Raw genomic sequence first — 113,193 nt, forward strand, 5'->3', positions numbered from 1 at the left:
CCCATGCCGCTGGCCATGTTCAACGCCGACTGTTTCTGCCGCGAGTGGGCCTGCAACGCGCTGGATGCGATGAGCCGCCCCTACCGCATCGCCTATACCAGTCCCAGCCTGTCGGCGATCTTCGCCGTGGTGCGCGCCGGCCTGGCGGTCACCGCACAGCTGCAAAGCCTGATCACGCCGGATCTGCGCATCCTCGGCGAAGCCGAAGGCCTGCCGCTGCTGCCGTTGACCAGCATCGTGCTGCTGCGCAACGAAAGCAGTCAGTCACCCGTTACCGAATGCCTGGCCGATCATATCGTCGAAGGTTTTCGCCTATAGACGACCGCCCGACTCCAGCGCGAGCAGCAGCGCGCAGAACAGCAGGAAGCCGCAGAACAGACTGCGCAGCAGGCGCTCCGGCAGCGAATGGGCCAGGCGCACGCCCCAGCTGATGCTGAGCAGGCCACCTACGGCCAACGGTACGCCCATCCACCAGTTGACGTGATCATGCAGCGCATAGGTGAGCAAGGTCACCCCGGTGCTGGGCAGCGCCAGCGACAGCGACAGCCCCTGCGCCACCACCTGAGTGGTGCCGAATACGCTGGTCAGCACCGGCGTCGCCACCACCGCGCCACCGACACCGAACAGCCCGCCCATGGCACCGGAAACCCCGCCCAGCAGGCCGAACCAGCCCCAGTGATGACGCAGCTCGTCGCTGGCTGGCGCCTGAGTCATCAGCATGCGCAGCAGGTTGTAGGCCGCCAGGGCCAAGAGAAAGCCAACGAAGGCCCAGCGCATGGTGCGTGAATCCACCTCCACCGCGTACAGCGAGGCCAGCCAGGCGCAGACGAAGCTGGTAACGCCGAGTAGCAGTGCATAGCGAAGGTCGATGCGATTGCGTTGGTGGTAACGCCAGATCGCCAGCATCACGTTCGGCACCACCATCACCAGTGCGGTGCCTTGCGCCAGTTGCTGATCCAGCCCGAAGACAATGCCCAGTACCGGAATGGCGATCAGCCCGCCACCGATGCCGAACAAACCGCCCAGGGTCCCCAGACCCAGGCCGAGCAATAGATTGAGCAACAGGTCGAACAGATTCATGGCACCTCCAAACTGTGGCGTGCATGTTAAGCAGCCACGGCTAGCGCGGAAACGCATAGCAACGCAAAATGGCTTTGCTGACTACGCATAAGCAGACTGCCATGAATCCCGATGCCCTGACCGACCAACTGGAACTCTTTCTCGACGTGCTGGAAACCGGCAGTTTCTCTGCCGCTGCCCGGCGTCACCCGCTCACGCCTTCGGCGGTGGCGCGGCGCATCGACGCCTTGGAGCGGGCCATGGGCAGCAGCCTGTTCAGCCGTACTACCCACGCCGTGCGGGTGACTCCGGCGGGCCTGGCTTTTGCCGAACGCGCCCGACGCATCCTTGCCGAATTGCACCTGGCCAGGGCCGAGGCGGTGTCACTGAGCAGCGCACCGGAAGGCTTGATTCGCATCGATGCGCCCTCGCCCTTCGGCCGCCGCCATCTGGCGCCAGCGATTGCCGAGTTCCTGCGCGCCAACCCCGGGCTCGACGTGCAGCTGCGCCTGATCGACAGCTTCACCGATCTGCAGGGCGAACATCTGGGCGAAGTGGATATCGTCGTACGCATCGGCCCGCTTCAGGACAGTCGCCTGGTCGCCACGCCACTGGCGTCGATGACCCGCATCGTCTGCGCCAGCCCCGACTACCTGCGCCGTCGCGGCATCCCGCGCAGCCCGCTGGAGCTGGAGCAACACGACGGCCTGGACTGGGACAGCCTCGCCCCGCCCTACGCCTGGCGCTTCGAGGTCGACGGCAAGCTGCAACTGTGCAAGCCCAAACGCCTGCGCCAGACCAGCAACAACGCCGAAACCCTGCTGTTCAGCGCCCTCGCCGGCCTGGGTGTCGCGCACCTGCCCACCTGGATGAGCAGCGAGCACCTGCAGCGCGGCGAGCTGATCCCGCTATTCTGCGAACAAGGCCTGCCGGCCGCTGAGCCGGTAAGCATCTACGCCCTGCGCCTGGAACGCGAAGCCAGCCCGCGCACGCGCCTGCTGCTGAGTTTTCTCAAGCAGCGCTTCGGCTTCCCGCCGCCCTGGGATCAGGCGCTACAGGCCAGCCTCGCTGCTCCACAGCAATAAGGCTTGCGTGGGAGCGGCTTCAGCCGCGATAGCGCTCTGAAAATCAGGCACAAAAAACCCGGCGCCTAGGCCGGGTTCTTCGTAGCGTTCAAGCTCAGGCCGGAGCCTGGGTGCGGCCCTTGTAGGAACCGTCACGGGTATCGATCTCGATCCAGTCGTCGATGTCGACGAACTCGGCAACCTTGATCTCGGTACCGTTGCGCAGCTTGGCAGGTTTCATCACCTTGCCGGAAGTGTCGCCACGGGCAGCGTTCTCGGTGTAGACAACCTGACGCACGATGGTGGTCGGCAGGTCGACGGAGATCACCTTGCCTTCGAAGAACACGGCTTCGCAGACGTCGGTCATGCCTTCTTCGATGAACGGCAGAACGCTTTCCAGATCTTCGGCACGCAGCTCGTAGGAGTTGTACTCCGGATCCATGAACACGTAGTCCTCACCGCTGATGTAGGACAGGTTCACTTCCTTGCGCTCGAGAATCACCGGCTCCATCTTGTCGTCGGCTTTGTAGACGGTCTCGGTCTTGGAACCGTTGAGCAGGTTCTTCAGCTTCATCTTGACGATGGCGCTGTTACGACCGGACTTGGTGAACTCGGCCTTCTGGATCAGCCACGGCTGGCCATCGATCAGGGCCACGCTGTTGACTCTCATTTCTTGTGCAGTTTTCATGCGGATATCCGAAATATGCGGGAGGTACAGAAATCTAGGCCGCGTATGATAGCCAATTTCGGTAAAACTGTTCCAGCGCTGTGGCAAGGTCCGGCCGAGCGGCCTGCGAATCGCACCAGCGCTCGGCATGTTGCTGCAATACCGGCCACGCGTGCAGAAGCGCAGGCCAGGCTTGTTCCATCCCCTCTCCGGCATTCCATGCGCGCCACCACTGGGCATGCGCAGCGGCGACGTCCGACGGCAACTCGGTGCCATAGAGCGCCAGGAAAGCCTCCAGCTTGTCCCAGTGCGCCCCCTCCTCCTGCGGGTATATATGCCAGAGCAGCGGCCGCCCGGCCCACTGCGCGCGGATAAAGGAATCCTCGCCGCGCACCGCATTGAGGTCGCAGCACCAGAGCAGACGGTCGTAATCGTCCTGCGCGAGAAAAGGCAGCACATGAACCTGCAGATTGCCGCGCCGGCGCTGATCACCCGGCGCCAGCTGCGCATCGCCCAGCCAGACCTGCAGATCGGCGAGAATCTTGCCTTGCGGCACCAGCAGCTGAGTCGCTTGCGCGCCGGCTGCCAGCGCATCGAGCCAGCCCGCCAGCCCGGCATTCTCGTAGGCGAACAGCGAGATCAAGCGCGTATCGGCTGCGCGCACCACGCCAAGCGATTGTAAAAATGCCTGCTGCGCCGACGCATCGGCCTGAAAGGCGCGCCGCCGCGCCAGCAGCTCGGCCTCACGCAGCAAGCCCCCCGTGCCCGCCACGAACCCGGGAAAGAAGAAGAACTTCTGCAAGCCGCCTGGCTGCGGCGATGGCAGGCCATGGCAGCCCGCGACCCAGTTTTCGGCGCTGAGGTATTCCAGGTTCAGCCACAGACGTCTGGCGTCGTCAGTCATCGCCTGTATATAGGGAGGCGGCAACTGACAGGCAAAAGCCTCGATCACCACCTCCGCCGGCTCCACCGCGGGGAACGGCTCGCGCCAGTGACGCACCTCGACACCTGAGTGGCGCTGCCACTCGGCGCTGGCACTTGCTGCGGGGCACAGGCGCACGAAGGCGCTCAGCTCATCGACCCAAAGGCGCACCGCATGCCCCTGCTCAGCCGCCAATTGCCGTGCCAGCCGCCAGGTCACGCCAATATCACCGTAGTTGTCCACCACGCTGCAGAAAATGTCCCACCTGACCACACGGCGCCCCTCGAAAAAATGATCGCCATTCTACCCGGCAGACAAGAAAAAGCCCGCCAGAGGCGGGCCAAGGGGAGCGCTGGAGCAAGCGCGGGGGGAAAGCGAAGAATCAGGCGACCAGCGATTCGCCCTCGCGGCGAACGCCGCTGCTGAGTAGCCAGACAGCCTGGCAAGCCAGCGCAGCCTCGCGGGAAGCGAACGGACCGGCCTTAGGCTGGCCATCGACCATCAGCAGCCAGCAGGCCATATGACCATCGGATCGCAGCTCGGCTGGCACGGCACTACCAACAAGGGAAACCACATCGATACGGGACATAGCGACCTCCAATCCAACTCAATCTCTGTTGGAATTCACTTTAGGCTCCAGCCTCGCCAGGCAGAAATCAGTGCTTTCGATAGTGACCATGGATATTGCCAATGGATAGCCGGATGGACTGAAGCCGGCCAGACACGAGTTCAGGCGAGCCATGACGCAAGCGAATACGCGACGTGCTGACGTAGGCCAGCAGAAAGACAGCAAACAAAAGCCCCGAGGACCTTTCAGCTCTCAGGGCTTGATGTATTGCGAAAGTGGCGGTGAAGAAGAGATTTGAACCCGTTTCGGTAGCGTGTCAGTCCGTGCCAAACCCGCACATTACGGGTCTTGGACTCCCCTCACCTGCTCGATTCGTCGCTATTCGGCTCTAGACTTCGGCATCAACCTGCACGCAGCTCGTTGATCAACTCCGGGTGCCGGCCCAGGATCTTGAACAACTGCACCAGCGGTTGCGGTGCTTCCGTGCTGCCTCGCTCGTAGCGAGAAAACGCATTCGGCCCACCGCCGAACAGCTCTGCCGCTTCGCGCTGGCTCAACCGTAACTGCTTACGCACACTGCGAATCAGCTCCTGATTGCCGTCCTGGGCGTTCACCTGCTGGCGAAACTCGTTCATGGCACGCATAACGCGCTCACTCTCCGTCGGCCCAGTCAGGGACTCGCCGCAGGCATCGCACCAGTCAGCCGTTACCGCAGTAATTTGGGTGGTCTGCCCCTTGTAGGTGAAGGGTATATCGCGGGTGTCGTGAACCAGTTCCGCCCCGCCGCATACTGGACATTTCATGGTCACTTCTCCTTAAAGGAAACGATCAGCAGATCGGCCACCAGCGTGAACTTCAGGTAGACCTGCCCGAATTCGGTATCGGGTCGGTAAACGTCCTGCCAGGTAGTATGATCCGCATAGGTTGTCATGCTCTTGAAAAAGTCGCGGCTGCTCAGGGCACTGATGACGGCCAGCATGTCAGCCATCTCCATACCCAGCTCAGCGCCCCCTTCAAGGGCTACGCGGGTGAAGCGATAACGCTGGTCGGCTACGGCCTGCTTCACCAGCTCAAGCTTGAAATGGGGTTTGCGCTTTTCCATGCCGCATAAAATAACCTTTTAGGTTAATTTCTTCAAGGGAGCATCCATGCCAGACGACAGCCGTACACGATTGCGCAACGAATTGCTTGCTGGCGCCGCATCCAAGCCCGCAGAGCCTGCTGATCGCCATTACTTTGACCATCTTCGTCAGCGCGTGCTGCACAAGAGATTATCCCGATGAGAAAGCCTAGGCTGCTCTGGTAACGTCGTGGCACATGCTTTTTGCCTTTCAACTACTCACTTCGTCTCGGTTTAACGCAGTATTTTTGGCAAATCGCTACATAGTCGCTGGACAAACCTCGATGCAAGCAATAGCGTCTGGCCACTAATCCTTTCTATTCCACATGCTTGGAAAAAATGCGCCCAATCCCGCTTCACAATCCATGGCCTGAACGTCGGCGCAAGTTGCTGATGGCGTTTCTTTTGACCGTTGTAGCCATAGCGGGCACTCGGCCAACTAGCTTAGTTGGATTGGCTATAGCGCTCGCAACCATCCCGCCGCTATGCCTCGCGATTCTTTCTTTGCGCTGGTGGTGGCACCGAAAGTTTGGCGGCAGCAAATTTATGGTTCTGATTAGTTGGCTGCTAGCTATATTTATTGTAATTACTACCCTCACCGTCAAGGATGCGCTATCCCCCTACATAGGTCATCACTTCAACTAACCATAGGGAAATTCATAATTGATCAACGGACGATTACTTAAGCAATACGACATACCCCTTGCCCTGGGCATTACCCACCTGACAACAGCGGCGTTCCTGCTTAACAGTGGCGAATTTCTTCCGTCATGGGTCACGTCATACAGCTACTTCACTGCACTGACGAGCATCGTCTTCTGTCTGATTTTCAACCCCCACAAGGGTTTCCTAGCAGGCCTTGCCCTGGGGTTTGCCATGACGGTAATAATTAGGGCAATTAACATGTCACTTGTCAGCCTGCATGGCCCTGGAGTGGATTACCTGTTGGGACTGATGGGTGCAGTAGTTGGCACAGTTGCTGTTTTGATCTACTCCAAGGTCAAGCCCAGCCAAACAATTGAAAACGGATTTGCTTTGGGGTGTACGGGAGCCTTGGGCGGCTATCTTCTCAGCATGTTCTTTGCTTGCAATACCGTGCTGTATTGCGGCCCGGCTTTCTCTTGGGGATTTTAGTCACCCCATCGGATTAAAACTGCTCGCCGCAGAGCAATAGCGCGTTTTCATACGATCACTATGCGTCTTGCGGTTACTGTCATAGCGGGCGCGCCAGGTTCTGCACTGTTCGTGAAAGTGCTGCTTGGCGGCCTTGCGGCATTCTCTGTAGTCGATTGATCCGCGCCGGTGGTTGGCGCAGACGCTGGTGCTGTCGATGTAGTTATTCACCGATAGCCATTCCGCCAGGTAGTTGCTGCCGCCGTTCCAGCTCTTGATCCACTTGGAAGTACGCTCGCGGCTCACCTGCTTGGTTTGGCGCTGCTGCGTTTGCTGAGGGGCCTGGGCTATGCGGTGGGTGGCGGGCGGTGTGTAGGTGCTGGCCGGCTGCTTGGGTGTGTAGTTCTTGTCACTGAACACATTCTGCGAGCTGACAATCGCCCTCGCCTTTTCTTCCTCTGTCCATTCCATCGAGGCGTATGGCTGGGGCTGGCTTACCGGCTCGTATGCAGGCGTTCTACCGACCGTAAAGCTAGGCAAGCGCCGCATGGTCAACAGCGCCCTGCTCGGCACCTGACTGCTGGAGCTGACTGCGCGCCCGCATTGGGATATTCAGGCGGCAGCGCCTGAAGCCTCGATATAAGGCAACGTTCATTCGCCCCTGTCAGGAAGCTGCGCGTACGCACCCTGGGTACGCATGGCGTTTAAAAGTGATGGGCCAGAAAAGCAAAAACCCCTGCAGGTTTCCCTGCAGGGGTTTTGCGAAAGTGGCGGTGAAGAAGAGATTCGAACTCTTGATACGGTTTCCCGTATACACACTTTCCAGGCGTGCTCCTTCAACCACTCGGACACTTCACCGGATCTCGACGTTTTGGCGTTTACCCCGTCGAGGCGCGCTAATGTAGTCGAATGTTTTCCCAATGGCAAATTTTTTTTAAAGGATTCATGCGCTTAAGAGCGAAGCGGGTTTTCGTCATGCTCCTCGCCGGGTGGCTCGTCGAAGCGCATGTGACCGAACAGGAGGAAACCCAGGGACATGAACAATCCCACGCCGAAGAGCAGCAGCACACCCGTGGGGCTGCGCAGGTAGAGCGTTTCGCTGAGCGCGACGGAAGCCAGCAGCAGGCCGATGACGGCGACCGTATAAAGGATGGAGTACAGAGTATTCATGGGCAGCTCCTTCGGTTCGCTGCCACCTTAATGGTCAGGCGGCGGCGCTCGCCAATTACCAACAGCCATCGCCACGATAGGCAAAAACACTGACCCGCCAGTCAGTCACGGCGCTTTACCAGAGCGTTTGGGCTGAGTACCTTCTGCCGACATTCAGCCCCGCGGCTCCAACAAGGAAAACTGCCATGAGCGACCTGATCAGCTATCAACTCGAAGACGGCATCGCCACCCTCACCCTGAGCAATGGCAAGGTCAACGCCATCTCACCTGACGTGATCGCTGCCTTCAATGCTGCGCTCGACCGCGCCGAGCAGGATCGCGCCATCGTCATCATCACTGGCCAGCCGGGCATTCTTTCGGGTGGCTACGACCTGAAGGTGATGACCTCCGGCCCGCAGAATGCAATCAACCTGGTAGCCGCAGGTTCCACCCTGGCGCGGCGCATGCTCGCCCACCCCTTTCCGATCATCGTGGCCTGCCCGGGCCATGCCGTGGCCAAGGGGGCCTTCATCCTGCTGTCCGCCGATTACCGTATCGGCGTCGAAGGTCCGTTCAGCATTGGTCTGAACGAAGTGCAGATCGGCATGACCATGCACCATGTCGGTATCGAACTGGCCCGCGACCGTCTGCGCAAGTCGGCCTTCCACCGCTCTGTGATCAATGGCGAGATGTTCGACCCGGCTGGTGCCGTGGATGCCGGCTTCCTCGACAAGATCGTGCCGGCCGAGCAACTGCTGGCCACCGCGCAGGCGGCAGCGCAGCAGATGAAGAAAATCAATATGACGGCGCACAAGAACACCAAGCTGAAAGTGCGCAAGGCTCTGCTGGAAACCCTCGATGCGGCCATCGAGATGGACAAGCAGCACCTGATGTAAACAGGCGACACGCCGCGCATATGAAAAGCGCCGCTTCCGTTGAGGTCGCGGCGCTTTTTTCTTTCGGAGCCAGGTGCCCCTGGGTCGAACGTTGGTGCGCGTGGCGCACACTGCAAGATCAGCCGGAGTAGTCCAGCGCCGTCCAGACCCGGCTCAGGCCCTGGGCCAGCACGCAGCCAGGCTTGCCCAATTGCTCATTGAAGGCTGTCGGCAGCAGCGTGGTTTCGCCCTCTGCTGCACCATGGCGCTCGGTGAGCCACTGCAGCTTGCCGCAATTGGGCGTCTCGATCACATAGCTGGCAGCGATATTGGAGTGGTGGCCAGGCAGATGGATTATGTCGAGCACCACGCCTGCTTCTTCGACGCGCTGGCCATTGGAGACCAGCACAGCCCAGGCCTGCTCCCCCTCGATCACCAAGTAGGCGCCGTTGGCCTGTGGTCGTTCGATCTGTGGCTGCGCACAGCCACTCAGCAGAGCCAATAGCACAATCGTCATCAGCATCTGTTGCATTGCCAATACCCCCTTGCAAGGCGCCCACATCTGCATGGCGGGCGGGTTGTTGTCGCCTGAATGAGGCCACTATCACCCAATACTGTTTATTTGTACAGTATTTTTCGATTACCCTATTCCGCAGGTAAATGACCGAGCACATAGGAGCGCCATCATGCTGGACGTACTGCAGCTGAAACACCGAGTGAACCGCATGCCGCTGGAGCGCGTTCGCGAGATGGTCGATGAGCTACTGCTCGAAGGCATTGTCACCGAGAGCCGCACTCCCTTTAACCGTCAGCACTTCAATACGTGCTTCGCCGAGATAGAGGCGCTGTTACAGCGCGCCGGTTATCACCGGCAGCTGGATGTGGTCGGCTATCAGGGATTGGCGTACGCATTGTTCGACCCGGCTCGCTGGGAAGCCGTCGAAGTGCTGCGTTGGTTGCGCGACTACGTCGAAGAGGCCCATGCACAGCCGGTTTCCTGAGCGACACGCACCAAATCGCGCGGCGATGCAGATGCATGCGCGGCGTCTTTGGCTCAATAGCAAGTCGTCATGTTGCTCTTGCGCAGGGCAGCCAAGGTTCCCTGCGATGTCATCACATAGCCGCAAACCATTGATTTCACATCCATCTGTGACTCACAGACTTGTATCAGAGGTCTACGCCTGTCGCACCGCCGTGCGGAGTTGCTCTACCAGCGCCCGGCTGCCTGAACCGGTGGTAACAGCTCTGGCGCAGGCACTGGAGCGGGGAACCTCTGGAGCGTTTGACGGACGAAGCTGTGCCTTCAACCGACGAGCAGAGAACACCGTGCTGGACCTGACGACCTGGAACCTTTCGATCCCCACCGAAACCACGCCCACCACCATCAGTACCGAGCGCCTGAGCAACGGCTACGAAAGTCGTTATTTCCGGCGCAATGGCGACGGCAGCGTGACCTTCTGGGTACCGGTAACCGGCTCAACTACCGCTGACGCGCGCTATCCGCGCAGCGAGCTGCGCGAAACCCAGCGCGACGGCAGCCTGAGCAACTGGCAGCACGCCAGTTCGGACAGCTACCTCAGTGCCGTTCTGCAGGTCGAGCAGGTACCCAGCCGCAACAAGGTGGTGATCGGCCAGATCCACAGCACCGACGTGCCAGGCAGCCAAAACGACCCACTGCTCAAGGTGCAGTATCACTACCGCCGTGGCGTGGGGCGCGTGGAACTGTTGCTGCGCGCGAGACCGGGTGATCGCAAGGTGCAGAACATTTTGCTGGCCGACAACGTGCAACTCGGCGAACGCTTCGGCTACGACCTGCGCGTGACGCCCAGCGGTCGCCTCGGTGTCAGCGTGGTCAGCAACGATGGCGATGAGGGCGCGGTCTACCGCCAGCTCAGCAGTCGCTGGAACACCCAGTACCTTTATTTCAAGGCGGGCGCCTACGTCCAGGACAATTCCGGACCGGACAACGAAGGCGGGCGGGTCACCTTCCATCACCTCAACAGCGCGCACCGCTAAGGCAAGCGGCGGCATACAATCGCCGCTTTTCTCGACGACGATTCGACCATGGCACGCCTGACCCTCGATTTTCCTGAAGACCAGTATTGCTACAGCACCCACCTCACTGTGCGCGTCACTGACATCAATGGCGCCAATCACCTGGGTAACGACTCGATGATCTCGATGATCTCCGAAGCCAGGGCGCGCTTCCTATACGAGTTCGGTATTCGCGAGACCGACGACAACGGTACCGGCATCATCGTCACCGACCTGGCTACCACCTACCGCACCGAGGCGCATGCTCGCGACCAGTTGCTGTTCGAGGTCGGCGTCATGGACTTCAACAAGTATGGCGGCGACATCACATTCCGTATCACCCGCCCTGCCGACGGTGCGCTGGTGGCAATGGCCAAGTCCGGCTTCGTATTCTTCGATTACCGCCAGTCGAAGGTGGTGCCCATGCCGGACGCCTTCAACGCCAAGTTCCCCAAGGTCAATCGGCTCGATTGATTACGCTGGCGCCCGCCAGCAAAGGCGATGTTGTCTGGTCGTTGCGCAGAAATGCGTAGAGTTTTCTGCCGGTTGCGTGACACATCGCCATTCCTCTGCTACGCCTAGCTCATAACAGAAAAGGGGGAACGAGGATGACCGACACCTACCGCCGCGCCCGTCAGGCCGGACTGCTGAGCAATCTGCTGGCAATCGCCCTGCTGACCCTGCCGCTACCGACCCACGCCACCAACGGGGCCCTTCCTTTCAGCATCACCTCACAGGCCGCGCTCAGCACCTACCGAAGTTGAACGAGGCTCCCGCCCCGTTCAGGTGCAACTGCAACGCAAACGCCTCGTTTTGCGGCAGCCCGTTACGCACTCGAGGTCCGTGTCGCCCTACATTCAAGGCTTTGATCGATTGGCCCGGCACTTGCTTAGCCCCTGATACCAGGTAGCCAACGGCGGCCGCCTCCCTCACGACAAAGACGTCGCCTCACCCGGCCTTCATGGTCTGCGGTGAAGCGGCGTTTTTTTTGTGTTCGCCCCAGCGTCCGGGGCTGGCGCAGGCGTCGCAACCCGAGCCTGCACTGCAATCGTTCGACCCTGCTTCGGCTTCGCCGCCGTGTCCACGACCACGGTTTGCTGCGCCATGCCGGGCTCCTTCTCGCTGATGAGGTGATCGATGAATACAAGTTTCTGGAAAGCCGGCCACGCCCCCACCCTGTTCGCTGCGTTTCTCTACTTCGACCTGAGTTTCATGGTCTGGTACCTGCTCGGCCCGCTGGCGGTACAGATCGCCACCGACCTCGAGCTCAACGCCCAGCAACGCGGCCTGATGGTGGCCACGCCGATTCTCGCCGGTGCGGTGCTACGTCTGCTGATGGGCTTTCTCTGTGACCGCCTGTCGCCGAAAACCGCCGGGCTGCTAGGCCAGACGGTGGTGATCGTCGCGCTGTTCTGCGCCTGGCAGATCGGCATCGGCAGCTACGAGCAGGCGCTGCTGCTCGGCCTGTTCCTCGGTTTCGCCGGTGCCTCCTTCGCAGTCGCCCTGCCGCTGGCCTCCCAGTGGTACCCACCGCAGCACCAGGGCAAGGCCATGGGCATCGCCGGCGCCGGCAACTCCGGCACCGTGCTGGCGGCGCTGTTCGCTCCTGGTCTGGCGGCGCTGTCGGGCTGGCAAAACGTATTTGGCTGGGCGCTGATCCCGCTGCTGGCGACCCTGGTGATCTTCGCCCTGGTGGCCAGGAACGCGCCGGAACGGCCCAAACCCAAGGCTTTCGGCGATTACCTCAAGGCCCTCGGCGACCGCGACAGCTGGTGGTTCATGTTCTTCTACAGCGTCACCTTCGGCGGCTTCATCGGCCTGGCCAGCGCCCTGCCCGGCTACTTTAGCGACCAATACGGGCTGAACCCGGTCACAGCCGGCTATTACACCGCCGCCTGCGTCTTCGCCGGCAGCCTGCTGCGTCCGCTAGGTGGCGCGCTGGCCGATCGCATCGGCGGCATCCGCTCGCTGCTGGTGATGTACACCATCGCCTCGCTGTGCATCGCCGCGGTGGGCTTCAACCTGCCCAGTTCGACCGCCGCCCTGGCCCTGTTCGTCGCCGCCATGCTTGGCCTGGGCGCCGGCAACGGCGCGGTGTTCCAGCTAGTGCCGCAGCGCTTTCGCAAGGAGATCGGCGTGATGACCGGGCTGATCGGCATGGCCGGCGGTGTCGGCGGTTTCTTTCTCGCCGCCGGCCTCGGCACCATCAAGCAGCATACCGGCGACTACCAGTTGGGCCTCTGGCTGTTCGCCAGTCTCGGCGTACTGGCCTGGTTCGGCCTGCACGGCGTCAAGCAGCGCTGGCGCACCACCTGGGGTAGCGCCGCGGTGACCGCTGCGCGGGTGTAACGAATGCCCCTGCAACTGAGCATCGGCGAAAACAGCGCCACCGGCCCGCGCAGCGAGAATCAGGATGCCCTGCGCGTGGTCACCCCGTCGCCGGCCCTGGCCGCCAGCAAGGGCTACCTGCTGGGCCTGGCCGATGGCGTCAGCCAGTGCGTCGATGGCGGTCTGGCCGCGCGCGCCACCCTCCAGGCGCTGGCCCTGGATTACTACTCCACGCCGGAAACCTGGCCGGTGCAGCACAGCCTGGACCGCTTGCTCATCGCGCATAACCGCTGGCTGCAGGCCAACGGCGGTGGCCAGCCGCTGCTCACTACCCTCACCGCCCTGGTGCTGCGCGGTCGCCGCTATACCCTGGCGCATATCGGCGACAGCCGCGCCTACCTGTGGCGCGACGGCCAACTCATGCGTCTGACCGAGGACCATGTCTGGGAACAGCCGGGCATGCAGCACGTGCTCAAGCGCGCCATGGGCCTGGACCAGCATCTGGTGGTAGACTACCGCGATGGCGAGCTGCAGGCCGGCGACCGCTTCCTGCTGGTCAGCGACGGGGTCTGGGCCTGCCTCAGCGACAAGCGCATCGGCGAGTTGCTACAGGGCGATGACGCCGAGGCGATCTGCCAGACCCTGGTAGACGAAGCGCACCACGCCGGCAGCCAGGACAACGCCAGCGCCCTGCTGGTGCACGTCGAGCAGCTCCCGGAAGCCGCACTGGCCGACACCCTGGCCCAGCTCGAGCACTGGCCGCTGCCGCCGCGTCTGCGCGACGGCCAGGAGTTCGAGGGTTGGCGAGTCGAAGGCCTGCTCGGCGAATCGCGCCAGTCGCTGATCTACCGGGTGCGCGACGCGCATCATCAGCCCTGGCTGCTCAAGACCCTGCCGGCCAGCCGCGCAGGCGAAGAACAGGCCGGCCCGGCACTGCTGCAGGAGGAATGGTTCCTGCGCCGCGTTGCCGGTCGCCATTTCCCCGAGCTGCACGCCCTGCCGCAGCGCCAGCACCTGTATTACGTGCAGCGAGAATACGCCGGCCAGACCCTGGCCGCGCGCCTGCAGCAGGCCGGCCCGCTGAGCCTGGCCGACTGGCAGGACCTGGCGCCGCGGCTGATCAAGGCCCTCGGTCTGCTGCACCGACGCAATATCATCCACCGCGACATCAAGCCGGAGAACCTCTTGCTCGGCGACGACGGCGAGCTGCGCGTGCTGGACTTCGGCCTGGCCTACTGCCCGGGCCTGACCCGCGACGAGGCCCACAGCCTGCCCGGCACGCCCAGCTATATTGCCCCGGAAGCCTTCACCGGCAGCCCGCCCAGCGCCCAGCAGGATCTCTACGCCGCCGGCGTGACCCTCTATCACCTGCTCACCGGCCACTATCCCTACGGCGAGGTCGAGGCTTTCCAGCACCCACGCTTCGGCCAGCCGACCCCGGCCAGCCGCTATCGCCCGGATCTGCCTGCCTGGCTCGAGGAAGTATTGAACCGTGCGGTAACCGCCACCCCGGCGCAGCGCTTCGAAACCTCCGAGGAATGGCTGCTGGCCCTGGAAAGTGGCGAGCGCCAGTCGCTGAACAACCGTCCGCGACCGCTGCTGGAACGTGAGCCGCTGCTGGTGTGGCGCACGGTGGCGCTGGTGTCGCTGCTGCTTAACCTGCTGCTGGCGTTCCTGCTGCTCAAATAGCCCAACTCGCACCAAAGCAGCGCAAAACGCCTCGCAAAGGTGCACAAACCCAGTCGTCATACACCGCCAAGTTGCTGAAAAGCCGGGCAAACCGGGTTTCGAGAAGTTGGCACAGGCGCTGCATTAGCACTGCCACAAATTAAATAAAGCGCGACCTTCAACGAGGAAGGCCGCACTTCCCGATAGAACGGGACTTGGACAAAGGCGTCCTCGCTAGGTGACTAGCGGGACGCCTTTTTTGTTTTATGGCCTGCCATCCCTGGCAGCCACTCTACGAGCCGTCGCGGAGCGACGTTAAACATTGCTCCCGACAATTTTTTCCGTGATCAATGACTCAGGAGATGGCCGGCATGCAAAAACTCAAGCTGGTGATGATCGGCAACGGCATGGCGGGTGTGCGCACCCTCGAAGAGCTGCTCAAGCTCGCCCCCGGTCTCTACGACATCACCGTGTTCGGCGCCGAGCCGCACCCCAACTACAACCGCATCCTGCTCTCCCCGGTACTGGCCGGCGAGCAGACCTTCGAAGAGATCGTGCTCAACGATCTCAACTGGTACGCCGATAACGGCATCAAGCTGTTGCTCGGGCGCAAGGTGGTCAGGATCGACCGCAAGAAGCGTCTGGTGATCGCCGATGACGGCAGCGAAGCCGAGTACGACCGCCTGCTCATCGCCACCGGTTCCAACCCCTTCATCCTGCCGATTCCGGGCAAGGACCTGGCCGGCGTGATCGGCTACCGCGACATCGCCGACACCCAGACCATGATGGACACCGCCAAGACCCATAAGCATGCGGTGGTCATCGGCGGCGGTCTGCTCGGCCTGGAAGCGGCCAACGGCCTCAAGCTGCGCGGTATGGACGTGACCGTGGTGCATATCGGCGACTGGCTGCTGGAGCGCCAGCTGGATCGCACCGCCGGCGAGCTGCTGCAGAAGTCCCTGGAAGACCGCGGCCTGAAGTTCCTCCTGCCCAAGCACACCGCCGAGCTGCTGGACAATGGCGAAGGTCGCGTCTGCGCGGTGAAGTTCAAGGACGGCGAGGTGATTCCCGCCGACCTGGTGGTGATGGCCGCCGGTATCCGTCCCAACACCGAACTGGCCGAGAGCGCCGGCATCGCCTGCAACCGCGGCATCCTGGTCAACGACACCATGCAGACCTTCGATCCGCGCGTTTACGCCATCGGCGAATGCGCCAGCCACCGCGGCATCGCCTACGGTCTGGTGGCGCCGCTGTTCGAGCAGGCCAAGGTCTGCGCCAACCACCTGGCCCAGCTCGGTTTCTCCCGCTACCAGGGCTCGGTGACCTCGACCAAGCTAAAGGTCACCGGCATCGACCTGTTCTCCGCCGGCGAGTTCATGGGCGGCGAGGGAACGGAAACGATAACGCTGTCCGACCCCCTCGGCGGCGTGTACAAGAAGCTGGTGATCAAGGACGACGTGCTGGTCGGTGCCTGTCTGTATGGCGACACCGCCGACGGCGGCTGGTACTTCCGCCAGATCCGCGAGAGCCACAACGTCAGCGAGATCCGCGACCACCTGATGTTCGGCGAAGGCGCCATCGGCGATGTCGGCCACCAAGGCGCCGACAAGACCGCCAACATGCCCGACAGCATGGAAGTGTGCGGCTGCAACGGCGTATGCAAAGGCACCATCGTCAAGGCGATCCAGGAGAACGGGCTGTTCTCGGTCGACGAGGTCAAGAAGCACACCAAGGCGGCCAGCTCCTGCGGCTCCTGCGCCGGCCTGGTCGAGCAGATTCTGATCAGCACCGTCGGCGGCGCGGCGGACGTCAAACCCAAGAGCGAGAAGGCCATCTGCGGCTGCTCCGACCTCAACCACGGACAGATTCGCAAGGCGATTCGCGAGCAGCACCTGACGTCCATGGCGCAGACCATGGAGTTCCTCAACTGGAGCACGCCCAACGGCTGCGCCACCTGCCGCCCGGCGCTGAACTACTACCTGATCTCCACCTGGCCGGGCGAGGCCAAGGACGACCCGCAGTCGCGCCTGATCAACGAACGCGCCCACGCCAACATCCAGAAGGACGGCACCTACTCGGTGGTGCCGCGCATGTGGGGCGGCGTGACCAACCCATCCGAGCTGCGCCGAATCGCCGACGTGGCCGACAAGTACAACGTGCCCATGGTCAAGGTCACCGGCGGTCAGCGCATCGACCTGCTGGGCATCAAGAAGGACGACCTGCCAGCGGTGTGGAAGGATCTGGACATGCCCTCCGGCCACGCCTACGGCAAATCCATCCGCACGGTGAAAACCTGCGTCGGCAGCGAGTTCTGCCGCTTCGGCACGCAGAACTCCACCCAGCTCGGTATCGACCTGGAGCACGACCTGTTCAACATGTGGTCGCCGCACAAGGTCAAGCTGGCGGTCTCCGGCTGCCCGCGCAACTGCGCCGAGGCCGGCATCAAGGACGTCGGCATCATCGGCGTGGACTCGGGCTTCGAGATGTACATCGGCGGCAACGGCGGGATCAAGACCGAGGTGGCCGAGTTCTTCGTCAAGGTGAAAACAGCCGAAGAAGTGCGCGAGTACAACGCCGCCTTCCTCCAGCTGTACCGCGAGGAGGCCTTCTATCTGGAGCGCACCGTGCACTACATGCAGCGCGTTGGCATGGAGCACATCAAGAAGGCGGTGCTGGAAGACGAAGCCAACCGCAAGGCCCTAGCCGCGCGCCTGCACTACGCCCTCTCGTTCGAGCAGGACCCATGGAAGGAACGCATCGAGACGCCGCAACTGAAGAAAGAGTTCGACACCATCAAGGTGGTGCAAATCGAGGAGGCCACCGTATGAACTGGCTGGATATCTGCGCCCTGGACGAGATCAACGTGCTCGGCTCGCGCATCGTCAGCGGACCCAAGGGCGATATCGCCATCTTCCGTACCACGGCCGACGAGGTCTTCGCGCTGGATGACCGCTGCCCGCACAAGGGCGGCCCGCTGTCCCAGGGCTTGATCTACGGCAAGCGCGTGGCCTGCCCGCTGCACAACTGGCAGATCGAGCTGGACAGCGGCACGGCGGTGGCACCGGACGTGGGCTGCGCTCACCGGCACCATGCCCGGGTCGAGAACGGCCGTGTGTTGCTGGCATTCGCGCAACGCAACTAGCCCGCCTCGTGGGAGGCGCTTCAGCGGCGACGGTCGCGGCTGAAGCCCCTCCCACCAGAACTTCCCCGCGCCTCAGGAGCTCCGAAAATGGCCAGCCCCACTCAAGTCACCGCCTCCACCTGCTGCTACTGCGGCGTGGGCTGCGGCGTGCTGATCGAGCACGACGGCGAGAAGATTCTCGGCGTCGCCGGCGACCCGAGCCACCCGGCCAACTTCGGCAAGCTGTGCAGCAAGGGCTCGACTCTGCACCTTACCGACGACCTCGACGCCCGCGCCCTCCATCCCGAGCTGCGCCTGGGCAAGGGCCTGGCCCGTTCGCGCACCGACTGGGACAGCGCCCTGGATCACGCCGCAGCGGTGTTCGCCGAGACCATCCGCGAGCACGGCCCCGACAGCGTCGCCTTCTATATCTCCGGCCAGTTGCTGACCGAGGACTACTACGCCTTCAACAAGCTGGCCAGAGCATTGGTGGGAACCAACAATATCGACAGCAATTCGCGCCTGTGCATGAGCTCGGCGGTGGTCGGCTACAAGCGCAGCCTCGGCGCCGATGCCCCGCCCTGCAGCTATGAGGACATCGAGCAGAGCGACTGCCTGCTGATCGCCGGATCCAACATGGCCTACGCCCACCCGGTGCTGTTCCGCCGCCTGGAAGAAGCCAAGGCCAGGCGCCCGGAGATGCAGATCATCGTCGTCGACCCGCGGCGCACCGACACCTGCGAGCTGGCCGACCTGCACCTGGCGATCCTGCCCGGCACCGATGTGGCGCTGTTTCACGGCATCCTGCATATCCTGCTATGGGAGGACTGGATCGACCGTGCCTACATCGAGGCCCATACCGAAGGCTTCGAGGCACTGAAGAAGCTGGTGCGCGACTATAGCCCGGCGGCCGCCGCCGATATCTGCGGCATCAGCCTGGACGACCTGCAGCGCTGCGCCGAACTGATCGGCCGCGCGCCCTCCTTCCTCTCGCTGTGGTGCATGGGGCTGAATCAGTCCTCCTCCGGCAGCGCCAAGAACAGCGCGCTGATCAACCTGCATCTGGCCACCGGGCAGATCGGCAAACCCGGCGCCGGCCCCTTCTCCCTGACCGGCCAGCCCAACGCCATGGGCGGCCGCGAGACTGGCAGCCTGAGCAACCTGCTGCCGGGCCACCGCGAGGCCGGCAATGCCGAGCACCGCGCCGAAGTCGCCGCCTACTGGGGCGTCGACGCCCTGCCGGAGACGCCCGGTCTGTCCGCCATCGAGCTGTTCGATGCGGTGCACGACGGGCGCATCAAGGCATTGTGGATCGCCTGCACCAACCCGGCGCAATCGCTGCCGAACCAGAGCAAGGTGCACGAGGCCCTGGCCGCCTGCCCCTTCGTCGTGGTGCAGGAAGCCTTCTTCACCACCGAGACCTGCCGCTACGCCGACCTGTTGCTACCCGCCGCCAGCTGGGGCGAGAAGGAAGGCACGGTGACCAACTCCGAGCGCCGCGTCAGCCATGTACGCCGCGCCGTGCCAGCGCCTGTAGAGGCGCGGCCCGACTGGTCGATTACCTGCGACTTTGCCCGTCGCCTGGAAGCTTTGCTCCGCCCCGGCCTGCCCAGCCTGTTCGATTTCGCCGACAGCGAGTCGCTGTTCGAGGAATACAAACACCTGACCGCCGAGCGCGACCTCGACCTCTCGGGGTTGAGCTACGCGCTGCTCGATGCCCAAGGTCCCCAGCAATGGCCGTTCTCCCCCGGCGCACGCATCGGCACCGCGCGGCTCTATGCCGACGGTCGCTTCCCCACCGCCAGCGGGCGCGCGCAGTTCCATGCCGACCCGTACCGTGCGCCGAAGGAAAAGCGCGAGGCGCGCTATTCACTCACCCTCAACACCGGCCGCCTGCGCGATCAGTGGCACGGCATGAGCCGCACCGGCACCGCCGCGCGCCTGTTCGGCCATGTCGAGGCCGCCGTGCTCGGCCTGCACCCGGACGAGCTGCGTCGCCGCCGCCTGCAAGACGGCGACCTGATCAAACTGCGCAGCCGCCGCGGCAGTCTGATCCTGCCGGTGCAAAGCGACGAGTCGGTACGCCCAGGTCAGGCCTGGCTGCCGATGCACTGGGGCGACCGTTTCCTCAAGGGCCTGGGGACCAACGTGCTGACCCAGCCGGCCTTCGATCCGCTGTCCAAGCAACCGGAGCTCAAGCACACCGGCGTCGAGGTGGACAAGGTCGAGCTGCCCTGGCAGCTGTTCGCTCTGGTCGAGGGCGAAGTGCAGAGCCGCTTCGAGGCCCTGCGCCCGCTTTTCGAGGAGTTCGCCTACGCCAGCCTCACCCCCACTGGCCGCGAGCGCCCTGCCCTGTTGATCCGCGCCGCCAGCGCCGTGGCGCCGCAGCCCGAGCTGCTGGCGCAGATCGACCGCCTGCTGCGCCTGAACCAGGGCCCGGTGCTGGCCTACGACGACCCGCGCCGCGCGGTGGGCAAACGCGTGCGCATCGAGGATGGCCGCATCGTCAGCCTCCGCCTGGCCGGCGAAACCGCTGCCAGCGAATGGCTCAGAAGCCTGTGGCTGAACGGCCAGGCCGACGCCGACCTGCGCCGCTGGCTGCTCGCCCCGGTCTCCGCGCCGCCAGGCAACGCCGTCGCCGCCATCCGCGGCAACACCCTGTGCAACTGCCTGAACGTCAGTGAAAGCGCGGTGTGCGCCGGCATCGAGCGCGGCCTGGACCTGAACGGCCTCAAGCAGGAGCTCAAGTGCGGCACCAGCTGCGGATCCTGCGTCCCCGAAATCAAACGCCTGCTAGCTATCCGCCCGTTGGCAGTCAACGCTTAAAGGAATCGATATGAACGCAAAAGTCTGGCTGGTTGGCGCTGGCCCCGGCGACCCCGAGCTGCTGACGCTGAAGGCGGTCAAGGCGCTGAAGCAAGCCGAGATCGTGATGATCGACGACCTGGTCAACCCCGCCGTGCTCGAGCATTGTCCCGGCGCACGCATCGTCTCGGTGGGCAAGCGCGGCGGCTGCCGCTCCACCCCGCAGACGTTCATCCATCGCCTGATGCTGCGCTATGCGCGCCAGGGCAAGTGCGTGGTGCGCCTTAAAGGCGGCGATCCCTGCATCTTCGGCCGCGGCAGCGAGGAAGCCGACTGGCTCAATGCTCATGGCATCGAAGTGGAGTTGGTCAACGGCATCACTGCCGGTCTGGCCGGCGCCACCAATTGCGGTATTCCCCTCACCCTACGCGGCATCGCGCGTGGCGTATCCCTGATCACTGCCCATACCCAGGACGACAGCTCGCTGAACTGGCACGCACTGGCGCAAAGCGGAACCACGCTGGTGATCTATATGGGCGTGGCCAAGCTGGCGGATATCCAGGCCGGCCTGCTTTCCGGCGGCATGAGCGGCGAGATGCCGGTGGCGATGATCGAGAACGCCTCGCTGCCTGAGCAACGCGAGTGCCGCAGCAGCCTGGCCACGATGCAGGATGATGCCGCAGCGTTTGCCCTGAAAAGCCCGGCCATCCTGGTGATCGGCGAAGTCGCCCGCGCCAGCAGCGAGGTCGGCCTGCCCCAGCTTCTACACGCCTGAGCAATCCGGTTCTGCTTGCCTGCCCGCCGTCTCAGGCGGGCTTTTTTATCCCGGAATAGAAAAACCCGGCCGAGGCCGGGTTTTTCTTACAGCACCAGAAGCATTACTGCTGGATCTGGGCTTCTACTTCAGCTTCAACACGACGGTTGACAGCGCGGCCGGAATCAGTGGCGTTGTCAGCTACCGGGCGGGTTTCGCCATAGCCAACAGCATTGACGCGGCTACCGTCTACACCGTACTGGTTGACCAGCACGTTACGTACGGCATTGGCACGACGCTCGGACAGACCCTGGTTGTAAGCGTCGGAACCGACGGAGTCGGTGTGACCTTCAACGGTGGTAGTGGTCTGCGGGTACTGGTTCATGAAGTCAGCCAGGTTCTTGATGTCACCGTAGCTTTCTTCTTTCACGCGGTCTTTGTCGAAGTCGAACTTGACGTCCAGCTCGACACGAACGGTTTCCATAGCCGGCTCCGGAGCAGGCTCGGGCATCGGCTCGGGTGCAGCAGCTACGACCGGAGCCGGAGCAGGCTTGCTGCCGCCACCGAAGTTCAGACCAACACCCACGCCGGCTTGCCATTCGGTGTCGCCCTGGTCGATGTTGTACAGAGCGTCAACGCCGGCACGGGCGTAGAACATTTCGGTGAAGTAGTACTTGGCACCAGCGCCAGCGATGGCCAGAGTGGAGTGGTTACGACCACCGCCGTTGGCGTCACCGATGCTCTGATGGCCGAAACCGGCAGAGACGTAAGGACGCAGACCAACGCCCGGCTGACCGAAGTGGTAGATGGCCTTCAGGTCGGTCAGGTTGCCTTTGATGTCCTTGCTGCCACGAGAGCCTTCGCCACGCAGATCGTGGTACTCGCCATAGGACAGCGCCAACTCGACGTCGTCGGTCAGGTAGTAGCCGATGCTGCCACCGAACAGGTTGCCTTCGTCGTGAGCGAAATCACGCTGAGAGTCGGTGAAGTAGCGATTGACGAAGCCCTCCACCTCGACAGCGCCTTGGCCTTGCGCCAGCGCGCCGAAGGAGGTTGCGGCAACGAGAGAGCCAATGACTACGCCCAAGGTGTTTTTTACTTTCATCCGTTAAATCCCCATCTTGGTGGTTAATAAGTCACCGTTAACTTCAGTCGGCAACTTGGCGGCGAGTTTATCAGGTTTCGCCACTCCCTTAGTGGTCTGGAAGCTGAACTAAGTTTCGGACGTTTCCGAAAATTTATCCCGCAACCGATCCAATGCTCGCTTGTAACGCATCTTCGTTGCGCTCAAGCCCATGTGCATGATGTCGGCAATCTCTTGAAACTCAAGTTCTGCGACAAAACGTAGCACCAGAATCTCGCGGTCGATCGGGTTGACGTGAACCAACCACCTATCCAGACCGCCTCGCTCCTCGACTTTCGGTGTTTTCTCGTCGGAAGCTTCTTCGAGCGGATCCAAACTCAAGGCGTCAATCAATCGACGCTTGCGCCGCTCTTTTCGATACTGAGTAATGCATTCGTTATAGGTAATGCTGTAAAGCCAGGTCTTGAACTTGGATTTACCCTCAAAGTTCTTAAGGCCATAAAGAACTTTGAGCATCACTTCCTGACAGACATCGTCAGCGTCCCTTTCGTTCCCCAGATAGCGCGCACAAACGTTAAATAATGTTCGTTGGTAGCGTCGCATCAGCTCTTCATAAGCACGAGTGATGTGAAACAGCTCGTCGTGGGCGCGCGCCACCAGCTCTTCATCGGTGAGCTCGCGGGGGTCGTAGCGCGTGGGCAGGGTTTGAGCTTTGTTCAAAACGAGTCGGGCCGACGGTCAGGACGAAAAGTGCCCGACAGGTCACGCCTGCCGGGCAGCTGCATAAAATAACAGATTGGCGTCAGCGACTGTTCACGCGTTGCTCGAGCATCACTCGATTGGCTACCGATACCAGCTCACCGGTATCGGTCAACAGGGTGGTTTTCACTGTGCCGATCTCTTCGATCTGGCCTTCGACCTCACCAACCTGCACTTGTTGCCCGACCTGGTATAGCTCGCGTACGTAGATGCCGGCCAGAATCTGGCTGGCGATATCACGGCTACCAAGACCCAGCGCCAGCGCCACCGCCAGACCGACGGAGATCAGCACGATGGCGATGACATTGTTGAGCAGATCGGTCTTGACCTCCAGCTGGCCGATGGCCACGGAAATGCTGATGATGATCACCAGCCCCTGCGCCACGCGCCCCAGACCATTGGCGTACTCGAGGCCTACGCCTTCGGCAGCGCCGCGTACCAGGCTGCTGACCAGTTGCGCCAGGAGCACGCCAGCCAGCAACACCAGGGCTGCACCGAAGACCTTCGGCAGATAAAGCGCCAGGACGTCGAGGGTTGCCGAAACCCGCTGCAGCCCCAGCGACTCGGCAGCGGAAACCAGGAAGATCAGGAGCACGAACCAGTAGACGATCTTGCCAATCAGGGTCGAGACCGAGGCGTGGATGCCGACGCGAGCCAGCAACTTGGTGAGGCCGGTGCCCATCATCAGGCGATCCAGCCCAACCTTGCCGAGCAGTTTGGACAAAAGCGTATCGAGCAGCTTGGCGACGACGAAGCCGAGCAGCACCAGCACCAACGCAACGAACAGGTTGGGAATGAATCCGGCAACCTTGGTCCACAGTGCGGTCATCGCGGAGATCAGGCTTTGGGTCCAGGGATCGAGTTCCATTTCAGTCAGCCTTATCAGCAGAAGCAGAGGATTGGGTACGGCGCGATACCGGCGCCACATGCGCCGAACCGCTGTTCAGGGCGATCATCAGAGCCTGCGCCCAGTGGCCCATCAGGCTGAACAGATCGCCCGCGCCAACCTGCCGGTTGGCGGTCTTGAGGACCCGGTGCAGACAGGCATCGTCGTCATGGCTGGACGGCGAGGACCTGAGCAAATCGCGTAGAGACTCTTCGAATGGATCGTGCATGCGCACCTCACGGGATGTCACGGCTAGACGCAGTAGCCAGCGGATGAGTCACACATCACAACCAACGCCAGCGGCGAAAAAGCAGCAATTGCCCCACTGCCAGAATGATCATCAGGCCACAGGCCACGAAGAAACCGATCGGGCTTTCGGAGCCTGGAATGCCGCCAACGTTGATACCCAACAGACCTGTGAGGAAGGTCAACGGCAGGAACAGCCCGGTGATCACGGTGAAGCGATACATGATGCGATTCATCCGCTCACCCAGACGCCGACTCTCAGCCTCCAGCACCAGACCGACGCGCTCGCGGAGCAGCTCCAGTTCCTCGAGATAGCGAGTCAGTCGGTTGTTCAGCTCGTTCCAATAGTCGTCGTCGTCCTCGACGAACCAGGGCTGGCGGTTGCGCGCCAACTGAGCATAGAGATCGCGCTGCGGCGCGAGAAAGCGCCGCAAGCTGGCCGCTCGCCGACGGACCTGCAGCATCAGGCCGTGATCGGGGCGATAACGTTCATCGTCATCGAGAGCATCCTCTTCACCGTCGAGCAGCTCGCTGAGTTCGGTAACCAGATCATCGACACGGCTGGTCAGGTGGCGAGCCAGTTCCAGCAGCAACTCGGAGGACGTTTTCGGGCCCTTTCCCGCAAGCAGGTCGGCAATAAGTGCGTCAGTTGCGAGCAGCGGCCGCAGGCGCAACGAAATGACCCGTCGGGCATCGGCAAAGATGCGCACCGACACCATGTCTTCGGGCTCGGCGCCAGGATTGCGATTGACCCCGCGCAGAAAGATCAGCATCTCGTTGTCCGGCAACGGCAACAGACGCGGCCGGGTGTTCTCTTCCAGCAGCAGATCGCAGCTGAACTCATCCAGCCCACTGCTCTCGCGCAACCAGCGCTGCGACTGCATCTGGCTACGATCCCAGTGCAACCACAGGCTCTCATGCTCGCCCAGCTGCAGGCTGTCCAGCTCCTCGCGGCTGATGCTACGCGCACCGCCGCGACCATCGAGTACGAAGGCGTGCAACAGTGCCGATTCCTGATCCTGCATCAGCTTATTCCGGCATGTTCAGAGCTTGCGGGGACACGATCACGCCGTTGTTGTCGGCATACAGGTACTCGCCCGGTTTGAAGGTCACGCCGCCAAAGGTAACCGGCACATTCAGGTCACCGATACCGCGCTTGTCGGTCTTCATCGGGTGGCTGGCCAGCGCCTGCACGCCCAGGTCAGTCTGCGCGATCACGTCGACGTCACGAATGCAGCCGTACACCACGATGCCTTCCCAGCCATTCCTGGCGGCCTTCTCGGCCAGCATGTCGCCCAGCAGCGCACGACGCAGCGAACCGCCGCCATCGACGACCAGCACCTTGCCCTGGCCGGGCAGATCGACCTGCTCTTTCACCAACGAGTTGTCCTCATGGCACTTGATGGTGACGATCTGCCCGCCGAAGGAGTCGCGGCCACCATAGTTGGCGAACATCGGCTCGACGACCTGGACCAGCTCTGGATAGGCATCGCACAGATCAGGGGTGATGTAATGCATGACGGAACTCCTTTCGACAATGGATGAACGGCAAGCAAGCGACAGCCCCGGAAATGACCATCGACGCACGAGGCGTCACATATTACCGGTAAGCACCCGCCGAAGAAACGTTACGACAGCTCAGACACCCGCGATAGAGACTTGCTCGGCACATTCACTTGTGAGCTGCAGATGCCGCAGCCATTGCTCGACCAGCGGCCAGACTTCGCGCTGCGCTTCCTTGCTGACCAGCATTTCGATATGCCCGAAGTCGCTGCTAAAGCCCTTGTCCTTGCCCAGCAGCAGAAAATGCCTCGGCGCAGCACTGCATTGCTCCAGAAGTTTGCGGCAGGCCCAGGCCGGATCCTGATGATCGGCTGCAGCCGCCACGGCCAGCACCGGTACGTGGACCTGAGCGAGCCCCGCCCACCAGTCCTGTTCACCATCACCGAAACGCCCGAACAACCTGAGCCAGCGCAGGGTTTCCAGCGCCAGACCGATAGGCTCATCTTCAGGCCCGCGCTTCAGGCGCCGCCCGGAAAGATAGGGAAAGGCACGCAGCAGCAGCAGGCGGGCGCCCCACTCCACCGGCGGCACCTTCAGCGGCCAGTAGATACGGCTGATCTGACTGCCGAACAATGCTGCCGAGCGAACGCGCGCTTGTCCGAGGCAACCACCACCGAGCGCTGCAGCCAGAATCACCCCGCCCAGGGAGTGGCCGATCCAGTGAGCGGGCTGCCCGGTCTGTTCGAAGATGAAAGCCTCGATGGCAGGCAGGTCGTAGCGCACGTACTGGGCGACGTTATTGTCGCGATAGCCTTCGTTGCGTGGCGACAGGCCGTGGCCACGCATTTCGGCGATCCACACGTCAAACCCGGCACGCGCCAGGTAAGCGCCCAGGCCGATGCCTTTCGGCGAATACCAGAAACGTCGGTTGGAAAAACTGCCATGCAGCAACACCACGGGCACCCCGCGCGCGGCTTCGGCACCTCCCAACCCCACACGGGTCAGCGCCAGCTCGACGCTGGAGTCCGGGCTGTTGTTGGGTTTGAGGAGATAGACGTCTTCGCTGAGGTCACCGCGTAGTTCGGCGCTGATCAGAGCAACGGGGAAAAGCTCACTACTGCTTTGCATGGATCGGAGAACCGCAATGGCGCTGTGCCACAAAGAGAAACGAAGCCCTTAAAAAGCCGTCGGAGCGACGTTCGAATCGCTGGCGACGGCTCGGGAGTGACCAGCAAAAAGGGCGGGTTCGACCCGCCCTTCTTCTGGTTCGGCAACTGGTATCAGGCAGGCTGCGCTTCGGCCAGGAAGAACCAGGTATCGAGTACCGAATCCGGGTTCAGCGACACGCTTTCGATGCCCTGTTCCATCAACCACTTGGCCAGATCCGGGTGGTCCGACGGGCCCTGACCGCAAATGCCGATGTACTTGCCGGCCTTGTTGCAGGCAGCGATGGCGTTGGCCAGCAGCTTCTTCACGGCCGGATTACGCTCGTCGAACAGGTGGGCGACGATACCGGAATCGCGGTCCAGGCCCAGGGTCAGCTGGGTCAGGTCGTTGGAACCGATGGAGAAGCCGTCGAAGAATTCGAGGAACTCCTCGGCCAGCAGCGCGTTGGACGGCAGCTCGCACATCATGATGACTTTCAGACCATCCTGACCGCGGGCCAGGCCATTGCTGGCCAGCAGCTCGACAACTTGCGAGGCCTCGCCCAGGGTACGCACGAAGGGCACCATGATTTCGACGTTAGTCAGGCCCATCTCGTTGCGCACTTTCTTCAGCGCACGGCATTCCAGCTCGAAGCAGTCGCGGAAGGATTCGCTGATGTAACGCGAGGCACCGCGGAAGCCCAGCATCGGGTTTTCTTCTTCCGGCTCGTACAGCTTGCCGCCGATCAGGTTGGCGTATTCGTTGGACTTGAAGTCCGACAGGCGCACGATGACCTTCTTCGGCCAGAAGGCGGCGGCCAGGGTGCTGATGCCCTCGACCAGCTTCTCGACGTAGAAGTCGACGGGGTCACCGTAGCCGGCGACGCGCTTCTCGACACTGTCCTTGATCTCCGGCGGCAGGCTGGAGAAGTTCAGCAGTGCCTTGGGGTGCACGCCGATCATGCGGTTGATGATGAATTCCAGGCGGGCCAGGCCTACACCCTCGTTGGGCAGCTGGGCGAAGTCGAAGGCGCGGTCCGGGTTGCCGACGTTCATCATGATCTTGAACGGCAGTTCGGGCATGGCATCGACCGAGTTCTTGCGGATGTCGAAGCCCAGTTCGCCTTCGAAGATGAACCCGGTATCGCCCTCGGCGCAGGAGACGGTGACACCCTGGCCATCCTTCAGCACGCTGGTGGCGTTGCCGCAGCCGACCACGGCCGGAATGCCCAGCTCACGGGCGATGATCGCCGCGTGGCAGGTACGACCACCGCGGTTGGTGACGATGGCGCTGGCGCGCTTCATCACCGGCTCCCAGTCCGGGTCGGTCATGTCGGAGACCAGCACGTCGCCCGGCTGCACCTTGTCCATCTCGGACACGTCGTGGATCACCCGCACCTTGCCGGCGCCGATGCGCTGACCGATGGCGCGGCCTTCCACCAGCACGGTGCCCTTCTCTTTCAGCAGGTAGCGCTCCATCACGGTGGCGCTGGAGCGGCTCTTCACGGTTTCCGGACGGGCCTGCACGATGTACAGCTTGCCGTCGTCACCGTCCTTGGCCCACTCGATGTCCATCGGACGGCCGTAGTGTTTCTCGATGATCAGCGCCTGCTTGGCCAGCTCGCTGACCTCGGCATCGGTGATGCAGAAGCGCGCACGCTCGGCACGGTCGACTTCGACGGTCTTGACCGAACGACCGGCCTTGGCCTCGTCGCCGTAGATCATCTTGATCGCCTTGCTGCCCAGGTTGCGACGCAGGATCGCCGGGCGGCCCGCTTCCAGGGTCGGCTTGTGCACGTAGAATTCGTCGGGGTTGACCGCGCCTTGCACCACGGTCTCGCCGAGGCCGTAGGCGCCGGTGATGAACACCACGTCACGGAAGCCGGACTCGGTATCGAGGGTGAACATCACACCAGCGGTGCCGGTTTCCGAGCGCACCATGCGCTGCACGCCAGCGGACAGGGCGACCAGCTTGTGGTCGAAGCCCTGATGCACGCGGTAGGCGATGGCACGGTCGTTGAACAGGGAGGCGAAGACTTCCTTGGTGGCGCGGATCACATTGTCCACGCCGCGGATGTTGAGGAAGGTTTCCTGCTGGCCGGCAAAGGAGGCGTCCGGCAGGTCTTCGGCGGTGGCAGAGGAACGCACGGCCACGGCCATATTGTCGTTGCCGGCGCTCATGGTGGCGAAGGCTTCACGAATCTGCTTGTCCAGCTCGGCCGGGAAGTCGGCTTCCATCACCCACTGGCGAATCTGTGCGCCGGTCTTGGCCAGGGCGTTGACGTCGTCGACGTCGAGCGCGTCGAGGGCAGCGTGGATCTGAGCGTTCAGGCCGCTTTGCTCGAGGAAGTCGCGATAGGCCTGAGCCGTAGTGGCGAAACCGCCTGGAACCGAGACGCCGGCACCTGCCAGGTTGCTGATCATCTCGCCGAGGGATGCGTTTTTGCCCCCCACATGCTCTACATCGTGGACGCCGAGCTTATCGAGGGAAACTACGTACTCTACCAAGGTGATCTCTCCACTAACAGTGTTGGAAAAGCTTAGTGGGCTGCGCAATGTCGAGCGACCGAAGTCGCGCGATTGTGGCCTTGCCCTTGAATAAGTAACAATGCCTAAACCCCGTGGGGCCGGCTAAAAACGCGGCCTATCATAGCCAAGAATCGATCTCAGCTTAAGGCCTTTGGCGCAAATGAAACGAACCGCTTTCTTCATCTCCGATGGCACCGGCATCACGGCCGAAACCCTGGGTCAGAGCTTGCTCGCGCAGTTCGAGAATATTCAATTCACGAAACTTACGCGTCCTTATATCGACAGTGTCGATAAAGCGCGCGCCATGGTACAACAAATCGATGCTGCCGCCGAAAGGGACGGCGTACGTCCGATCATCTTCGACACCATCGTCAATCGCGATATTCGTGCGATCCTCGATACCGCAAATGGTTTCATGATCGATATCTTCTCCACCTTTCTCTCACCTCTGGAGCAGGAACTGAGTTCGCACTCCTCCTACTCCGTCGGCAAGTCGCACTCCATTGGCCAGAATTCCAACTATATGGAGCGTATCGAGGCGGTGAACTTCGCCCTGGATAACGACGACGGTGCGCGTACCCACTATTACGACAAGGCCGATCTGATTCTGGTCGGTGTTTCGCGCTGCGGCAAAACGCCCACCTGCCTGTACATGGCCATGCAGTACGGCATTCGCGCTGCCAATTACCCGCTGACCGAAGACGACATGGAGCGCCTGCAGCTACCCGATTCGCTGAAAAAGTACCGCGAAAAACTGTTCGGCCTGACCATCGATCCGGATCGCCTCACCGCCATCCGCCACGAGCGCAAACCCAACAGCCGCTATGCCAGCTACGCCCAGTGCGAGTTCGAAGTGCGCGAAGTGGAGAGTCTGTTCCGTCGTGAAAACATCGCCTTCATAAATTCCACGCATTTCTCGGTGGAGGAGATCTCCGCCAAGATCCTGGTGGAAAAAGGCGTTGAAAGGCGCCTCAAGTAACTGCCGCAAGCACCTGTTTATAAAGGAAAAAGGCTCGAAATCTCGAGCCTTTTCTCATTTCGGAACCTAGAAACTTTCAGCGGGCACCCGCACCCAGCCTTCCATCAGGATGCGTGCGCTGCGACTCATCACCGCCTTGGTCACCGTCCACTGGCCGTCGACCCGCCTGGCCTGGGCGCCGACACGCAGGGTGCCGGACGGATGACCGAAACGTACCGCCTCGCGCTCGCCGCCACCGGCAGCCAGGTTAACCAGCGTGCCGGGAATCGCCGCCGCCGTGCCGATGGCCACCGCGCAGGTGCCCATCATCGCGTGGTGCAGCTTGCCCATGGACAGCGCACGCACCAGCAGATCGACCTCGCCGGCTTTCACGTCCTTGCCGCTGGATGTGCGGTAGTCCTTGGCCGGGCTGACGAAGGCGATCTTCGGGGTGTGCTGACGTGTCGCAGCCTCCTCGGCCGTTTTGATCAGCCCCATGCGCAGTGCACCGGCAATGCGGATCTGCTCGAAACGCGCCAGTTGCGCCGGGTCGCCGTTGATAGCCTCACGCAGCTCGGTGCCCTGATAACCGATGTCTTCGGCATTGACGAAGATCGTCGGAATACCGGCGGTGATCATGGTCGCCTTGAAGGTACCGATGCCCGGCACTTGGAGGTCATCGACCAGGTTACCGGTGGGGAACATCGAGCCGCCCTCCTCGCCATCGTCGGACGGGTCGAGGAACTCCAGCACGATCTCCGCCGCCGGGAAGGTCACGCCGTCCAGCTCGAAATCACCGGTTTCCTGTACCTGGCCATTGCTGACCGGCACATGTGCGATGATGGTTTTCTGAATATTGGCCTGCCAGATGCGCACTACGCAGGTGCCGTTAGCGGGAACCCGCGCGGGATCGACCAGGCCGGCATGAATGGCGAAGGCGCCGGCCGCCGTGGACAGGTTGCCGCAGTTGCCGCTCCAGTCGACGAAAGCCTTGTCGATGGACACCTGGCCGTAGAGGTAATCGACATCGTGATCGGGCTGAGAGCTTTTCGACAGGATCACGCATTTGGAGGTGCTCGAGGTGGCGCCGCCCATGCCGTCGATATGCGCCGAATAGGGGTCGGGGCTGCCGATTACGCGCATGAACAGCGCATCGCGCGCCGCGCCCGGCACCTGGCAACGCTCGGGCAGATCCTGGAGGCGGAAGAACACGCCTTTACTGGTGCCGCCACGCATATAGGTGGCGGGGATTTTTACTTGCGGCAGATAAGCCATAGCTGCAGTCCTGATAGGGAATGATGGTGCTCCCCGGATTTCATCCGGGCTACCGGCTTTTCGTAGGAGCGAGCTCTGCTCGCGAACGAAGCTTCGTTGTGCGGCGATTCGCGAGCAGAGCTCGCTCCCACAGAGTGCACCTGCCCGCTCGCGGGCAGGTCGTTACATCAGGCCACCGCGCCTTCGAGGAAGTCCTTGGCGAAGCGCTGCAGCACGCCGCCGGCCTTGTACACGCTGACATCCGCAGCCGTATCCAGGCGGCAGGTCACCGGCACCCGCACCACCTCGCCGTTGCGGCGATTGACCACCAGGGTCAGGTCGCAGCGCGGCGAGATATCGCCTTCGACGTCGTAAGTCTCGGTGCCGTCCAGGCCCAGGGTCAGGCGGGTGGTGCCCGGCTTGAACTCCACCGGCAGCACGCCCATGCCCACCAGGTTGGTGCGGTGGATGCGCTCGAAGCCTTCGGCCACGATCACTTCCACACCCGCCAGACGCACGCCCTTGGCCGCCCAGTCCCGCGATGACCCTTGGCCATAGTCGGCACCGGCAATGATGATCAGGTTCTGCTTGCGGTTCATGTAGGTTTCGATGGCTTCCCACATGCGCATCACCTGGCCCTCGGGCTCCACGCGCGCCAGCGAACCCTTCTTCACCTGCCCGTCGACCACGGCCATTTCGTTGACCAGCTGCGGGTTGGCGAAGGTGGCGCGCTGGGCGGTCAGGTGGTCGCCACGGTGGGTGGCGTAGGAGTTGAAGTCCTCCTCCGGCAGGCCCATTTTCGCCAGGTACTCACCGGCAGCCGAGTCCGCCAGGATGGCGTTGGACGGTGACAGGTGATCGGTGGTGATGTTGTCCGGCAGGATCGCCAGCGGCCGCATGCCCTTGAGCGTGCGCTCGCCGGCCAGCGCGCCTTCCCAGTAAGGCGGGCGGCGGATATAGGTGGACATCGGCCGCCAGTCGTACAGCGGGCTCTCGGCCTCCTTCACCGTCCCGAGGTCGAACATCGGGATGTAGATCTGCTTGAACTGCTCGGGCTTGACGCTGGAGGCGACTATGGCGTCGATTTCCTCGTCGCTCGGCCACAGGTCCTTGAGCGTCACGGGATTGCCAGCCGCATCATGGCCGAGCACATCCTGCTCGATATCGAAGCGCACGGTACCGGCGATGGCGTAGGCCACCACCAGCGGCGGCGAAGCGAGGAAGGCCTGCTTGGCGTACGGGTGGATGCGCCCGTCGAAGTTGCGGTTGCCCGAGAGCACGGCGGTGGCGTACAGGTCGCGCTCGATGATTTCCTTCTGGATCGCCGGATCCAGCGCGCCGGACATGCCGTTGCAGGTGGTGCAGGCGTAGGCGACGATGCCGAAGCCGAGCTTCTCCAGCTCCGGCAGCAGGCCGGCCTCTTCCAGGTACAGCTTGGCGACCTTCGAGCCCGGTGCGAACGACGTCTTCACCCAGGGCTTGCGTACCAGGCCCAGCTCGTTGGCCTTTTTCGCCAGCAGACCGGCAGCGACCACGTTGCGCGGGTTGGAGGTGTTGGTGCAGCTGGTGATGGCAGCGATGATCACCGCACCGTCAGGCATCAGGCCCTGAGCCTCTTCGGCCCAGCCTGCGGCCAGCTTGGCCTCGTCGGCAATGCCACGCTCATGCAGCGCCGAGGTCGGCAGCCGCCTGTGAGGGTTGGACGGCCCGGCCAGGTTACGCACCACGGTGGACAGATCGAAACTCAGCACCCGCTCGTACTCGGCGCCCTGCAGGGCGTTGGCCCACAGACCGGTGGTCCTGGCGTAGTTTTCCACCAGCGCCACCTGCTCCGGCTCGCGGCCGGTGAGCTTGAGGTAGTCGATGGTCTGGCCGTCGATATAGAACATCGCGGCGGTGGCGCCGTACTCCGGGCACATGTTGGAGATGGTGGCGCGGTCGCCGATGGACAGGCTGTCGGCACCCTCGCCGAAAAACTCGACCCAGGCACCCACCACGCGTTCCTTGCGCAGGAACTCGGTCAGAGCCAGGACGATATCGGTGGCGGTGATGCCCGGCTGACGCTTGCCGGTCAGCTCGACGCCGACGATATCCGGCAGACGCATCATCGAGGGATGACCGAGCATCACCGTCTCGGCCTCCAGGCCGCCGACACCGATGGCGATCACGCCCAGGGCATCGACGTGCGGGGTATGCGAGTCGGTGCCGACGCAGGTGTCGGGGAAGGCGATGCCGCCGCGCGCCTGGATCACCGGGCTCATCTTTTCCAAGTTGATCTGGTGCATGATGCCGTTGCCGGCCGGGATCACGTCGACGTTCTTGAACGCGGTCTTGGTCCAGTCGATGAAATGGAAGCGGTCCTCGTTGCGGCGATCTTCGATCGCGCGGTTCTTCTCGAAGGCGTCCGGATCGAAGCCCGGCGCCTCGACGGCCAGCGAGTGATCGACGATCAGTTGGGTCGGCACCACCGGGTTGACCTTGGCCGGGTCACCGCCCTGCTCGGCGATGGCATCGCGCAGACCGGCGAGGTCGACCAGCGCGGTCTGGCCGAGGATGTCGTGGCAGACCACGCGCGCCGGGTACCAGGGAAAGTCCAGGTCGCGCTTGCGATAGACCAGTTGTTCCAGCGAGGCAGTCAGATCCCGCGGATCGCAGCGGCGCACCAGCTGCTCGGCGAGCACGCGCGAGGTGTAGGGCAGCTTGTCCCAGGCGCCGGCCTGGATCGCCTCGACCGCCTCACGGGCATCGAAGTAATCCAGCGCGGTGCCGGGCAGGCGCTTGCGGTATTGGCTATTCACGGTGTCATTCATCTTACTTACGGTCCTTGAGCGGCACGAACTTCAGGTCTTCTGGGCCTGTGTAGTTGGCGCTCGGGCGGATGATCTTGCCGTCGATACGCTGTTCGATGACGTGGGCGGACCAGCCGGCGGTGCGGGCGATGACGAACAGCGGGGTGAACATGGCGGTGGGCACACCCATCATGTGGTAGCTCACGGCGCTGAACCAGTCGAGGTTGGGGAACATCTTCTTGATCTCCCACATCACGCTTTCCAGACGCTCGGCGATGTCATACATCTGGGTGTTGCCCTGTTCCACGGACAGCTCGCGGGCCACTTCCTTGATCACCTTGTTACGCGGATCGCTGACGGTGTAGACCGGGTGACCGAAGCCGATCACCACTTCCTTGCGCCCTACTCGCTCGCGGATGTCGGCCTCGGCTTCTTCCGGGCTGTCGTAACGCTTCTGCACCTCGAAGGCCACCTCGTTGGCGCCGCCGTGCTTGGGCCCGCGCAGCGCGCCGATGGCGCCGGCGATGCAGCTGAACAGGTCGGAGCCGGTGCCGGCAATCACCCGCGAGGTGAAGGTGGAGGCGTTGAACTCGTGTTCGGCATACAGGTTGAGCGAGGTGTGCATGGCGCGCACCCAGGACTCGCGCGGCTTCTCGCCGTGCAGCAGGTGCAGGAAATGTCCGCCGATGGAGTCGTCGTCAGTTTCCACGTCGATGCGCTTGCCGTTGTGGCTGTAGTGATACCAGTACAACAGCGCCGACCCCAGAGAGGCCATCAGCTTGTCGGCAATGTCGCGGGCGCCGGGGTGGTTATGGTCGTCCTTCTCCGGGGCCAGACAGCCGAGTACGGACACGGCGGTGCGCATCACGTCCATCGGGTGCGCCGAGGGCGGCAGTTGTTCCAGCGCGGCCTTGACCCCGGCCGGCAGGCCGCGCAGGGCCTTGAGCTTGGCCTTGTAACCGGCCAGTTCGGCGACGTTGGGCAGTTTGCCGTGCACCAGCAGGTGGGCGATTTCCTCGAACTCGCAGCGATTGGCGAAATCGAGCACGTCATAGCCGCGGTAGTGCAGGTCGTTACCGGTGCGGCCAACGGTGCACAGCGCGGTGTTGCCGGCGGCGGTGCCGCTCAGGGCGACGGATTTCTTCGGCTTGAAGCCTGGAGTGGTTTCAGTCGAGCTCATGGTCATCTTCTTATCTCTTGTTCTAGGTGCGTGGCCAGACAGCAATCCGGCAACCACGCCAACCAATCCCCGGATTGCATCCGGGCTACAGCCTTATTTCTTGCCGGCGGCAAACAGCGCGTCGAGCTTCTGCTCGAAGGCGTGGTAGCCGATACGGTCGTACAGCTCGGCGCGGGTCTGCATCAGCTCGATCACGTCCTTCTGGTGGCCGTTCTGGCGGATCGAGGTGTAGACACTTTCTGCCGCCTTGTTCGCCGCGCGGAACGCCGACAGCGGGTAAAGCTGGATGGCCACCCCGACCGAAGCCAGCTCCTCGCGGGTGAACAGCGGCGTGGCACCGAATTCGGTGATATTGGCCAGCACCGGCACCTTCAACGCCTCGACGAAGCGCTTGTAAGTGGGCAGATCGTAGGCCGCCTCGGCGAAGATGCCATCGGCACCGGCCTCGACGTAGGCCTGGCAACGCTCGATGGCGGCGTCCACACCCTCGGCCTGGATCGCATCGGTGCGGGCGATGAGGAAGAAGTCCGGGTCGGTCTTGGCGTCAGCAGCAGCGCGCACGCGATCGCACATTTCCTCGGTGGAAACGATTTCCTTGCCCGGACGGTGACCGCAACGCTTGGCACCGACCTGGTCTTCGATATGCGCAGCGGCGGCGCCAGCCTTGATCAGGTTCTTGACGGTGCGCTCGATGTTGAAGGCCGAAGGTCCGAAGCCGGTGTCGATGTCTACCAGCAGCGGCAGGTCGCAGACATCGGTAATGCGGCGTACGTCGGTGAGCACGTCATCGAGGGTATTGATACCCAGATCCGGCAGCCCGAGCGAGCCGGCCGCGACACCACCACCGGACAGGTAGATGGCACGAAAGCCTGCGCGCTTGGCCAGCAGCGCATGGTTGGCGTTGATCGCGCCGATTACCTGCAGCGGTTGCTCTTCGGCGAGGGCCTGGCGGAAGCGCTGGCCGGCGGAAAGCTGAGTCATGTATCACCTCGGGGCTTGGATGAAGTGGCGAGCGCTTCCTTGTAGTGGCGCTCGATATTGCGCTTGGAGGCGCCGATGTGGCGGCGCATCAGCAGTTCGGCCAGTTCGCCGTCACGTTCGGCGATGGCATCGAGAATGCGGTGATGTTCGGCGAAGGCCTGGTGCGGCCGATTGGGCGTGGCGGAAAACTGCAGGCGGTACATGCGCACCAGCTGGTAGAGCTCGTCACACAGCAGTTTGGCCAGGGTGCGGTTACCGCTGCCCTGGATGATCCGGTAGTGGAAGTCGAAGTCGCCTTCCTGCTGGTAGTAGCCGACGCCCGCCTTGAAGGCGGCGTCCTGCTCGTGCAACTCCAGCACCCGGCGCAGCTCGTCGATCTCCTGCTGGGTCATGCGTTCGGCGGCCAGACGACAGGCCATGCCTTCGAGGGATTCGCGGATCTCGTACAGCTCTACCAGTTCGGCATGGCTGAGCGATACAACGCGCGCGCCCACATGCGGCACGCGCACCAGCAGCTTCTGCCCTTCCAGGCGATGGATCGCCTCACGCAACGGGCCGCGGCTGATGCCGTAGGTACGCGCCAACTCAGGCTCGGAGATCTTGCTGCCGGGGGCGATATCACCTTTGACGATGGCAGCCTGGATCAGGCGGAAAACATGTTCGGAAAGTGTTTCCGAATCCACCTGAGGCGATGTGGGCGCTTCCGATTCAAGCAGCATGATTGTCGACACCAAGAGCTTTCAGTGGCAATAAAACTACGCCACAAAGCCAAAACCGTCAAAGCAGACCAAAGTATTGTCGACAATATTTTATGAATGTCGAGCCAGTCGAGCCTTGACCTTACTTGCAGAAAGCTACATAACCTGCTGTCAGCACGGAAAATCCCCATGTTAGAATCCGCGCACTTACGCCCGGCTAACGCCTTCTGTCATGCCTGCTAGACTTCCCGGCAGACAGTTATATGGCAGTCTGCCGCCAGACACTGTTGCTCACCCGCCCCTGGCAATACCTTCTCAAGGACACATGAGACTGAAACCCTTCTCCTTGTTGCTCTGCCTGCTGACCTTGTCCTGCCCGGCTCTGGCCATGGGCAAGTCGATCTATGGCCTGAACGAATACATTCACATAGAGGAACTGGACCTGCAGGTAGCCGCCAAGCTCGACACCGGCGCCAAGACGGCGTCCCTCAGCGCCCGCGACATCAAACGCTTCAAGCGTGACGGAGAAACCTGGGTGCGTTTCGTGCTGGCCATCGATGACGCTCACGAGCGAACCATCGAGCGTCCGCTGGCGCGCATCAGCAAGATCAAACGCCGGGCAGGCGACTTCGATCCCGAAGAAGACAAGACTTATACGGCACGCCCGGTAATCGACCTTGAACTGTGCATGGGGCAAACCCTGCGCACGATCGAAGTGAACTTGACCGACCGAAGCGCATTCCAATACCCGCTTTTGATCGGCTCCGAAGCGCTCAAGCACTTCGAAGCCATGGTCGATCCAAGCCTTAAATACGCGGCCGGCAAACCCGACTGCACCGACGACGCAACCCCTGGCGAGTAATTCCCATGCGCTCTCTGAACCTGCATCTGAAAGTCCTGATCACCCTGCTGGTGACTCTGGGCGTTCTGATTACGGCATACCAAATCTTCATCCTCGGCATCCCGGTGACCGAAGACGAGACCGACGATCTGTGGAACATCGACGCCAAGGTCGAATTTCAGGCGACCCCGCGCGAGCCGGTGAAACTGCAGATGTTCGTGCCGCCGCTGAACCAGGATTACGTGAGCCTCAACGAGAGCTTCATCTCCAACAACTATGGCGTCAGCGTCAACCGTGTCGACGGCAACCGCCGCGTCACCTGGTCGGCCCGTCGCGCCAGCGGTAAGCAGACCCTCTACTATCGCCTGGTCCTGACCAAGCGTTACAGCGGTGAGCAGCCACCCGCCAAAGGCCCGATCTTCCGTGACAGCCTGCCGGTAGAAGGCCCCGAGAAAATTGCCGCAGAAGCATTGCTCGCGCCGATCCGCCAGCACTCGGCGGATGTCGAGACCTTCATCAGCGAAACCATCAAGCGCGCCAACAACGTCAACGACGACAACGTCAAGCTGCTGCTGGGCGGCGACGCATCCACCGCCAACAAGGCCAAGGTAGTCGACCTGTTGCTGTCCATCGCCCACGTACCGATGGAGCGCGTGCACACCATTCGCCTGCAGGCCGAGGTCGCGCAGTCGCCCGAGCTGTGGCTGCGCAGCTTCAACGGCCAGAAATGGCTCTACTTCAACCCGGAGACCGGCGAGCAAGGGCTGCCGGCCGATCGTCTGGTGTGGTGGATAGGTGACGAAGAGCTGGTCAGCCTCGAGGGCGGGCGCCAGGCACAAGTCAGCTTCAGCCTGAACAACAGCGAGATGAACGCCATCCGCCTGGCCAAGCTGACCGACGAGAACACCGACGCCAGCTTCCTCGAATACTCGCTGTACGGCCTGCCGCTGCAGACCCAGCAGACCTTCATGATCATGGTCATGATCCCGATCGGCGTGCTGGTCATCCTCATCCTGCGCAACCTCGGCGGCCTGCAGACCCTGGGCACTTTCACCCCGGTACTGATCGCCCTGGCCTTCCGCGAAACCCAGCTGGGCTTCGGCATCTTCCTGTTCACCGTGATCACCACGCTCGGCCTCTCGCTACGCTCCTATCTGGAGCACCTGAAGCTGCAGATGCTGCCGCGCCTGTCGGTGGTGCTGACCTTCGTCGTGGTGCTGATCGCCGCCATCAGCCTGTTCAGCCACAAGCTGGGCCTGGAGCGCGGTCTGTCGGTAGCGCTGTTCCCGATGGTGATTTTGACCATGACCATCGAACGCCTGTCGATCACCTGGGAAGAACGCGGCGGCAGCCATGCCTTCAAGGTCGCCATCGGCACCCTGTTCGCCGCCACCATCGCGCACCTGCTGATGATGGTTCCGGAGCTGGTGTACTTCGTGTTCACCTTCCCGGCGGTCCTGCTGATCCTGGTGGGTTTCATGCTGGCGATGGGTCGTTACCGCGGCTACCGCCTGACCGAGCTGTTCCGCTTCAAAGCCTTCCTCAAGGACTAAGACCATGTTCGGCCTGATCAAGACGTGGAAGGCCCTTGAAGCCAAAGGCATCATGGGCATCAACCGACGCAACGCGGATTACGTGCTGAAGTACAACAAACGGCACCTGTACCCGATCGTCGACGACAAGATCATCACCAAGGAGCGGGCCATCGAGGCCGGCATCGATGTGCCGGAGCTGTACGGCATCATCGAAACCGAGAAGGAGATCGACAAGCTCGACGAGATCATCGCCGGGCGCACTGACTTCGTCATCAAGCCGGCGCAGGGCGCCGGTGGCGACGGCATCATGGTCATCGCCGACCGTTTCGAGGATCGCTTCAAGACGGTTTCCGGCAAGATCGTCAGCCACGAGGAGCTGGAGCAGCAGATTTCCAGCATCCTTTCCGGCCTGTACTCACTCGGTGGCCACCGTGACCGCGCGCTGATCGAGTATCGCGTGACACCGGATACCATCTTCAAGAGCATCAGTTACGAAGGCGTGCCGGATATCCGCATCATCGTGCTGATGGGCTACCCGGTGATGGCCATGCTGCGTCTGCCGACGCGCCAGTCCAACGGCAAGGCCAACCTGCACCAGGGCGCCATCGGCGTGGGTGTGGACCTGGCCACCGGCGTAACCCTGCGCGGCACCTGGCTGAACAACAAGATCAGTAAGCACCCGGACACCACCAACGCGGTGGACGGTGTGCAACTGCCGAACTGGGACGGCTTCATGAAACTCGCCGCCGGCTGTTACGAGTTGTGCGGCCTGGGTTACATCGGTGTGGACATGGTGCTGGACCAGGACAAGGGCCCGCTGATTCTCGAGCTCAACGCCCGCCCCGGCCTGAATATCCAGATCGCCAACGACTGCGGTCTGACCCATCGTGCCCACGCCGTGGAAGCCCGCCTGGAAGAACTGAAAGCCAAGGGCATTCAGGAAGACGCCGAGGAGCGCGTGCGTTTCTCCCAGGAGCTGTTTGGCCATATCGTCAGCAAGGAAGTCTGACGCTCGGCTACCGTTAGCGTCGCGCCAGGTCGCCCCGACCTGGCGCGCCCAAGACTGGCTCAACGCACGATCGCCAGCTCGAACGCCCCTTCGTCCGCATGCGCATGCCGCTGCATGCCCGCCGCATCCACTGCCAGATCCTGCAACGGCCGCTTGAACGGTTTGTTGTCCAGCGTCTGCAGGCTTCGATCCTCATCAGTAGTGATCAGCAGTACGTAACGCTCGCCACGTTCGGCGCGCACCTGCACCGTGCCCTCGATGAAGGCGTAGCGGTACCAGGTTTCCGGGTGCAGCTGATACACCGCGTCGCTGACCAGGCGCGTTGGCCGCTTGGCCTCATCGAGAAACAGCAGCGACGGATAGATCACCTGGCGGTTGGCGAAACTGCGCACACGCAATCCATAGCTTTGCCGCGACGCCGGCAGTTTCAATGCTGCGTAGTAACTGCGCCCCATGGGAAAGTCGAAGCTGGGCGAGAAACGATCCAGCTCTTCGTAGCGTGGCTCCTGGGCCGACAGCACGCTGAAGTCACTATCGCGCAACTGCCCGCAGCAGCGGAGCGACAACTCGCTATACAGGTTTTCGCCGCGCGCCTGGCTGCCCTCGAGCAGCGCCTGCATGGCTGCCGTTGGCTGGCCATCGAGCATCGGCAACGACGGCCTGCTGCCTTCGAATTCGATCTGCCGGCCCTCGCTGTAGCGCACCGATGAGGCCGTCTTGCTGGAAGCAGCAGCCCGCGGCTGGGCGGGTACCGGCGAATTGTGCGTCCTTCCCTGTTCGTCGACCCAGGTGTAATACGGGCTGTCGTAACTGTCGCGGGCAAATCCTCGCCCCTCCAGCACCGCCGAGTCGATGTACTCCCCTGCCCGCTCGCCGCTGGCCAGTACCTGATCGCGACCCGACGCACCGGCGACCTGGGCGCCGGCATAGAAACTGTTCTGCAGTTGGCCATTACCATCGACCCAGGTGAAATAGCGGCGCTTGCTCTCCCCCGTGCCTGGCGCACTGCCCGGCCAGGCACCACCATCACCGAGCCGGGCCTGATCGCTTTGTTCGGCGCGACGCTTGGCCTGGCTCTGCTGCTCGGCGAAACGGCTGTCGACGAAGGTGTTGTGCACCCGTCCCAGATCATCGACCCAGGTCAGGTAACGGCTGCTGGCAGTGGCCTGTGCCAGGGGCAACAAGGCCAGGATGATCATCAGACTGCGCATCGCCTCAGAACCTCGAGGTGTAGGTCATGGCGAAGATATAGGCCTTGACCGTGGTTTCGATATTGAGCCCGGCGTAGGGGTTGTAGACCAGGTTATCCAGCCCTTCGCAACTGACGTTGCAGCTGCTGCCGGCGGGAATGCTCTGCTTGGAAACGAAGTAGTTGAAGCCGACATCGATGGTGGTGTCCTTGTCCCAGCGATAACCCAGGCCGAGACCATAGAGATCGGCATCGCCCACTGGTGCCAGCACGTCGGCCTTGTCCTTGGGAATGGCCGAGGGGCGGTACTCGTAGCCGGCACGCAGGGCCAGGCGATCATTGACGTCGTATTGCACGCCCACACCCCAGCTCCAGGTATCGCGATACCCACGGTCGAGAATGATGCTGCGATCGGTGGCGTTGCCGCCGCCGAAGGTCTTGGCGATACGCAGCAGGTCGAGCTCGCGATCGAACTCGATCTCGAAGTTGTTCCAGTCGCTGTAGCCGACCCAGCGCAGATCCAGATTGAACTGCCATTTATCGAAGGGACGAACCTTGATGCCGGTACTGAAAGCATCCGGATAGGTCAGCTTGAGCGAGGCGTTGCCGCTTTCCTCGTCTGCGCCATAGGGAAAGATCGGGCTGAGAATCTGACCGAACAGCGAGCCTTGCAGGCCGGACCAGAAGCCCGCCCAGTCCTCGGTATAGTCGACGCGGTACTTGCCCTTGAGATTCATGCGCGCCTCGCTCTGGTAGGTCGCACCCCAGGCGAACCAGTCGGTCGGTTCCCAGAGAATGCCCAGGTTGTAGGTCGGCGACAGGCTCTGCTGCAGATCCAGGTCGAGGTTGGCCAGCGAGTCGAACGGGCCGATCTTGCCGCTGCAGACATTGATGAACGGCCCCGTGATCTCTTCCAGCCCCGGCAGGCAAAGTGCCTCGTTGAGAATACGGGTCAAACCAGTGAGCATGCCGGGGTTACGAAAGTCCTGGTTGAGCGCCACCGCCTGATGGGAAAACCCGATGGACAAGCCTACCGACAGCTCGTCATTGACCTGATAGGCCAGCGACGGTGAGAAATAGGTGATGCGCTGCAGCGATACCTGGCGCCCCTGGAAACGCCCTGGGTCGTCGTCGGAATCGCGCGAATAGCCCAGCGCCATGGGTGCGTATACGTTGGTAGCGAAGGTGAATTTCGAGCCTGGCGGGTTGATCGACAGGCCCGCCAGCGGCGCTACCAGAACCGGCAATTCAGTCATGCCGCCGACACCCGGCAGGTACATGGTCGGCGTCAGGGTGCGGCTGCTGGAATTCTTGAAGGGGTCGTCGTCGAACCCCATGAAGCCGTAGTCCTGCTTGGCGTCGAACTTGGCGCGGATGTCCATCACGCCGCTGAGCAGCTTGACCGTGGTCTGCCGCCCCTTGAGTTTGCTCAGCGCCGCCGGGTTGTAGTGCACGGCATCGATGCCGGTGAAATCGGCGGTGACGGCGTTGCCCATGGCCATGGCCTTGGGGTTGCCAATGGTCAGGTTGTTGGCCAGTTGCGCATCGACGGGCAGGACGCAGGCCGCGCCGAGCCCCACCAGCAGCAGAGCCTGCAGCTTGGCAAGATGAGTCATATCAGGTTCGCTCGCTGCTTACTCGGCCTTGAGGCCCTTGATATCCAGGGGCATGGAGATCCCGAGCAGGACATCGGGCGAATCTTCGGTCATGCCGAACCCGGCATTGACGTTGACGATGGTATTGGGTGCGGTGCGCAGGCCCAGGGAGAAGTTCATCACCGCACTGGTCTGCTCGTTACCCTCGAAGGTGGCATCGCTGAACTTGAATTTCGGTGCCAGGTTGTGGGCCATCTGGAATGAGGTGGCCAGGGACACGTCATAGGACAATGCATAGGCAAAGCCCATGCTCAGCGACAGGCTCGAGCCTGGGTCGACTTCTTCCAGCAAGCGCCCGCCGCGGACCTGATCGGCATCGCGGATGGGCAGGTTGTAGGTGTAACCAAGCGAGCCGAACAGCACCACGGGGTCGATCACGTAGGACAGGTTGGCGCCGACGCCCAGGCTGTAGTAACCGTTGCCCGAGGCCAGGCCATTGTCCAGGCTGACGTCATAGGGGCTGTCGCCGGTCGGCAAGCCCAGGGTGGCGAACAGCGTAGTAACCGGCCGACCGCGTGCCGACGACCACGGCTGCCAGCGCAAACTGGCGGAGATATCGCCAAGGCTGTAGGTATTGAGGTCGCGCTCGGTGTCGTACTTGGCCAGAAACGGCACACGCATGCTGAAGGTAAGGTTGTCCCACACCCCGTAATCGAAGGTGAAGGAATTGGTGAAAGTATGCTGCGCTTCGCTCTGACCGATCACGCTGTAGACGTTCTGCCCGGTACGCACGGTCTGGATCTGCGTGTCGCGCAGCAGTGAGTAGTCGAAGCCGTAGGTCAGGGTACGCTCGCCCTTCTTGAGCAAGGTGTAGCTCTTTTCGGCTGCCTGGAAAACCTCCTCAAGCGCCTTGGCACTGTCGGCGTCGTCCTCCTTCTTGCTCAGCGCATCGCGCGCATCGTCGACCGTAGCCTCTTCGGCCATCAACGGCTGCGCCGCCACCAGCGTCAGCATGGCCAGCCATGCATACCCCCAAACTCCCATGACGCTATCCCCAGATCGTTATTGTTATGCCGGGCAAATCACTTGCGGCGAATGTATTGGATGTCGCCCCCCGACCCCAGTTGGTCGGCCTGATTCGTGGTGAACTTGGCCATCTGCGGAAATTCGCGGAAAGCCAACATGCTGATGGTGCGGTCGTCGATGATGCGCAAGTCGCGATCGGTCAATGCCATGGCATTGGGCGGTTCGTTGCCACTGGGGAAGATCACGAACAGCACGTTCTGATCCCAGATTTCTTCGAAGCGCACACGGGTGAAGCTGATGTTGCCCAGTGCCGGGTCGGCGACGAATACGTGTTCGTTGTAGACGTCGCGCACCACCACGAAATGTTTGAAGCCGGCGTACTCGATGGGCACGATTGCCGGGTGTTCGAGCTGCGCCAGGTCATCGAAACCAGCGCGGAAGCCGCCGCTCTTGTAGCCCAGAGCTGTGACGAAGCGCTTCATGTCGAGCAGGGAAAAACCACGACGCTCGACGATCTTCTCGGCCTCGCCGAAACGCAGCAGCCCTTCCATCACCTGGCGCTCTTCCAGGTTGCGCCCGAGGTAATAGTCGAGCAGCGTGGTCAACGCCGCAGAGCCGCAGCTGTAGTCGTAGGCCTGGCGAATGACGTTGCGAAACTGCAACTGACTCATCGGCTCGAGCACCACCGACTCACGCAGCGGGCCGTTGGGCACCAGCGGCTGGGTGATGTTCACGGTGCCGGTGGGCTGAGGCTTGATGTCGACAGCTTCGGTAAACCCGTACAAACCGATCAGGCTGCCCACGAGAATTTCGATCATTGGTCAATCCGCAACTGCATACAACGAGGCAGGAGCCCGGCCGCGCGCGACAGAGCTCCTGTGGAACGGATCAGGCGGGAATCAGTGGCCCCAGACCTTGACGGTGGAGCCGGCCATGTCCAGACCGTTGATGGCCACGCCACCAATGCTGTTGTTGCCGATTTTCACCGAGTCGACTGAAACACCACCGTTGATGCCCGGCAGGCCGATTTCCAGTTTGTTGTCCTTGACGTCGATGGTCAGCGGATTGGTTTCATCGATATTGAAGCCCGACAGGCTGACGGTGTTCAGGCTCAGAGTGTTGCTGCCATCGCTGATGCCGCTCTCGGTGTCGGTGTAGACGATGGAACCGATGGTGGCATCGAAGTTACCGGCGATGCTGATACCGGCCTGACCGGTGACGCTGGCCAGATCGGAATCATCCAGGGCCTTCAGATCGGCCTGGGCCATGAACGGGACTGCCATGACGGCGGCGGCAAGAGCGAATTTCTTCAGGGTCATCATTGTTGTTATCTCCACAGTTCAAATGGGGGTTCCCCGGCTCTGCCGGTGACGTCCTGTCACGAGCAGCCTGATCGGCCCATGCCGATCACCAGACCTGCCGCGGCTTCCTTAGGTACGCCAGGTTTGGTTTCGCGAAACGCAGCGCGCTTCGCTATGGCTACAAGCTACTAACCCACCATTGAACTGCCAGCCCATCCAAGGGATGGAGCGAACTGCTGACTTGCCGTTCTACTTCTTCATGCCTCGCTCAACAGTCCCAGGCTCTTGCCCTTGAGTACCGCCTGGGTACGACTGCGCACACCCAGCTTGGAAAACAGATTGTGCAGATGCCATTTGATAGTGGCCTCGGACAGATGCACCGCCTGGGCGATATCACGGTTCGAAAGTCCGGCCGCCACGAGTCGCAAAATCTCCCGCTCCCGAGAGCTAACGTCTTGATTTTCATCGAAACTTTCCGGATCAATAGACAGCCGTCGGCATTGTTCGCGCAGTGTTTCAGCAACACCTTGCCAGGCTCCGGCGCGTTTCGGCTCGGCGCTTTTCCAGGCATCCCACAGCGGCAGCAACCATAGCGCGTCGTCCTGGAACAGACGGCGGTAACCGCATTGCCAGGCCTCCTCCAACGTCGCATGCAACAGTGCGAAGGCTTTTTCGCTGTTACCTTTGCGCCAGTACGCCACAGAAAGTAACAGGCTCAGGCGCAGGCGCCGGTCACGCTGGTGCTCCGCGCCCTGCTTGGCCAGGCATGCCTCCAGGCTGGCCTGGGCTTTTTCCAGCCTGCGCTCGCTCAGCGCCAGACGCGCCTCACTCAACGCCAGCGCCGTATGGGCATCGCCATAACGCTCGACAGGCAGGGCTGCGAGATGGCGTTCCAGCTGCAGATAGATGCGTTGTGCCTCGTTGGGCCTGCGCAGCCACAGCAGGAACTGCACCTTGCAGCCCATGGCGATGGCGAACACCCGCTCGTAGCCAGGCCCCTGCAAACCCGCCAGCCACTCATCGAGCTCCTCCAGGCCCTGCTCTGCGGCACCGGCGAAGAAACGCGCGCGCGCCATGACCAGCCTGCCGCGGCTGATCAACTCCACCGGCGTGGCAACATCGCGCCAGGTGGTGGCCAGCGGCAGCTCGGCAAGGATGGCGCCATGTCGATCCTGCTCGTACAGTAAATCGGCATAGGCCAGGCCCAGCGGGCCGCCGACCCGGCTACGCCGTCCGAACACCTGCTCGACGCGTGCCCGCGCCGACTCGGCCAGTGCGCGGCCGCGCTCCAGCTCGCCGTATTCCTTGCAGATCAACGCCTCGATAAGGCTGGCCATCACGTGCAGGTATTCGCTCTCGCACTGGCGCAGGTTCTCCCGCGCCACGGCTATCGCCTTGGCCGCCTCGCCGAACTCCCCGAGCAGGGCGAACGCTGCGGCCTGAACGCAGGCCAGGCTGGCGCGGAACACCGGCTGGTTCTGTGGCACCAGGGCCAGCCAGTGACCGGCGACCTTGAGACAGGCCTCGAGCTTGTCCTGGTAGAGCAGTACCAGCGCCTTGAGCACCTGGGCGGCCGCCAGCAGTTCGATCAGGCCGAAATGCATGCCCTTGCCGCGCCCCTGGGTTAGGCGCGTGCTGACTTCCTCGATCAAGGCTTCGGACTCGGCGAACTTCTGCTCGAAGGCCAGTTGCCAGGCATAGAAGATCTGGAACACCGGCTGCTCGGTGATCACCAGCGGCGGGATGTCCTTGAGAATGGCGAGAATGCCGTAGACCCGGTTGCCGGCGATCAGCCTGGCGCCCTGGCGCTCCAGCAGCTCGGCGGCGAACGCGTAATCGCGTGCACGCAAGGCGTATTTGATCGACTTGTCCGGCAGGTCGTGGCCTTCACACCAGCGCGCGGCGGCGTGCAACAAATGAGCGCTGTCGCCGCGCCTGGCCAGGCGCCCCTGAAGAAATTCGGCGAACAGATGGTGATAGCGGAACCATACGCCCTGCTCGTCCAGCGGAATCACGAACAGTTGCTCGCCCTTCAGGCGCCGCAGCATCTCGTGCCCGTCCTGGCGTCCAGTCAGGGCGTTGCACAGTTCAGCATTGAATTCATCGAGCACCGAGGTCTGGTCAAGAAACAGCTGCACGGCTTCGGGCAGGCTGGCCACCACGTCTTCGGCCAGGTAATCGGCGATGTTGCGCTCGGCGCCTGACAAGCCTGCAAGAAAAGCCGCGCGATTGTGCTGACGCGGCAAGGCCAGCGCAGCCAGATGCAAGGCAGTGATCCAGCCCTCAGTGCGTGCATACAGCTGGTCGAGCTCGCCTTCCTCCAGAGCGAGCCCCTTGATATCGCGCAAATAGGCGGCAGTCTCGGCACGGGTCAGACGCAGGTCTTCGGCCTTGAGCCAGAAAGCCCAGGCGCCCAGAGCAGGCAGCTCGTCGAGAAAGCGCGGCTGATAACGCGTGCTGACCACCAGCCTTACCTGGCTGGGCAGGCGTTCAACCAGATAACGCGAACACTGGCCCAGAGAGGGATGGCGGATACGGTGGAAGTCGTCGAGCATCAGATAGAGGTCTTCAGACAGGCCTTTGAGGTCGTCGAGAAACGCGTCTATGACGGTCTCCAGCGGCCAGCTGACCTCGCCTTGCAGCAGGGCCGTGGTGCTGGCGCCGAAGCCGGGGCAGACCGCACCTATTGCCGCCACAAGATATTGCAGAAGACGCGCCGGCTCGCCGTCGCCCTCATCGCAGGACAACCAGGCGACACGCGCCCCCTGCCCCTGCAGACGACTGCGCAACTGGCTGAGGACGGTGCTCTTGCCAAAGCCTGCAGGAGCACTGAGCACGATCAGGCGCTGCTCGCGGGCCTCCAGCAAACGCTTGAGCAAAGCCGAACGTTGCAGTAAGGGAGCGCCCTCGGCATGGGCGGGATACAACTTGGTGCGCAACAGCGGCGCGGCGGCTTGGCTGGATGGATTCTGACTGTTCATGATTCGAGTAGGCTCAGCTCGCGGGCACGGCGGATGGCTTGAGTGCGATTACGCACCTTGAGCTTTTCGTAGATGTTGTGCAGGTGCCATTTGACGGTCCCCAGTGCCAGTGCCAGCTGCTGGCCGATCTCCTCGTTGGACATGCCCTTGGCAGCCAGACAGACCACCTCGCGCTCGCGCTCGGTCAGCCCCTCCTCCAGCGTGTCCTGCGGCTGCCGAGAATCCTGCCCGGACCAGGCACTCAGCAGGCTGCGGATGAAGGCCTGCAATGCCGGCTGACGCTCGGCGGATTCCAGTTGCAGCAGCAACTGACGGATGGCCTCGCCCTCCTCGATGAACAGGCTGCGCGCCTCCTCCCGCTCAGCATCGATCAGGCACTGCACCAGCAGACTCTGCGCCCGTTCCTGGTAGCCCAGGCGCTGGTAGCTAAGCGCCGCGAGCAGATCCAGGCGCAGGCGATGCAGCCCGTGCCAACCGTTCTGCAACTGGCCGCGCAGTTGGGTGATCTCGTGCAGTGCTTCGCTGTAATGCCCTCGCGTCTGTTGCAGGCGAATGCGGGTCAGGCCAAGCACCCACGACACCGGATTGAAGCTGCGCTGCTTGTAATGGCCAGCCAGCTTGGCCCAGTCCACCGACTTCAGGCGCTGCTCCGCGCGCTTGCTGCGGTCGGCTACCGGTTCCTGAAGCATGAGCGTGATCTCTTCACCTACCGCCTGCACATAAAAGCGCCAGGAATGGGTGCGCGCCGCCAGGTTCTGCATCAGTACCAGAGTCGCGAGCGCCTCTTTCGGGGCGCCCTGCAGACGTTGAACTCGTGCCAGACAGAGCATTGCCTGAGCGTAGAGATCGATCGGGTTGATCACATCGACCTTGGCCAGGGCCCAGCGCAGACGGTCCTGCAGGCCATCGATGCGCCCCTGGTGATAGGCGATCAGCGAGTCGGTGATGGCCGGCAAGACCAGCGCGCGGGACTCTTCGCCAAACCAGGGCATCGTCCGCGCGCGCAGTTGTTCGAACAACAGTTGCGCCTGTTTTATCCGCCCCTGCTCCAGACACAGGAGCACCTCGACGTTGGCCAACTGCATGTCCAGATAGCGGCCTTCAAGAAAGTGATTGCGCTGCTGCGCCAGCGCCAGCAGCTTGCGCGCCTGCTCACCCTGGCCCAGCATGACGTTGGCCAGAGCGCCAACGGCAAGGATCGCGACCTCGAGAAACGCGGTGTGCTGCCCGAGCTGCACCTCGATACGCCGGGCGAGGTTGACGCAGCTATCCAGGTCGTCCTTCTGCAAGGCGATTACCGCCTTGATCGCCAGGGTCGCCAGAACCTTGTCACTCAACGGACCACCGCTACGCGACTCGCTCCAGCGCTGCAGCAACTCGTCGAGCATGCGGTTGGCTTCGCTCAGCCCCATTTCCGTTGCCCGGGTCCAGACGTCGGCGAGCACCAGCACCGGGAAGCGGCCAGCGATCTCGTCCGGCACGTGCTGGCGCCACTTGTAGATCAGGTTGAGCTGCCCGCGGTTGATCAGCTCAAGACCGCAGCCGTCGATCAGCGCGGCGAGCATCTCGGTATCTTCGGCGAGGCAGGCGTGCTCGATGGCCAGGTTCTGCATGTGGTGATTGGTGAACCACAGGCTGGCGTTGAAGTGCAGCTGCTTGAAGCGCTCCGGGTCGCGTTCCTTGAGACGGCCACGGAGAAACTCGGCGAACAGGTTATGAAAGCGATACCACTGCCGCTCGCGGTCCATCGGCAGGAGAAACAACTGCATCGCCTCCAACTCTTCCAGCAGCTGCTGGCCATCCTGGCGCCCGGTCAGCGCGTTGGCCAGATCGCCACTGAGCTGCTGCGCCACACCCAGCGCCAGCAACTGCTCCTGGCGCTCGGCCGGCAACTGCTCGAACACCGAGCGCAGCAGGTAATCACCCACCGCATGCTTGTCGGCACCCAGTTCGGCCATGCGCTCCGTCGGTTGGGGATGATTGCGCAGCCATAAACTGGCCAGGTGCACTCCGACCAGCCAACCCTCGGTATGGCTGTAGAGGGCACCGAATGCCTCGGGGTTAAGCTGCAGACCGCTGCGTTCCAGATAACTGCGCGTCTCTTGCGGATTGAGCCTGAGCTCATCGCTGCCGAGTTCCAGCAGCAGCCCCTTGGCTCGTAACGTAGCCAAGCCCAGGGCAGGTTGCGAGCGGCTACCGATCGCCAGGGTGAAATTGGGTGGCGCCAGCTTGACCAGGCGGCTGAGCGCCGCGAGCAGCTCGCCATCCTGGATCAGGTGCAGATCATCGAGTACCAGCAGCAAGGGCTCGGACCGTTGCGACAGGTCCGCCAGCAGGCTTTCCATCATCGCCTCGACCGGTACGAGCATGGTATTGCGCAGATAACCCAGCGCGTCGCTCCCAAGGCCGGGCAGTGCCTGACCCAATGCTTCGATCAGCTGCTGGAAGAAACGGACCGGCTCATCGTCATCGGAACCGAGCGAAAGCCACGCAACCGCGCTGCCCGCCTGGCGACGCTGCTCGGCCAGCATCGCCAAAGCGGTGGTCTTGCCGAAGCCGGCTGGCGCGCAAAACAGCACGAGGCGGGCATGGGGATAGGCCGAAAGCGCGGCTTCGACCTGGGGTCTTGCCAAATAGTCCGCAGATGCCTGGGGCGGCGACAATTTCGAACGCAGCAGGCTTCCAGCAGCTGGACCTGTCACAACATCCATGGCCTGGATCCCTTATAAATTATTGTTCTGGTATTGGCCGCTCCCGTTTTAGCGGGAACAGCTCTACATTCAACATCCTGGCACCGCGCCATACTAATCAGGCGGACGCGGCCGAGTAAACCCGGCGCAAGCTCTAGGATGAATGTTAGCGGCGGACTACAATCGCCCTTTCATCTCTTCCGGCTACCGTGCATGCCCAGCTGCTCTCTACACCCGCTTCCCTACCGGACAGACCCCAGCGACTACTTTCAGCGCATTCGCCAGGCCCCAGGTGCCGTATTGCTGGATGCCGGGCGCCCGAATGCCGAGCGTGGACGCTATGACCTTATGAGCGCCTGGCCATTGGCAGAACTGGCGCCAGTGGCCGACGAATCGGCCAACGATTTCCTGCAGCGCCTGCGCGACGCGCTGCAGAGCCTTGGCCATGCGGAGGCGCCAGCGCAGCAGCCATTGCCATTTGTCGGCGGCCTGATCGGTTACCTGGCCTACGACTTCGGCCGTCGCGTGGAAGCGCTGCCCGAACAGAGCACCGATGACCTTGGTCTGGAAGATGCGCGGTTCGGCCTGTACGCCTGGGCGCTGATCAGCGATCACCAGCGCGGTACCAGTGCGCTGCTGTTTCACCCGAAGCTGCCGGAAACAGAGCGCCTGCGTCTGCAGGCGCTGTTCGAAGCCCCCTGCAACGAGGACCTTGCGCCCTTCCGACTGAGCCAGCCGTTCAAGGCCGATATCGACCAGTCCCGCTATCGCCAGGCTATCGGACGCATTCAGGAGTACATCCTGGCGGGCGACTGTTATCAGGTGAATTTCGCCCAGCGTTTTCAGGCCCCCTGTGCGGGCGATCCCTGGACTGCATATCTGGCGCTGCGCCACGCCTGCCCTACTCCGTTCTCGGGGTTTCAGAGCCTGGGCGGCGCTGACGCTATTCTCAGCCTGTCGCCCGAGCGTTTTCTCAAGGTCAGTGCAGGTCAGGTGGAAACACGCCCGATCAAGGGTACCCGGCGCCGCGGCGATAATGCCGAGGACGACCAGGCGCAGGCACAGGACCTGCTGGCCAGTCGCAAGGATCGCGCCGAGAATCTGATGATCGTCGACCTGCTGCGCAACGATCTCGGCCGCAGCTGCCGCACCGGCTCGGTCAAGGTACCAGAGCTGTTCGTCCTGGAAAGCTATCCGAATGTGCACCATTTGGTCAGTTGCGTGACCGCCGAGCTGGCGCCCGACAAGGATGCGCTGGATCTGATCGCCGGTAGTTTCCCCGGTGGCTCCATCACCGGCGCACCGAAGATCCGCGCCATGCAGATCATCGACGAGCTGGAACCGACCCGGCGCGGACTCTACTGCGGCTCCTTGCTGTATCTCGACGTGCGCGGTGAGATGGACAGCTCCATCGCCATCCGCAGTCTCCTGGTCAAGAATGGCCAGGTCAGTTGCTGGGGCGGTGGCGCCATCGTCGCCGACTCCGACTGGCAGGCCGAGTATCAGGAGTCGATCACCAAGGTGAAGGTGCTGCTGGAAACGCTGGAGCGCCTGTAGGCCGAAGCCGAATAAGCACCCCAAACGAAAAACGCCGCGAAATCGCGGCGTTTTTCATGCATCGGTCTTACAGACTCAGCTTGCGGTTCGAGGCCTTGAGGAATTCCTGCTTGAGGTCCTCATAAGTGTGCACCGCCGGAAACTGCGGGAACTCGCGGATCACATTATCCGGCGCATGGAACAGGATGCCGGCATGGGCTTCGCTGAGCATGGTGGTGTCGTTGTACGAGTCGCCCGCTGCGATCACCCGATAGTAGAGGCTCTTGAAGGCGATGACCGACTGGCGCTTGGGGTCCTTCTGGCGCAGCTGGTAGCTGACCACGCGATCGTTCTCGTCGGTGATCAGGCGGTGGCACAGCAGGGTCGGGAAACCGAGCTGACGCATCAGCGGCTGGGAAAACTCGTAAAAGGTGTCGGAAAGGATCACCACCTGGAAGCGCTCACGCAGCCAGTCAACGAACTCCACCGCGCCGTCGAGCGGTTTTAGCGTGGCGATCACGTCCTGGATGTCCCTGAGCTTGAGGCCATGCTCGTCGAGGATGCGCAGGCGCTGCTGCATGAGCACATCGTAATCGGGGATGTCGCGGGTGGTCGCCTTGAGCGACTCGATGCCGGTTTTTTCCGCGAAGGCGATCCAGATTTCCGGGACCAGTACGCCTTCCAGGTCGAGACACGCGATTTCCACAGGCCGCTCCTTGGTTGAGCCAAAAAGGAGCCGGCACTCTAGCCGCTGGGCTTGGTGCACGCAATGCAGCATGCTTATAACCGAAACAAAGGACACCAAGCGCCTTAGTTATTTAGCCGCATAACCGGCCTTTGTTACCATCGCGCCCTCACGCACACGATCTGGAGTCCTCAACATGGAACTCGACCTGGACGCGCTCAACGCCAAACTCGGCAACCAGCCAGAAAAGCTGGTGCAGTGGGCCATCGGGCTGGGCAAAACCGCCATCTGCACCACCAACTTCCGCCCGTTCGAAGCGGTGATCCTGCACATGGTCAGCCAGGTCAAACCGGATATCCCGGTGGTCTGGATGGACAGTGGTTACAACACCGAAGCCACCTACCGCTTCGCCGACGAGGTTACGCGCAAGCTGAACCTGAATCTGATCACCTACCTGCCCAAACGCTCGCGCGCGCATCGCGAAGCCATCGACGGCCCGGTGCCCGGCCTGGATGATCCGCGCCATGCCGCCTTCACCGAAGAGGTCAAGCTCGAGCCCTTCGCCCGCGCCCTGCGCGAGATGGCACCGGGTGTCTGGTTCACCGCCCTGCGCGCCACCGATACGGCCGTGCGCGCGCAGATGGACCCGATCAGCATCAATCCGGATGGCCTGATCAAGGTCGCTCCGCTGCTGCACTGGACATCCAAGGATCTCTACCAGTATCTGGTCGCCCACGACCTGCCGAACGAGTTCGATTACTTCGACCCGACCAAGGGTGAAGACAATCGCGAGTGCGGTCTGCACCTGAGCCACTGATCGGCACGGGTTGGAACGAAACATGGCGCCCTTGGGCGCCATGTTCGTTTCAGCCTCTGCCTCAGTGCATGGGCAATTCGACGTCCGCGAACAGCTCTTCGAGCTCGGACTTGTTATGGCACTGCACGGCTTTGGCCAGCATGTCGCGGGTCAGGTGCGGGGCGAAACGCTCGATGAAGTCGCACATGAAGCCACGCAGGAAAGTACCGCGACGGAAGCCGATCTTGGTCACGCTGGGCTCGAACAGCCCATCGGCGTCGAGCACCACCAGGTCCGGGTCGAGCTTGGGGTCGACGGCCATCTTGGCCACGATGCCGACACCCAGGTTCAGACGCACGTAGGTCTTGATCACGTCGGCGTCGGCGGCAGTGAACACCACCTTGGGCGTCAGGCCGCGATGGCTGAAGGCCTCGTCCAGTTTCGAGCGCCCGGTAAAGCCGAATACGTAGGTGACGATGGGATGCTCGGCCAGCGCTTCGAGGGTCAGCTTCGGCAGCTTGGTCAGCGGATGCCCCTGCGGTACCACCACACAGCGGTTCCAGCGGTAGCAGGGCATCATGATCAGATCGTTGAACAGCTCCAGCCCTTCGGTGGCGATGGCGAAGTCGACGCTGCCATCGGCGGCCATCTCGGCGATCTGCGTCGGCGTACCCTGATGCATGTGCAGCGACACGTCCGGGTATTGCTTGATGAAAGCGCTGATCACCGGTGGTAGCGCATACCGGGCCTGGGTGTGGGTCGTGGCGATGGACAGCGTGCCCTTCTTCTCGTTGGAAAATTCCTGGGCGATCTGCTTGATGCTTTCGACCTTGCGCAGAATTTCGCCGGCCGTGGTGATGATGCGCTCTCCGGCCGGGGTCACGCGGGTCAGGTGCTTGCCGCTGCGGGCGAAAACTTCCACGCCCAGCTCGTCCTCGAGCAAGCGAATCTGCTTGCTGATCCCTGGTTGAGAGGTGTACAGGCTCTGAGCGGTAGCCGATACGTTGAGGTCGTGGTGCGCAACTTCCCAGATGTAGCGCAATTGCTGAAGCTTCATATGTTTCCCTCAGAGCGGTAAGGCAGCAGTAGCCGCCAATGCCGTATATAACCATATTATTGGTTTAGTAGCACAGCCTAGAACTTTTTATTAAATACCTCCCTTTACAGATCCCCGTGCCCACGATGCTGCAGCATGGGCACCAGATATACCGGCACCTCCGACAACTGCACGATCCGCGCTGCCGTACGCCCCAGCGGTATGGTCAGGTCCGTACCATGGCTGTGACTGCCTACGACCAGCAGATCCACTCCAAGTTTCTGCGCCTCCCCCAGAATCACCGCTGGCGGATCGCCTTGCAGCACCCGCACGGCACGTATCAGCTGAAGATCCTGCTGACCATCTCCAACTTCGTCACGAAAGCCTTCAAGTACACGTTGCTCGATGCTGGCCATCACGGTGTTCAAACCATTGCGACGCAGCTCCGCCAGAGTGTCTTCATCCAGGTAGGTCTGCAGCACGGACTCGGCGAACAGGCCCATGGGTTCCACCGCGTGAACCACGTATAAATCAGCCTTGAAGCTGCGGCTCATAGCGAGGGCGTGCTGCAGCACGTAAGAGGCATAAAGCCCCAGATCGGTGGCATAAAGTATCGAGCGGATCACGCGGCCTCCTCGACTGCTGGCGCAGGCCTCTGATTGAGCTTAGCAGCGCATCAGACAAAGCAAGAACCGCAACGTCATTTAGGACGAATGGCTATATACGCGCACGTGATTGCCGCCGGGATCAGGGCAACAATTCGTTGCTCACGCCATGGGGGACATGCCCGGTCGCCACTACCTGACGAGCTTTTTCGCAATGACCGGTCTGGTCATCGAAGAAAACGTCGGCCGCGAAGGCCTCCAGCACCGCGGACTTGTCCAGCCCACCCAGAAAGAAGGATTCGTCCAGGCGGATGTTCCATTCGCGTAGCGTACGGATCACTCGCTCGTGCGCCGGGGCCGAGCGCGCGGTGACCAGCGCCGTACGAATCGGGCATTCGGCTTCGGGAAACTCCTGCTGCAACGCGTGCAATGCGGCGAGAAATGGCTTGAACGGCCCACCTGGCAGAGCCTGCCGAGCGGACTCGCGCTCGTGATCCTGAAAGGCATTGAGACCGCCGCTTTGATAGACGCGCTCGGAGTCATCGGAAAACAGCACGGCATCACCATCGAAGGCAATACGCAGTTCATTGCTGTTGGCGCGCCGGGTGCCGCCGGAAAGCAGCGTGGCCGCACCGAAACCGGCTTTCAGCGCATTGCGCACATCCTCGGCATGGGTAGAGAGAAAAAGATGGCAGCCGAAGGCCGCTAGATAAGGATCGGGGCTGCGGCCGCCGACGAAGGCAGCGCGGGAAATGCCAAGGCCGTAATGCTGGATCGAATTGAACGCACGCAGGCCGGTATCGGCGCTGTTGCGCGACACCAGAATGACTTCGACGCGCTGTTCACTGAGGCGTGTGTTCAACCCCAGCAGCTTCTCCACCAGCGGGAAGGCGTCACCCGGCATCAGTACCTCATCTTCATGCTCGATCTGATAGCGACGGTAGGCTTCAACACCCTCGCTCTCGTAGATCTGATGACTCTCGCTCAGATCGAACAGCGCCCGCGAGGAAATCGCCAGCACCAGCTTGTCCCCCAGCCCCTTGCCCATGATTAGGCCTCCCGGCGAGCCTGAATGAAACGCAGCGCCTGATACAGCGCGCGCACCTTGGGCATATCGAAACCCGCGGCATCCGCAACCGCCAGAGGTGCTTCATAGATGGCATGCAGCTCGGCCGGCCGGCGCTGGGCAAAGTCGTGGTACATGCTCGGCAGATAATCGGGCATGCGCTGCGTCGCCGCGAGCAGTTTGTCCGCATAGTTCTCAGGCATCGCATACCCCAGCGCCTGAGCGGCCCGTACCACTTCCTGCATCATGTCGGCGATCAGCGCGCGGCTATCGGCATTTCCCATCATGCGCCGCGTATCGGCATCGAGCAGTACCGACAGGCCGTTATAAGGGATGTTCCACACCAGTTTCTGCCAGCGCGTCTGTGCCAGGTCACGCATCGCTGCCGAATCCAGGCCGGTGCTGCGCAGCAGACCCGCGCCCTCCTCGACCAGCGCCAGGCGCGACTCGTCGCCATCCAGCGGCCCAGAATGATAGGCCAGATTGATCGCCCCCAGCGCCTGATGCTCGATCACCCCCGGAGCGCGGCGGTGAACGCAGATGTAGCAGAGCCCACCGAGCAGGTGCAGATCGTCGCTCAGCAGCGGGCGCAGCTCGTCCTCCACCGCCAGACCGTTCTGCAACAGCACCACCTTGGCTCCTGGCGCCGCGGCCTTGGCGATCAGGGGCGCAAGCTCGGCGTTGGCCGTAGTCTTGGCCCCCACCAGCAGCCAGTCGCATTGCGGCATGTCCTCGATATTGCGATAGGCCTGTACCGCTGGCAGGTGCAGGGCGCCGTGCACACTGCTGTTCAGCTGCAGGCCTCGCTCGACGACGGCAGCGTATTCGCTACGCAGCAGAAAGTGCACGTCGTGCCCGGCGCGCGCCAGCAGCATGCCGTAAAAGCCGCCGATGGCACCGGTGCCGATGATGCCGATGCGCGGCGCGGGGGATTGAGACATCAGGGAAGCTCCTCAGCCGGGCGAAGCAACGCCTCGCCCATGGCGGTTAGCAGATCGGAATGGGCAAGGCGCGCTTGCAACGCGCCAAAGAAATGACCGTCCTTGACCAGAAACAATGAAGGCAGATGAAAGACCTCGTAGCGCGCCACCAAACCGGCGTTACGCCCCGCATCGATCCAGCACAGCCGCTCGACCGGAAGCGCCATGCCTGGCAGCGCCTGGCGCGCCCAACGACAGCTGGCACAGCCCGTGCTAGTGAACACCAGCAGCGAGGTACCGGGAAGGTCGAGCAGGCGGCGGTCAGCATCCAGATCGGTCAATTCCAGTTGCGTCGCTATACTGAATCCAGTGATATCAGTTTGCCTGCACTCGAGGTCGGTATTCATGCGTAAGTTTCTGCGTCATCCAAGCGACATGCCGGTGGAACTGGTGTTGCGCAGACAGGCCTGCATTCCCCGGCAACGGCTGAACAATATCAGCCTGGGCGGGGTCGCATGCAACTCGTTACGCGGCTTTCGTCGCGGTACCTCGGTCGAACTGCGCATCCCGCTGCTCGGCGATCAGGCGCGCTATCCAGGGGTCGTGGCCTGGTGTCGACGACAGGAAAACGACTACTTGGTAGGCATCGCCTTCATCGATGAGGACACTCTGTTCCGCGCGCGCATGGTCGAACAGGTCTGCCAGATCCAGCACTACCGCCAGCAGCTGGAACAGGAATCAGGTCAGCCCATGGCGATCGAGCAATGCGCCCAGGACTGGATCGCCAAGCATGCCGCTGAGTTTCCCTATCTCGCGTAGTGAGCCCTCGCCACCCTCCGCAAGGCCATCAGTCCCTCATACTGCCAATCTATGAGGCCATTGAACTTAACGCCCATTGTCGTGCAGCCCCTTACGCGCTAAGGTTCGGCTCCCCCTGCACCAACTAGCTGTGCACCGCCATAGGGGATCGCTGGCGGCCGGCACCCGTGACCTGACGACCTGACCCGATGAATAGCACCATGGCTGATTTACCGATCGACGACCTCAACGTCGCTTCCAATGAAACCCTGATCACCCCCGATCAGCTCAAACGCGAAATCCCCCTGACCGATGCGGCACTGAAGACCGTCGCCCATGGTCGTCAAGTGGTGCGCGACATTCTCGACGGCAAGGATCATCGCCTGTTCGTGGTCGTCGGCCCCTGCTCCATTCATGACATAAAGGCCGCTCACGAGTACGCCGAGCGCCTCAAGGTGCTGGCTGCCGAGCTGTCCGACAGCCTGTTTCTGGTCATGCGCGTATACTTCGAGAAGCCGCGCACCACGGTCGGCTGGAAAGGTCTGATCAACGATCCGTATCTGGACGACTCGTTCAAGATTCAGGACGGCCTGCACATTGGCCGTCAATTGCTGCGCGACCTGGCCGAAATGGGCCTGCCCACCGCCACCGAAGCGCTCGATCCGATCTCCCCGCAATACCTGCAGGACCTGATCAGCTGGTCGGCCATCGGCGCCCGCACCACCGAATCCCAAACCCACCGCGAAATGGCTTCAGGCCTGTCCTCGGCGGTCGGTTTCAAGAACGGCACCGACGGTGGTCTGACAGTGGCGATCAACGCGCTGCAATCGGTTTCCAGCCCGCACCGCTTCCTCGGCATCAACCAGCAAGGCGGCGTGTCCATCGTCACCACCAAGGGCAATGCCTACGGTCACGTGGTGCTGCGCGGTGGCAACGGCAAGCCCAACTACGACTCGGTCAGCGTCGCCATTTGTGAGCAGGAACTGACCAAAGCCGGCATCCGGCCGAACATCATGGTCGACTGCAGCCACGCCAACTCGAACAAGGACCCGGCCCTGCAGCCGCTGGTACTGGAGAACGTCGCCAACCAGATCCTCGAAGGCAACAATTCCATTGTCGGCCTGATGGTCGAGAGTCATCTGGGCTGGGGCAATCAGTCGATCCCGAAGAACCTGTGCGACCTCAAGTACGGTGTATCCATCACCGACGCCTGTATCGACTGGGACACCACCGAGAAGAGCCTGCGCAGCATGCATGCCAAGCTCAAGGATGTACTGCCCAAGCGCCCTCGCGGCTGAGGGTTGTGCAGCCAAAAGAAAACGCCGGGCTATGCCCGGCGTTTTCGTATTCCTTCGTCAGGCGGGATCGTTTCACCCGCCCTGGAGAGCTTGCGCCTATTGATGGCGCGAACGGCGCTCCATGTAGCGTTCGACGTAGGAGCAGGATGGAATCACCGTATACCCCTGTCCTTCGGCATATTGCAGGGCATGCTCGGTAAGCGCTGCGGCAATGCCGCGGCCACGTAGGGCGTTGGGTACGAAGGTCCGGTAGATGTCCAGCGTCTGCTTACCCAGATCCATGTAGGCCAGATAGGCGCGATCACCATCGACGGTCGTCACGAACTGGTGACTCGCCTGGTCATGGTGGATGGACAACCCCTCGCTCATCTTCTCTCCTCTAGCCGCAACCGTTAGCGGCGCATTTACTTTTACTTCATACCGGTGCTTTGGCAAAAGCGCAAACCCTGATCCTGCTTCTGCAGGTGAGATCGGCCAAGCTTATCAGGCGCAGAACCGCCCAGCCATGAGCAATCAGAGGCTCAACAGCGCGATGCAGAGCAAGGCTGCAATCACCGGGATCAGCACCGTAATGACGAAGATGTCCTGGTATGCCTGCTTGTGCGTCAAGCCCATGATCATCAGCATCGCGATCACAGCGCCGCAATGCGGCAAAGAATCCAGCCCCCCGGCGGTGATGTTGGCGATACGGTGCAGCACCTCGGGCTCCACTCCCATCTCTAGGTACCGCGGCGCCAGGGTCTGCATGAAGATCTGCAAACCACCGGAAGACGAACCGACGATCCCCGAAACCACGCTGACCGAGGCGAACACCGACAGCAGCGGCGGCAGTTCCACCGCCAGTATCCATTGGGCGAATTGGGCAAAACCCGCAGTCTGAGTTACGACGCCGCCAAAACCGATCACTGCCGCCGTGTTCAAGAGCGGCATGATCGCATCATCCGCTCCCTGCCCCAGCAAACCCAGGGTATTGCGGCGCAGGCTTTGAAACATCAGCACAGCGACGCAGGTGGCGATTACCAGTGCCAAGCTGGGCCAGAGAATCGGCTGCGCCTGACTGAAGGCCAGCAGCCCGCCCAACGCACCTTCACCCGGCACGACCGCACCAGACAGGGCGAACAGGCGCGGCAGCAAAATGATCCCCAGCACCACGATGATCGGCACCAGCGCCAGCCCCCAGTGCGGCCCACTACCTGGCGCGCCGGCCAGCTGCTGCATGCGCTCATCCTGCGCGTTGGGCTCGAAGCCTTCACCTCGCTCACGCGCCAGACGCCATTCCCGCTGCAGGTAAGCCATCCCCAGAACGATCATTACCAGTGAAGCGAACAGCCCGATCCAGGCGCCAGCGAACAGGTCAGTGCCCAGCGCACTGGCAGCGATCACGTTGTGAATCGATGGCGACCCGGGCAACGCCGTCATGGTGAAGGTGCCGGCGCCGAGCGCCGTGGCAGCACAGAACAGGCGCTTGGGCAGATTCGCTTCGCGCATCAGCGTGATACCCAGCGGATACATGGTGAAGATCACCACGAAGACCACCACGCCACCGTAGGTCAGCACGGCACACACCAGCATCGCCACCCACAGCGTGCGTTGTGTCCCCAGGCCGCGGGTAATGGCCTGAGCGATACTGCCGGCCGCCTGACTCGCCGCCATGACCTTGCCGAAGATCGCGCCGCAGAGAAACAGCACGAAGAACTTGCCGGCGAAGGTGAATGCGCCCAACGGGCCGAATGGAAAGTGTTCGAGCAACGCCCGAGGTACGGCGACGCCATTGCTGAGCGCCACCAGAATCGAGCACAGCAACGCCGCGATAAAAATGTTCACCCCACGCAGCGCCATGTAGATAAGTAGCGCCAAGCCCAGCAAGAGCCCCAAATTCCCAAGCATCCGCATTCCCCCTCTTTATTGTTTTAGTTCCAACTGGGGACAGTTATAACAGTTCGTACAACCCGCACACTGTTTGGATTGCGTAACTGACTGTTTTTTAGCCAGCCCCCGTATGCCGTACGCTGCAGCGCTCCGCCCGAAGAAAAAAATTTCCAACTCTTGCCTTGGCTCCGTTTACTTACTAAAAGTAATAGGTAGTATGTACGCCGGCTAATTTCCCGCAGTTGGGGAATTGCTTTTTATGGAAAACTCCACCTTAAGGGGAACACGATGAACAACGTTCTGAAATTCTCTGCTCTGGCTCTGGCCGCAGTTCTGGCTACCGGTTGCAGCAGCATGTCCAAAGAAACCGAAGCTCGCCTGACTGCTACCGAAGACGCAGCTGCTCGCGCTCAAGCCCGTGCCGACGAAGCCTACCGCAAGGCTGATGAAGCTCTGGCTGCTGCTCAGAAGGCTCAGCAGACCGCTGACGAAGCCAATGAGCGCGCTCTGCGCATGCTGGAAAAAGCCAGCCGCAAGTAATTTGCGACTCGTTTTTTCGAAAGCCGCCCCAGGCAACTGGTGCGGCTTTTTTCTTGCCTGCACCAGACGCTGAACATGTCGCGCCAGGCCGTCAGGCAATAAAAAGCCCGCCGGCGCGAACGCGGGCGGGCTTGTTCATGGTTTTAAGGTCAGAACGGATTGTCGCTAGTGGCTACCACGCTCTCGGTTTGCGTGGCGATGGGCACTGGCATCCCGTCTTCTGAAGCTACCACTTCGCGCACCATTTCCCAGTCGAGACGCAGGCCGCTGAGTTCGTCACGCTTGAGCAGTGCATTGATCACCGCCGTATGTTTGTCGACAACGGACGGATCGCCCTCGTCATCCAGCGGCGCGTGCGCCTCCAGGTAGATCTTGCCGCCGCTGACGCCGAATTTGTATGGCTCATTGATGATACGAACCGGAGTACCGACCGGCACCATGTCCGCGAGCTCGAGCACGTTGTGGTTGAGCATGCGGAAACAGCCGTGACTGACGCGCATGCCGATACCGAACTTCTTGTTCGAGCCATGAATCAGGTACCCGGGAAACGACAGCGTCATCTTGTACGGGCCCAACGGGTTGTCCGGGCCGGGCGGCACCACCGTGGGCAGGATGTCGCCGTCGGCAGCGTGCTCTTCACGGATCGACTTGGGCGGATACCAGGCCGGGTTCGGCGTCTTCACCGTGACTCGGCCGACACCCAGCGGCGAACCCCAGCCTTCGCGGCCGATGCCCAATGGGAAGGTATGCACAACGTTCTGCCCTTTCGGGAAGTAGTACAGACGATACTCGGCCAGGTTGATCACGATGCCCTCACGCGGGCCAGGGGGCAGCACATAACGCGTCGGCAGGATGACCTCGGTGCCCTCGCCAGGCAGCCAGGGGTCGACGCCCGGGTTGGCCGCGACCATTTCCAGATAACCGAGATCGTTCGCCGTTCCCAGATCGGCGAAGGTGTCCTCGTACTTGGCCCTGATCACCTGTACCTGGCCCACCACGTCCTCGCCTGGTGGCGGCAGTGGAAATTCGAGCGCCTGCACCGCGGCACTGCAGCATAGTGCGACCAGAGTCAGGCAGCGGTTGACCGCAGAAAAGCGCGACAACATCCGGGAATCCCTTGAGAAGAGTTGAGTGATATTACGGCGATTGTACACCGCCGTTCGAAAGCCTGGCAGACGTCAGCCATCCGCCCAGTTAGAGCAAAGACCCTGACGCTGCGCCTCGAAGGTAGCCAGGCAGGCCGGGCAGAGTCGGCGATCGCGCAGCCAGACCTTTTCCAGCGCTCGCCAACGCGGCTGCGCTGGTAACAAACCGCCACACAATGTGCGATCGGCATGCCCACCCAGGCGCAACTGACGAGCCACCAGATGCACGCGCACCTCGCGACAGGCGAACAGGTCCAGCTGCTCATCCGGCTCGATCAGTTGATAGGCATAAAGGGACCAGGCGGGACGCGGCATCTGGGGCTCCGTGACAGGTCGGCCACATTAGCCGAAAGGCTTGAGACGGAAAAGCCTCTGCCTGTGCAGTTTTCCCGCAGCAAAGCGGTGTTCACAGCATGGGTTTGAGCGTCGGCCAGACATTCTCCAGCAGCACCGCCTGCGCCGCCTGGGTCGGATGAATGCCATCGGCCTGCATCATCCCCGGCACGCCACCGACGCCCTCGAGGAAGAATGGCACCAGCGGCACCTTTTTCGCCTCAGCAACATCGGCGAACACCTGGGCGAAGGCTGTGGTGTAACGCTGACCATAGTTAGGGGGCAGGCGCATGCCCAGAATGAGCACCTTGGCCCCTGCCTGCTGTGACCTCTCGACCATGGACGCAAGATTCTGTTGCAATTGCGCTGGAGGCTGGCCGCGCAGGCCATCGTTGCCGCCCAGCTCGATGATCACCAGCTCCGGCTTGTGCTCGGCGAGCAGCGCAGAGAGCCGCGCGGCGCCGCCTGCGCTGGTATCACCGCTGATCGAGGCATTGACCACCGAGTGCTCGAAACCCTCCTCGCGAAGGCGTTCTTGCAGCATTGCGACCCATCCCTGGCGGCTATCCAGGCCAAAAGCGGCGCTGATACTATCGCCGACCACAAGCAGGGTGCCTGCAACCGCTCCCTGAGCCCAGAACATCAGGGCCAAGGCACCACTGAGCCACCATGCACGCATTTGGAATCTCCATGACTTCGAGCATTCTCGCTGCGCGGAACCTTAGCAAAGTGGTCGAGAGCGCGGAAGGCGAGCTGACTATTCTTCACGATCTCGACCTGGAACTGAGCAAAGGCGACAGCCTGGCCATCGTCGGCAGCTCGGGCTCCGGCAAATCCACCCTGCTCGGCTTGCTCGCCGGCCTCGACCTGCCCAGCGCCGGCGCCGTGCTGCTGGCCGGCAACAACCTCAGCGAACTCGATGAAGACCAGCGGGCGCGTCTGCGTGCCGAGCATGTCGGCTTCGTCTTCCAGTCGTTTCAGTTGCTCGACAGCCTCAATGCGCTGGAGAACGTGATGCTGCCGCTGGAGCTGGAAGGTCATGCCGATGCCCGTCAACGTGCGCGCGCATTGCTCGAACGCGTCGGCCTCGGCCAGCGCCTGACGCACTACCCACGCCAACTCTCCGGTGGCGAGCAACAGCGCGTAGCCATCGCCCGCGCCTTCGCCGCCGAGCCGGACGTGCTGTTCGCCGACGAACCCACCGGCAACCTCGACAGCCATACCGGCGAGCGCATCAGTGACCTGCTGTTTCAGCTCAACCAGGAGCGTGGCACCACCCTGGTGCTGGTCACCCATGACGAGCGCCTGGCGCACCGCTGCCAGCGTCTGATCCGCCTGGAAGCCGGACATCTGATCGACCGCGTGGAGCCCTGATGAAACGCGTGCCCTTCGCCCGCCTGTTTTCGCTCGCAGCCCGCCAACTACTGCGCGACGCCCGCGCCGGCGAGTTGCGCGTGCTGTTCTTCGCCTTGCTGGTGGCGGTGGCGGCCAGCAGCGCCATCGGCTACTTCAGCGCGCGTCTGAACGACGCCATGCTGCTGCGCGCCAGCGAATTCCTCGCCGCCGACCTGCGCCTGAGCGGCAGCACGCCAGCCAGTCAGGAACAGATCGATGCGGGACTCAAGCTGGGCCTCGATCACGCCCAGGCCGTGGAGTTCTCCAGCGTCGTTGCGGCACAGGATGGTATTCAGCTGGCCAGCGTCAAGGCCGCCAATAGCCTTTATCCGCTGCGCGGTGAACTGAGAAGTGCAGCCGAACCCTATGCCCGCGAAGAGGTGGGGCCAGGGCCTCGGCCGGGGGACGTCTGGGCCGAAGCGCGCCTGATGGTGGCGCTGAACCTGAAGATCGGCGATGAGCTGGAGATAGGCGCCAAGACCCTGCGCCTGAGCCGTGTGCTGACCTACGACCCGGACACCGCTGGCGATTTCTACAGCCTGACGCCCAGGGTGTTGATGCATCTGGACGACCTGGCTGCGACCGAGGTGGTGCAACCTGGCAGCCGTGTACGCTTCCGCGAACTCTGGCGCGGCGATGCCGACGCGTTGGCGGCCTACCGTCAGGCCGTCGAAGGCGGCCTGGAACCCAATCAGCGGCTGGAGGATGCCCGCGACGGTAATCGACAGGTCGGTGGCGCACTTGGCCGTGCCGAGCGTTACCTGAATCTGGCCAGCCTGGCGGCGGTGCTGCTCGCTGGCGTGGCGGTGGCACTGTCGGCGGCACGCTTCGCCGCACGGCGCTTTGACGCCAGCGCCCTGCTGCGCTGCCTCGGTTTGTCACGACGCGAAGCGCTGGCCCTATTCGGCCTGCAACTGGCCCTGCTCGGGCTGCTCGCCAGCGTGCTCGGCGCGCTGCTCGGCTGGGCCGGCCAGCACGTGCTGTTCCATCTGTTGCGCGGCCTGATCCCCGATGATCTGCCGCCCGCCGATCTGTGGCCTGCTCTGGCCGGGATGGCCACCGGCCTGGTGGCGCTGGCCGGCTTTGCCCTGCCGCCGCTGGCAGCTCTCGGCCGCGTGCCGCCGCTGCGTGTGCTGCGTCGCGACATGCTGCCGGTGCCGGCCAGCTCCTGGCTGGTGTATGGCGCGGCGCTGGTTGCGCTGGGTCTGATCATGTGGCGCCTGAGTCTGGATTTGAAACTGACGCTGGCGCTGCTCGGCGGCGGCCTGCTGGCGGCGCTGGTGCTAGGCGGTTTACTCCTGATTGGTCTGCAGAGCCTGCGCCGCCTGCTGCAGCGCGCCGCCCTGCCCTGGCGCCTGGGGCTGGGCCAACTGCTGCGCCATCCACTGGCGGCGGCCGGTCAATCGCTGGCGTTCGGCCTGATCCTGTTGGCCATGGCGCTGATCGCCCTGCTGCGCGGCGAGCTGCTCGACACCTGGCAGGACCAGTTGCCGGACGATGCGCCCAATCACTTCGCCCTCAACGTGCTGCCGGCCGAGCGTGATGCCTTCGCCGCCCGCCTGGCCGAACTCTCGCCTCATCCTGCGCCACTGTATCCGGTGGTGCCGGGCCGGCTGATCATGATCAACGATGAGCCGGTGCGCCAGTTGGTGACCAAGGAAAGCCGCGGCGAGCGCGCCATCCAGCGCGACCTGAGCCTGACCTGGGCCGAGGATCTGCCGTCCGACAACCTGATCACCGCCGGCAGTTGGTGGGGTGCTGCGCCGGCTGGCGAGCTGCCTGGCGTGTCCGTGGAGGCCGAGCTGGCCGAAAGCCTGCAACTGCAACTGGGCGATCGCCTGCGCTTCAACGTCGGCGGCATCGAACGCGAAGCGCAGGTGACCAGCCTGCGCCAGGTGGACTGGGACAGCTTCCAGCCCAACTTCTACATGATCTTCGAGCCACAGACCCTGCAGGATTTGCCCGCCACCTACCTGACCAGCTTCTACCTGCCGCCCGGCCAGGATGCAGAGCTGATCAAGCTCAGCCGCGCCTTCCCCAGCGTCACCCTGTTGCAGGTCGACGCGCTGCTGGCGCAGCTGCGCAGCATCCTCGCCCAGGTCACCCTGGCCATCGAATACGTACTGCTGTTCGTGCTCGCCGCCGGCATCACCGTGCTGCTGGCAGGGCTGCAGGCAACGCTGGACGAGCGCATTCGCCAGGGCGCGCTGCTGCGCGCCTTGGGCGCCGAGCGCAAGTTGCTGATCAGCGCCCGCCGTGCCGAGTTCGGCCTGCTCGGCGCGGCCGCCGGCCTGCTCGCTGCATTGGGCTGTGAGCTGGTGAGTTTCCTGCTCTATCGCTATGCCTTCGACATGAGCTGGCAGCCTCATCCGTGGCTCCTGCTGCTGCCGCTGATTGGCGCGCTGCTGATCGGCCTGGCCGGCGTGCTGGGCACCCGCCGCGCATTAAATGCCAGCCCCTTGAGCGTGCTGCGCGAAGGCTGAGAACCTGAAGAGGGGTTTGCTAGACTTGGCGCCCCCTCTCACATCCGAGACACCATGAGCCGCTATCGTCCCCCTCGCCCCGCCGGCACTCCCCTGATCACGCCTGAAGGCGAGGCGCGCCTGCGCGCCGAGCTCCACGAGCTGTGGCATGTGCGCAGGCCCCAGGTGACACAGTCGGTGAGCGAAGCGGCAGCCCAGGGCGACCGCTCGGAAAACGCCGAGTACACCTACGGCAAGAAGATGCTGCGCGAAATCGACAGCCGCGTGCGCTTTCTCACCAAGCGCCTGGAAAAGCTCAAGGTCGTCAGCGAAAAACCGTCCGATCCGAACAAGGTGTACTTTGGCGCCTGGGTCACCATCGAGGACGAGGATGGCGAACAGTCGCGCTACCGCATCGTCGGCCCGGATGAGCTGGATCTGAAGCAGGGGCTGATCAGCATCGATTCGCCACTGGCCCGCGCTCTGGTCGGCAAGGAGCTGGATGCGGAGGTTCGGGTGCACAGCCCCAGTGGTGAAAAGACCTGCTATATCGTCGAGATCGAATATCCCTAGACTCCAGGAGCGGGCCCGGTTCACGAGCCTCCCACCCTGTAGGAGCGAGCTCTGCTCGCGAAGCTTCATGAGCGCCAATGTTCGCGAGCAGAGCTCGCTCCTACACGAAGGGTAAGGATCAGCGCCGGGTAATCAGCCCCTGGCGCGCCACACGCACCAGCTCATCTACGGTTTGCGCCAGATCCTCGGCGCTCGGAGCCTGGATTACGGCCAGGTCGAAGCTGTCGCGCGCGAAACGACTCAGGGACTCGCCGTTCTGCACGAACTGGATGCGAAAGGCACGCGATCCGGCCCAGCGTTTGGGCCAGCCTTCGAGATAACGCAGCAAGGTGGGCTGGTGGCTGCCGCCAAGCAGTACGCGCGGATTGCGCAACAGCAGGCCCGAAGTGATGGGCGCCAGGCGAATATGCGGTTGGGGACAGATCATGGTCGAGTCTCCGCCTCGAGAATCCCGCTGGGCAGCGGTGGGAGGCGACACCGAACCAGCGCTTTAGCGGAATTTCAGGCGCTGATGACAACACCCTGTGGCGCCCCGCAAGTAGCTGTTTAAATCGGCGCAGGGCGCATCCTAGAGAAGCCCACGGCAAACTGTCAAGGCGCGCCCGGGCAGCACCCCAACCTTTGATTGGGTAACGACCAGTCCACTGCGCGCCAGGGCCAATCGCCTCATCACCAGCTGCGCTGATGTGGGCCTCGGGCAGGCCATCCTGCGGGCTCTGGTGTTTCGACACGTAACAGATAAAACCCTGCCAAATCGATACATGATCGTCCCAATATCAATCAAAGTGCCGAGTTAGAGGCGTTACCCGCAAACCAGAGTCAATGGCATGTTTCCTGCCATCGTCCCAGGGCCGTACGTGCCACGGGATGGGCGCGATTTTCTCGCAGGGAGCTTCCCAAAAACCATCGAGAGCGCCCATGAAGAACAATAAAACCCTGCTCGCCCTCTGCCTCGGTGCCGGCCTGCTCGCCAGCGGCCAGACCCAGGCTGCCTGGTTCGCCTCCTCCGGCTACACCCAGACCAAGTACCCCATCGTCCTCGGCCACGGCATGCTCGGCTTCGACAGCATCCTCGGCGTCGATTACTGGTATGGCATTCCGGCCGCGCTGCGCCGCGACGGTGCCAGCGTCTACGTCACCGAGGTCAGTCAGCTCGATACCTCCGAAGCGCGCGGCGAGCAGTTGCTGCAGCAGATCGAGGACATCGTCGCCATTAGCGGCAAGGGCAAGGTCAATCTGATCGGCCACAGCCACGGCGGCCCCACCACGCGCTACGTTGCCGCCGTGCGGCCGGACCTGGTCGCCTCGGTCACCAGCGTCGGCGCACCGCACAAGGGCTCGGCCGCTGCCGACTTCCTCAAGGGCATCAGCAACGGCCCGGCGGGCCCGGTCGCCACACCGCTGCTGGCGGGCATCGTCAACGGCCTGGGTACGCTGATCAACTTCCTCTCCGGCAGTTCCAGCACCACCCCGCAGAACGCCCTGGGTTCGCTGGAATCGCTCAACAGCGAAGGCGCCGCGCGCTTCAATGCCAAGTTCCCACAGGGCATCCCCACCAGCGCCTGTGGCGAAGGGGCCTACAGCGTGAACGGCGTGCGCTATTACTCCTGGAGCGGCACCAGCCCGCTGACCAACGTGCTCGACCCCAGCGACCTGCTGATGGGGGCCTCCTCGCTGACCTTCGGCTCCGAGGCCAACGACGGCCTGGTCGGCCGCTGCAGTTCGCGCATGGGCCAGGTGATCCGCGACAACTACCGGATGAACCACCTCGACGAGGTCAACCAGACCCTGGGGCTGACCAGCCTGTTCGAGACCGATCCGGTGACCGTCTACCGTCAGCACGCCAACCGCCTGAAGAACGCCGGGCTATAAGCGCCACGCGTATCTGCGCCTCGCTACGCCGGCATCTCGCTGCGCACCGCGCGCTGGCCGGCGTCAGCGCTGAGTCCCTGTTCGGATCGGGGCAACCCGATCCGACGCATTACTGGAAGCTGCCGTGAAGAAAGCCCTGTTCGCCCTGCCTCTACTGATCGCCGTCGGCCTGGCGTCGATGCTTTACCTGCAACCCGGACATCGCCCCACCCACCTCAATGCCTCTGTCGCCGCTACGCTCATGCAGCCCGAGCCGGCACCGATCGCCCAGACCATCACGCCGACCAGCGAGGCCTCGCAGAAGCAGGCTGGCAAGCTTGCCCTGCCCGGCTCCTTCGTCGGCACCGAAGTCGATGGCAGCTTTCGCGTCGATGCTGTCGGCAATCTGATCGTCAGCGAGGATATTCGGCGAATCTTCGATTACTTCCTCGCCAGCATCGGCGAAGAAAGTCTGGATGCCAGCGTGTCGCGGCTGCGCAGTTACATCGACAGCCAGCTTCAGGAGCCGGCGCGGGTCCGTGCCCGGACGCTGCTGGAGCAGTACCTGAGCTACAAGCGTGAACTGATCCTGCTGGAGCGCGACCTGCCTCAGATGGCCAATCTGGATGCCATGCGCCAGCGCGAGAGCGCGGTGCAGGCACTGCGCGCCCGGCTATTCGACAGCGAGACGCACCAGGCCTTTTTCGCCCGCGAGGAAGGCTACAACCGCTTCACGCTGGAGCGCCTGGCCATTCAGCACGACGCCCGTATGAGCGCCGAAGAAAAAGGCGTCGCCGTCGACCGCCTGCGCGCATCCCTGCCGGAGGAAATGCAGGACATGGTCCTGCCACAACTGCAACAGGAACTGCGGCACAACACGGCACGGCTGCAGGCCGAAGGCGCCAGCGCGGCGCAGATCCGCCAGATGCGCCAGCAACTGGTCGGTGCCGAAGCCACCACGCGCCTGGAGGCGCTGGATGGCCAGCGGGAACAGTGGCAGAAGCGCCTGGAGGACTACCTCGCCGCCAAGGCGAAGATTCAGGCGAGCGAGGGGCTCAGCAGCAGCGACAAGCGTGCGGCGATCGAGGCACTGGCTACCGAGCGTTTCGATGAGCGCGAGCGCCTGCGCCTGGATGCCGCCGAGCAAGTGGCGACCGCCAGCAAGAAGCCGTAGCGTCACGTGCTGTCGCGCATCACCAGTTCGAAGCCGACGTCGATGCAGTGCTGCTCGGGGGTTTCACCGCGCATCAGCGCCAGCAGCATGTTCGCTGCCAATTCGCCGATGCGGCCGCGGGTAGTGCGTACCGTGCTCAGCGCCGGATGCATCCAGGCCGCTGCCGGCAGGTCGTTGAAGCCGGCGATGGCCAGCCGCCCCGGCACTTCCAGCCCCAACTGACGGGCGCGAAACAGAGCACCCATGGCCAGGTCGTCGTTGTTGAAGAACACCGCATCGATCTGCGGCTGCTGCGCCAGCAGACGATCGAGCAACTCGGCCCCCAGGCCGATGGACGACAGCTGCGGCGTGAGCAGTTCCAGCGCCGGATCATGGCGATTGAGGTACTGCATCACCTGGCGATAACCCTCGGCGCGCTGCAAGGTACGCGGGTCGAGCTGCGCCGCGGCGAAGGCGATATGGCGATAGCCGCGCTGCACCAGGGCTCGGGTCATGGCGGCCCCGGCCTCGATCTGCGAGAAGCCGACGCAGTAGTCCTCAGGTTCTTCGCTCAGTTCCATCAGGGTTACCAGCGGGCAGGTGCTGGCACCGAGGATTTCCCGCGCCGCGTCGCTACGCTCGAACCCCGTGACCAGCAGGCCCGCCGGCTGGTGCGCCAGGTAGGAACGCAGCAGGCGCTCGTCTTCCTCGACCCGATAATGACTGACGCCGATCATCATCTCGAAACCGGCCGGCATCAGCACACGCTGGATGGCTTCGACGGTATCGACGAACACCGAGTTCGACAGTGAAGGAATCACCACCGCCACCAGATTGGAACGCGAACTGGCCAATGCCCGCGCCGCCGGGTTGGGCACGTAGCCAAGTGCCTGCGCAGCGCGCATCACCTGCTCGCGCAGCGCATCGGAGACCCGTCCCGGCTGCGACAGCGCACGCGAAGCGGACATCAGCGAACAGCCTGCGGCCTTGGCCACATCGGACAGAGTGACGCGTTCGGCAGACCGGCGACGGCGTTGAGTCATAGCGCCTCCATTGTTTGACAGCGGGCGATTCTACCAGCCCCGCTGGCGAATAAAGCGCGGGACACGCCGCCCGGGGTAACGCCACCATGCAAGGAGCGTTACCGCCTGCGTGTCCCGCGAAACTTAAAGGGCGGCCTTTTCGGCTTCGGCCCGCACCTGATCGAACAGCTGCTGGCCGACCGTATCGACGACCTTCTGGATCGCCGGCGCAGCCTGCTCGCGCATGCGCTGCACTTCGGCGGGGTCCACTTCGTTGATCTGCATGCCCTTGTCCTTCAGCTCGGCCAGGGCGCGAGCGGCCTCCTCGCGGGTGTCCTGGCGCTCGAAGTCACGCGCCTTCTTCGCGGCCTCCATGAGAATGTTCTGCTCGGTCTGCGACAGGCCGTCCCACCAGCGCTTGGACACGGTGACGATCCATGGGCTGTACACATGGTTGGTCACGGTCAGGTACTTCTGCACTTCGTAGAACTTCGAGGAAAGGATGGTGTTGAACGGGTTTTCCTGGCCATCGACCGCCTTGGTCTCCAGCGCCGTGAACAGCTCGGAGAACGGCAGCGGCACGGCGTTGGCGCCCATCAGCTTGAAGGTTTCGAGGAACACCGGGTTGGGCATCACGCGCAGCTTGACCCCGGAGAAGTCCTCCAGCTTGCTGATCGGCCGGGTGTTGTTGGTCAGGTTGCGGAAACCGTTCTCCCAGTACACCAGGCCGACCAGGCCCTTCTCCTCCAGCTTGTCCATCACCTGGCGACCGACCGGGCCGTCCAGTACGGCATCGGCCTGCTCGGCGCTGCTGAACAGGAACGGCGTGTCCCACACCGCCATTTCCTTGGTGATGCCCACTAGCGTCGCGGTGGAGCCGACCATCATTTCCTGCGCGCCACCGATCAGCGCGCTCTGCATCTGGTCATCGGAACCCAGGCTGGCGGCGCCGAAGGTACGCACCTTGAGTTTGCCGTCTGAGGCCTTGGCCACTTCCTCGGCGAACAGCTTGGCCGCGCGGCCCTGGTTGCTGTTCTCGTTGAGGCCGTAACCGAAGCGGATCATGCGCGAGCGCACGTCATCGGCGTGAGCGGTGATACTGGCGAGCGGGCTGCACAGCATGGCAGCGGTGAGGATGGCGAGCAGCGGACGTTTCATTGGGTCTACCTCTTATTGTTGTGAATGTTGCCGGCGCGCAGGCGCCGGTGGGTCAACTCAGCGCAACCAGGCCAGCGGCACGGTAACGATGGCCGGGAAAGCCACCAGCGCGACGACGATGGCCAGATAGATCAGGAAGAACGGCATGACACCGCGCACCAGCACCTCCATGCGCAACTTGCCGATACCGCCGACGACGTTGAGCACCGTGCCGACTGGCGGGGTGATCAGTCCGATGGAGCCGATCAGCACGAACATCACGCCGAAGTACACCGGATCGACGCCGGCCTTGATCGCGATGGGCGCCAGCACCGGCGCCAGAATCAGGATGGTCGGGGTCAGGTCCAGCACCATGCCCACTGCGATCATCAGCAGCATGATCGCCAGCACCAGCAGCCGCGGATGCTCGGCCAGCGGCCCGAGCATGGCGCCGATCTCATCCGGCAGCTGCGCCAGGGTGATCATGTACGCCGATACCGTGGCAGCGGCGCAGAGAAACATCACCGACGCCGTGGTGCGACTGGCGCGGGTCAGGGTTTCCATCAGGTCGCTCCAGCTCAGCTCGCGATAGAGCAAGGTGGACACCGCCAGCGCATAGACCGCTGCGACCACGGCTGCCTCGGTGGGCGTGAAGATGCCGAAGCGCAGGCCGCCGACGATGATCACCGGCAGCATCAGCGCCGCCGCACCGTCGATCAGTACCCGGCGCCGCTCGGCGGCACTGGCCTTGGGTGGCGTCGGCTCGGTGAAGCCACGGGCGATCAGGGTCCAGGCAATGATCAGCCCCGCGCCCATGATCAGCCCCGGTACCAGGCCGGCCATGAACAGCTGACTGATGGAAGTGTTGGTGACTACGCCGTAGATCACGAAAGGCATCGACGGCGGGATGATCGGCGCGATGATGCCACCTGCGGCCACCAGGCCAGCCGAGGAATGCAGCGGGTAACCGCGCTGGCGCATCATCGGCAGCAGCAAGGTGGCCAGCGCCGCGGTATCGGCCAGGGCCGAGCCGGACATGCTGGCCAACAGCACGGCGGCAGCGATGGCAACGTAGCCCAGACCACCACGCAGGTGGCCGAAATAGGCCTGAGCCATGGCGATGATGCGTCGGGAAATACCGCCGGCGTTCATCAACTCACCGGCCAGGATGAAGAAAGGCACCGCCAGCAGCGGGAAGCTGTCGGCCCCGGCGAGCAGGTTCTGCGCCAGCAGCTGCACGTCCCAGAAATCCAGGTACCACATCAGCACGGCCGCCGTGAGGATCAGGGCGAAGGCGATGGGCATGCCAAAGGCCATGAACCCCAGCAGGGAGGAAAGAAATACCGCGACAGTCATCGGCAGGTCCTCGGTGGGCAGTGCCCGTCTTGTTGGAATTGGGGCAGCATCATTCGACGTGAGCCTGGGTCAGCGTTACCTGCGGCGTGCGCCGCCAGAGGTTGACCAACTGCACCACCGCCAGAATCGCCAGCACCAGCATGCTCGCCAGCACCGGCAGCATGGCCAGCACCACGGGGTATCCGACCACCGTACTGACGTTGCCCCAGCCGAACTGCACCTGATTCCAGGCGCCCCAGGCCGAGAGCAGGCTGGCGCCGGCAACCAGCACCCAACTCAGCGAATCCACCAGACGTTGCGCCAGCAACGGGAAGCGATCGCGAATCATGCGGAAGGTCATCAGCTCGCCGCGGCGCATGCCGGAGGCCACGCCGACGAACACCAGCCAGACGAAGGCCAGCCGCGATAGCTCCTCGGCGCCCGGCCAGCCGGTGCCAAATACGTAACGCAGCACCACGTTGGCGAACACGGCCACCACCATGAACGCCATCAGAACCGCCATCAGGCCGTCGGTCAGACGATCGAACAGCCGCGCGATGCGGCCCTCGTAGATTGGCTCGGCACCCAGCTGGGCCGCTTGGTTAGCGCTATCAATTTCGCTATCGAGAACATCCTGAGCTTCGCTGGAAACCGCCTCCGTGGCATCGCGGCGCACCCAGGCCTGGATTTCGGCCACCACAGCTTGCCGGGGCTGCTGCGCGTTCACGACGCGTACATGCGGCTCACCCGCCGGGCTTTCGAGAGTGGCGAACTGGCTATCGACCAGGGAGATCGGCATGAAATGTCCGGGCCGGGCACCGACACGCTGCACCGCAGTGGCGTGGTCGATATTCAGGTGAACGAACTGCAGGCCGGGAATCGCCTGGCGCAGGCGTTCACGGTAGGCACGCTTGAGCGCCGAACAGGCCAGCACGAAGCACTCGCCGGCGGCCTGCGCTGCCAGCATCTGCTCGCACAACGCATCGAGCCAGTGGCGACGATCCTCGTCGCTCAGCGGGATACCCGCACGCATGCGCTCGACGTTTTCGGCAGGATGGAAATGATCGGCTTCGATATGGCGCCAGCCCAGGGCAGCTGCAACCGCCTGACTGATCTCGCTCTTGCCGGAACCACTGACCCCCATGACCACGAGCGTGGTACGGGCAGGCAATGCGGAAGGCTGCTGTTGCATGGGAACTCCAGGGCGCCATCGAGGTGGGCCGCTCATTGTTTGAGGCGGATGTTAGCGCTATCCAAAACGTTCGACAAGCCTACCCCGGCAACATTTGGTAGAGCATTTCTCCTGATGATCAGCACCCGGTACTGGTCCCAATGCGCGTGACACGGTCAAGATCGCGTTCCTGCCACGAGGGAGACATTTCGCTTATGCACCGGCTGAGACACTGCGTCTGGCTGCCCACGCTGTTCCTGCCACTGGCCGCACAGGCCGAGAACGCCACGTACCAGGCCGAGCCGCTGGTGGTTACCGGCAGCCGCTACCAGGCCAGTGGCTGGCGACTGCCCTTCTCGGTCAACCGCGTCGACGCCGAGCAGGCCAGGCTGGGCAAGCCGGGCGTCAACCTGTCCGAGGCGCTCGGCAGCGTGCCGGGCCTGGTGGTGCAGAACCGCCAGAACTATGCGCAGGACCTGCAGATTTCCTCACGCGGCTTCGGTGCCCGCTCGGCCTTCGGCATCCGGGGCATCAAGCTGCTGGCCGATGGCGTGCCGCTGTCCAACCCCGACGGCCAGGGCCAGGCCGCGACCTTTGACCTCGACACCCTGGATCGCATCGAAGTCCTGCGCGGCCCCTTCGCCAGCGTCTACGGCAGCAACTCCGGCGGCGTGATCCAGCTATTCTCGCGCGACGGCGAAGGCCCGCCCAAAGTCTCGCTCGATACATCCCAGGCCGCTTACGGCAGCAGCCGTACCCGCGTCGCGGTCGAAGGCGGAAACGACAAGGGGAGCTTCATCGTCAGCCGCTCGCACTTCGAGACCGACGGCTACCGCGACCACAGCGGCGCCATCCTCGACAAGACCTTCGCCAAACTGACCCTGTACCCGGACGACCTCAGCAAGCTCAGCCTGAGTTTCAGCGAACTGGATCAGAACGACACCCAGGACCCACAGGGCCTGACCTGGCAGCAGGTGCAGAGCGACCGCCGCGCCGCTGCGCCCAGCGCGCTGCAGTTCGACACGCGCAAGACCGTGGATCACCGCCAGTTCGCCCTCAACTACGAACGCAGCTTCGCTGCTGGTACCTGGCAAAGCACGGTCTACAGCGGCACAAGACGGGTGATCCAGTTCCAGTCGATCCCGGTCGCCGTACAAGCGCCGGCATCTCAATCCGGCGGCGTGATCGACTTCGAGCGCCGCTTCCACGGCATCGGCAATCGCTGGATCCAGTCGTTCGGCCTCGGCAGCAGCCTGCTGACTTTCACCACCGGCCTGGACTACGACCATTCGCGCGATGATCGTCAGGGCTACGAGAACTTCGTAGGCGATACCCTCGGAGTCAAAGGCCGCATGCGCCGCGACGAACGTAACGAGGTCACCAGCCTGTCGCCTTATGTCCAGGCAGCCTGGCAACTGGGCAAGCTGAAGCTGCAGGCCGGGCTGCGCCATAGCGAGGTAGCGTTCGAAGTGGATGACCGCTTCCTGAGCAACGGCGACGACAGTGGCTCGGTGACCTACCGCGAGCTGACGCCGACCCTGGGTGCCAGCTATGCGCTGTTGCCCGACCTGAACGTCTACGCCAGTTGGGGCAAGGGCCTGGAGACACCGACGCTCAACGAGCTGTCCTATTCAGGCCCTGACAACAGCTTCGGCTTCGACCTGAAACCGGCCACCAGCGAGCAGATCGAAGTGGGTCTCAAGGCGCGCCTGGCCGATGCGACCAATCTGCAACTGGCTCTATTCCAGATCGATACCGACGACGAGCTGGTGGTCGAATCGGCCAGTGGCGGTCGTTCACGCTTCCAGAATGCTGCGCAAACCCGCCGCCGCGGCGTCGAGCTGGCCCTGGAAAGCCAGCTGAGCGATACCCTGCGCAGCAGCCTCGCCTACACCCACATCGACGCCACCTTCAGCAAGGACTTCAGCAGCCGCGGCGAGGTGATCAATAGCGGCAAGCATCTGCCCGGCATCCCCAACGATACCTTATATGGCGAACTGGCCTGGAAGCCCGTGGAGGGCTTCAGCACTGCAATCGAAGGCCTGTATCGCAGCAAGCTGTATGTCGAGGACAGCAACACCGCCAAGGCGGCCCCCAGCTATGCCCTGTTCAACTGGCAGGCACGCTTCGAGCAGAAAGTCGGTGCAATGACCGTCAACCAGGTACTGCGGATCGACAACCTGCTGGACCGTGAATATGTCGGCTCGGTGATCGTGGGCGATGGCAACGGCCGCTATTACGAACCTGGCCCTGAACGCGCCTGGTACGTCGGCGCGGGCGTGCAGTATCAGTTCGATTGAGGCAGCGCCAGCCAAGCTGTAGGAGCGAATTTATTCGCGATGCGTGCAGCGCTGATCGCGGATAAATCCGCTCCTACAAGAACAACCGCGATACCTTCTACAACCACAGCATCACAAGCTCCGCGCGATCACCATCCGTTGCACATCACTGGTGCCTTCGTAGATCTGGCATACGCGCACGTCGCGGTAGATGCGCTCGACCGGAAAGTCCTTGAGATAGCCGTAGCCACCCAGTGTCTGGATCGCCGCCGAGCACACCCGCTCGGCCATCTCCGAGGCGAACAGCTTGGCCATCGAGGCCTCGGTCAGGCACGGCTGGCCTGCCTCTCGCAGACTGGCGGCGTGGTGCACCATCTGCCGCGCCACGGCGATCTGCGTGGCCATGTCGGCCAGACGAAACGCCACCGCCTGATGTTCGATGATCGGCTTGCCGAAGGTCACCCGCTCGTGGGCGTAATCACGCGCCGCCTCGAACGCGGCGCGCGCCATGCCTACGGATTGCGCGGCGATACCGATGCGCCCGCCTTCGAGGTTGGCCAGGGCGATGCGATAGCCCTCGCCCTCCTCGCCCAGGCGCAGGTTGGCCGGGATGCGCAGCGCATCGAGCTGAATCTGGCACGTGTCGGAGGCATGCTGGCCGAGCTTGTCCTCCACCCGCACCACCGAGAAACCGGGCGTATCGGTGGGCACGATAAAGGCGCTAATGCCCTTCTTGCCTGCCTGCGGGTCTGTGACGGCAAAGACGATCACCATGCCGGCGTGGCTGCCAGAGGTGATGAACTGCTTGGCGCCATCGAGCACGTAATGCTCGCCGTCACGCCGCGCGCGGGTGCGCAGGTCGCTGGCGTCGGAACCGGCCTGCGGCTCGGTCAGGGCGAAGGCACCGAGCATCTCGCCACTGGCCAATGGGCGGAGAAAGCGCTGTTTCTGCTCTTCGCTACCGTATTTCAGAATCGGCATGCAGCCCACCGAGTTGTGCACGCTCATGATGGTGGAACAGGCGCCATCGCCAGCGGCGATCTCCTCCAGAGCCATGGCGTAAGCCAGATGACCGGTATCGGCGCCACCCCACGCCTCGGGCACCAGCATGCCCATAAAGCCCAGCTGGCCCATCTCGGCGATGGCCTCGGCCGGGAAACGATGCTCGCGATCCCAGTCGGCGGCAAAGGGTTTCAACCGCTCCTGAGCGAACTGGCGAGCCATGTCGCGGATAAGGATTTCTTCTTCAGTGGGCAGCATGGCTGGCTCCGGTAAACGGGTTAATCTCTGTGGGAGGCGCTTCAGCGGCGACAGTCGCGGCTGAAGCCCCTCCCACAGGTCAGGTGCGTAGATAGTCAGTACAACTCGATGGCCACGGCAGTAGCTTCGCCGCCGCCGATGCACACGGAGGCCACACCACGCTTGAGCCCGCGCTGTTGCAACGCCGCCAGCAGGGTCACCAGAATGCGCGCACCGGACGCGCCGATGGGATGCCCCAGGGCGCAGGCGCCACCGTGCACGTTGAGCCTGTCGTGAGCGATGCCCAGTTCGCGCATGGCCACCATCGGTACCACGGCGAACGCCTCGTTGATCTCGAACAGATCGACCGTTTCCAAGGACCACTCGGCGCGCGCCAGCAAACGCTGTATCGCTGCCACCGGCGCGGTGGTGAACAGGTTCGGCGCCTGCGCGTGGCCGGCATGACCGACGATGCGCGCCAGCGGTTTCAGACCGCGCTCCTGTGCCTCGGACAAACGCATCAGCAATAGCGCGGCAGCGCCATCGGAAATGGAACTGGCATTGGCCGCCGTCACCGTGCCACCCTCGCGAAACGCTGGTTTCAGGCCGGGAATCTTGTCCGGACGGGCCTTGGGCGGCTGCTCGTCGGTATCCACCAGGCGCCGCTCACGCCCCTGTGGCGCTTCCACGGCGACGATCTCACTGGCGAAACTTCCCTGCTCGATCGCCTGCTGGGCGCGGCGCAGCGACTCCAGTGCGTAGGCGTCCTGCTCCTCGCGGCTGAAGCGATACTGCTGCGCGCAGTCCTCGGCGAAAGTGCCCATCAGCCGGCCACGCTCGTAGGCGTCCTCCAGGCCGTCGAGGAACATATGGTCGAGCACCTGACCATGGCCCATGCGATATCCGCCGCGCGCACGTGCCAGCAGGTACGGCGCGTTGGACATGCTCTCCATGCCGCCGGCCACCAGCACATCGGCGCTACCGGCGAGCAACTGGTCATGGCCGAGCATCAGCGCCTGCATGCCCGAGCCGCACATCTTGTTCAGCGTGGTGCACTGCGCTGCCTGGCTAAGGCCCGCGCCCAGCGCAGCCTGACGCGCCGGGGCCTGCCCCTGGCCAGCCTGCAGCACACAGCCCATCAGCACCGTATCCACCGCCTCGGCGGCAAGACCGGCACGCTCCAGGCTCGAGCGAATGGCCGCAGCGCCCAGTTCTGCAGCGGTAAGGCCGGCGAGATCGCCGAGAAAGCCGCCCATAGGCGTGCGCACTGCGCTGACGATGACGACGGGGTCGAATTGGTGATTCATGAATTTCACCTTCAATTTCGTAGCCCGGATGCAATCCGGGAAATATGTGGGGCCCCGGATTACATCCGGGCTACCTATCCGTTACTTCGCAGCCATACGCAGCGCGCCATCGAGGCGAATCACCTCGCCATTGAGCATGCTGTTCTCGACGATATGTCGCACCAAGGCAGCGTACTCGTCGGGTCGCCCCAGGCGCGGCGGGAACGGCACATTGGCCGCCAGCGAGTCGCGCACCTCCTGCGGCATGCCGGCCATCATCGGCGTCTCGAACACGCCAGGCGCGACGCACATCACGCGGATACACGAGCGCGCCAGATCGCGCGCCGCCGGCAATGTCAGCGCTGCAACCCCGCCCTTGGAAGCTGCATAGGCCACCTGCCCCATCTGCCCGTCGAACGCCGCCACCGAGGCGGTGTTGATGATGACCCCGCGTTCACCTTCGGCATTCGGCGTGTTCCGCGCCATGGCCTCGGCGGCCAGGCGCAGCAGGTTGAAGCTGCCGATCAGGTTGATCTCGACGGTGCGGCGGAAACTGTCCAGGCCATGTGCGCCGTTGCGACCCAACACTTTCTCGGCCGGCGCGACACCGGCGCAATTGACCAGCCCGTGCAGGGAACCGAAGGCCTCCAACGCCAGCGCCACGGCTGCCTGGCCATCCTCTTCGCGAGTGATATCGGCGCGCACGAAGCGCGCGGCATCGCCCAGTTCGGCAATGGCCTGCTGACCCGCCTGCTCGTTGATATCCAGCAGCACAACCTTGCCGCCTTGTCCGACCAGTTCACGGGCACTAGCCAACCCCAGGCCCGAGGCGCCACCGCTGATCAGGGATACGGATTCGTCGATACGCATGCTCAACCTCTGTGATTGTTGTGCGGTGAGATTGACAGCCAGATTTGCACATGTTTACGTTAACGTAAAGGTAAACGAGCGATCACTCATGGCAACCACCTACTCCATCTCCGACCTGGCCCGTGAACTGGATGTCACCCCGCGCGCCATCCGCTTCTACGAGGAACAGGGCATGCTCGCCCCCGAGCGCCGTGGCCAGGAGCGCATCTATCAGCCCAAGGACCTGGTGACCCTGAAGCTCATCCTGCGCGGCAAGCGCATCGGCTTCTCCCTGGCCGAATGCAAGGAGCTGATCGACCTCTACGATCCCAGCAGCGGCAATCACAAGCAGCTCAATACCTTTCTCGCCAAGATCACCGAACGCCGCCAGCAGCTTGAACAACAGCTGCTGGATATCCAGCAGATGCAGCTGGAACTGGATACCGCCGAGGAACGCTGCCTGGCGGCCCTGGCTGAAACGACCGCCTAATCGCCCCACGATAAGAACAATTGCAAGGTGCCCCCATGAGCTATCCCACCCTCAACTTCGGCCTCGGCGAAACCCTCGACATGCTGCGCGACTCGGTGCACCAGTTTGCCCAGAACGAGCTGGCACCGCGCGCCGCGCAGATCGACCGCGACAACGAATTCCCCATGGACATGTGGCGCAAGTTTGGCGACATGGGCCTGCTCGGCATGACGGTCAAGGAAGAGTACGGCGGCACCGACATGGGCTACCTGGCGCATGTGCTGGCCATGGAGGAAATCAGCCGTGCCTCGGCATCGGTGGGCCTGTCCTACGGCGCGCATTCGAATCTGTGCGTCAACCAGATCCACAAGAACGGCAGCGAGGCGCAGAAGCAGAAATACCTGCCCAAGCTGTGCTCCGGCGAGCACATTGGCGCCCTGGCCATGAGCGAGCCCAATGCCGGCTCCGACGTGGTGTCGATGAAGCTGCGCGCCGAGAAGCGCGGCGACCGCTACGTGCTCAACGGCAACAAGATGTGGATCACCAACGGCCCGGACGCCCACACCTACGTGATCTACGCCAAGACCGACCTCAACGCCGGCTCGCGCGGCATGACCGCCTTTATCGTCGAGCGCGACTTTAAGGGCTTCTCCCGCCATCAGAAGCTGGACAAGCTGGGCATGCGCGGCTCCAACACCTGCGAACTGCTGTTCGAGGACTGCGAAGTGCCGGAAGAGAACATCTTGGGCGTCGAGGGCGGTGGCGTACGCGTGCTGATGAGCGGCCTGGACTACGAGCGCACCGTGCTCTCCGGCGGTCCCACCGGGATCATGAGCGCCTGCATGGACGTGGTGCTGCCCTACGTGCACGAGCGCCAGCAGTTCAAGCAGTCCATCGGCGAATTTCAGCTGGTGCAAGGCAAGCTGGCCGACATGTACGCCGGCATGAACGCCTCCAAGTCCTACCTGTACAACGTCGCCAAGGCTTGTGATCGCGGCGAGGAATCGCGCAAGGACGCCGCTGCGGTGATCCTCTACACCGCCGAGATGGCCACCAGAATGGCCCTGGACACCATCCAGCTGCTGGGCGGCAATGGCTACACCAACGAGTACCCGGCCGGGCGCCTGCTGCGCGACGCCAAGCTCTACGAGATCGGCGCCGGCACCAGCGAGATCCGCCGCATGCTGATCGGCCGCGAGCTGTTCAACGAAACCAAATAAGCCTGCGTAGCCCGGATGCAATCCGGGGAAATCCTGTCCCGGATTGCATCCGGGCTACGAAATGGAGCGCCACCGATGGCCATCCTGCATACCCAGATCAACACCCGCTCACCGGAGTTCGCCGCCAACAGCGCGGCCATGCTCGCTCAGGTGGACGAGCTGCGCGCCCTGCTCGCCCGCGTCCATGAAGGCGGTGGCGCCAAGGCGCAGGAGCGCCACACCTCGCGTGGCAAGCTGCTGCCACGCAAACGCATCAACCGCCTGCTCGATGCTGGCTCGCCCTTTCTCGAGATCGGCCAGCTCGCCGCCCATGAGGTGTACGGCGAGGACGTACCGGCCGCCGGAGTGATCGCCGGCATCGGTCGCGTGGAAGGTGTCGAATGCATGATCGTGGCCAATGACGCCACGGTAAAAGGCGGCAGCTACTACCCGCTGACCGTGAAAAAGCACCTGCGCGCCCAGGCCATCGCCCGCGAGAACCGCCTGCCGTGCATCTACCTGGTGGACTCCGGCGGCGCCAACCTACCGCGTCAGGACGAGGTGTTCCCGGATCGCGAGCACTTCGGGCGCATCTTCTTCAACCAGGCCAATATGAGCGCACTGGGCATTCCGCAGATCGCCGTGGTCATGGGCTCCTGCACCGCAGGTGGCGCATACGTACCAGCCATGAGTGACGAAACCATCATGGTGCGCGAGCAGGCCACCATCTTCCTCGCCGGCCCGCCGCTGGTGAAGGCTGCCACCGGCGAAGTGGTGACAGCCGAGGAACTGGGCGGCGCAGAGGTGCACTGCAAGACCAGTGGCGTGGCCGACCACTACGCAGAGGACGACGAACATGCCCTGGCCCTGGCACGGCGCTGCATCAGCAATTTGAACTGGCGCAAGCTGGGCCAGCTCGACTGCCGCGCGCCCATCGCCCCGCGCTACCCGGCCGAGGAGCTGTACGGGGTGATCCCGGCCGATGCCAAGCAGCCGTTCGACGTGCGCGAGGTGATCGCGCGCATCGTCGACGACTCTCAACTGGATGAATTCAAGGCGCTGTTCGGCACTACCCTGGTATGCGGCTTCGCCCGTATCAACGGTTACCCGGTGGCGATCCTGGCGAACAACGGCATCCTCTTCGCCGAGTCGGCGCAAAAAGGCGCGCACTTCGTCGAACTGGCCTGCCAGCGCGGCATTCCGCTGCTGTTTTTGCAGAACATCACCGGTTTCATGGTGGGCAAGAAGTACGAAGAAGGCGGCATCGCCAAGCACGGCGCCAAGCTGGTCACCGCCGTGGCCTGCGCCCAGGTACCGAAATTCACCGTGATCATCGGCGGCAGCTTCGGCGCCGGTAACTACGGCATGTGCGGCCGCGCCTACGATCCACGCTTTCTGTGGATGTGGCCCAACGCGCGCATCGGCGTGATGGGTGCGCAGCAGGCCGCGGGCGTACTGGTGCAAGTCAAGCGTGAACAGGCCGCACGCGCCGGCCAGCCGTTCAGCGACGACGAGGAACAACGCCTCAAGCAGCCCATCGTCGAGCAGTACGAGCAGCAGGCGCACGCTTTCTATTCCAGTGCCCGGCTGTGGGACGACGGCGTGATCGACCCGGCGCAGACACGCGAAGTGCTGGCCCTGGCCCTGTCGGCCAGCCTCAACGCACCGATCGAGCCAACCCGTTTCGGGGTGTTCCGTATGTGATCACCTGTAGGAGCGGCTTCAGCCGCGAATCCTGGCACGCTGATCGCAGCTGAAGCCGCTCCTACCCAGCCCTTCGAGCCTGACACCATGACCGACTTCACTACCGTACAGCTTGAGAAAGACCCGCGCGGCTTCGCCACCCTATGGCTGAACCGCCCGGAAAAGAACAACGCCTTCAATGCCGAGATGATCCGCGAGCTGATCCTCGCCCTCGATGCTGTGGGTGAAGACAAGAGCCTGCGCTTTCTCCTGCTTCGCGGCCGTGGCAAGCACTTCTCCGCTGGCGCCGATCTGGCCTGGATGCAGCACGCCGCCACCCTCGACTACAACGCCAACCTGAACGACGCCCGCGAGCTGGCCGAGCTGATGTACAACCTGCGCGGCCTGAAGATCCCCACCCTGGCCGTCGTCCAGGGCGCGGCCTTCGGCGGTGCGGTGGGTCTGGCCAGTTGCTGCGACCTGGCCATCGGGGCCGAGGACGCGCTGTTCTCGCTGTCCGAGGTGCGCATCGGCCTCGCCCCGGCCGTGATCAGCCCCTTCGTCGTGCAGGCCATCGGCGAGCGCGCGGCCAGGCGCTACGCGCTGACCGCCGAGCGTTTCGACGGCAAGCGCGCCCGCGAGCTGGGCCTGCTCGCCGAGTGTTTCCCGGCCGATGAGCTGGACGCTCAGGTCGAAGCCTGGGTCGGCAATCTGCTGCACAACAGCCCGCAAGCCATGCGCGCCAGCAAGGATTTGCTGCGCGAAGTCGGCAGCGGTGAGCTGACCCCTGCCCTGCGCCGCTACACCGAGAACGCCATCGCCCGTCTGCGCGTGAGCGCCGAGGGCCAGGAAGGCCTGCGCGCCTTCCTGGAAAAACGCCAACCTTCCTGGCAGGAGCAATTACCATGATCGACACCCTGCTGGTCGCCAACCGCGGCGAAATCGCCTGCCGCGTGATGCGCACGGCCAAGGCCATGGGCATCCGCAGCGTGGCCGTGCACAGCGCCATCGATGCCAGCGCACGGCATGTGCGCGAAGCCGACATGGCGGTGAACCTGGGCGGCGCCAAACCCGGCGAAAGCTACCTGCTGATCGACAGGATCATCGCCGCCGCCAAGGCCAGCGGCGCCCAGGCCATCCACCCGGGCTACGGTTTTCTCTCGGAGAACGCCGGCTTCGCCCGCGCCTGTGAAGAAGCCGGGCTGATCTTTCTCGGCCCGCCCGCCTCGGCCATCGAAGCCATGGGCAGCAAGTCGGCGGCCAAATCGCTGATGGAGGCCGCCGGCGTGCCGCTGGTACCCGGCTATCACGGCGAAGCGCAGGATATCGACACCTTCCGCCAGGCAGCCGAGCGCATCGGCTACCCGGTGCTGCTCAAGGCTGCTGCCGGCGGCGGTGGCAAGGGCATGAAGGTGGCCGAATCCGAAGCCCAGCTCGCTGAGACGCTTGAGTCCGCGCAGCGCGAAGCGCAATCGGCCTTCGGCGAATCGCGCATGCTGGTGGAGAAATACGTACTCAAGCCGCGCCACGTGGAGATTCAGGTGTTCGCCGACCAGCACGGCAACTGCCTGTACCTCAACGAGCGCGACTGCTCCATCCAGCGTCGCCATCAGAAGGTGGTCGAAGAAGCTCCGGCACCAGGCCTGAGCCCCGAGCTGCGCCGCGCCATGGGCGAGGCGGCGGTCAAGGCGGCGCAGGCCATCGGCTATGTCGGCGCCGGCACCGTGGAATTCCTGCTGGACGAGCGTGGCGACTTCTTCTTCATGGAAATGAACACCCGGCTGCAGGTGGAGCACCCGGTCACCGAGGCCATCACCGGCCTCGATCTGGTTGCCTGGCAGATTCGCGTCGCCCGTGGCGAGCCGCTGCCGCTGACCCAACAGCAGGTGCCGCTGATCGGCCACGCCATCGAGGTGCGGCTGTACGCCGAAGACCCGGATCACGACTTCCTCCCTGCCACCGGCACCCTGGCGCTGTACCGCGAGGCCGGCAATGGCGACGGGCGGCGTATCGACAGCGGCGTGGCCGAGGGCGACAGCGTCTCGCCCTTCTACGACCCGATGCTGGGCAAGCTGATCGCCTGGGGCGAGAACCGCGAGCAGGCACGCCTGCGCCTGCTGGCCATGCTCGACGACACCTTGGTCGGTGGCGTGAAGACCAACCTGGCGTTCCTGCGTCGCATCCTCGCCCACCCGGCCTTCGCCGCATGCGAGCTGGATACGGGTTTTATCCCGCGCCATCAGCCACAACTGCTACCTGCCCCAGGGGAATTGCCGGATACCTTCTGGCAACTGGCGGCCGATGCCTGGGTGCAGAGCGAGAAGCCACTACAACGCGATGACGATCCCCACTCGCCCTGGGCGAGTCGCAATGGCTGGCGCGCCGGTGGTAAAGCCGAGATCGAGCTTCACCTGAGCTGCCAGGGCGAGAACCGCAAGGTGCGCGCGGCTGACACAGCCTGCTTGCAAGACGAAGAGTTGCTGGCGGAGATAGAAGGTACGCGCCAGCGTCTGCGCGCCATTCGCCGTGGCGACACGCTTTACTTGCAGTGGCAAGGCGAACTGCATGCCGTCACGCGCTTCGACCCCATCGCCGCCGCCGAGGCCAGCCATGCCCAGCAGGGCGGCCTGAGCGCGCCCATGAACGGCAGCATCGTCCGCGTGCTGGTCGAACCCGGCCAGGCGGTCGCGGCTGGCACAGCCCTGGTGGTGCTGGAGGCGATGAAGATGGAACACAGCATCCGTGCGCCCGAAGCCGGCACAGTCAAGGCGCTGTATTGCCACGAAGGGGAAATGGTCAGTGAAGGCACGCTGCTGGTGGAGCTGGCGCCGTAGGGTGGATCACACTTTCTCGATTCACCACCTTCGCTGGATAAGATGGATATGAACAACGATGCCGTTGTAGAAGCGAATTTATTCGCGATATCGGTGGCAGCGTCGCGATCCAATCGCGAATAAGTTCGCTCCTACAGACCTCCCCACGAGGCGCACTACGAATACGAGGTAACACCTATGAACCTGCCCCAATCCGTACGCCTGGTGGAAGTCGGCCCGCGCGACGGCCTGCAGAACGAGAAACAGCCGATCAGCGTCGCCGACAAGGTGCGCCTGGTCGACGAGCTGAGCGCCGCCGGCCTGCGCTATATCGAAGTGGGCAGCTTCGTCTCGCCCAAATGGGTGCCACAGATGGCCGGCAGCGCCGAGGTCTTCGCCGGTATCCAGCGTAAACCGGGCATCACCTACGCGGCACTGACCCCCAACCTGAAAGGCTTCGAGGCCGCGCTCGAGGCCAGGGTAGAGGAAGTGGCAGTGTTCGCCGCTGCCAGCGAGGCCTTTTCGCAGAAGAACATCAACTGCTCCATCGCCGAAAGCCTGCAGCGTTTCGTGCCGCTGCTGGAGGCGGCCAAGGCCGCGAAGGTGCGCGTACGCGGCTACGTGTCCTGCGTGCTCGGCTGCCCCTACGACGGTGAAATCGATCCGGAGCAAGTTGCCAGCGTCGCTCGCGAGCTGCATGCCATGGGCTGCTATGAAGTGTCACTGGGCGACACCATCGGCACCGGCACCGCCGGCAAGACCCGCCAGTTAATCGAAACGGTCGCCCGTCAAGTGCCACGCCACCTGTTGGCCGGGCATTTCCACGACACCTACGGCCAGGCGCTGGCCAATATCTACGCCAGCCTGCTCGAAGGCATCAGCGTGTTCGACAGTTCGGTCGCAGGTCTGGGCGGCTGCCCCTATGCCAAGGGCGCCACCGGTAACGTCGCTACCGAGGATGTGCTCTATCTGCTGCAGGGCCTGGGCATCGACACCGGCATCGACATGGACAAGCTGATCGCCGCCGGCCAGCGCATCTGCGAGGTGCTGGGCAAGGCCAATGGCTCGCGGGTTGCGCGTGCCCGCCTGAGTCGATAAGGCGCCGTAGGGTGGATCGGTGAAGCGTGATCCACCCTACAGGCTGTAGGAGCGGATTCATCCGCGATTTTCGCGGCTAAAGCCGCTCCTACCAGTGACTGCAGCGTTTTACCCAGATAGCTTCCGAACCTCTAAGAAGGTCGGTGCGATAGCAGCGAAGGTCGTCTGAGTTAAAGGTCGAATGCCCCGAACGCACTAAGCTGAAGCCAAGGATAAGAACGACGAGGACTGACCATGCCGCAACCGCTATGGACACCTTCCGCCGAACGTATCGCTGCCAGCCGAATGGAGGCTTTCCGTCGTTTCGTCAACCAGCGCCATGGTCTGCAACTGGTCGATTACCCTGCCCTGCATGCCTGGAGCGTCGAGCAACGCGAGGCTTTCTGGCAGGCCATCGTCGATTTCTTCGAGATTCGTTTTCACAGCCCCGCCGAATGCGTGCTGCGCGAAGGCCCGGCGATGCCGGATGCGCAATGGTTCCCGGGTGCCACCCTGAATTTTGCCGAACACCTGCTGCGCCGCCGCGATGGTCATCCGGCGCTGGTGGCCATTGCCGAGGACGGCAGCCGCGAGCAACTCAGCTACGCACAGCTGGCCGCGCATGTCGCCGGTCTGCAGCGGGCGCTGCGTAACGCAGGCGTAGGCATCGGCGACCGCGTCGCCGCGTTCATGCCCAATACCTGGCAAACCGTGGTGGGTATGCTTGCCAGCGCCAGCCTGGGCGCGACCTGGTCGAGCTGTTCGCCGGATTTTGGCACTCAGGGTGTGATCGACCGTTTCGGCCAGATCGAACCCAAGGTGCTGATCGCCGCCGCGGGCTACCGCTACGCGGGCAAGAGCCTGGATCTGACCGACAAGCTCAACGAAATCCTCGGGCAACTGCCTTCTGTGCAACATCTGGTGCTGGTGCCCTATGCCAACCTCGACGCTCGCACGACGGATTGCCAATCCGCCGCAGCCGTCACCCTCTGGCAGGACTTTTACCAGCCCGGCGGCGCCCCGCAGTTCACTGCCCTAGCCTTCGACCAACCGCTGTACATCCTCTACTCCAGCGGCACCACCGGCGTGCCCAAGTGCATCGTCCACGGCACCGGCGGCACCCTGCTACAGCACGTCAAGGAGCTGGGCCTGCACACCGACCTGGGGGCCACCGACACCCTGTTCTACTACACCACCTGCGGCTGGATGATGTGGAACTGGCTCATGTCCGGTCTGGCCATGGGCGCCACCCTGGTGCTCTATGACGGCTCGCCCTTCCATCCCGAGCCGACGCGCCTGATCGACCTGATCGACGCCGAGGACATTTCCATCTTCGGCACCAGCGCCAAGTTCATCGCCGCGCTGGAGAAAGCCGGCGTCAGACCGCGCGAAAGCCATAAATTGCTTAGCCTCAAGGCCATTCTCTCCACCGGCTCGCCGCTGGCCCATGAAAGCTTCGACTATGTCTACCGCGACGTGAAGGCGGATCTGTGCCTGTCGTCGATCTCCGGTGGCACCGATATCGTTTCCTGCTTCGCCCTGGGCAACCCGACCTTGCCGGTGTGGCCTGGCGAGCTGCAGTGCAAGGGCCTGGGCATGGACGTGCAGGTGTGGGACGAGAACGGCCGATCGCTTCACGGCGGCAAGGGCGAGCTGGTCTGTGCTCGGCACTTCCCGTCGATGCCGGTGGGATTCTGGAACGACGCAGGTGGAGAGAAATTCCGCGCAGCCTATTTCGATACATTCCCCGGCGTTTGGGCTCACGGCGACTATGCCGAAGAAACCGAGCACGGCGGCCTGGTCATACATGGCCGCTCCGACGCGGTGCTCAACCCAGGCGGCGTACGCATCGGTACCGCGGAGATCTATCGCCAGGTGGAGAAGGTGCCGCAGGTGCTGGAGTCCATCGCCATCGGTCAGGACTGGCAAGGCGACGTGCGCGTGGTGCTGTTCGTCCGTCTACGCGAGGGCGTGACGCTGGATGATGCCTTGCGCGATGAAATCTGCCGGATCATCCGCGCCAACACCACACCGCGCCACGTGCCGTCGCGGATCGTTCAGGTCGCCGACATCCCGCGCACCATCAGCGGCAAGATAGTCGAACTGGCGGTGCGCAACGTCGTCCATGGCCGCCCGGTGAAGAACACCGACGCCCTGGCCAACCCGCAGGCGCTGGAGCTGTATCGCGATTTACCCGAACTGCAGAAATGAGCGAGTGACGACTGCCCCACACTCCTTCAAACCACCGCCTCCTATACTGACTTGATCGCAACAACAGGATGTTCGTCGTGCTCAAGCTCTCCTGCCTGCTCGTTGCCCTGCTGTTCGCCGCGGCGGCATCGGCCGATGAACCCATCAGGCTGTACATGCCGGAGGCGCCGCCGCTGGCGCTTACTCACTACGCCGGGGGCCACGGCATGGTGGGGGACGTCGCACTGGCTGCGCTGGCACGCATCGGTAAACTCACTCAGATCGTCGCCGAACCCTGGCCGCGGGCCCAAGCCCGTGTGGCCAAGGGCAAGAACCTGCTGATCATTCCCCTGTCACGCACCCCAGAACGCGAGGAGCTCTACACCTGGATCGCCCCGATCATGGAACTGGAGCGCGCTTTTTTCAGCCTTGACGACCCCGTAACGAACTTTGCTCAAGCCCGTCAGCGTTACCGTCGCATCGGCGTCGGGATGGGCACCGCACAGGTCGGCATCCTGCAGCGCGAGGGTTTCAGCGACGAGCAGATCGTGCAGCTCAAACTGGGCGAGAATCCCGCCCACCTTCTGGTTCTCGAACGCATCGACGCCTGGTTCACCGGGGTGCCGGAAGCGCTGTACATCTGGGAAAACTCCATTTACCGCGAGCAGAACCTGCGCAGAAGCCCGACACTGGCCAGCACCGGTCTGTATCTTGGCTGTTCCAGGAAATGCGATGAGCAGTTGGTCGGCCAGTTGCGCGACGCGATCAAAGCGCTCGAGCAGGAAGGCGTCAGCCAGCGTTTGCGCCAGGCCTATCTGCCGCTGCAACCCAATCCCTAGATCCCCTGCCGCCCCGGGTCCTCCGGTGGCTGTTCTTCCTCGATATCCTCCAGCTTCAGCTCCAGCCCCCAATCGCCTGCCGGGGCGGCCTTCGGTGCAGCGACCGGCGCGGCCACCGGCGCTGCGGCGGGTGCCGGCCTGGCATTAGCCGGGTTGTCGCGATAAAGCTTGAGCTTAAGGCGCACGTTGTTCGCCGAGTCGGCGTTCTTCACCGCCTCTTCTTCGTCGATGGCGCCTTCATGCACCAGATCGATCAGCGCCTGGTCGAAGGTCTGCATGCCCAGGTTTTTGGATTTCTCCATGATTTCCTTGAGCTCGGAGAATTCGTTGCGCTTGATCAGGTCGCGCACCGTCGGCGTACCCAGCATCACCTCGACCGCGGCGCGACGCTTGCCATCGACGGTTTTGACCAGACGCTGGGAAACGAATGCCTTGAGGTTGTTGCCCAGGTCGTTGAGCAGCTGCGGGCGACGATCTTCCGGGAAGAAATTGATGATGCGGTCCAGCGCCTGGTTGGCGTTGTTGGCGTGCAGCGTGGAGATCGCCAAATGCCCGGTGTCGGCGAAGGCCAGGGCGTGCTCCATGGTTTCCCGGTCGCGGATCTCGCCAATCAGGATCACGTCAGGCGCCTGGCGCAGGGTGTTCTTCAGCGCGGCATGGAAGCTGCGGGTGTCCACGCCCACCTCACGCTGGTTGATGATCGACTTCTTGTGCCGGTGTACGTACTCCACCGGGTCTTCGATGGTGATGATATGGCCGCCGCTGTTGCGGTTGCGGTAGTCGATCAGCGCCGCCAGGGAGGTCGACTTGCCCGAGCCCGTGCCGCCAACGAATAGCACCAGGCCGCGCTTTTCCATCACGGTGCTGAGCAGCACCTCGGGCAGTTTCAGATCTTCGAAGCGGGGAATGTCCAGCTTGATGTTGCGCGCGACGATGGACACCTCGTTGCGCTGCTTGAAGATGTTGATGCGGAAACGCCCGACACCGGCCAGCGAGATGGCCAGATTCATTTCCAGCTCGCGCTCGAACTCCTCGCGCTGCGCGCTATCCATGATCGAATCGGCGATGGCTGCCACATCGCCCGCCTTCATCGGCTCCTGACTCAGGGCCTTGAGCACGCCATTGAACTTGGCGCAAGGCGGCGCACCGGTGGACAGATACAGATCGGAGCCATCCTGACTGGACAGGATTTTCAGCATTGCGTGGAGATCCATGGCGGCGCTTTCCGTGGGCACGATTGAAATACCATAGGCCATGATCGCCCGCACTGCGGATGACGCACGCCTCGTAAAATTGACGCCATTCTGCTGGCGCAACGAATGCTGGCACAATAGCGCCCTGACAGAAATGAGGACCCCATCAATGGCAAAGGCAATGGCCCGCCACATCCTGGTCAAGACCGAAGCGGAAGCCGTCGCGCTGAAAAAGCGCATCGCCGCCGGCGAAGCCTTCGATGTGCTGGCACGCAAGCACTCAACCTGCCCCTCCGGCAAGAAAGGCGGAGACCTCGGCGAAGTGCGCCCCGGGCAGATGGTACGCGCGGTGGATCAGGTGATCTTCAAGAAGCCGCTGCGGGAAGTGCACGGCCCGGTCAAGACGCAGTTCGGCTACCACCTGATCCAGGTGTTCTTCCGCGACTGAGACGCGCTCAGACGCCAGGTTCGCCCATGAACTCGACGATCTTGCTCCTGAGCCAGCGCTCGGCCGGGTCGTTGTCGGTCACCCCGCTCCAGACCATGGAAAGGTCCGAGTTCACCAGTTCGAAGGGTGGATCATCGGCGCGCAGACGAGTCCCATCGATCAGCGCTGCCGCGGCGAAATCCGGAACCGTGGCGAGCATCTCCGTACCGGCGATGATCGAGCGCAAACCGCTGAACTGCGGCACCGCCAATACCACGCGCCGTGCGCGATCCAGGCGCGCCAGATCGTTGTCGATATTGCCGCACAGATCGCCCGAGAACGACACCAGCGCATGCGGCCGCGAGCAGTACTCATCCAGTGTCAGCGCGCCCGGGCGGTCGTCGCCACGCAGCACCTTGACCTTCATTTCGCGCAGCTTGCGTCGCTTGGCGTTGGCCGGCAGCTCGGTGGTGTAGCTGACGCCCACGGAAATTTCCCCCGAAGCCAGCATCGGCGACATCAGCAGGAAGTTGACCCGCCGCACCACGATGACAACCTCAGGTGCCTCTTCGCGGATCTGGTTGAGCAAGGCCGGGAACAGGCCGAACTCGGCGTCATCGGACAGACCGATGCGGAAGGTGTCGCGGTTGGTCGCCGGGTTGAACTCGCGCGCACGGCTTACCGCACCCGAGATGGTGTCCATCGCCGGCTGCAGCTCCTTGAGAATCGCCAGCGCCCGCGCCGTCGGCTCGAAGCCACGACCATTGCGTACCAGCAACGGGTCGTCGAACAGATCACGCAGCCTGGCCAGCGCCGCGCTGACCGCCGGCTGACCGAGAAACAGCTTCTCGGCCGCGCGGGTCAGGTTCTTCTCGAACATCAGGGTTTCGAAGATCACCAGCAGATTCAGGTCGACGCGGCGCAGGTCGTTGCGATTCATCCAGAGGGCCTCGGGGCACAGTTTTATTGGCGCATTAAAGCAGCAACTGCCGTGCCCACATAGCCTGATCAGAGCCCCAGTTCGGAGAGCCCTGGATGATCGTCAGGACGACGCCCCTGAGGCCAACGGAACTTGCGCTCGGACTCCTGGATCGGCAGGTCGTTGATGCAGGCATAACGGTTGATCATCAGCCCGTCTGCGCCGAACTCCCAGTTCTCGTTACCGTAGGAGCGATACCAGTTGCCCGAGTCGTCGCGCCATTCGTAGGCATAGCGCACGGCGATGCGGTTGTCGGTGAATGCCCAGAGCTCCTTGATCAGACGGTATTCCAACTCCTTCGCCCATTTGCGTTCGAGGAAGGCACGTGCCTGATCGCGGCCGTTGATGAACTCGGCACGGTTGCGCCAGCGCGTATCGAGGCTGTAGGCCAGCGCGACCTTGGCCGCGTCACGGCTGTTCCAGCCATCCTCGGCCAGGCGGACCTTCTCGATGGCGCTCTCGCGGGTGAACGGCGGCAGCGGCGGACGGACTTCAGTATTTGACGACATGACGGCACCTCAGGCTTGCGGGGAGTTGAGCCCATTGCTGGGCGATAGGGATTGCAGAAGCAATTGCGCTGTACGGCCGGCACTGTCGGCGGCATCCGCCTGGCCGGTAACCATGGCGACGGCAGTCGCGCCGTCGATCAGCAGGAGGAACTGCCTGGCCATTTCCTCGGGTTCGGCAAAGCCGCCAGCCGTGGTCAGCTCGTTCAGATAGGCCAACAAGCGCTGTTTGTGCAGCAGCGCCACAGCGCGGATCTCACTGGCGAGATCACCGATTTCTCCCGCAGCGTTGATAAAGGCGCAGCCGTGAAAATCAGCCGCAGAGAACCAGCTGCGCAGAAGCGGAAACACAGCCAGCAAACGCTCGCTTGGCGAGCCGACGGCAGTACCTGCAATAAACCACTGCATCCAGCGCTCATCGCGCGCGCGCAGCGCTGCGGCGACCAATGCTTCCTTGGTCGGATAGAGGCGATAGATGCTTTTGCGCGCCACCCCTGATGCCTTGACGATGGCGTCCATCCCGGTGGCGTTGATGCCACCGGCATAGACCAGGCTTTCGGTGGCTTGCAGCAGGCGCTGCTGGATCGAGACGTCTTCGAGCATGGTCCAAACCAGAGAGAATGATCGTTCTCAACAAAGTAGAACGATCATTCTCTCCGGTCAATCGATTTTTCGTGAGCAGGGGACGGGCGGTCGATCAGCAGAGTGCGCCAGCGCTTCAGAATCTCGACGGCGCGAGCCTGACACTACGTGCGCCACCCGACTTCGCAGATGCGCCTTGCAGGCCGAAGCCGCTCAGCGCCGCTCCGTCACCGGCGCATGCTCTGCCATCAGCGCTACCACCCAATCGATGAACACCCGCAGCTTGGCACTGACATGCCGGTTCGGCGGGAAAGCCAGGTACATCGGCATCGGCGTCATGTGCCAGTCCTCGAACAGGCGCACCAGCTCGCCGCTGCCAAGGTGCGGCCTGGCCATGTAGTGCGGTAGCCAGAGCATGCCCAGGCCCGCCAGGCCTGCGGCCAGGTAGGCATTGCCGTCGTCGACGGTCAATAGCGGTCGGCCCTGCGCTTCAATGCGCTCCTCGCCGCGCCACATGGCATAAGGCAAGGCCTTGCCGGTTCGTGACCAGAGAAAACCCACCGTACTGTGGCCGCTGTCTTCCAGTTCGCGCGGATGCGTCGGCATGCCCGCTCGCTGCAGATAATCCGGTGCAGCATAGATGCCCAGTTGCAAGTCGCCGATATGCCGTGCGATCAGCGACTGATCGGTGATCTCACCGCCACGCACCACGCAATCGACGTTCTCGCCGATGATGTCGATGATTCGATCGCTCACGCCCAGGGTCAGCTGAATCTCCGGATAACGCGCATAGAACGCCGGCAAGGCCGGGATCAGCAGCATGCGCGCGAAGGGGCTGGGCACGTCCACTCGCAAACGACCGTGTGGCGCCAGCGTCGCGCTGGACAGACTGGTCTCGGCGTCGTCGACATCGGCCAGCAGACGCACCACACGCTCGTAGTAGGCGGCGCCATCGGCGGTGACGTTGACCTTGCGCGTAGTGCGGTTGAGCAGGCGTACGCGCAGTCGCGCCTCCAGTTGCTGGACCAATTGCGTCACGCTGGTCTTGCTCATGTGCAGGGTCGCAGCCGCCTTGGTGAAACTGCCGGTTTCCACCACCCGGGCGAAGGCCTGCATCGCATCGAAACGGTCCATTTCACGTCTCTCTCAATCATTGATTGTTTGGATTCTACAAACAGTCATGACCAGAGTTGCGCGTTTATCCAGCCCGGTGACGTTCTTAAAGTGGGGCTATCGCTAACAGCGGGCCGCACCGGCCCCGACGGAGATACCCATGAGCAGCAAACGTGATGTGATTTTCCCGGCCGACCGGCATGCCCTGTACGAACTTCATCGCTACTCACCGGCGATTCGCTCCAACGGCTTTCTGTTCGTCTCCGGCCAGGTCGGCAGCCGCAAGGATGGTTCGCCCGAACCCGATCTGAAAGATCAGGTTCGCCTGGCCTTCACCAACCTCAACGCGATTCTCGCCGAAGCCGGTTGCAGCTTCGACGACGTGGTCGACACCACCATCTTCATGGTCGATCCGCACGCGAAATTCGAAACCATCTGGGAAGTGGCAGCCGATTATTGGGGCGAAGCACCCTACCCGACGGTGACCGCCATTGGCGTGACCTGGCTGTCCGGTTTCGACTTCGAGATCAAGGTGATCGCCAAGCTGCCGCAGTGAATGCTGGCCGTACCGCTCTGCGCAGAGCGGCACGGCCCGGTGGGCGCAGATTCGGCTCAAGGCGCGAGCAACGGCCGCCAGCCATCGCCGTCGCGAATCTGCAATGGCGTGCCGGGATGATCGTCCAGCCTCAGCAGATACAGCCAGCCATTTTCGACCAGCTCGCGCACCACCTGATGGCTGGCGATCACCTGATCGATCATCGAGCGCGGCGCAGCGATGATCACGCTCAGACGCAGCGGCCGATGCAACCAGCGCTGACCATCATGCAGCGACTGGCGCGCCAGGCCGATGCGCAGGTCGCCACCGTTGCCCTCGAATACCCCGATGTTGCCACCCACCACGTTGTGCAGCACCTTGTTGCCACTGCCGAAGCGCTGGTTGTCGGTAGTCGAGGTCAGGTACTGCAGGTTGATCCAGTGCGCTACCACCATCGGTGCGGTCATGATCAACTCCAGCACCTTGCTACCCTCGTCCTGCCGCCAGTCATAGTCATGCAGGAAGGCACGCCCCTGCAGGTCGAGGCCGCGGCTACGCGCGCGGGGCGCCGCGATGAAAGCGGCATTGCCAGCCAGCCCCCACTCTGGCCGTGTCTGCGCCCAGTCATCGGCACGTCGGCGCAGGGTAGCCAGGAGACGCTCCGGTTTTTGACGGATAGCCCCCAGCCCCAGTCGCGCCGCACGTTCCTCACGCACCCGTACGGCTGCGGCGTCCAGCGCCTGGCGCAGCCGCTGCCAGCTTGGCATGAGATCAGGCGGCAAGGCGTCACTGGCGAAGACCCGGACTTCGTCGGTAGTGGTGTTGTGCAGGCCCGACAGCACGTGGCAGTCCATCGGCAGCTCGATCCCCTGCTCGACCAGGCCCCGGCGCACCGCCGAATCGTTGAGTAGCTCGGCCAACACGCGGGCGTTGACCTCGCCGCTCTGGCCGCAACAGGCGCCGCAATCCAGCCCGGCAGCCTGTGGGTTGTTGGCGCTCTGACTGCCATGGCCAAGCAGCAGGAGCAACGGCGGAAAGTCCCGCGTCAGGCCCATCGCCCGCAGAATACGAGCCGCCAGTTGTACCCGCTGATCATTGCCAAGTGGCGCCAGAACCGGGCTGAGACGTTGCCACTCACCGGCCTTCAGCCCCGCGCGCTCGGCCGGTGCCAGGCCGCGTAGCCAGCCCCCCGTGCGCCCGAGCAATGAACCGGCGTAACCCAGGCCAAGCGACTCGACCAGGGTAAAGCCCGATGCCGGCAAACGCTCGAACAGGCGCCAGCGCCCCTGCCGCGCCAACCGTGCCTGGCGCCGCCCGGCCAGCCGAGCGTCGCAGGACTCGTCACCGCAGCTGTCGCCGACGCTCAGTTGCGGCGCCAGGAGTCCCGGCAACTGCGGACGGCTGGCTGTCGTGCCGAGCGGCGTGTAAGCGATCGGCAGACCGAAGAAGCCGGCGAAACCGCCGGTCTGCACCTGCGGGCAGACTTCTTCCAGGGCGCGGCGCAGCGGCTCGGAGCGCACGTCGATGCAGAAGTACACCTTGGCCAGCGTTGGCTGCGCCGCCACGCTCTGCGCCTGGGCAGACTGCAGAAGCTGCTGCAGGTGCTCTTGCCAGGCCAGCTCTTCGGCGCGCTGCCACAGCTGTAGTGCCTGCCAGGCATGCGACGGCCGGCTGCTGCGCCCAGCCTGCCAGGCCTCGCGCCAGGCACTCCAGCGACTGCCTGAATCACGCCGGCGATCATCCACCAGCCACTCCCAGGCCGCGCGAATGGCCAACAAATCCAGCAGCGTGCCATCGTCGCTGCCCGCCTGACGCGCCAGCCAGCGCCGGTAGGCGCACCAGGAGGCCCAGCCCAGGCTGCGCAACAGCAGACAATCGAACCATTCTTCCAGCTCGTCGGCCTTCAGCCCCAGGCGTTGCACGGCTGCCTCAAGCGCCGCCCGCGGCTGCAGCGGCAACTCGGCGATACGCGCGCCCAACTCGCGACAGGCGCTAAGCACGCTGAGGCCACGATCGTCCTGCATGGCCTGGCGCCAGGCCTGATACAGTCCGCCCTGGCGATCGGCATGCCAGTCGGCCTGGCACTCGTCGAACCAGGCAGCGCAGCACTGGCCGATCTGCTGGGTGATCAAGGTCGGCCAGCCCGGCAAGGCGATCTCGGCATCGGCCATATCCTCCAGCAACGACAGACCGGGTACCTCCTGTTGCGCAGCCGGCAGAGCCTGCAGCAGATCCGGTACCGTCCAGCCGTGCGCATTGCCCCTCAAGACATGCTGCAAGTGGCGCTCGCCGATCTGCCCGTCGACCCAGGCCTGGCGGTAGTCGTCAGCCGCTAGCGTCAGCCTGCTGCCGACACGCCGCCAGAGCTGCTCGGCCACTTCGGCCCAATGCTGCTGGCGCCGCTCCCACAGCGGGCTGACGGCGATCATACGATCCAATGGCCAGGTCGGCGCGATACGCTCACAGGCTCGCGCCGCAGCGGCGTGGAGGACGTCGCGGTCGATGGCGACGAAGTATTCGATGGAGGTCATGGGCGCTCTCCGTTGGCGGCCAGGTTGGCGGGCAGCGGGCGTACCGGCCACAGGCGAAAGGTCAGACGAGTGAAATGTTCATCGAGGAAGAAACCGGCGAACGCCGCCGGATACAGGCGCCGCGCCAGCAGGCCCTGGGGCCGTGCGACGATCCACGCCTGCAGCAGATAGAGCCCAAGGAACAGCGCCAGGGCCAACAGGCTCAGATACAGCGGCGCCGAGGCGAACGCCGCGCCGGATGCAAGAATCCAGCTGGCTGCCAGGTGCCACAGCAGATACAGACCCAGCAACGCAGTCAGCATCAGCGCAGCGTAAACCGGCTGACTGCACCGCAGGCACCAGGGCGCCAGCCCCACCGCAAGAATGACCAGGGCCTCCAACGGCAGTGGATGCATCGGTACCAGGTAACGCCAGAGCTGATCGAGCAGCGCCATGGCCAGCCCCGCAAGCGCCAGCCCCAGCAGCAGCGAGAGCAGTCCCGGTGCCGGTCGCTGCGGTTGCAACGCCTGATGACGCACCTGCAACACCCTCTCCCCGGAGGTGAGAAAGGCATGTGCCTTGTACAGCGAGTGGGCCAACAGGTGCACCAGCGCCAATTCATAGAGGCCCAGGCCGCATTCGAGCAGCATGAAACCCATCTGCGCACAGGTCGACCAGGCCAGACGCACCTTGATGCTGATGCGCGTCATCATCACCAGCGCCGCCAGCACGGCAGTCAGGCCGCCCACCACCACCAGCAGCGTCTGGGCAACCGGCGCAGCCGACAGCAAGGGCGCGAAACGCAGCAGGACGAAACCGCCCAGATTGACCAGCCCGGCATGCAGCAGCGCCGACACCGGCGTCGGCGCCTCCATCACCTGGATCAGCCAGCCATGTACCGGCAACTGCGCGGGCTTGAGGATTACCGCCAACACCAGCAGTACCGCAGCCAGGTGCAGATCCCAGCCAAGGGCGCCGCCGTCGAGGCGCACCGCCACCTGATCGAGTATCTGCGCCAGTTCGCTGCTGCCAGCCGCTCGCACCAGCAGCACGCTGGCCAACAGCAGACAGACATCGGCCAGGCGGCTGGCGAGAAATTTCTTGTGCGCCACCACCAGTGCCATGGGGCGGTCGCGATAGAAGGTCAGCAGCTGGCGCAGGCACAGGCTGGAGACGATCCAGGCAGCCACCAGCCCGTACAAATCGCGACTGGTCACCACCATGGCTACCGCCGCCAGGGTGCCGAGCAACGCCAGCAGATAACGACGCTGACCGGGCTCACCCTGCAGGTAACGCGCGGAAAACTCGACGATGACCAGAGCCAGCAGGCTGATCAGACTGGCCATGGCCAGCCCCAGGCGGTCGGCCGGCTGATCGTCGAGGCCAGCCTGCGCCAGCGCGGCCAGCACCAGAGCCAAACCGCCGATTCCAGCCAGGCGCCCTGGCCACCAGAGGCTGGCCGCCATGCGGGTCGGCCACCACGCCACCGGCAGCAGTGCCAAGGCGTACAGCCAGGGCAGCCAGGTGGCCAATTGAGAAGACAGAGGCAGCATGAACGATCTCCAGAGATAGGCGCGCGATGGCACTAGTCTCTTGGAGCGCTATATTTATTTAAAATAGATTGATAAGAACCAAACATTCTTCTTTAGAGAATCACGCATGCGACGGCTCAACTTCCATCACCTGCACTACTTCTGGGCTGTGGCCAAGGAAGGCAATTTGACCCGCGCAGCCCAGTCGCTGCATGTCGCCCAGTCGGCACTCTCGACGCAGATTCGCGCGCTCGAAGAGCAACTGGGTCATGCGCTGTTCATCCGTTCCGGGCGCAATCTGCTGCTCACCGAAGCAGGACAACTGGTGCTGGATTATGCCGACAGTATCTTCGCCCTCGGCAGCGAACTGCAGATGACCCTGCAGGGCGCGCTGCAGGCCAACCGGCAACTGCGCATCGGCGCCGTGGCCACGCTGTCGCGTAATTTTCAGGAAAACCTGCTGCGGCCCTTTCTCGGCCGCGCTGAGCTGCGCATCACCCTGGAATCCGGCAGCCTCGGCGAGTTGCTGGAGCGCCTTGCCCTGCACAAGCTCGACGTGGTGCTGACCAACCAGGCGGTCAGCAGCGATGCCCAACGCTCGTGGCGCTGCCGCCTGCTGGACAGACAGAGCGTGTGCCTGGTTGGCCCGCCGCAGCAGCGATATTCGCAGTCAGTTCGAACTGTTCTGCGACAGCCAGGGTCTGCAGCCGGACATTTGCGCCGAGGTCGACGACATGGCCATGCTGCGCCTGCTGGCAAGGGACTCCGGCGACATGGCGCTGCTGCCGGCGGTGGTGGTGCAGGACGAACTGCACTCGGGCGTGCTGCAGCTGTACGCCGAGATTCCCGAGATCGCCGAGCAGTTCTTCGCCGTCACCCTGCAGCGCCAGTTTCGCCTGGATATTCTCGACGAGTTGCTGGGCCAGAGCGTGCGCTGACGAGGCCACGCACGCCGCCGGCTCAAGCAAACCTCAAAGGCGGGTGAAGACCCGCTCAGCCGGCAGGCGCGACTTCGGCAGCGCGGCATTGAAATCGCTGTCGCTGCGATACCCCAGTGCCACCGCCACCACGCTGCTCAAGCCCTGAGCGGTCAGCCCCAGTTCCTCGTCCAGCGCCTGGCGGTCGATGCCCTCCATCGGCGTGGCGTCGATCCCCTTGGCTGCGGCGCCCAGTAGCAAGGTGCCAAGCGCCAGATAGGCCTGCTTCTCGGCCCAGTGCTGCATGTCGCCAAGGTCGCGGTGCAACTCGACATAGCTGCTGCGGGTGTTTTGCTGGGTGGTGCGCGCCGCATCATCGCGGAAGCGGCCATCCTCGGCTTCCTGCTGCAGTACCTCGGCCAGGTAGGCCTCGTCGAGGTCGCGACGGGCGCAGATCAGAATCACGTGCGAGGCATTGAGAATCTTCGGCTGGTTGTAGGCGAAGCCGCCCTGCGCGCCCTTGGCCAGGCGCGCCTTGCCCTCGGCGGTGCTGGCCACAACGAAGTGCCAGGGCTGCGAGTTGACCGACGACGGCGACAGGCGCAGCAGCTCGAGCAATTCTTCGATGATCGCCTGGTCCACCTGGCGGCTGGCATCGTAGGCCTTGGTGGTATAGCGCTGGCGCGCGAAGGAAACGGGGCTCATGGACAACCTCCTGATCGAATGGATGGAGCGAAATGGGCGCTAGTCTGAACCATGCCGCCCCATGAAAAAAGCGGCCATTGGCAGCAGGAGTTTCAATGAAAAAATGAAAATGCATGCATCCACGTACATGATTCGCTGCCCTTTTGCGCATGCCCTGCGTTTTCCCTGAAATAACCCTGTAAATACTTCGTAAATGAAATGGATTTTCATTAACTACAATAGTAAAAAGATAGCTTGCTTTCGATCCCGTTTGACCAGCGCTCGCCGCTGCTCGTCCCGACCCGGAGCCCAGCATGTCTATCCGCTCTACCCTGCAACGCGCTGCAGTAGCGCTTGTCACCTCGCTATTCGTCACCCTTCCCCTGCAGGCCAGCGAGCGCACGCTGGACAGCGCCTATGGCCCCTTGAAACTTAGCGGTACGCCACAGCGCGTGGTCGCTCTGGGCGACAGCGCGCTGGATGCGGCGCTTTCGCTCGGCGTACAACCGGTCGGTACCCTGGCCAGCCGTGGCGGTGATGACGTGCCCGACTACCTCAAGGCCAAGGCCGGCAAGATCGCCCTGGTCGGCAGCGTGCGCGAACCCAACCTGGAAGCCATCCTGCGCCTTCAGCCCGATCTGGTGCTCGCCTCTAACGAGCTGTCGCGCGAGCTGTACGCCAAGCTGAGCCTGATGGCGCCGACCGTGGTGCCCAAGGGCAACAGCTTTCAGGATTGGCGCGACACCTACACCACCTACGCCCTGGCACTGGACAAGTCTGAAGAAGGCCGACAGCGTATCGCCGAAATCGACGCACGCAGCGCGGCGTTGCGCCAGCGCCTGCCGCAGGGGCAACAGGTCAGCGTGGTGCGCTGGAATCCGCAGGGACCGGTGATCATGTCCAGTCAGCTATTCGTCGGCCAGTTGCTCAATGAGCTCGGCCTGCAAGCCAACGAACTGGCCGCGGCTCAGGCACAGAAACCGCACAGCGACGTGCTCAGCCTGGAGAACCTGTCGCGCATCAACGCTGACTGGATATTCCTCGCCACCCTCAACCCCGATGGCCGCAAGGCGCTGGACGATGCGCGTAAGCAACCGGCCTTCACCCGCCTGAAAGCCGTTGCCGAAGGCCACGTGGTAACGGTCGACGGACAGATCTGGAGCAGCAGTGCGGGCTACCTCGCGGCTCAACAGGTGCTCGACGACGTGGAGAAGGCCCTGCTCGACTGATATGCCCGCGCGCCTCTCCGTTCCCCAGGCACTAGGCATCGCGACCCTGTGCCTGGCATTGCTGTGTCTCGCCAGCCTGCTACTGGGCGCCGGAGACATCGGCATCCAGCCCAGCCTCAAGGCCTTGCTCGGCGGTGGCGACGACGATGCCCGTTTCATCGTCCTCGAGCTGCGCTGGGTGCGCACGGAGCTGGCCGTGCTGGTTGGCCTTGCCCTGGGTGCGGCCGGTGTGTTGCTGCAGGCAGTAACGCGCAACCCACTGGCCGAACCCGGGCTGCTCGGAGTCAGCGCCGGCGCCTCTTTTGCCGTAGTGCTCGCGATCAATCTGGGCGCTTCAGCCGCCAGCCTGCATCTGGGTGTTGCCATGCTCGGCGCGCTGGTCGGCTGCGTACTGGTTCTACTGGTCACCCGCATGCGCGGCGTCGGCGACGACCCGGTGCGACTGGTGCTGGCCGGCGCTGCCTTCTCCGGCATGCTCGGCGCGCTGAACAGTCTTTTATTGCTGTGGGATCAACGCACCGCCGACGAGATGCGTTTCTGGGTCATCGGCGCCTTGGCCGGCCGCCCGCTGGACACCCTCGACTGGAGTCTCCCGGGGCTGATTGGCGGTCTGCTCATGGCGCTGCTGGTGGTTCGCCCACTGGCTGCTCTGGCGTTGGGCGAGCGTGTCGCCAGCGGCCTCGGCCACCACCCGCAGCTGACTCGCCTGGGCACTTTGCTGGCCGTGGCGATCCTGGTGGGCACCGCCACCGCAGCTGCTGGTCCCATCGCCTTCATTGGCCTGATCGTGCCCTACATCGCACGTCGCCTGGTAGGCTCGGACATCCGCCGCACGCTTGGTCTGAGCATGTTGCTCGGCCCTTGCGTGCTGCTGTTGGCTGACGTCATCTCACGCCTTCTGGTTCGCCCCTACGAGCTGCCGGTGGGCGTGGTGACTGCCTTCGTCGGTGCGCCGATCCTCATTGCCGTGGTTCGCAACCACCGCCTGCCGACCTTGTGACATGAACCTACCCGCCCCACACCCCCTGGTCGCCCCGGCCGGCCATCGCTTGTTGCGTCTCGGCCGCTATAGCCTGCTGCTGCACCGACGCAGCCTGATCGTCGCAGTCTTTTTAAGTTTGCTGTTGGTCGTTGTCTCCACCGCGATGCTGGCGGCCGGCGATGACGCCCTTACACCCTGGAAAGCCCTGCAGGCGGCCTTCGGCCGGGGCGACGCGCTGCAGGTATTTCTGATTCAGGAACTGCGTCTGCCGCGGCTGACCGCCGGTCTGCTCAGCGGTGCGGCATTGGGCGCAGCCGGTTGCCTGCTGCAGACCCTGGCGCGTAATCGCCTGGCCACACCCGGCGTGATCGGTATCGACAACGGCGCCACCGCCTTCGCAGTAGCCTCCATCGTCGCCGTACCCACCAGCCTGGCACCCTCGGCCCTGGCTCTGAGCGGCGCTGCCACGGCAGCGGTGCTGACTTTCGCCCTGGCTGCCGGCGGTGGAGCGCGTGGCTATCGTTTCATCGTCGTCGGCATCGCCATTGGCGCGCTGTTCGGTGCGCTGACCAACCTCATGCTGGCACGCAGCGATATGGACGCCGCCAATGCGGCCTACCCATGGACCGTCGGCAGCCTCAACGCACGGCCAGCCGATTCGGTTCTGCTGCTCGGCCTTGGCCTGGCAGCAGGTATGCCGCTGGCCAAACTACTGGCCGGCGCCCTCAGCCTGATGCGTTTTTCCGACAGTGTCGCCATTGGTCTTGGTGTACGCCTGCAACGCATGCGCCTGCTGACTTTGGCCCTGTGCGTGTGGCTCACGGCGCTGGCCGTAGCCGTCGTCGGCCCGGTCGGCCTGATCGCCCTGGCCGCACCGGAAATGGCCAGACACCTGTGCAATCGCCATGGCGTACCGGTATTCAACGCGGCATTATCCGGCGCCCTGATGATGATCCTTGCCGACTGGCTCGGCCGCACCCTGTTGGCGCCCGTCGAGGTTCCGGTTGGCATCATCGCCGCCGTGGTCGGCGGCCCTTATCTGCTGTGGATTCTGCTACGCCAGGCCCCACGGAGCTCGACATGACCCTGCTTTCCTCACTGCTCGGCGACACCCGCCAGCCAGACGTTCGCCTCGAAGCCCGCGATCTCAGCATGGGCTATGCCCAGACGACGATCATCGATGACCTGAGCCTGATCATTCCCAGCGGCCAGGTCACGGCCATCGTCGGCCCCAACGGCTGCGGCAAGTCCACCCTGCTCGCCGGCCTTGCGCGCCTGCACAAACCCAGCGCCGGTCAGGTGCTGCTTGACGGCAAGGCCATCGGCAGCCTGCCGTCGCGCGAGGTGGCGCGCAGACTTGCCCTGCTGCCCCAGGATGCCAGCGCACCGGATGGGCTGACCGTCAGCGAACTGATCCGCTTCGGCCGCCAGCCTCACCAAGGCCTGCTACGTCAGTGGAGCGAGGAGGATCAGAACATCGTCGAGGCGGCGCTGATCGCCGCGGACCTGGTGGAGCTGGCCGATCGCCCACTGGAATCGATGTCTGGCGGCCAGCGCCAGCGCGCCTGGATCGCCATGGCCATCGCCCAGGCAACGCCCCTGTTGCTGCTCGACGAACCCACCTCGGCGCTCGATCTCGGTCATCAGATCGAGGTATTCGAGCTGATCCGCCAACTGGCTGCCGCCGGCAAGACCGTGGTCATGGTGGTACACGACCTTTCCAGCGCCTGCCGTTACGCCGATCACCTGATCGCCATGCATAAGGGGCAGATCGTTGCCAGTGGCCGTCCCGAGGCTATCGTCACATCGGAGCTGGTCGAGCGACTGTACGGCGTACGTTGTACGCTGCTGCGCGACCCGCTAAGCGGCACGCCGGTGATCGCAGGTATCAGCAAACCTTGAGCCGCCAAAGGGCCGCGCCGCCTCGCCGCTGCCGGCCAGCGGTACGGGCAACTCGCAGACCTTCACCTACCAGGCGATTCTCGACCCAGGACAGGCCAACGCTCCAGTCGGGGTGCACACCGACAACGTCCTGTTGATCATCAACTATTGAAGCGTCACCAGTAGATCACCAGCCTCGAGCCGCCGTTCTCGATGGACTGCATGGGCACCGAGGCCGTCTGCGCACCTCGGCTCAACGACAGGACGCGCCCTTCGGTATCGCGTACCTGATAAACCGAGTGCTCGCAGCTACGGCCGCTCAGATGCACGCCCGCCTCATCGCTGCGAGCAACGACCTCGCAACGTTTGAGAATGGTCAGGCTGATCTGCAACTGCCCGCTGATCTGCTCAGCGAGGGAGGAGTTGGCAGCCGCGCACAGCACGCCCGCCAGGCAGGAGGCAAGAATTGGGTGATACGGCATGATGGAGGTCTACGGTGAAGATGGCCTGCTGAGGTTGAAGGTCAATATCCATCCGTAGAAGCGGTCACACAGTCGGCTGGGACCGCTGGAGGCAAGAATACGGTGATGTCAGATTGAAATCACCCCCATTCCGACGAACGCGATTTACGCCAGTTTATGCGCGACGAAACGCCTGGCCGGCGCGACGATCTGCTCCTGCGCGGCCACCAATGGCAGGTCTCGAGCGCCGTCTTCGGTCTGACCGACCAGAGCGTAGAGCGTGGCAGTGGCCAGCTCGAGCGCTTGCGCTAACGCCTGGCCGGCCAACAGCCGGCCCAGCAGCGTGGCCGAAAACACATCACCCATACCGTTCGGCAGCGGATGCAGCGCCAAGCGCGGCGTGGTGACCAGCCAGGCGCCCTCACCGTTCACCGCTAGCGTACCCAACTCACTGTCAGGGATGTCCGGCGTCGCCAGGCTGGTCACGATCACTACGTCCGGCCCGCGACCACGCAGCTGCCTGGCGATCTTCACCGCCTCCTGCAGATTGGCCGGTTTCGAGCCGGTGAGCAGTTCGAACTCGAACTGGTTGGGCGTGATGATGTTGGCGAAAGGGATGGCCTGGTCACGCAAGAAATCGGGAATCGCCGGATTGACGAACACGCCGCGCCCGACATCGCCCATCACGGGGTCGCACAGGTAGCGTACGGCTGGGTTGTGCTGGCGAATCTCGCCTACCGCCTCGAGAATCACCCGCCCTGTATCGGCATCGCCCAGATAACCGGAGAGCACCGCAGACAGCCGCGGTAGCACGCCGCGCTCACGCAGCCCGAGCAGCACTTCGCGCACGTGCTCGGCGCCAAATACCTGGCCGCGAAACTGGCCATAGCCGGTGTGATTGGAGAACTGCACGGTATGAATCGGCAGCACTTCGAAGCCGAGGCGCTGCAGGGGGAATACCGCAGCGGCATTACCGACGTGACCCCAGGCGACGTGCGACTGGATGGACAGGACAAGGGGCGGTAGCGTGGCGCTCATGGCGGTCTCTGGCTGCTGTACAGGGAAAGGCTGGATTATTCGCCATGCCGTACGAGCCTGTCACGCCCGCACCAGGCGTCTCAATGGGCGCGTCGAAGCGCTTTGCGTAGCCTGACTCGCAGGTATTCGCCGAACGAAGCCGCAATCAGCTTGCCTGATGATTGTGAAGCAAGCTTCAGCGCGTTGCCGTCATTCCTACGTTTCGGCGACTCGCTGGCGCGCTGCGAAAAACTCCTGTCCATTTGCCTGAGGTCCTCGACATGACCCTTTCGGTAATTCAACGCATCGCCGCCATCATCCTCGTACTTCTGGCCGTGCCCTTCGCTACGGCTGCCGACAAGCCCAGGCTGCTGGGTTGGGTGGAAGAAGGCCTGCTGCTGCCCGAAGGGGTATCGGTGAAGATGAAGCTGGATACCGGCGCCCTCACCTCGTCCATGGACGCCAGGGAGATCGAACGTTTCGAGCGCGATGGCGAGAAGTGGGTGCGCTTCAAGGTTCGGCTCGAGGACAGCGACACCGGCAAGTCGGTGAGCATTCCCTTCGAACGCCAGATCGAGCGAACTATCAAGGTACGCGGTGCCGGCGGCGCCGAACGGCGCCCCGTAGTGTCGATGCAGATGTGCATTGGCGACCAGGTCTACGACGAGCAGTTCTCGCTCAACGACCGCGACAAGATGATCTACCCCGTGCTGATCGGGCGCCGCACCCTGGAGCATCTAGGCGCGGTGGATGCGTCGCGCACCTTCACCCTCGAGCCACGCTGCGGCAAGCGTTCGACGAAAAAGTGAATGCGAACATTGGCGGTACAGGTCAGCCAGCGCTCACGCGGCCGGTGGCATGGTCACCCGACGCCTGAGACGTCGTTGCACAAGCAGAGCCTGGCAGGTTAGCTGAGCGTCATGCTCCGATGGTCTGCCCGCTCGACCCGATTGCGCCCCGCCGTCTTGCCCCGATACAGCGCCGCATCGGCGCGCTGCAACACCTCGTCGAAGTCCCGTACAGCGCTGAAGGCATGCGATACACCGATGGTTGCCGTGCAGCGGATCACGTGCCTCTGCCCGACACCGGGCACCTCGCATCGCGCGATTGCGGCGCGCATGCGTTCAGCCAGCTGCACCACGCCCGCCTCGTCGGCCTCCAGCACGATGACTACGAACTCCTCTCCGCCCAGGCGACAGATCAGATCCCCCTGGCGGGCCGTGGAGGTGAGTACATCGGCAACATGACACAAAACCAGATCGCCGACCTTGTGGCCGTGGCTGTCATTGATCTGCTTGAAGTGATCGATATCGATGATCAGCAGGTACGCCGGCCCGGTCATGCGCAGGCGAAATTGCGCGTCTAGGGCGTCCAGCAGCCCACGCCGGTTGAGCAAGCGGGTCAGCGGGTCGTGAGCCGCCAGGCGGCGCAGTTCATCGGTCAGGCGGCGCAGCACCAGCCAGACCGCACAGGGCGGTAACACGGTCGCCAGGAACGACATGTAGATATAGAAGACTTTCTGGAAGCCGCTGTTCATGTCCAGCGCCGCCATCCCGCCATCGACGATCATCACGAACTTCATGGCATTGAGCACGCCGATCCCACCGATCAGCACCGCGAACACCACCATCTCGACGCGCAGGTCCCTGGCAAAGCTTCGTCTGCCGTAGAGAACGGCTGCCGTCATGGCCAGAAAGAGCAATGCACAAATACCGGCCAGCAGCGCATGGCGTGCTGCAGAGCCGAGTAGCCACTGCACCAGGACCTGTACCAGGGTATAGACGACCAGCAGTATTAGCAGCGGCCGCAACACCGGCGTCGGGCGATCGAAAAAGCGCATCGCACCCAAGACATAAGCGACAGGCGCGCCAAGGGTCAACGCATGGTTGACCAGGCTCATCGGCCCCCAGTCCGGCGGGCCGTCGATCAACTGCAGGATATAGGCGAGCCCGAGCAGCAGGTTGCCCAGCGCAAAGACTTCCATGCCCATCGTCTTGCCGTTCAGCCGCCTGCTGATCAGCAGGAACATCACGGAAAAGCACAGCAGGTGCACGCAAAGCATGCCGAGGATGACGGTAGTGACCATGGATTCGCGTAAAGTGAGAGGTAGCAACAGGCCGATGGATCGGCGCCCATATCGCGCCCTCACTTCCCTCAGCATTCCAGAATGCATTCTGGCTTAGCTATTCAAGCCTATAAAGCGTGGCGCATAACAGCCAGCAAAGGCAATCTGCCATTCACTCTCCGTCGGCTGCTCATTCTACTAGTGCGCTGTGCAAGTGTCGGGCCTGGCCACAAATTCCGCCCGTTATTGCTGCTCGACCGCCCGCTGCGGCTCTGCTGCCGGTTCGGCTGCGCTGTTGGCACAGTCCTACTGCGATCCACGGTGGGCAGCAGCGACACAGAAAAAAGAGCCACCAGGTGGATGAGAACATTTATTCCAAAAATACTTATTAATTATTTCTTTATACCCAAAACCAAATTGTTCTTGCTTGTGAGACAGCCTCTTTCAAGCCTAGAGTAGACGGCCTTCGTTCTCAGGAGGCTCCTATGTTTACCGCCGCCCTCACCCGTTTCCCTCGTCTGCAGCTGATTCCCCAAGCCACCGCTCTGCAACATTTGCCGCGTTTGTCCCGGCATCTGGGCAGGGATATCTGGATCAAGCGCGACGACCTCACGCCCCTGGCGCTGGGTGGCAACAAGGCACGCAAGCTCGAATATCTAGCCGCCAATGCGCAGGCCAAAGGGGCCGATGTGCTGGTCACGGCCGGCGCCATCCAGTCGAACCACGTACGGCAAACCGCAGCGGTCGCCGCGCAACTCGGCCTGAACTGCCTGGCCCTGCTGGAAAATCCCATCGACAGCCAGAGCGCCAATTATCTGGGTAACGGCAACCGCCTGCTGCTGAACCTGTTCGGCACTGAAGTGGAGTACGTCACCAATCTGGACAACGCAGACCAACTGCTGGAGGCCGCCTGCCAACGCCTCAGTGCAGCCGGGCGGCGGCCATACCTGGTGCCCGTCGGCGGCTCCAATGCCCTGGGTGCACTCGGTTATGTGCGTGGCGGGCTGGAGCTGGCCGAACAGATCGCCGCCAGCGGTAAGGATTTCGCAGCCGTGGTGCTGGCCTCCGGCAGCGCCGGCACCCATGCCGGGCTAGCCCTAGCGCTGGAGGCGGCGCGCCCGGGCACGCGCGTGATCGGCGTCACCGTTTCGCGCGACGAGGCGGCACAAAAGCCCAAGGTCGAAGGTCTACTGCGGCGTACGGCTGAACTGCTGGGTGTGGAGACGCCGCACGGATTGAGCCTGGAGCTGTGGGACGGCTACTTCGCGCCGCGCTACGGCGAAGCCAACGCTGCCGGTCTGGAAGCCATCCACGTGCTCGCCAGGTTCGAAGCGATACTGCTCGACCCGGTCTACACTGGCAAAGCATTCGCCGGATTGCTCGATGGACTCGAACGAGGCGCCTTCCCCGGTAACGGACCGCTCCTGTTCTTGCATACGGGCGGCTCGCCGGCCCTGTTCGCCTATAAATAAAAGAATAAGCAAGTGGCCTTTTATTATTTAGATGCATAAACATTTCCACCTAGACTGGCATCCTCTTCTCACCCGCATGAGGTCATCATGAATTTCTCCACCCTGCGTCGCCATTTCCTCTTCGGTAGCCTGGCCCTTGTGTTGGGTGCCGGCCTCAGCGCGCCGAGTTTCGCCGCTGACCTGCTCGACGACATCAAGGCCCGGGGCGCCATCAAGGTTGGCCTCGAAGGCACCTACCCGCCTTTCAACTATCAGGACGCCAGCGGCAAACTGACCGGTTTCGAAGTGGAGCTGGCCGAAGCGCTGGCCAAGGAACTGGGAGTCAAGGCCGAATTCCAGCCGACCAAGTGGGACGGTATCCTCGCCGCGCTGGAGTCCAAGCGCCTGGACGTGGTGATCAATCAGGTGACCATCTCCGATGAGCGCAAGAAGAAATACGATTTCTCCACCCCCTACACCGTCTCCGGCATCCAGGCGCTGACCCGCAAGGCCGATGGCGACAGCATCAAGAGTGCGCAGGATCTGGCCGGCAAGAAAGTCGGCGTGGGCCTCGGCACCAACTACGAGCAGTGGTTGAAGGAGAACGTACCGCAGGCCGACATCCGCACCTACGACGACGATCCGACCAAGTTTCAGGACCTCAATGTCGGTCGTATCGACGTGATCCTGGTAGATCGCCTGGCCGCCTTCGAAATGGTCGAGAAAACCGGCGGCCGCCTGGCCGTGGCCGGCGACGCCTTCTCCCGCCAGGAAGCTGGCATCGCCATGCGTAAAGGCAACCCCGCCCTGCTCGCCGCCATCGACGAGGCATTGGCCAAGCTGAGCGCCGACGGCACCCTCAAGCAGTTGTCCGAGAAATGGTTCAAGGCTGACGTCACCCGATGATCGAGTCCGCCCTACAGCTGGCTCTGGAGTCTGCGCCCTTTCTTCTCAAGGGCGCCTACTACACGGTCGTACTCAGCCTGGGCGGCATGTTCTTCGGCCTGTTGCTGGGCTTTGCCCTCGCCATTGGACGCCTGTACGGGCCAGCCCC

At 63.2% G+C, this 113,193-nt stretch carries 107 protein-coding genes, 1 tRNA gene and 1 pseudogene (2 of these 109 cut by a window edge); 49 read left to right on the top strand and 60 right to left on the bottom strand.

Going from position 1 to position 113,193, the window contains the following annotated elements; translation table 11 throughout:
* Positions 1–318 carry the 3' portion of a LysR family transcriptional regulator gene (locus DXK50_RS17625; protein WP_212631227.1) on the top strand. It extends 537 nt beyond the left edge of the window, so 318 of the gene's 855 nt are visible here — the last part of the coding sequence; its start codon lies off the left edge, out of view; the stop codon is at positions 316–318.
* On the opposite strand, the gene DXK50_RS17630 is transcribed toward DXK50_RS17625, so the two are convergent.
* Positions 313–1,080 (bottom strand): sulfite exporter TauE/SafE family protein, encoded by a 768-nt coding sequence (locus DXK50_RS17630; protein WP_212631228.1) that lies wholly within the window; start codon positions 1,078–1,080, stop codon positions 313–315. The two genes, DXK50_RS17625 and DXK50_RS17630, sit on opposite strands and share 6 nt — an antisense overlap.
* A gap of 101 nt (positions 1,081–1,181) precedes the next feature.
* Here DXK50_RS17630 and DXK50_RS17635 point away from each other — a divergent pair, with 101 nt between their 5' ends.
* Positions 1,182–2,144 (top strand): LysR family transcriptional regulator, encoded by a 963-nt coding sequence (locus tag DXK50_RS17635; protein ID WP_212631229.1) that lies wholly within the window; start codon positions 1,182–1,184, stop codon positions 2,142–2,144.
* Positions 2,145–2,238: 94 nt separating this feature from the next.
* On the opposite strand, the gene efp is transcribed toward DXK50_RS17635, so the two are convergent.
* From efp to DXK50_RS17660, 5 genes are all read right to left on the bottom strand, one after another.
* The gene (efp, locus tag DXK50_RS17640) at positions 2,239–2,811 is read right to left on the bottom strand and encodes an elongation factor P (RefSeq protein ID WP_003240094.1); all 573 of its coding nucleotides are present in this window, start codon (positions 2,809–2,811) and stop codon (positions 2,239–2,241) included.
* A 34-nt stretch (positions 2,812–2,845) separates the two neighbouring features.
* Positions 2,846–3,985 carry an elongation factor P maturation arginine rhamnosyltransferase EarP gene (gene earP / locus DXK50_RS17645; protein ID WP_212631230.1) on the bottom strand — a complete coding sequence of 380 codons (1,140 nt, stop codon included), beginning with the start codon at positions 3,983–3,985 and terminating at the stop codon, positions 2,846–2,848.
* A gap of 109 nt (positions 3,986–4,094) precedes the next feature.
* Positions 4,095–4,301, bottom strand: coding sequence for a hypothetical protein (locus DXK50_RS17650; RefSeq protein ID WP_161867074.1), 207 nt, complete (start codon positions 4,299–4,301; stop codon positions 4,095–4,097).
* A gap of 380 nt (positions 4,302–4,681) precedes the next feature.
* Entirely contained in the window at positions 4,682–5,083 is a 402-nt protein-coding gene (locus DXK50_RS17655) for a type II TA system antitoxin MqsA family protein (RefSeq protein WP_212631231.1), read from the bottom strand.
* Between the two features lie 2 nt (positions 5,084–5,085).
* Positions 5,086–5,382 (bottom strand): type II toxin-antitoxin system MqsR family toxin, encoded by a 297-nt coding sequence (locus DXK50_RS17660; protein WP_209449843.1) that lies wholly within the window; start codon positions 5,380–5,382, stop codon positions 5,086–5,088.
* A gap of 411 nt (positions 5,383–5,793) precedes the next feature.
* On the opposite strand from DXK50_RS17660, the gene DXK50_RS25550 reads away from it, so the two are divergent.
* The gene (locus DXK50_RS25550; protein WP_212631232.1) at positions 5,794–6,045 is read left to right on the top strand and encodes a DUF389 domain-containing protein; all 252 of its coding nucleotides are present in this window, start codon (positions 5,794–5,796) and stop codon (positions 6,043–6,045) included.
* A gap of 18 nt (positions 6,046–6,063) precedes the next feature.
* The gene (locus DXK50_RS17670) at positions 6,064–6,534 is read left to right on the top strand and encodes a hypothetical protein (protein WP_212631233.1); all 471 of its coding nucleotides are present in this window, start codon (positions 6,064–6,066) and stop codon (positions 6,532–6,534) included.
* On the opposite strand, the gene DXK50_RS17675 is transcribed toward DXK50_RS17670, so the two are convergent.
* The 3 genes from DXK50_RS17675 to DXK50_RS17685 form a co-directional block, all read right to left on the bottom strand.
* Positions 6,535–6,984 carry a hypothetical protein gene (locus DXK50_RS17675; protein ID WP_249186916.1) on the bottom strand — a complete coding sequence of 150 codons (450 nt, stop codon included), beginning with the start codon at positions 6,982–6,984 and terminating at the stop codon, positions 6,535–6,537.
* A gap of 297 nt (positions 6,985–7,281) precedes the next feature.
* Positions 7,282–7,371 (bottom strand) — tRNA-Ser (locus tag DXK50_RS17680).
* A gap of 93 nt (positions 7,372–7,464) precedes the next feature.
* Positions 7,465–7,683 carry a hypothetical protein gene (locus tag DXK50_RS17685; RefSeq protein WP_161867069.1) on the bottom strand — a complete coding sequence of 73 codons (219 nt, stop codon included), beginning with the start codon at positions 7,681–7,683 and terminating at the stop codon, positions 7,465–7,467.
* A 185-nt stretch (positions 7,684–7,868) separates the two neighbouring features.
* On the opposite strand from DXK50_RS17685, the gene DXK50_RS17690 reads away from it, so the two are divergent.
* Positions 7,869–8,558 (top strand): crotonase/enoyl-CoA hydratase family protein, encoded by a 690-nt coding sequence (locus tag DXK50_RS17690; protein ID WP_212631234.1) that lies wholly within the window; start codon positions 7,869–7,871, stop codon positions 8,556–8,558.
* Between the two features lie 118 nt (positions 8,559–8,676).
* Here DXK50_RS17690 and DXK50_RS17695 read toward each other — a convergent pair whose 3' ends face one another.
* Positions 8,677–9,069, bottom strand: a complete 393-nt coding sequence (locus tag DXK50_RS17695; protein WP_161867067.1) for a hypothetical protein — start codon at positions 9,067–9,069, stop codon at positions 8,677–8,679.
* A gap of 154 nt (positions 9,070–9,223) precedes the next feature.
* On the opposite strand from DXK50_RS17695, the gene DXK50_RS17700 reads away from it, so the two are divergent.
* The 10 genes from DXK50_RS17700 to cobA all read left to right on the top strand — a co-directional run bounded on the left by DXK50_RS17700 (position 9,224) and on the right by cobA (position 21,268).
* Complete coding sequence (locus DXK50_RS17700; RefSeq protein ID WP_161867066.1) at positions 9,224–9,538, top strand: transcriptional regulator; 315 nt, start codon at positions 9,224–9,226, stop codon at positions 9,536–9,538.
* Positions 9,539–9,863: 325 nt separating this feature from the next.
* Entirely contained in the window at positions 9,864–10,553 is a 690-nt protein-coding gene (locus tag DXK50_RS17705; protein ID WP_212631235.1) for a polysaccharide lyase family 7 protein, read from the top strand.
* A gap of 48 nt (positions 10,554–10,601) precedes the next feature.
* A complete protein-coding gene (locus DXK50_RS17710; protein ID WP_161867064.1) occupies positions 10,602–11,045 on the top strand; it encodes a thioesterase family protein in 444 nt (147 codons plus the stop codon).
* A 134-nt stretch (positions 11,046–11,179) separates the two neighbouring features.
* The gene (locus DXK50_RS17715; RefSeq protein WP_178101881.1) at positions 11,180–11,335 is read left to right on the top strand and encodes a hypothetical protein; all 156 of its coding nucleotides are present in this window, start codon (positions 11,180–11,182) and stop codon (positions 11,333–11,335) included.
* A 373-nt stretch (positions 11,336–11,708) separates the two neighbouring features.
* Positions 11,709–12,920, top strand: coding sequence for a nitrate/nitrite transporter (locus DXK50_RS17720; protein ID WP_212631236.1), 1,212 nt, complete (start codon positions 11,709–11,711; stop codon positions 12,918–12,920).
* 3 nt (positions 12,921–12,923) lie between these two features.
* Complete coding sequence (locus DXK50_RS17725) at positions 12,924–14,588, top strand: bifunctional protein-serine/threonine kinase/phosphatase (protein ID WP_212631237.1); 1,665 nt, start codon at positions 12,924–12,926, stop codon at positions 14,586–14,588.
* A gap of 350 nt (positions 14,589–14,938) precedes the next feature.
* The gene (gene nirB / locus DXK50_RS17730) at positions 14,939–17,395 is read left to right on the top strand and encodes a nitrite reductase large subunit NirB (RefSeq protein WP_212631238.1); all 2,457 of its coding nucleotides are present in this window, start codon (positions 14,939–14,941) and stop codon (positions 17,393–17,395) included.
* Positions 17,392–17,709 carry a nitrite reductase small subunit NirD gene (nirD, locus tag DXK50_RS17735; protein WP_212631239.1) on the top strand — a complete coding sequence of 106 codons (318 nt, stop codon included), beginning with the start codon at positions 17,392–17,394 and terminating at the stop codon, positions 17,707–17,709. The genes nirB and nirD overlap by 4 nt, the downstream gene beginning before the upstream one ends.
* Before the next feature lie 87 nt (positions 17,710–17,796).
* The gene (locus DXK50_RS17740; protein WP_212631240.1) at positions 17,797–20,514 is read left to right on the top strand and encodes a nitrate reductase; all 2,718 of its coding nucleotides are present in this window, start codon (positions 17,797–17,799) and stop codon (positions 20,512–20,514) included.
* Between the two features lie 10 nt (positions 20,515–20,524).
* Positions 20,525–21,268 (top strand): uroporphyrinogen-III C-methyltransferase, encoded by a 744-nt coding sequence (gene cobA / locus DXK50_RS17745; protein ID WP_212631241.1) that lies wholly within the window; start codon positions 20,525–20,527, stop codon positions 21,266–21,268.
* A 103-nt stretch (positions 21,269–21,371) separates the two neighbouring features.
* On the opposite strand, the gene DXK50_RS17750 is transcribed toward cobA, so the two are convergent.
* From DXK50_RS17750 to ppsA, 8 genes are all read right to left on the bottom strand, one after another.
* The gene (locus DXK50_RS17750; protein WP_161867057.1) at positions 21,372–22,352 is read right to left on the bottom strand and encodes an OmpA family protein; all 981 of its coding nucleotides are present in this window, start codon (positions 22,350–22,352) and stop codon (positions 21,372–21,374) included.
* A gap of 108 nt (positions 22,353–22,460) precedes the next feature.
* Complete coding sequence (sigX, locus tag DXK50_RS17755; RefSeq protein WP_161867056.1) at positions 22,461–23,051, bottom strand: RNA polymerase sigma factor SigX; 591 nt, start codon at positions 23,049–23,051, stop codon at positions 22,461–22,463.
* A gap of 82 nt (positions 23,052–23,133) precedes the next feature.
* The gene (locus DXK50_RS17760; protein ID WP_013715734.1) at positions 23,134–23,958 is read right to left on the bottom strand and encodes a mechanosensitive ion channel family protein; all 825 of its coding nucleotides are present in this window, start codon (positions 23,956–23,958) and stop codon (positions 23,134–23,136) included.
* Between the two features lies 1 nt (position 23,959).
* Positions 23,960–24,205, bottom strand: a complete 246-nt coding sequence (locus tag DXK50_RS17765; RefSeq protein ID WP_161867055.1) for a CrfX protein — start codon at positions 24,203–24,205, stop codon at positions 23,960–23,962.
* Between the two features lie 55 nt (positions 24,206–24,260).
* A complete protein-coding gene (locus tag DXK50_RS17770; RefSeq protein ID WP_212631242.1) occupies positions 24,261–25,247 on the bottom strand; it encodes a zinc transporter ZntB in 987 nt (328 codons plus the stop codon).
* A 4-nt stretch (positions 25,248–25,251) separates the two neighbouring features.
* The gene (gene rraA / locus DXK50_RS17775) at positions 25,252–25,740 is read right to left on the bottom strand and encodes a ribonuclease E activity regulator RraA (protein ID WP_161867053.1); all 489 of its coding nucleotides are present in this window, start codon (positions 25,738–25,740) and stop codon (positions 25,252–25,254) included.
* A 120-nt stretch (positions 25,741–25,860) separates the two neighbouring features.
* Entirely contained in the window at positions 25,861–26,853 is a 993-nt protein-coding gene (locus tag DXK50_RS17780; protein ID WP_212631243.1) for an alpha/beta fold hydrolase, read from the bottom strand.
* Between the two features lie 152 nt (positions 26,854–27,005).
* Positions 27,006–29,378 carry a phosphoenolpyruvate synthase gene (ppsA, locus tag DXK50_RS17785; protein ID WP_161867051.1) on the bottom strand — a complete coding sequence of 791 codons (2,373 nt, stop codon included), beginning with the start codon at positions 29,376–29,378 and terminating at the stop codon, positions 27,006–27,008.
* 181 nt (positions 29,379–29,559) lie between these two features.
* Between ppsA and ppsR the strand changes: the two genes are divergently transcribed.
* The gene (gene ppsR, locus DXK50_RS17790; RefSeq protein WP_161867050.1) at positions 29,560–30,378 is read left to right on the top strand and encodes a posphoenolpyruvate synthetase regulatory kinase/phosphorylase PpsR; all 819 of its coding nucleotides are present in this window, start codon (positions 29,560–29,562) and stop codon (positions 30,376–30,378) included.
* A gap of 66 nt (positions 30,379–30,444) precedes the next feature.
* Here the strand turns inward: ppsR and prpF are convergent, their stop codons facing one another.
* The 5 genes from prpF to DXK50_RS17815 form a co-directional block, all read right to left on the bottom strand.
* Positions 30,445–31,632: a 2-methylaconitate cis-trans isomerase PrpF gene (prpF, locus tag DXK50_RS17795; protein WP_212631244.1), complete on the bottom strand. Its 1,188-nt coding sequence runs from the start codon at positions 31,630–31,632 to the stop codon at positions 30,445–30,447.
* Positions 31,633–31,799: 167 nt separating this feature from the next.
* On the bottom strand, positions 31,800–34,409 hold the full coding sequence (gene acnD / locus DXK50_RS17800) for a Fe/S-dependent 2-methylisocitrate dehydratase AcnD (protein WP_212631325.1): 2,610 nt from the start codon (positions 34,407–34,409) through the stop codon (positions 31,800–31,802).
* Between the two features lie 13 nt (positions 34,410–34,422).
* The gene (prpC, locus tag DXK50_RS17805) at positions 34,423–35,580 is read right to left on the bottom strand and encodes a bifunctional 2-methylcitrate synthase/citrate synthase (protein WP_212631245.1); all 1,158 of its coding nucleotides are present in this window, start codon (positions 35,578–35,580) and stop codon (positions 34,423–34,425) included.
* 93 nt (positions 35,581–35,673) lie between these two features.
* Entirely contained in the window at positions 35,674–36,561 is an 888-nt protein-coding gene (prpB, locus tag DXK50_RS17810) for a methylisocitrate lyase (protein WP_161867047.1), read from the bottom strand.
* On the bottom strand, positions 36,558–37,280 hold the full coding sequence (locus tag DXK50_RS17815) for a GntR family transcriptional regulator (RefSeq protein WP_161867046.1): 723 nt from the start codon (positions 37,278–37,280) through the stop codon (positions 36,558–36,560). The genes prpB and DXK50_RS17815 overlap by 4 nt, the downstream gene beginning before the upstream one ends.
* Before the next feature lie 304 nt (positions 37,281–37,584).
* Here DXK50_RS17815 and rloA point away from each other — a divergent pair, with 304 nt between their 5' ends.
* Genes rloA through DXK50_RS17830 form a run of 3 tightly spaced genes read left to right on the top strand, consistent with a single transcriptional unit; the run spans position 37,585 to position 40,644 of the window.
* Positions 37,585–38,121 (top strand): retropepsin-like aspartic peptidase RloA, encoded by a 537-nt coding sequence (gene rloA / locus DXK50_RS17820; RefSeq protein WP_161867045.1) that lies wholly within the window; start codon positions 37,585–37,587, stop codon positions 38,119–38,121.
* 5 nt (positions 38,122–38,126) lie between these two features.
* Positions 38,127–39,653, top strand: coding sequence for an osmotic stress tolerance membrane protein RloB (rloB, locus tag DXK50_RS17825; protein ID WP_161867044.1), 1,527 nt, complete (start codon positions 38,127–38,129; stop codon positions 39,651–39,653).
* A 4-nt stretch (positions 39,654–39,657) separates the two neighbouring features.
* Positions 39,658–40,644 (top strand): alpha-L-glutamate ligase-like protein, encoded by a 987-nt coding sequence (locus DXK50_RS17830; RefSeq protein WP_212631246.1) that lies wholly within the window; start codon positions 39,658–39,660, stop codon positions 40,642–40,644.
* 59 nt (positions 40,645–40,703) lie between these two features.
* Here DXK50_RS17830 and DXK50_RS17835 read toward each other — a convergent pair whose 3' ends face one another.
* The 7 genes from DXK50_RS17835 to DXK50_RS17865 all read right to left on the bottom strand — a co-directional run bounded on the left by DXK50_RS17835 (position 40,704) and on the right by DXK50_RS17865 (position 51,447).
* Complete coding sequence (locus DXK50_RS17835; RefSeq protein ID WP_212631247.1) at positions 40,704–41,855, bottom strand: MalM family protein; 1,152 nt, start codon at positions 41,853–41,855, stop codon at positions 40,704–40,706.
* Positions 41,856–41,859: 4 nt separating this feature from the next.
* Positions 41,860–43,449 (bottom strand): outer membrane protein transport protein, encoded by a 1,590-nt coding sequence (locus DXK50_RS17840; protein ID WP_212631248.1) that lies wholly within the window; start codon positions 43,447–43,449, stop codon positions 41,860–41,862.
* A gap of 18 nt (positions 43,450–43,467) precedes the next feature.
* Complete coding sequence (locus DXK50_RS17845) at positions 43,468–44,472, bottom strand: transporter family protein (protein WP_212631249.1); 1,005 nt, start codon at positions 44,470–44,472, stop codon at positions 43,468–43,470.
* A 38-nt stretch (positions 44,473–44,510) separates the two neighbouring features.
* Positions 44,511–45,272: a C39 family peptidase gene (locus DXK50_RS17850; RefSeq protein ID WP_161867039.1), complete on the bottom strand. Its 762-nt coding sequence runs from the start codon at positions 45,270–45,272 to the stop codon at positions 44,511–44,513.
* A gap of 81 nt (positions 45,273–45,353) precedes the next feature.
* Positions 45,354–45,776 (bottom strand): DUF6160 family protein, encoded by a 423-nt coding sequence (locus DXK50_RS17855; protein WP_161867038.1) that lies wholly within the window; start codon positions 45,774–45,776, stop codon positions 45,354–45,356.
* 236 nt (positions 45,777–46,012) lie between these two features.
* Entirely contained in the window at positions 46,013–48,736 is a 2,724-nt protein-coding gene (locus DXK50_RS17860; RefSeq protein WP_212631250.1) for a helix-turn-helix transcriptional regulator, read from the bottom strand.
* On the bottom strand, positions 48,733–51,447 hold the full coding sequence (locus tag DXK50_RS17865; protein ID WP_212631251.1) for a LuxR C-terminal-related transcriptional regulator: 2,715 nt from the start codon (positions 51,445–51,447) through the stop codon (positions 48,733–48,735). The genes DXK50_RS17860 and DXK50_RS17865 overlap by 4 nt, the downstream gene beginning before the upstream one ends.
* 192 nt (positions 51,448–51,639) lie before the next feature.
* Between DXK50_RS17865 and pabB the strand changes: the two genes are divergently transcribed.
* Entirely contained in the window at positions 51,640–52,983 is a 1,344-nt protein-coding gene (gene pabB / locus DXK50_RS17870) for an aminodeoxychorismate synthase component I (RefSeq protein WP_212631252.1), read from the top strand.
* Positions 52,984–53,050: 67 nt separating this feature from the next.
* Here the strand turns inward: pabB and thrH are convergent, their stop codons facing one another.
* Complete coding sequence (gene thrH, locus DXK50_RS17875) at positions 53,051–53,668, bottom strand: bifunctional phosphoserine phosphatase/homoserine phosphotransferase ThrH (protein ID WP_212631253.1); 618 nt, start codon at positions 53,666–53,668, stop codon at positions 53,051–53,053.
* Positions 53,669–53,843: 175 nt separating this feature from the next.
* On the opposite strand from thrH, the gene DXK50_RS17880 reads away from it, so the two are divergent.
* Entirely contained in the window at positions 53,844–54,464 is a 621-nt protein-coding gene (locus DXK50_RS17880) for a phosphoadenosine phosphosulfate reductase domain-containing protein (RefSeq protein ID WP_212631254.1), read from the top strand.
* A 61-nt stretch (positions 54,465–54,525) separates the two neighbouring features.
* On the opposite strand, the gene cysB is transcribed toward DXK50_RS17880, so the two are convergent.
* From cysB to DXK50_RS17905, 5 genes are all read right to left on the bottom strand, one after another.
* Positions 54,526–55,500 carry an HTH-type transcriptional regulator CysB gene (gene cysB / locus DXK50_RS17885; RefSeq protein WP_161867032.1) on the bottom strand — a complete coding sequence of 325 codons (975 nt, stop codon included), beginning with the start codon at positions 55,498–55,500 and terminating at the stop codon, positions 54,526–54,528.
* 104 nt (positions 55,501–55,604) lie between these two features.
* Entirely contained in the window at positions 55,605–56,105 is a 501-nt protein-coding gene (locus DXK50_RS17890; RefSeq protein WP_161867031.1) for a universal stress protein, read from the bottom strand.
* Positions 56,106–56,226: 121 nt separating this feature from the next.
* Positions 56,227–57,132 carry a 5'-nucleotidase gene (locus DXK50_RS17895; RefSeq protein ID WP_161867030.1) on the bottom strand — a complete coding sequence of 302 codons (906 nt, stop codon included), beginning with the start codon at positions 57,130–57,132 and terminating at the stop codon, positions 56,227–56,229.
* A gap of 2 nt (positions 57,133–57,134) precedes the next feature.
* Complete coding sequence (locus DXK50_RS17900) at positions 57,135–58,091, bottom strand: putative 2-dehydropantoate 2-reductase (RefSeq protein ID WP_212631255.1); 957 nt, start codon at positions 58,089–58,091, stop codon at positions 57,135–57,137.
* The gene (locus tag DXK50_RS17905) at positions 58,091–58,477 is read right to left on the bottom strand and encodes a YbbN family protein (RefSeq protein ID WP_161867028.1); all 387 of its coding nucleotides are present in this window, start codon (positions 58,475–58,477) and stop codon (positions 58,091–58,093) included. The genes DXK50_RS17900 and DXK50_RS17905 overlap by 1 nt, the downstream gene beginning before the upstream one ends.
* Here DXK50_RS17905 and DXK50_RS17910 point away from each other — a divergent pair.
* Together DXK50_RS17910 and DXK50_RS17915 are read left to right on the top strand one after the other, a co-directional pair.
* A complete protein-coding gene (locus tag DXK50_RS17910; RefSeq protein WP_161867027.1) occupies positions 58,476–58,889 on the top strand; it encodes a PilZ domain-containing protein in 414 nt (137 codons plus the stop codon). The genes DXK50_RS17905 and DXK50_RS17910 overlap by 2 nt on opposite strands.
* Before the next feature lie 200 nt (positions 58,890–59,089).
* Positions 59,090–60,166: a 3-deoxy-7-phosphoheptulonate synthase gene (locus tag DXK50_RS17915; RefSeq protein ID WP_041978939.1), complete on the top strand. Its 1,077-nt coding sequence runs from the start codon at positions 59,090–59,092 to the stop codon at positions 60,164–60,166.
* Between the two features lie 96 nt (positions 60,167–60,262).
* On the opposite strand, the gene DXK50_RS17920 is transcribed toward DXK50_RS17915, so the two are convergent.
* Both DXK50_RS17920 and DXK50_RS17925 read right to left on the bottom strand, forming a co-directional pair.
* Positions 60,263–60,535 carry a GNAT family N-acetyltransferase gene (locus tag DXK50_RS17920; RefSeq protein ID WP_161867026.1) on the bottom strand — a complete coding sequence of 91 codons (273 nt, stop codon included), beginning with the start codon at positions 60,533–60,535 and terminating at the stop codon, positions 60,263–60,265.
* A gap of 144 nt (positions 60,536–60,679) precedes the next feature.
* Entirely contained in the window at positions 60,680–62,053 is a 1,374-nt protein-coding gene (locus DXK50_RS17925; RefSeq protein WP_212631256.1) for a GntP family permease, read from the bottom strand.
* 270 nt (positions 62,054–62,323) lie between these two features.
* Between DXK50_RS17925 and oprI the strand changes: the two genes are divergently transcribed.
* The gene (oprI, locus tag DXK50_RS17930) at positions 62,324–62,575 is read left to right on the top strand and encodes an outer membrane lipoprotei OprI (protein ID WP_003239826.1); all 252 of its coding nucleotides are present in this window, start codon (positions 62,324–62,326) and stop codon (positions 62,573–62,575) included.
* A gap of 149 nt (positions 62,576–62,724) precedes the next feature.
* Here oprI and DXK50_RS17935 read toward each other — a convergent pair whose 3' ends face one another.
* From DXK50_RS17935 to DXK50_RS17945, 3 genes are all read right to left on the bottom strand, one after another.
* A complete protein-coding gene (locus tag DXK50_RS17935; RefSeq protein WP_161867023.1) occupies positions 62,725–63,681 on the bottom strand; it encodes a L,D-transpeptidase family protein in 957 nt (318 codons plus the stop codon).
* Positions 63,682–63,753: 72 nt separating this feature from the next.
* Positions 63,754–64,035, bottom strand: a complete 282-nt coding sequence (locus DXK50_RS17940) for a hypothetical protein (RefSeq protein ID WP_061237999.1) — start codon at positions 64,033–64,035, stop codon at positions 63,754–63,756.
* 91 nt (positions 64,036–64,126) lie between these two features.
* Positions 64,127–64,732, bottom strand: a complete 606-nt coding sequence (locus DXK50_RS17945) for an arylesterase (RefSeq protein WP_161867022.1) — start codon at positions 64,730–64,732, stop codon at positions 64,127–64,129.
* Between the two features lie 11 nt (positions 64,733–64,743).
* Between DXK50_RS17945 and DXK50_RS17950 the strand changes: the two genes are divergently transcribed.
* The 3 genes from DXK50_RS17950 to greB are packed head-to-tail and all read left to right on the top strand — an operon-like array spanning position 64,744 to position 68,483.
* Complete coding sequence (locus DXK50_RS17950; RefSeq protein WP_161867021.1) at positions 64,744–65,427, top strand: ABC transporter ATP-binding protein; 684 nt, start codon at positions 64,744–64,746, stop codon at positions 65,425–65,427.
* Entirely contained in the window at positions 65,427–67,931 is a 2,505-nt protein-coding gene (locus DXK50_RS17955) for an ABC transporter permease (protein WP_212631257.1), read from the top strand. Before DXK50_RS17950 ends, DXK50_RS17955 begins: the two co-directional genes overlap by 1 nt.
* A gap of 54 nt (positions 67,932–67,985) precedes the next feature.
* Entirely contained in the window at positions 67,986–68,483 is a 498-nt protein-coding gene (gene greB / locus DXK50_RS17960; RefSeq protein WP_024308418.1) for a transcription elongation factor GreB, read from the top strand.
* A gap of 118 nt (positions 68,484–68,601) precedes the next feature.
* Here greB and DXK50_RS17965 read toward each other — a convergent pair whose 3' ends face one another.
* A complete protein-coding gene (locus DXK50_RS17965) occupies positions 68,602–68,910 on the bottom strand; it encodes a class I SAM-dependent methyltransferase (RefSeq protein WP_212631258.1) in 309 nt (102 codons plus the stop codon).
* Between the two features lie 491 nt (positions 68,911–69,401).
* Between DXK50_RS17965 and DXK50_RS17970 the strand changes: the two genes are divergently transcribed.
* Complete coding sequence (locus tag DXK50_RS17970) at positions 69,402–70,355, top strand: triacylglycerol lipase (protein WP_212631259.1); 954 nt, start codon at positions 69,402–69,404, stop codon at positions 70,353–70,355.
* A gap of 124 nt (positions 70,356–70,479) precedes the next feature.
* Positions 70,480–71,508 carry a lipase secretion chaperone gene (locus DXK50_RS17975; protein ID WP_212631260.1) on the top strand — a complete coding sequence of 343 codons (1,029 nt, stop codon included), beginning with the start codon at positions 70,480–70,482 and terminating at the stop codon, positions 71,506–71,508.
* Positions 71,509–71,510: 2 nt separating this feature from the next.
* On the opposite strand, the gene gntR is transcribed toward DXK50_RS17975, so the two are convergent.
* From gntR to DXK50_RS17995, 4 genes are all read right to left on the bottom strand, one after another.
* Positions 71,511–72,530, bottom strand: coding sequence for an HTH-type transcriptional regulator GntR (gene gntR, locus DXK50_RS17980; RefSeq protein WP_212631261.1), 1,020 nt, complete (start codon positions 72,528–72,530; stop codon positions 71,511–71,513).
* Between the two features lie 123 nt (positions 72,531–72,653).
* The gene (locus tag DXK50_RS17985) at positions 72,654–73,667 is read right to left on the bottom strand and encodes a TRAP transporter substrate-binding protein (RefSeq protein ID WP_212631262.1); all 1,014 of its coding nucleotides are present in this window, start codon (positions 73,665–73,667) and stop codon (positions 72,654–72,656) included.
* Between the two features lie 57 nt (positions 73,668–73,724).
* Positions 73,725–75,002, bottom strand: coding sequence for a TRAP transporter large permease (locus DXK50_RS17990; protein ID WP_161867015.1), 1,278 nt, complete (start codon positions 75,000–75,002; stop codon positions 73,725–73,727).
* 49 nt (positions 75,003–75,051) lie between these two features.
* On the bottom strand, positions 75,052–76,173 hold the full coding sequence (locus DXK50_RS17995) for a gluconokinase, GntK/IdnK-type (protein ID WP_212631263.1): 1,122 nt from the start codon (positions 76,171–76,173) through the stop codon (positions 75,052–75,054).
* Between the two features lie 194 nt (positions 76,174–76,367).
* Between DXK50_RS17995 and DXK50_RS18000 the strand changes: the two genes are divergently transcribed.
* Positions 76,368–78,452 (top strand): TonB-dependent receptor family protein, encoded by a 2,085-nt coding sequence (locus DXK50_RS18000; protein WP_212631264.1) that lies wholly within the window; start codon positions 76,368–76,370, stop codon positions 78,450–78,452.
* A gap of 111 nt (positions 78,453–78,563) precedes the next feature.
* Here DXK50_RS18000 and DXK50_RS18005 read toward each other — a convergent pair whose 3' ends face one another.
* The 3 genes from DXK50_RS18005 to DXK50_RS18015 all read right to left on the bottom strand — a co-directional run bounded on the left by DXK50_RS18005 (position 78,564) and on the right by DXK50_RS18015 (position 81,826).
* A complete protein-coding gene (locus DXK50_RS18005; protein ID WP_212631265.1) occupies positions 78,564–79,691 on the bottom strand; it encodes an acyl-CoA dehydrogenase family protein in 1,128 nt (375 codons plus the stop codon).
* A gap of 95 nt (positions 79,692–79,786) precedes the next feature.
* Positions 79,787–80,977, bottom strand: a complete 1,191-nt coding sequence (locus DXK50_RS18010) for an acetyl-CoA C-acyltransferase (RefSeq protein ID WP_212631266.1) — start codon at positions 80,975–80,977, stop codon at positions 79,787–79,789.
* 81 nt (positions 80,978–81,058) lie between these two features.
* Positions 81,059–81,826 carry a 3-hydroxyacyl-CoA dehydrogenase gene (locus DXK50_RS18015; protein WP_212631267.1) on the bottom strand — a complete coding sequence of 256 codons (768 nt, stop codon included), beginning with the start codon at positions 81,824–81,826 and terminating at the stop codon, positions 81,059–81,061.
* Positions 81,827–81,914: 88 nt separating this feature from the next.
* On the opposite strand from DXK50_RS18015, the gene DXK50_RS18020 reads away from it, so the two are divergent.
* From DXK50_RS18020 to DXK50_RS18055, 8 genes are all read left to right on the top strand, one after another.
* A complete protein-coding gene (locus DXK50_RS18020) occupies positions 81,915–82,295 on the top strand; it encodes a MerR family transcriptional regulator (protein ID WP_212631268.1) in 381 nt (126 codons plus the stop codon).
* Between the two features lie 35 nt (positions 82,296–82,330).
* Entirely contained in the window at positions 82,331–83,494 is a 1,164-nt protein-coding gene (locus tag DXK50_RS18025) for an isovaleryl-CoA dehydrogenase (protein ID WP_212631269.1), read from the top strand.
* Between the two features lie 75 nt (positions 83,495–83,569).
* Entirely contained in the window at positions 83,570–85,177 is a 1,608-nt protein-coding gene (locus DXK50_RS18030; protein ID WP_212631270.1) for a carboxyl transferase domain-containing protein, read from the top strand.
* A gap of 87 nt (positions 85,178–85,264) precedes the next feature.
* Positions 85,265–86,065 (top strand): gamma-carboxygeranoyl-CoA hydratase, encoded by an 801-nt coding sequence (locus DXK50_RS18035; RefSeq protein WP_212631271.1) that lies wholly within the window; start codon positions 85,265–85,267, stop codon positions 86,063–86,065.
* The gene (locus DXK50_RS18040) at positions 86,062–87,990 is read left to right on the top strand and encodes an acetyl-CoA carboxylase biotin carboxylase subunit (RefSeq protein ID WP_212631272.1); all 1,929 of its coding nucleotides are present in this window, start codon (positions 86,062–86,064) and stop codon (positions 87,988–87,990) included. The genes DXK50_RS18035 and DXK50_RS18040 overlap by 4 nt, the downstream gene beginning before the upstream one ends.
* Before the next feature lie 177 nt (positions 87,991–88,167).
* Complete coding sequence (locus DXK50_RS18045) at positions 88,168–89,067, top strand: hydroxymethylglutaryl-CoA lyase (protein ID WP_212631273.1); 900 nt, start codon at positions 88,168–88,170, stop codon at positions 89,065–89,067.
* Between the two features lie 234 nt (positions 89,068–89,301).
* Positions 89,302–91,257, top strand: coding sequence for an acetoacetate--CoA ligase (locus DXK50_RS18050; RefSeq protein WP_212631274.1), 1,956 nt, complete (start codon positions 89,302–89,304; stop codon positions 91,255–91,257).
* Between the two features lie 68 nt (positions 91,258–91,325).
* Entirely contained in the window at positions 91,326–92,075 is a 750-nt protein-coding gene (locus DXK50_RS18055; protein ID WP_212631275.1) for a substrate-binding periplasmic protein, read from the top strand.
* Here DXK50_RS18055 and DXK50_RS18060 read toward each other — a convergent pair.
* Positions 92,072–93,289 (bottom strand): PilT/PilU family type 4a pilus ATPase, encoded by a 1,218-nt coding sequence (locus DXK50_RS18060; protein WP_212631276.1) that lies wholly within the window; start codon positions 93,287–93,289, stop codon positions 92,072–92,074. The genes DXK50_RS18055 and DXK50_RS18060 overlap by 4 nt on opposite strands.
* Positions 93,290–93,437: 148 nt before the next feature.
* Between DXK50_RS18060 and DXK50_RS18065 the strand changes: the two genes are divergently transcribed.
* A complete protein-coding gene (locus tag DXK50_RS18065) occupies positions 93,438–93,716 on the top strand; it encodes a peptidylprolyl isomerase (protein ID WP_233787615.1) in 279 nt (92 codons plus the stop codon).
* Positions 93,717–93,723: 7 nt separating this feature from the next.
* Here the strand turns inward: DXK50_RS18065 and DXK50_RS18070 are convergent, their stop codons facing one another.
* The 4 genes from DXK50_RS18070 to DXK50_RS18085 all read right to left on the bottom strand — a co-directional run bounded on the left by DXK50_RS18070 (position 93,724) and on the right by DXK50_RS18085 (position 96,896).
* Positions 93,724–94,635 carry a LysR family transcriptional regulator gene (locus DXK50_RS18070; protein ID WP_212631277.1) on the bottom strand — a complete coding sequence of 304 codons (912 nt, stop codon included), beginning with the start codon at positions 94,633–94,635 and terminating at the stop codon, positions 93,724–93,726.
* A gap of 68 nt (positions 94,636–94,703) precedes the next feature.
* Positions 94,704–95,183 carry a nuclear transport factor 2 family protein gene (locus tag DXK50_RS18075; protein WP_212631278.1) on the bottom strand — a complete coding sequence of 160 codons (480 nt, stop codon included), beginning with the start codon at positions 95,181–95,183 and terminating at the stop codon, positions 94,704–94,706.
* A gap of 9 nt (positions 95,184–95,192) precedes the next feature.
* A complete protein-coding gene (locus tag DXK50_RS18080; RefSeq protein WP_212631279.1) occupies positions 95,193–95,783 on the bottom strand; it encodes a TetR/AcrR family transcriptional regulator in 591 nt (196 codons plus the stop codon).
* A 192-nt stretch (positions 95,784–95,975) separates the two neighbouring features.
* Complete coding sequence (locus tag DXK50_RS18085) at positions 95,976–96,896, bottom strand: LysR family transcriptional regulator (RefSeq protein ID WP_212631280.1); 921 nt, start codon at positions 96,894–96,896, stop codon at positions 95,976–95,978.
* 139 nt (positions 96,897–97,035) lie between these two features.
* Here DXK50_RS18085 and DXK50_RS18090 point away from each other — a divergent pair, with 139 nt between their 5' ends.
* A complete protein-coding gene (locus DXK50_RS18090; protein WP_212631281.1) occupies positions 97,036–97,431 on the top strand; it encodes a RidA family protein in 396 nt (131 codons plus the stop codon).
* 56 nt (positions 97,432–97,487) lie between these two features.
* On the opposite strand, the gene DXK50_RS18095 is transcribed toward DXK50_RS18090, so the two are convergent.
* A complete protein-coding gene (locus DXK50_RS18095; protein WP_212631282.1) occupies positions 97,488–99,941 on the bottom strand; it encodes a YbcC family protein in 2,454 nt (817 codons plus the stop codon).
* Positions 99,938–101,473, bottom strand: a complete 1,536-nt coding sequence (locus DXK50_RS18100) for an NADH-quinone oxidoreductase subunit L (RefSeq protein ID WP_212631283.1) — start codon at positions 101,471–101,473, stop codon at positions 99,938–99,940. Before DXK50_RS18100 ends, DXK50_RS18095 begins: the two co-directional genes overlap by 4 nt.
* A gap of 106 nt (positions 101,474–101,579) precedes the next feature.
* Between DXK50_RS18100 and DXK50_RS18105 the strand changes: the two are divergent.
* Positions 101,580–102,390, top strand: a pseudogene (locus tag DXK50_RS18105) (LysR family transcriptional regulator).
* 33 nt (positions 102,391–102,423) lie between these two features.
* On the opposite strand, the gene nfsB reads toward DXK50_RS18105, so the two are convergent.
* Entirely contained in the window at positions 102,424–103,074 is a 651-nt protein-coding gene (gene nfsB / locus DXK50_RS18110) for an oxygen-insensitive NAD(P)H nitroreductase (RefSeq protein WP_212631284.1), read from the bottom strand.
* Positions 103,075–103,367: 293 nt separating this feature from the next.
* On the opposite strand from nfsB, the gene DXK50_RS18115 reads away from it, so the two are divergent.
* The 4 genes from DXK50_RS18115 to DXK50_RS18130 are packed head-to-tail and all read left to right on the top strand — an operon-like array spanning position 103,368 to position 107,166.
* A complete protein-coding gene (locus tag DXK50_RS18115; protein ID WP_212631285.1) occupies positions 103,368–104,282 on the top strand; it encodes an ABC transporter substrate-binding protein in 915 nt (304 codons plus the stop codon).
* Position 104,283: 1 nt separating this feature from the next.
* The gene (locus DXK50_RS18120) at positions 104,284–105,282 is read left to right on the top strand and encodes a FecCD family ABC transporter permease (protein WP_212631286.1); all 999 of its coding nucleotides are present in this window, start codon (positions 104,284–104,286) and stop codon (positions 105,280–105,282) included.
* Between the two features lies 1 nt (position 105,283).
* Positions 105,284–106,348 carry a FecCD family ABC transporter permease gene (locus DXK50_RS18125; RefSeq protein ID WP_212631287.1) on the top strand — a complete coding sequence of 355 codons (1,065 nt, stop codon included), beginning with the start codon at positions 105,284–105,286 and terminating at the stop codon, positions 106,346–106,348.
* Complete coding sequence (locus DXK50_RS18130; protein WP_212631288.1) at positions 106,345–107,166, top strand: ABC transporter ATP-binding protein; 822 nt, start codon at positions 106,345–106,347, stop codon at positions 107,164–107,166. The genes DXK50_RS18125 and DXK50_RS18130 overlap by 4 nt, the downstream gene beginning before the upstream one ends.
* 155 nt (positions 107,167–107,321) lie before the next feature.
* Here the strand turns inward: DXK50_RS18130 and DXK50_RS18135 are convergent, their stop codons facing one another.
* On the bottom strand, positions 107,322–107,627 hold the full coding sequence (locus DXK50_RS18135; protein ID WP_212631289.1) for a hypothetical protein: 306 nt from the start codon (positions 107,625–107,627) through the stop codon (positions 107,322–107,324).
* A gap of 144 nt (positions 107,628–107,771) precedes the next feature.
* The gene (gene pdxY, locus DXK50_RS18140; protein WP_212631290.1) at positions 107,772–108,644 is read right to left on the bottom strand and encodes a pyridoxal kinase PdxY; all 873 of its coding nucleotides are present in this window, start codon (positions 108,642–108,644) and stop codon (positions 107,772–107,774) included.
* A gap of 260 nt (positions 108,645–108,904) precedes the next feature.
* On the opposite strand from pdxY, the gene rloA3 reads away from it, so the two are divergent.
* Positions 108,905–109,432, top strand: coding sequence for a retropepsin-like aspartic peptidase RloA3 (gene rloA3 / locus DXK50_RS18145; RefSeq protein WP_212631291.1), 528 nt, complete (start codon positions 108,905–108,907; stop codon positions 109,430–109,432).
* A gap of 98 nt (positions 109,433–109,530) precedes the next feature.
* Here rloA3 and DXK50_RS18150 read toward each other — a convergent pair whose 3' ends face one another.
* On the bottom strand, positions 109,531–110,652 hold the full coding sequence (locus DXK50_RS18150; RefSeq protein WP_249186918.1) for a GGDEF domain-containing protein: 1,122 nt from the start codon (positions 110,650–110,652) through the stop codon (positions 109,531–109,533).
* A 521-nt stretch (positions 110,653–111,173) separates the two neighbouring features.
* Here DXK50_RS18150 and DXK50_RS18155 point away from each other — a divergent pair.
* The 3 genes from DXK50_RS18155 to tcyL form a co-directional block, all read left to right on the top strand.
* Positions 111,174–112,160: a D-cysteine desulfhydrase gene (locus DXK50_RS18155; RefSeq protein WP_212631293.1), complete on the top strand. Its 987-nt coding sequence runs from the start codon at positions 111,174–111,176 to the stop codon at positions 112,158–112,160.
* 87 nt (positions 112,161–112,247) lie between these two features.
* A complete protein-coding gene (gene tcyJ / locus DXK50_RS18160) occupies positions 112,248–113,045 on the top strand; it encodes a cystine ABC transporter substrate-binding protein (protein WP_161867977.1) in 798 nt (265 codons plus the stop codon).
* Positions 113,042–113,193, top strand: the beginning of a protein-coding gene (gene tcyL / locus DXK50_RS18165) for a cystine ABC transporter permease (RefSeq protein WP_161867976.1). The gene runs 517 nt beyond the window's last position; 152 of the gene's 669 nt are visible here — the first part of the coding sequence; it begins with the start codon at positions 113,042–113,044; the stop codon falls past the right edge of the window. Before tcyJ ends, tcyL begins: the two co-directional genes overlap by 4 nt.

Source organism: Pseudomonas sp. KB-10, from assembly GCF_018221585.1.
GTDB classification, from domain to species: domain Bacteria; phylum Pseudomonadota; class Gammaproteobacteria; order Pseudomonadales; family Pseudomonadaceae; genus Aquipseudomonas; species Aquipseudomonas yangonensis.

Bases quoted from the DNA above. Each gene is read 5' to 3' on its own strand.
- DXK50_RS17630 (WP_212631228.1), bottom strand. From the start codon at position 1,080: ATGAATCTGTTCGACCTGTTGCTCAATCTATTGCTCGGCCTGGGTCTG.
- DXK50_RS17635 (WP_212631229.1), top strand. From the start codon at position 1,182: ATGAATCCCGATGCCCTGACCGACCAACTGGAACTCTTTCTCGACGTG.
- efp (WP_003240094.1), bottom strand. From the start codon at position 2,811: ATGAAAACTGCACAAGAAATGAGAGTCAACAGCGTGGCCCTGATCGAT.
- DXK50_RS17650 (WP_161867074.1), bottom strand. From the start codon at position 4,301: ATGTCCCGTATCGATGTGGTTTCCCTTGTTGGTAGTGCCGTGCCAGCC.
- DXK50_RS17655 (WP_212631231.1), bottom strand. From the start codon at position 5,083: ATGAAATGTCCAGTATGCGGCGGGGCGGAACTGGTTCACGACACCCGC.
- DXK50_RS17660 (WP_209449843.1), bottom strand. From the start codon at position 5,382: ATGGAAAAGCGCAAACCCCATTTCAAGCTTGAGCTGGTGAAGCAGGCC.
- DXK50_RS25550 (WP_212631232.1), top strand. From the start codon at position 5,794: ATGGCGTTTCTTTTGACCGTTGTAGCCATAGCGGGCACTCGGCCAACT.
- DXK50_RS17675 (WP_249186916.1), bottom strand. From the start codon at position 6,984: ATGGAATGGACAGAGGAAGAAAAGGCGAGGGCGATTGTCAGCTCGCAG.
- DXK50_RS17685 (WP_161867069.1), bottom strand. From the start codon at position 7,683: ATGAATACTCTGTACTCCATCCTTTATACGGTCGCCGTCATCGGCCTG.
- DXK50_RS17690 (WP_212631234.1), top strand. From the start codon at position 7,869: ATGAGCGACCTGATCAGCTATCAACTCGAAGACGGCATCGCCACCCTC.
- DXK50_RS17695 (WP_161867067.1), bottom strand. From the start codon at position 9,069: ATGCAACAGATGCTGATGACGATTGTGCTATTGGCTCTGCTGAGTGGC.
- DXK50_RS17700 (WP_161867066.1), top strand. From the start codon at position 9,224: ATGCTGGACGTACTGCAGCTGAAACACCGAGTGAACCGCATGCCGCTG.
- DXK50_RS17710 (WP_161867064.1), top strand. From the start codon at position 10,602: ATGGCACGCCTGACCCTCGATTTTCCTGAAGACCAGTATTGCTACAGC.
- DXK50_RS17715 (WP_178101881.1), top strand. From the start codon at position 11,180: ATGACCGACACCTACCGCCGCGCCCGTCAGGCCGGACTGCTGAGCAAT.
- DXK50_RS17720 (WP_212631236.1), top strand. From the start codon at position 11,709: ATGAATACAAGTTTCTGGAAAGCCGGCCACGCCCCCACCCTGTTCGCT.
- DXK50_RS17725 (WP_212631237.1), top strand. From the start codon at position 12,924: ATGCCCCTGCAACTGAGCATCGGCGAAAACAGCGCCACCGGCCCGCGC.
- nirB (WP_212631238.1), top strand. From the start codon at position 14,939: ATGCAAAAACTCAAGCTGGTGATGATCGGCAACGGCATGGCGGGTGTG.
- nirD (WP_212631239.1), top strand. From the start codon at position 17,392: ATGAACTGGCTGGATATCTGCGCCCTGGACGAGATCAACGTGCTCGGC.
- DXK50_RS17740 (WP_212631240.1), top strand. From the start codon at position 17,797: ATGGCCAGCCCCACTCAAGTCACCGCCTCCACCTGCTGCTACTGCGGC.
- cobA (WP_212631241.1), top strand. From the start codon at position 20,525: ATGAACGCAAAAGTCTGGCTGGTTGGCGCTGGCCCCGGCGACCCCGAG.
- DXK50_RS17750 (WP_161867057.1), bottom strand. From the start codon at position 22,352: ATGAAAGTAAAAAACACCTTGGGCGTAGTCATTGGCTCTCTCGTTGCC.
- DXK50_RS17760 (WP_013715734.1), bottom strand. From the start codon at position 23,958: ATGGAACTCGATCCCTGGACCCAAAGCCTGATCTCCGCGATGACCGCA.
- DXK50_RS17765 (WP_161867055.1), bottom strand. From the start codon at position 24,205: ATGCACGATCCATTCGAAGAGTCTCTACGCGATTTGCTCAGGTCCTCG.
- DXK50_RS17770 (WP_212631242.1), bottom strand. From the start codon at position 25,247: ATGCAGGATCAGGAATCGGCACTGTTGCACGCCTTCGTACTCGATGGT.
- rraA (WP_161867053.1), bottom strand. From the start codon at position 25,740: ATGCATTACATCACCCCTGATCTGTGCGATGCCTATCCAGAGCTGGTC.
- DXK50_RS17780 (WP_212631243.1), bottom strand. From the start codon at position 26,853: ATGCAAAGCAGTAGTGAGCTTTTCCCCGTTGCTCTGATCAGCGCCGAA.
- ppsR (WP_161867050.1), top strand. From the start codon at position 29,560: ATGAAACGAACCGCTTTCTTCATCTCCGATGGCACCGGCATCACGGCC.
- prpF (WP_212631244.1), bottom strand. From the start codon at position 31,632: ATGGCTTATCTGCCGCAAGTAAAAATCCCCGCCACCTATATGCGTGGC.
- prpC (WP_212631245.1), bottom strand. From the start codon at position 35,580: ATGAGCTCGACTGAAACCACTCCAGGCTTCAAGCCGAAGAAATCCGTC.
- prpB (WP_161867047.1), bottom strand. From the start codon at position 36,561: ATGACTCAGCTTTCCGCCGGCCAGCGCTTCCGCCAGGCCCTCGCCGAA.
- DXK50_RS17815 (WP_161867046.1), bottom strand. From the start codon at position 37,280: ATGCTGCTTGAATCGGAAGCGCCCACATCGCCTCAGGTGGATTCGGAA.
- rloA (WP_161867045.1), top strand. From the start codon at position 37,585: ATGAGACTGAAACCCTTCTCCTTGTTGCTCTGCCTGCTGACCTTGTCC.
- rloB (WP_161867044.1), top strand. From the start codon at position 38,127: ATGCGCTCTCTGAACCTGCATCTGAAAGTCCTGATCACCCTGCTGGTG.
- DXK50_RS17830 (WP_212631246.1), top strand. From the start codon at position 39,658: ATGTTCGGCCTGATCAAGACGTGGAAGGCCCTTGAAGCCAAAGGCATC.
- DXK50_RS17835 (WP_212631247.1), bottom strand. From the start codon at position 41,855: ATGCGCAGTCTGATGATCATCCTGGCCTTGTTGCCCCTGGCACAGGCC.
- DXK50_RS17840 (WP_212631248.1), bottom strand. From the start codon at position 43,449: ATGACTCATCTTGCCAAGCTGCAGGCTCTGCTGCTGGTGGGGCTCGGC.
- DXK50_RS17845 (WP_212631249.1), bottom strand. From the start codon at position 44,472: ATGGGAGTTTGGGGGTATGCATGGCTGGCCATGCTGACGCTGGTGGCG.
- DXK50_RS17850 (WP_161867039.1), bottom strand. From the start codon at position 45,272: ATGATCGAAATTCTCGTGGGCAGCCTGATCGGTTTGTACGGGTTTACC.
- DXK50_RS17855 (WP_161867038.1), bottom strand. From the start codon at position 45,776: ATGATGACCCTGAAGAAATTCGCTCTTGCCGCCGCCGTCATGGCAGTC.
- DXK50_RS17860 (WP_212631250.1), bottom strand. From the start codon at position 48,736: ATGAACAGTCAGAATCCATCCAGCCAAGCCGCCGCGCCGCTGTTGCGC.
- DXK50_RS17865 (WP_212631251.1), bottom strand. From the start codon at position 51,447: ATGGATGTTGTGACAGGTCCAGCTGCTGGAAGCCTGCTGCGTTCGAAA.
- pabB (WP_212631252.1), top strand. From the start codon at position 51,640: ATGCCCAGCTGCTCTCTACACCCGCTTCCCTACCGGACAGACCCCAGC.
- DXK50_RS17880 (WP_212631254.1), top strand. From the start codon at position 53,844: ATGGAACTCGACCTGGACGCGCTCAACGCCAAACTCGGCAACCAGCCA.
- cysB (WP_161867032.1), bottom strand. From the start codon at position 55,500: ATGAAGCTTCAGCAATTGCGCTACATCTGGGAAGTTGCGCACCACGAC.
- DXK50_RS17895 (WP_161867030.1), bottom strand. From the start codon at position 57,132: ATGGGCAAGGGGCTGGGGGACAAGCTGGTGCTGGCGATTTCCTCGCGG.
- DXK50_RS17900 (WP_212631255.1), bottom strand. From the start codon at position 58,091: ATGTCTCAATCCCCCGCGCCGCGCATCGGCATCATCGGCACCGGTGCC.
- DXK50_RS17910 (WP_161867027.1), top strand. From the start codon at position 58,476: ATGCGTAAGTTTCTGCGTCATCCAAGCGACATGCCGGTGGAACTGGTG.
- DXK50_RS17905 (WP_161867028.1), bottom strand. From the start codon at position 58,477: ATGAATACCGACCTCGAGTGCAGGCAAACTGATATCACTGGATTCAGT.
- DXK50_RS17915 (WP_041978939.1), top strand. From the start codon at position 59,090: ATGGCTGATTTACCGATCGACGACCTCAACGTCGCTTCCAATGAAACC.
- DXK50_RS17920 (WP_161867026.1), bottom strand. From the start codon at position 60,535: ATGAGCGAGGGGTTGTCCATCCACCATGACCAGGCGAGTCACCAGTTC.
- DXK50_RS17925 (WP_212631256.1), bottom strand. From the start codon at position 62,053: ATGCTTGGGAATTTGGGGCTCTTGCTGGGCTTGGCGCTACTTATCTAC.
- oprI (WP_003239826.1), top strand. From the start codon at position 62,324: ATGAACAACGTTCTGAAATTCTCTGCTCTGGCTCTGGCCGCAGTTCTG.
- DXK50_RS17935 (WP_161867023.1), bottom strand. From the start codon at position 63,681: ATGTTGTCGCGCTTTTCTGCGGTCAACCGCTGCCTGACTCTGGTCGCA.
- DXK50_RS17940 (WP_061237999.1), bottom strand. From the start codon at position 64,035: ATGCCGCGTCCCGCCTGGTCCCTTTATGCCTATCAACTGATCGAGCCG.
- DXK50_RS17945 (WP_161867022.1), bottom strand. From the start codon at position 64,732: ATGCGTGCATGGTGGCTCAGTGGTGCCTTGGCCCTGATGTTCTGGGCT.
- DXK50_RS17950 (WP_161867021.1), top strand. From the start codon at position 64,744: ATGACTTCGAGCATTCTCGCTGCGCGGAACCTTAGCAAAGTGGTCGAG.
- DXK50_RS17955 (WP_212631257.1), top strand. From the start codon at position 65,427: ATGAAACGCGTGCCCTTCGCCCGCCTGTTTTCGCTCGCAGCCCGCCAA.
- greB (WP_024308418.1), top strand. From the start codon at position 67,986: ATGAGCCGCTATCGTCCCCCTCGCCCCGCCGGCACTCCCCTGATCACG.
- DXK50_RS17965 (WP_212631258.1), bottom strand. From the start codon at position 68,910: ATGATCTGTCCCCAACCGCATATTCGCCTGGCGCCCATCACTTCGGGC.
- DXK50_RS17970 (WP_212631259.1), top strand. From the start codon at position 69,402: ATGAAGAACAATAAAACCCTGCTCGCCCTCTGCCTCGGTGCCGGCCTG.
- gntR (WP_212631261.1), bottom strand. From the start codon at position 72,530: ATGACTCAACGCCGTCGCCGGTCTGCCGAACGCGTCACTCTGTCCGAT.
- DXK50_RS17985 (WP_212631262.1), bottom strand. From the start codon at position 73,667: ATGAAACGTCCGCTGCTCGCCATCCTCACCGCTGCCATGCTGTGCAGC.
- DXK50_RS17990 (WP_161867015.1), bottom strand. From the start codon at position 75,002: ATGACTGTCGCGGTATTTCTTTCCTCCCTGCTGGGGTTCATGGCCTTT.
- DXK50_RS17995 (WP_212631263.1), bottom strand. From the start codon at position 76,173: ATGCAACAGCAGCCTTCCGCATTGCCTGCCCGTACCACGCTCGTGGTC.
- DXK50_RS18000 (WP_212631264.1), top strand. From the start codon at position 76,368: ATGCACCGGCTGAGACACTGCGTCTGGCTGCCCACGCTGTTCCTGCCA.
- DXK50_RS18005 (WP_212631265.1), bottom strand. From the start codon at position 79,691: ATGCTGCCCACTGAAGAAGAAATCCTTATCCGCGACATGGCTCGCCAG.
- DXK50_RS18010 (WP_212631266.1), bottom strand. From the start codon at position 80,977: ATGAATCACCAATTCGACCCCGTCGTCATCGTCAGCGCAGTGCGCACG.
- DXK50_RS18015 (WP_212631267.1), bottom strand. From the start codon at position 81,826: ATGCGTATCGACGAATCCGTATCCCTGATCAGCGGTGGCGCCTCGGGC.
- DXK50_RS18020 (WP_212631268.1), top strand. From the start codon at position 81,915: ATGGCAACCACCTACTCCATCTCCGACCTGGCCCGTGAACTGGATGTC.
- DXK50_RS18025 (WP_212631269.1), top strand. From the start codon at position 82,331: ATGAGCTATCCCACCCTCAACTTCGGCCTCGGCGAAACCCTCGACATG.
- DXK50_RS18030 (WP_212631270.1), top strand. From the start codon at position 83,570: ATGGCCATCCTGCATACCCAGATCAACACCCGCTCACCGGAGTTCGCC.
- DXK50_RS18035 (WP_212631271.1), top strand. From the start codon at position 85,265: ATGACCGACTTCACTACCGTACAGCTTGAGAAAGACCCGCGCGGCTTC.
- DXK50_RS18040 (WP_212631272.1), top strand. From the start codon at position 86,062: ATGATCGACACCCTGCTGGTCGCCAACCGCGGCGAAATCGCCTGCCGC.
- DXK50_RS18045 (WP_212631273.1), top strand. From the start codon at position 88,168: ATGAACCTGCCCCAATCCGTACGCCTGGTGGAAGTCGGCCCGCGCGAC.
- DXK50_RS18050 (WP_212631274.1), top strand. From the start codon at position 89,302: ATGCCGCAACCGCTATGGACACCTTCCGCCGAACGTATCGCTGCCAGC.
- DXK50_RS18055 (WP_212631275.1), top strand. From the start codon at position 91,326: ATGTTCGTCGTGCTCAAGCTCTCCTGCCTGCTCGTTGCCCTGCTGTTC.
- DXK50_RS18060 (WP_212631276.1), bottom strand. From the start codon at position 93,289: ATGGATCTCCACGCAATGCTGAAAATCCTGTCCAGTCAGGATGGCTCC.
- DXK50_RS18065 (WP_233787615.1), top strand. From the start codon at position 93,438: ATGGCAAAGGCAATGGCCCGCCACATCCTGGTCAAGACCGAAGCGGAA.
- DXK50_RS18070 (WP_212631277.1), bottom strand. From the start codon at position 94,635: ATGAATCGCAACGACCTGCGCCGCGTCGACCTGAATCTGCTGGTGATC.
- DXK50_RS18075 (WP_212631278.1), bottom strand. From the start codon at position 95,183: ATGTCGTCAAATACTGAAGTCCGTCCGCCGCTGCCGCCGTTCACCCGC.
- DXK50_RS18080 (WP_212631279.1), bottom strand. From the start codon at position 95,783: ATGCTCGAAGACGTCTCGATCCAGCAGCGCCTGCTGCAAGCCACCGAA.
- DXK50_RS18085 (WP_212631280.1), bottom strand. From the start codon at position 96,896: ATGGACCGTTTCGATGCGATGCAGGCCTTCGCCCGGGTGGTGGAAACC.
- DXK50_RS18090 (WP_212631281.1), top strand. From the start codon at position 97,036: ATGAGCAGCAAACGTGATGTGATTTTCCCGGCCGACCGGCATGCCCTG.
- DXK50_RS18095 (WP_212631282.1), bottom strand. From the start codon at position 99,941: ATGACCTCCATCGAATACTTCGTCGCCATCGACCGCGACGTCCTCCAC.
- DXK50_RS18100 (WP_212631283.1), bottom strand. From the start codon at position 101,473: ATGCTGCCTCTGTCTTCTCAATTGGCCACCTGGCTGCCCTGGCTGTAC.
- nfsB (WP_212631284.1), bottom strand. From the start codon at position 103,074: ATGAGCCCCGTTTCCTTCGCGCGCCAGCGCTATACCACCAAGGCCTAC.
- DXK50_RS18115 (WP_212631285.1), top strand. From the start codon at position 103,368: ATGTCTATCCGCTCTACCCTGCAACGCGCTGCAGTAGCGCTTGTCACC.
- DXK50_RS18120 (WP_212631286.1), top strand. From the start codon at position 104,284: ATGCCCGCGCGCCTCTCCGTTCCCCAGGCACTAGGCATCGCGACCCTG.
- DXK50_RS18125 (WP_212631287.1), top strand. From the start codon at position 105,284: ATGAACCTACCCGCCCCACACCCCCTGGTCGCCCCGGCCGGCCATCGC.
- DXK50_RS18130 (WP_212631288.1), top strand. From the start codon at position 106,345: ATGACCCTGCTTTCCTCACTGCTCGGCGACACCCGCCAGCCAGACGTT.
- DXK50_RS18135 (WP_212631289.1), bottom strand. From the start codon at position 107,627: ATGCCGTATCACCCAATTCTTGCCTCCTGCCTGGCGGGCGTGCTGTGC.
- pdxY (WP_212631290.1), bottom strand. From the start codon at position 108,644: ATGAGCGCCACGCTACCGCCCCTTGTCCTGTCCATCCAGTCGCACGTC.
- rloA3 (WP_212631291.1), top strand. From the start codon at position 108,905: ATGACCCTTTCGGTAATTCAACGCATCGCCGCCATCATCCTCGTACTT.
- DXK50_RS18150 (WP_249186918.1), bottom strand. From the start codon at position 110,652: ATGTTCCTGCTGATCAGCAGGCGGCTGAACGGCAAGACGATGGGCATG.
- DXK50_RS18155 (WP_212631293.1), top strand. From the start codon at position 111,174: ATGTTTACCGCCGCCCTCACCCGTTTCCCTCGTCTGCAGCTGATTCCC.
- tcyJ (WP_161867977.1), top strand. From the start codon at position 112,248: ATGAATTTCTCCACCCTGCGTCGCCATTTCCTCTTCGGTAGCCTGGCC.